This is a genomic window from Olivibacter sitiensis DSM 17696, assembly GCF_000427965.1.
Classification (GTDB): domain Bacteria; phylum Bacteroidota; class Bacteroidia; order Sphingobacteriales; family Sphingobacteriaceae; genus Olivibacter; species Olivibacter sitiensis.
On the sequence record NZ_ATZA01000002.1, the window covers coordinates 115344 to 228232 of the forward strand.

Annotated in this window: 96 protein-coding genes and 3 tRNA genes (1 of these 99 only partly in view); 36 read left to right on the forward strand and 63 right to left on the reverse strand. The window is 44.6% G+C overall.

Translation table 11 applies throughout. The features are described from left to right. The 3 genes from A37S_RS0101670 to A37S_RS0101680 all read right to left on the reverse strand — a co-directional run. Positions 1-619 carry the 5' end (the start) of an acyl-CoA dehydrogenase family protein gene (locus tag A37S_RS0101670; protein WP_245586284.1) on the reverse strand. 896 nt of this gene lie to the left of the window's left edge, so only the first 619 of its 1515 coding nucleotides appear in the window; the start codon lies at positions 617-619; its stop codon lies off the left edge, out of view. 208 nt (positions 620-827) lie between these two features. Beyond that, entirely contained in the window at positions 828-1313 is a 486-nt protein-coding gene (gene ybaK, locus A37S_RS0101675) for a Cys-tRNA(Pro) deacylase (RefSeq protein WP_028295500.1), read from the reverse strand. A gap of 65 nt (positions 1314-1378) precedes the next feature. Then, a complete protein-coding gene (locus A37S_RS0101680; protein ID WP_028295501.1) occupies positions 1379-2158 on the reverse strand; it encodes a C40 family peptidase in 780 nt (259 codons plus the stop codon). Between the two features lie 157 nt (positions 2159-2315). Here A37S_RS0101680 and A37S_RS0101685 point away from each other — a divergent pair, with 157 nt between their 5' ends. Further along, the gene (locus A37S_RS0101685) at positions 2316-2801 is read left to right on the forward strand and encodes a universal stress protein (RefSeq protein ID WP_028295502.1); all 486 of its coding nucleotides are present in this window, start codon (positions 2316-2318) and stop codon (positions 2799-2801) included. 102 nt (positions 2802-2903) lie between these two features. On the opposite strand, the gene A37S_RS0101690 is transcribed toward A37S_RS0101685, so the two are convergent. Beyond that, positions 2904-3254 carry a 4Fe-4S dicluster domain-containing protein gene (locus tag A37S_RS0101690; protein ID WP_028295503.1) on the reverse strand — a complete coding sequence of 117 codons (351 nt, stop codon included), beginning with the start codon at positions 3252-3254 and terminating at the stop codon, positions 2904-2906. A 195-nt stretch (positions 3255-3449) separates the two neighbouring features. Between A37S_RS0101690 and A37S_RS0101695 the strand changes: the two genes are divergently transcribed. After that, positions 3450-4433, forward strand: a complete 984-nt coding sequence (locus tag A37S_RS0101695) for an acyl-CoA reductase (protein ID WP_211229702.1) — start codon at positions 3450-3452, stop codon at positions 4431-4433. Between the two features lie 19 nt (positions 4434-4452). Here the strand turns inward: A37S_RS0101695 and A37S_RS0101700 are convergent, their stop codons facing one another. Genes A37S_RS0101700 through A37S_RS0101715 form a run of 4 tightly spaced genes read right to left on the reverse strand, consistent with a single transcriptional unit; the run spans position 4453 to position 7946 of the window. Continuing rightward, positions 4453-5454: an NAD(P)H-dependent glycerol-3-phosphate dehydrogenase gene (locus A37S_RS0101700; RefSeq protein ID WP_028295505.1), complete on the reverse strand. Its 1002-nt coding sequence runs from the start codon at positions 5452-5454 to the stop codon at positions 4453-4455. Further along, positions 5451-5798, reverse strand: a complete 348-nt coding sequence (gene gldC, locus A37S_RS0101705; RefSeq protein WP_028295506.1) for a gliding motility protein GldC — start codon at positions 5796-5798, stop codon at positions 5451-5453. The genes A37S_RS0101700 and gldC overlap by 4 nt, the downstream gene beginning before the upstream one ends. A 58-nt stretch (positions 5799-5856) precedes the next feature. Next, complete coding sequence (locus A37S_RS0101710; RefSeq protein WP_028295507.1) at positions 5857-7182, reverse strand: DEAD/DEAH box helicase; 1326 nt, start codon at positions 7180-7182, stop codon at positions 5857-5859. A 41-nt stretch (positions 7183-7223) separates the two neighbouring features. Further along, on the reverse strand, positions 7224-7946 hold the full coding sequence (locus tag A37S_RS0101715) for a hypothetical protein (RefSeq protein WP_028295508.1): 723 nt from the start codon (positions 7944-7946) through the stop codon (positions 7224-7226). 158 nt (positions 7947-8104) lie between these two features. Between A37S_RS0101715 and A37S_RS0101720 the strand changes: the two genes are divergently transcribed. Then, positions 8105-9439 carry a dihydroorotase gene (locus A37S_RS0101720; RefSeq protein WP_028295509.1) on the forward strand — a complete coding sequence of 445 codons (1335 nt, stop codon included), beginning with the start codon at positions 8105-8107 and terminating at the stop codon, positions 9437-9439. A 137-nt stretch (positions 9440-9576) separates the two neighbouring features. Further along, the gene (locus tag A37S_RS0101725; RefSeq protein WP_036600937.1) at positions 9577-11064 is read left to right on the forward strand and encodes a M14 family zinc carboxypeptidase; all 1488 of its coding nucleotides are present in this window, start codon (positions 9577-9579) and stop codon (positions 11062-11064) included. A gap of 42 nt (positions 11065-11106) precedes the next feature. Here the strand turns inward: A37S_RS0101725 and A37S_RS0101730 are convergent, their stop codons facing one another. Together A37S_RS0101730 and A37S_RS0101735 are read right to left on the reverse strand one after the other, a co-directional pair. Continuing rightward, positions 11107-11304, reverse strand: coding sequence for a cold-shock protein (locus A37S_RS0101730; protein ID WP_028295511.1), 198 nt, complete (start codon positions 11302-11304; stop codon positions 11107-11109). A 401-nt stretch (positions 11305-11705) separates the two neighbouring features. Then, the gene (locus A37S_RS0101735) at positions 11706-12341 is read right to left on the reverse strand and encodes a peroxiredoxin (RefSeq protein WP_028295512.1); all 636 of its coding nucleotides are present in this window, start codon (positions 12339-12341) and stop codon (positions 11706-11708) included. Between the two features lie 191 nt (positions 12342-12532). Between A37S_RS0101735 and A37S_RS23195 the strand changes: the two genes are divergently transcribed. Continuing rightward, the gene (locus A37S_RS23195) at positions 12533-13336 is read left to right on the forward strand and encodes a DUF3050 domain-containing protein (RefSeq protein WP_036600877.1); all 804 of its coding nucleotides are present in this window, start codon (positions 12533-12535) and stop codon (positions 13334-13336) included. Between the two features lie 258 nt (positions 13337-13594). Then, positions 13595-14674 (forward strand): DUF6695 family protein, encoded by a 1080-nt coding sequence (locus A37S_RS23200; RefSeq protein ID WP_051292637.1) that lies wholly within the window; start codon positions 13595-13597, stop codon positions 14672-14674. A gap of 12 nt (positions 14675-14686) precedes the next feature. On the opposite strand, the gene A37S_RS0101750 is transcribed toward A37S_RS23200, so the two are convergent. From A37S_RS0101750 to A37S_RS0101760, 3 genes are all read right to left on the reverse strand, one after another. Beyond that, positions 14687-15448 carry an MBL fold metallo-hydrolase gene (locus A37S_RS0101750; RefSeq protein ID WP_028295513.1) on the reverse strand — a complete coding sequence of 254 codons (762 nt, stop codon included), beginning with the start codon at positions 15446-15448 and terminating at the stop codon, positions 14687-14689. Next, positions 15445-15717: a hypothetical protein gene (locus A37S_RS0101755; protein WP_028295514.1), complete on the reverse strand. Its 273-nt coding sequence runs from the start codon at positions 15715-15717 to the stop codon at positions 15445-15447. Before A37S_RS0101755 ends, A37S_RS0101750 begins: the two co-directional genes overlap by 4 nt. Positions 15718-15802: 85 nt before the next feature. Further along, complete coding sequence (locus tag A37S_RS0101760; protein ID WP_028295515.1) at positions 15803-16258, reverse strand: NUDIX domain-containing protein; 456 nt, start codon at positions 16256-16258, stop codon at positions 15803-15805. Positions 16259-16330: 72 nt separating this feature from the next. Between A37S_RS0101760 and A37S_RS0101765 the strand changes: the two genes are divergently transcribed. The 4 genes from A37S_RS0101765 (at position 16331) to A37S_RS0101785 (ending at position 21481) form a co-directional block, all read left to right on the forward strand. Continuing rightward, the gene (locus A37S_RS0101765) at positions 16331-18610 is read left to right on the forward strand and encodes an ATP-dependent helicase (RefSeq protein WP_028295516.1); all 2280 of its coding nucleotides are present in this window, start codon (positions 16331-16333) and stop codon (positions 18608-18610) included. A gap of 55 nt (positions 18611-18665) precedes the next feature. Beyond that, positions 18666-19334 (forward strand): DUF4290 domain-containing protein, encoded by a 669-nt coding sequence (locus A37S_RS0101770; RefSeq protein ID WP_028295517.1) that lies wholly within the window; start codon positions 18666-18668, stop codon positions 19332-19334. Positions 19335-19424: 90 nt separating this feature from the next. Continuing rightward, entirely contained in the window at positions 19425-20750 is a 1326-nt protein-coding gene (gene murA, locus A37S_RS0101780) for a UDP-N-acetylglucosamine 1-carboxyvinyltransferase (protein ID WP_028295518.1), read from the forward strand. A 110-nt stretch (positions 20751-20860) separates the two neighbouring features. Beyond that, positions 20861-21481, forward strand: a complete 621-nt coding sequence (locus A37S_RS0101785; protein ID WP_028295519.1) for a YceI family protein — start codon at positions 20861-20863, stop codon at positions 21479-21481. A gap of 71 nt (positions 21482-21552) precedes the next feature. Here the strand turns inward: A37S_RS0101785 and A37S_RS0101790 are convergent, their stop codons facing one another. From A37S_RS0101790 to A37S_RS0101820, 7 genes are all read right to left on the reverse strand, one after another. Beyond that, on the reverse strand, positions 21553-22917 hold the full coding sequence (locus A37S_RS0101790; RefSeq protein WP_028295520.1) for a pyridoxal-phosphate dependent enzyme: 1365 nt from the start codon (positions 22915-22917) through the stop codon (positions 21553-21555). Between the two features lie 70 nt (positions 22918-22987). After that, positions 22988-23809: an AMP nucleosidase gene (locus tag A37S_RS0101795; RefSeq protein WP_028295521.1), complete on the reverse strand. Its 822-nt coding sequence runs from the start codon at positions 23807-23809 to the stop codon at positions 22988-22990. A gap of 75 nt (positions 23810-23884) precedes the next feature. Then, on the reverse strand, positions 23885-25132 hold the full coding sequence (gene clpX / locus A37S_RS0101800) for an ATP-dependent Clp protease ATP-binding subunit ClpX (RefSeq protein ID WP_028295522.1): 1248 nt from the start codon (positions 25130-25132) through the stop codon (positions 23885-23887). A gap of 2 nt (positions 25133-25134) precedes the next feature. Continuing rightward, positions 25135-25827 (reverse strand): ATP-dependent Clp endopeptidase proteolytic subunit ClpP, encoded by a 693-nt coding sequence (gene clpP, locus A37S_RS0101805; RefSeq protein ID WP_028295523.1) that lies wholly within the window; start codon positions 25825-25827, stop codon positions 25135-25137. 230 nt (positions 25828-26057) lie between these two features. Then, a complete protein-coding gene (gene tig, locus A37S_RS0101810; protein WP_028295524.1) occupies positions 26058-27401 on the reverse strand; it encodes a trigger factor in 1344 nt (447 codons plus the stop codon). Between the two features lie 59 nt (positions 27402-27460). Further along, positions 27461-27542 (reverse strand) — tRNA-Leu (locus A37S_RS0101815). 163 nt (positions 27543-27705) lie between these two features. Next, positions 27706-29019 (reverse strand): MFS transporter, encoded by a 1314-nt coding sequence (locus tag A37S_RS0101820; RefSeq protein ID WP_036600881.1) that lies wholly within the window; start codon positions 29017-29019, stop codon positions 27706-27708. A 228-nt stretch (positions 29020-29247) separates the two neighbouring features. Between A37S_RS0101820 and A37S_RS0101825 the strand changes: the two genes are divergently transcribed. Then, the gene (locus A37S_RS0101825; protein ID WP_028295526.1) at positions 29248-29877 is read left to right on the forward strand and encodes a hypothetical protein; all 630 of its coding nucleotides are present in this window, start codon (positions 29248-29250) and stop codon (positions 29875-29877) included. Positions 29878-29881: 4 nt separating this feature from the next. Here A37S_RS0101825 and A37S_RS0101830 read toward each other — a convergent pair whose 3' ends face one another. From A37S_RS0101830 to A37S_RS23205, 6 genes are all read right to left on the reverse strand, one after another. Then, positions 29882-30778 carry a DUF72 domain-containing protein gene (locus A37S_RS0101830; protein WP_028295527.1) on the reverse strand — a complete coding sequence of 299 codons (897 nt, stop codon included), beginning with the start codon at positions 30776-30778 and terminating at the stop codon, positions 29882-29884. 130 nt (positions 30779-30908) lie between these two features. Beyond that, positions 30909-31631: a DNA repair protein RecO gene (recO, locus tag A37S_RS0101835; protein WP_028295528.1), complete on the reverse strand. Its 723-nt coding sequence runs from the start codon at positions 31629-31631 to the stop codon at positions 30909-30911. A 123-nt stretch (positions 31632-31754) separates the two neighbouring features. Then, positions 31755-32111, reverse strand: coding sequence for a DUF4180 domain-containing protein (locus tag A37S_RS0101840; RefSeq protein WP_028295529.1), 357 nt, complete (start codon positions 32109-32111; stop codon positions 31755-31757). Positions 32112-32211: 100 nt separating this feature from the next. Continuing rightward, positions 32212-32793: a pentapeptide repeat-containing protein gene (locus A37S_RS0101845; RefSeq protein WP_036600884.1), complete on the reverse strand. Its 582-nt coding sequence runs from the start codon at positions 32791-32793 to the stop codon at positions 32212-32214. A 52-nt stretch (positions 32794-32845) separates the two neighbouring features. Next, positions 32846-33205 (reverse strand): diacylglycerol kinase family protein, encoded by a 360-nt coding sequence (locus tag A37S_RS0101850; RefSeq protein ID WP_028295531.1) that lies wholly within the window; start codon positions 33203-33205, stop codon positions 32846-32848. Continuing rightward, a complete protein-coding gene (locus A37S_RS23205; protein WP_051292638.1) occupies positions 33198-33467 on the reverse strand; it encodes a hypothetical protein in 270 nt (89 codons plus the stop codon). Before A37S_RS23205 ends, A37S_RS0101850 begins: the two co-directional genes overlap by 8 nt. 224 nt (positions 33468-33691) lie before the next feature. Between A37S_RS23205 and ileS the strand changes: the two genes are divergently transcribed. The 8 genes from ileS to dapA all read left to right on the forward strand — a co-directional run bounded on the left by ileS (position 33692) and on the right by dapA (position 45666). Then, a complete protein-coding gene (gene ileS, locus A37S_RS0101860; RefSeq protein WP_028295532.1) occupies positions 33692-37108 on the forward strand; it encodes an isoleucine--tRNA ligase in 3417 nt (1138 codons plus the stop codon). Positions 37109-37159: 51 nt separating this feature from the next. Continuing rightward, positions 37160-37546 carry a TraR/DksA family transcriptional regulator gene (locus tag A37S_RS0101865; protein WP_028295533.1) on the forward strand — a complete coding sequence of 129 codons (387 nt, stop codon included), beginning with the start codon at positions 37160-37162 and terminating at the stop codon, positions 37544-37546. Positions 37547-37623: 77 nt separating this feature from the next. Then, the gene (locus tag A37S_RS0101870) at positions 37624-38274 is read left to right on the forward strand and encodes a lipoprotein signal peptidase (RefSeq protein ID WP_028295534.1); all 651 of its coding nucleotides are present in this window, start codon (positions 37624-37626) and stop codon (positions 38272-38274) included. A 211-nt stretch (positions 38275-38485) separates the two neighbouring features. Continuing rightward, positions 38486-39193 carry an SIMPL domain-containing protein gene (locus A37S_RS0101875; RefSeq protein WP_028295535.1) on the forward strand — a complete coding sequence of 236 codons (708 nt, stop codon included), beginning with the start codon at positions 38486-38488 and terminating at the stop codon, positions 39191-39193. A 143-nt stretch (positions 39194-39336) separates the two neighbouring features. Continuing rightward, positions 39337-42105, forward strand: coding sequence for an aconitate hydratase AcnA (acnA, locus tag A37S_RS0101885; RefSeq protein WP_084163713.1), 2769 nt, complete (start codon positions 39337-39339; stop codon positions 42103-42105). A gap of 182 nt (positions 42106-42287) precedes the next feature. Further along, positions 42288-42497 carry a hypothetical protein gene (locus tag A37S_RS27375; protein ID WP_028295537.1) on the forward strand — a complete coding sequence of 70 codons (210 nt, stop codon included), beginning with the start codon at positions 42288-42290 and terminating at the stop codon, positions 42495-42497. 164 nt (positions 42498-42661) lie between these two features. Continuing rightward, positions 42662-44680, forward strand: coding sequence for an NAD-dependent DNA ligase LigA (ligA, locus tag A37S_RS0101895; protein WP_028295538.1), 2019 nt, complete (start codon positions 42662-42664; stop codon positions 44678-44680). A 95-nt stretch (positions 44681-44775) separates the two neighbouring features. Then, positions 44776-45666: a 4-hydroxy-tetrahydrodipicolinate synthase gene (dapA, locus tag A37S_RS0101900; RefSeq protein ID WP_028295539.1), complete on the forward strand. Its 891-nt coding sequence runs from the start codon at positions 44776-44778 to the stop codon at positions 45664-45666. A 152-nt stretch (positions 45667-45818) separates the two neighbouring features. Here dapA and A37S_RS0101905 read toward each other — a convergent pair whose 3' ends face one another. The 16 genes from A37S_RS0101905 to A37S_RS0101985 form a co-directional block, all read right to left on the reverse strand. Then, positions 45819-46010 carry a hypothetical protein gene (locus A37S_RS0101905; RefSeq protein ID WP_036600947.1) on the reverse strand — a complete coding sequence of 64 codons (192 nt, stop codon included), beginning with the start codon at positions 46008-46010 and terminating at the stop codon, positions 45819-45821. A 232-nt stretch (positions 46011-46242) separates the two neighbouring features. Next, positions 46243-47463, reverse strand: coding sequence for an aminotransferase class I/II-fold pyridoxal phosphate-dependent enzyme (locus tag A37S_RS0101910; RefSeq protein WP_028295541.1), 1221 nt, complete (start codon positions 47461-47463; stop codon positions 46243-46245). A gap of 179 nt (positions 47464-47642) precedes the next feature. Beyond that, on the reverse strand, positions 47643-49331 hold the full coding sequence (ftsZ, locus tag A37S_RS0101920) for a cell division protein FtsZ (protein WP_028295542.1): 1689 nt from the start codon (positions 49329-49331) through the stop codon (positions 47643-47645). 140 nt (positions 49332-49471) lie between these two features. After that, entirely contained in the window at positions 49472-50806 is a 1335-nt protein-coding gene (gene ftsA, locus A37S_RS0101925) for a cell division protein FtsA (RefSeq protein ID WP_028295543.1), read from the reverse strand. A 1-nt stretch (position 50807) separates the two neighbouring features. Next, positions 50808-51560: a cell division protein FtsQ/DivIB gene (locus A37S_RS0101930; protein ID WP_245586286.1), complete on the reverse strand. Its 753-nt coding sequence runs from the start codon at positions 51558-51560 to the stop codon at positions 50808-50810. 79 nt (positions 51561-51639) lie between these two features. Then, positions 51640-52995 carry a UDP-N-acetylmuramate--L-alanine ligase gene (murC, locus tag A37S_RS0101935; RefSeq protein WP_028295545.1) on the reverse strand — a complete coding sequence of 452 codons (1356 nt, stop codon included), beginning with the start codon at positions 52993-52995 and terminating at the stop codon, positions 51640-51642. A 10-nt stretch (positions 52996-53005) separates the two neighbouring features. Next, positions 53006-54109: an undecaprenyldiphospho-muramoylpentapeptide beta-N-acetylglucosaminyltransferase gene (gene murG / locus A37S_RS0101940; protein WP_028295546.1), complete on the reverse strand. Its 1104-nt coding sequence runs from the start codon at positions 54107-54109 to the stop codon at positions 53006-53008. Between the two features lie 17 nt (positions 54110-54126). Further along, positions 54127-55335 (reverse strand): FtsW/RodA/SpoVE family cell cycle protein, encoded by a 1209-nt coding sequence (locus A37S_RS0101945; RefSeq protein WP_028295547.1) that lies wholly within the window; start codon positions 55333-55335, stop codon positions 54127-54129. 67 nt (positions 55336-55402) lie between these two features. Continuing rightward, positions 55403-56758 carry a UDP-N-acetylmuramoyl-L-alanine--D-glutamate ligase gene (gene murD, locus A37S_RS0101950; RefSeq protein ID WP_028295548.1) on the reverse strand — a complete coding sequence of 452 codons (1356 nt, stop codon included), beginning with the start codon at positions 56756-56758 and terminating at the stop codon, positions 55403-55405. A 7-nt stretch (positions 56759-56765) separates the two neighbouring features. Further along, a complete protein-coding gene (mraY, locus tag A37S_RS0101955) occupies positions 56766-58010 on the reverse strand; it encodes a phospho-N-acetylmuramoyl-pentapeptide-transferase (protein ID WP_028295549.1) in 1245 nt (414 codons plus the stop codon). Positions 58011-58027: 17 nt separating this feature from the next. Beyond that, positions 58028-59485, reverse strand: a complete 1458-nt coding sequence (locus A37S_RS0101960; RefSeq protein WP_028295550.1) for a UDP-N-acetylmuramoyl-L-alanyl-D-glutamate--2,6-diaminopimelate ligase — start codon at positions 59483-59485, stop codon at positions 58028-58030. After that, positions 59482-61554 (reverse strand): penicillin-binding protein, encoded by a 2073-nt coding sequence (locus tag A37S_RS0101965; RefSeq protein WP_028295551.1) that lies wholly within the window; start codon positions 61552-61554, stop codon positions 59482-59484. Before A37S_RS0101965 ends, A37S_RS0101960 begins: the two co-directional genes overlap by 4 nt. Positions 61555-61575: 21 nt before the next feature. Beyond that, positions 61576-61980: an FtsL-like putative cell division protein gene (locus A37S_RS0101970; protein WP_028295552.1), complete on the reverse strand. Its 405-nt coding sequence runs from the start codon at positions 61978-61980 to the stop codon at positions 61576-61578. Beyond that, complete coding sequence (gene rsmH, locus A37S_RS0101975; protein ID WP_028295553.1) at positions 61970-62890, reverse strand: 16S rRNA (cytosine(1402)-N(4))-methyltransferase RsmH; 921 nt, start codon at positions 62888-62890, stop codon at positions 61970-61972. Before rsmH ends, A37S_RS0101970 begins: the two co-directional genes overlap by 11 nt. A 13-nt stretch (positions 62891-62903) precedes the next feature. Continuing rightward, positions 62904-63359, reverse strand: coding sequence for a division/cell wall cluster transcriptional repressor MraZ (gene mraZ, locus A37S_RS0101980; RefSeq protein WP_028295554.1), 456 nt, complete (start codon positions 63357-63359; stop codon positions 62904-62906). 281 nt (positions 63360-63640) lie between these two features. Continuing rightward, positions 63641-65260, reverse strand: a complete 1620-nt coding sequence (locus A37S_RS0101985; protein ID WP_245586287.1) for a M20/M25/M40 family metallo-hydrolase — start codon at positions 65258-65260, stop codon at positions 63641-63643. A gap of 529 nt (positions 65261-65789) precedes the next feature. Between A37S_RS0101985 and A37S_RS0101990 the strand changes: the two genes are divergently transcribed. The 3 genes from A37S_RS0101990 (at position 65790) to A37S_RS0102000 (ending at position 69620) form a co-directional block, all read left to right on the forward strand. Beyond that, positions 65790-67211 carry an arginine deiminase family protein gene (locus A37S_RS0101990; RefSeq protein WP_028295556.1) on the forward strand — a complete coding sequence of 474 codons (1422 nt, stop codon included), beginning with the start codon at positions 65790-65792 and terminating at the stop codon, positions 67209-67211. Positions 67212-67223: 12 nt separating this feature from the next. After that, a complete protein-coding gene (ctlX, locus tag A37S_RS0101995) occupies positions 67224-68138 on the forward strand; it encodes a citrulline utilization hydrolase CtlX (protein ID WP_028295557.1) in 915 nt (304 codons plus the stop codon). Between the two features lie 90 nt (positions 68139-68228). Further along, entirely contained in the window at positions 68229-69620 is a 1392-nt protein-coding gene (locus A37S_RS0102000; protein ID WP_028295558.1) for an arginine decarboxylase, read from the forward strand. A 15-nt stretch (positions 69621-69635) separates the two neighbouring features. Here the strand turns inward: A37S_RS0102000 and A37S_RS23210 are convergent, their stop codons facing one another. Beyond that, positions 69636-71183: a M61 family metallopeptidase gene (locus tag A37S_RS23210; RefSeq protein WP_051292639.1), complete on the reverse strand. Its 1548-nt coding sequence runs from the start codon at positions 71181-71183 to the stop codon at positions 69636-69638. A gap of 217 nt (positions 71184-71400) precedes the next feature. Then, the gene (gene purN, locus A37S_RS0102010; RefSeq protein ID WP_028295559.1) at positions 71401-71976 is read right to left on the reverse strand and encodes a phosphoribosylglycinamide formyltransferase; all 576 of its coding nucleotides are present in this window, start codon (positions 71974-71976) and stop codon (positions 71401-71403) included. A gap of 232 nt (positions 71977-72208) precedes the next feature. On the opposite strand from purN, the gene A37S_RS23215 reads away from it, so the two are divergent. Further along, the gene (locus tag A37S_RS23215) at positions 72209-72781 is read left to right on the forward strand and encodes a peroxiredoxin family protein (RefSeq protein WP_084163714.1); all 573 of its coding nucleotides are present in this window, start codon (positions 72209-72211) and stop codon (positions 72779-72781) included. Between the two features lie 23 nt (positions 72782-72804). Here the strand turns inward: A37S_RS23215 and A37S_RS23220 are convergent, their stop codons facing one another. Then, a complete protein-coding gene (locus tag A37S_RS23220; RefSeq protein WP_051292641.1) occupies positions 72805-75597 on the reverse strand; it encodes a TonB-dependent receptor in 2793 nt (930 codons plus the stop codon). 99 nt (positions 75598-75696) lie between these two features. Beyond that, complete coding sequence (locus tag A37S_RS0102025) at positions 75697-76557, reverse strand: methylated-DNA--[protein]-cysteine S-methyltransferase (protein WP_028295560.1); 861 nt, start codon at positions 76555-76557, stop codon at positions 75697-75699. A gap of 234 nt (positions 76558-76791) precedes the next feature. Between A37S_RS0102025 and purH the strand changes: the two genes are divergently transcribed. From purH to rodA, 6 genes are all read left to right on the forward strand, one after another. Next, positions 76792-78318 carry a bifunctional phosphoribosylaminoimidazolecarboxamide formyltransferase/IMP cyclohydrolase gene (gene purH / locus A37S_RS0102035; protein WP_028295562.1) on the forward strand — a complete coding sequence of 509 codons (1527 nt, stop codon included), beginning with the start codon at positions 76792-76794 and terminating at the stop codon, positions 78316-78318. Positions 78319-78625: 307 nt separating this feature from the next. Beyond that, a complete protein-coding gene (locus tag A37S_RS0102045) occupies positions 78626-79648 on the forward strand; it encodes a rod shape-determining protein (RefSeq protein ID WP_028295564.1) in 1023 nt (340 codons plus the stop codon). Positions 79649-79718: 70 nt separating this feature from the next. Beyond that, positions 79719-80552 carry a rod shape-determining protein MreC gene (mreC, locus tag A37S_RS0102050; protein ID WP_028295565.1) on the forward strand — a complete coding sequence of 278 codons (834 nt, stop codon included), beginning with the start codon at positions 79719-79721 and terminating at the stop codon, positions 80550-80552. Then, positions 80545-81060 carry a hypothetical protein gene (locus tag A37S_RS0102055; protein ID WP_028295566.1) on the forward strand — a complete coding sequence of 172 codons (516 nt, stop codon included), beginning with the start codon at positions 80545-80547 and terminating at the stop codon, positions 81058-81060. The genes mreC and A37S_RS0102055 overlap by 8 nt, the downstream gene beginning before the upstream one ends. Positions 81061-81141: 81 nt before the next feature. Then, positions 81142-83094 (forward strand): penicillin-binding protein 2, encoded by a 1953-nt coding sequence (mrdA, locus tag A37S_RS0102060; RefSeq protein WP_028295567.1) that lies wholly within the window; start codon positions 81142-81144, stop codon positions 83092-83094. After that, positions 83087-84352 (forward strand): rod shape-determining protein RodA, encoded by a 1266-nt coding sequence (rodA, locus tag A37S_RS0102065; RefSeq protein ID WP_028295568.1) that lies wholly within the window; start codon positions 83087-83089, stop codon positions 84350-84352. The genes mrdA and rodA overlap by 8 nt, the downstream gene beginning before the upstream one ends. Before the next feature lie 91 nt (positions 84353-84443). Here rodA and A37S_RS0102070 read toward each other — a convergent pair whose 3' ends face one another. The 3 genes from A37S_RS0102070 to A37S_RS0102080 all read right to left on the reverse strand — a co-directional run bounded on the left by A37S_RS0102070 (position 84444) and on the right by A37S_RS0102080 (position 87711). Beyond that, a complete protein-coding gene (locus A37S_RS0102070; RefSeq protein WP_028295569.1) occupies positions 84444-85634 on the reverse strand; it encodes a phosphoglycerate kinase in 1191 nt (396 codons plus the stop codon). Between the two features lie 204 nt (positions 85635-85838). Beyond that, positions 85839-86846 carry a type I glyceraldehyde-3-phosphate dehydrogenase gene (gene gap, locus A37S_RS0102075; RefSeq protein ID WP_028295570.1) on the reverse strand — a complete coding sequence of 336 codons (1008 nt, stop codon included), beginning with the start codon at positions 86844-86846 and terminating at the stop codon, positions 85839-85841. A gap of 43 nt (positions 86847-86889) precedes the next feature. Then, positions 86890-87711, reverse strand: coding sequence for an alpha/beta fold hydrolase (locus tag A37S_RS0102080; RefSeq protein ID WP_028295571.1), 822 nt, complete (start codon positions 87709-87711; stop codon positions 86890-86892). A 227-nt stretch (positions 87712-87938) separates the two neighbouring features. Between A37S_RS0102080 and A37S_RS0102085 the strand changes: the two genes are divergently transcribed. The 3 genes from A37S_RS0102085 (at position 87939) to obgE (ending at position 89770) form a co-directional block, all read left to right on the forward strand. Beyond that, a tRNA-Arg gene (locus A37S_RS0102085) sits at positions 87939-88012 on the forward strand. 59 nt (positions 88013-88071) lie between these two features. Beyond that, the gene (locus A37S_RS0102090) at positions 88072-88641 is read left to right on the forward strand and encodes an adenylate kinase (protein ID WP_028295572.1); all 570 of its coding nucleotides are present in this window, start codon (positions 88072-88074) and stop codon (positions 88639-88641) included. A 124-nt stretch (positions 88642-88765) separates the two neighbouring features. Continuing rightward, the gene (gene obgE, locus A37S_RS0102095) at positions 88766-89770 is read left to right on the forward strand and encodes a GTPase ObgE (protein WP_028295573.1); all 1005 of its coding nucleotides are present in this window, start codon (positions 88766-88768) and stop codon (positions 89768-89770) included. A gap of 33 nt (positions 89771-89803) precedes the next feature. Here the strand turns inward: obgE and A37S_RS0102100 are convergent, their stop codons facing one another. From A37S_RS0102100 to A37S_RS0102140, 9 genes are all read right to left on the reverse strand, one after another. After that, positions 89804-90829 carry a cytochrome d ubiquinol oxidase subunit II gene (locus tag A37S_RS0102100; protein ID WP_028295574.1) on the reverse strand — a complete coding sequence of 342 codons (1026 nt, stop codon included), beginning with the start codon at positions 90827-90829 and terminating at the stop codon, positions 89804-89806. A 6-nt stretch (positions 90830-90835) separates the two neighbouring features. Beyond that, positions 90836-92170 carry a cytochrome ubiquinol oxidase subunit I gene (locus A37S_RS0102105; protein ID WP_028295575.1) on the reverse strand — a complete coding sequence of 445 codons (1335 nt, stop codon included), beginning with the start codon at positions 92168-92170 and terminating at the stop codon, positions 90836-90838. Between the two features lie 164 nt (positions 92171-92334). Further along, positions 92335-94251 carry a RecQ family ATP-dependent DNA helicase gene (locus A37S_RS0102110; protein WP_028295576.1) on the reverse strand — a complete coding sequence of 639 codons (1917 nt, stop codon included), beginning with the start codon at positions 94249-94251 and terminating at the stop codon, positions 92335-92337. 110 nt (positions 94252-94361) lie between these two features. Then, on the reverse strand, positions 94362-96434 hold the full coding sequence (locus A37S_RS0102115; protein WP_028295577.1) for a ComEC/Rec2 family competence protein: 2073 nt from the start codon (positions 96432-96434) through the stop codon (positions 94362-94364). A gap of 6 nt (positions 96435-96440) precedes the next feature. Then, complete coding sequence (locus A37S_RS0102120) at positions 96441-98501, reverse strand: helix-hairpin-helix domain-containing protein (protein WP_028295578.1); 2061 nt, start codon at positions 98499-98501, stop codon at positions 96441-96443. Beyond that, a complete protein-coding gene (locus tag A37S_RS27380; RefSeq protein ID WP_028295579.1) occupies positions 98491-99297 on the reverse strand; it encodes a PorV/PorQ family protein in 807 nt (268 codons plus the stop codon). The genes A37S_RS0102120 and A37S_RS27380 overlap by 11 nt, the downstream gene beginning before the upstream one ends. A 252-nt stretch (positions 99298-99549) precedes the next feature. After that, a complete protein-coding gene (gene lolA1, locus A37S_RS0102130) occupies positions 99550-100200 on the reverse strand; it encodes an outer membrane lipoprotein periplasmic chaperone LolA1 (protein WP_245586288.1) in 651 nt (216 codons plus the stop codon). Between the two features lie 71 nt (positions 100201-100271). Next, positions 100272-102923: an FtsK/SpoIIIE family DNA translocase gene (locus A37S_RS0102135; protein ID WP_028295581.1), complete on the reverse strand. Its 2652-nt coding sequence runs from the start codon at positions 102921-102923 to the stop codon at positions 100272-100274. 241 nt (positions 102924-103164) lie between these two features. Next, positions 103165-103239 (reverse strand) — tRNA-Val (locus tag A37S_RS0102140). 579 nt (positions 103240-103818) lie between these two features. Between A37S_RS0102140 and A37S_RS0102145 the strand changes: the two genes are divergently transcribed. Beyond that, positions 103819-104727, forward strand: a complete 909-nt coding sequence (locus A37S_RS0102145; RefSeq protein ID WP_028295582.1) for an NAD(P)/FAD-dependent oxidoreductase — start codon at positions 103819-103821, stop codon at positions 104725-104727. A gap of 39 nt (positions 104728-104766) precedes the next feature. Here the strand turns inward: A37S_RS0102145 and A37S_RS23225 are convergent, their stop codons facing one another. The 4 genes from A37S_RS23225 to pgi form a co-directional block, all read right to left on the reverse strand. Continuing rightward, positions 104767-105987 carry a PQQ-dependent sugar dehydrogenase gene (locus A37S_RS23225; protein WP_084163716.1) on the reverse strand — a complete coding sequence of 407 codons (1221 nt, stop codon included), beginning with the start codon at positions 105985-105987 and terminating at the stop codon, positions 104767-104769. Positions 105988-106031: 44 nt separating this feature from the next. Next, positions 106032-107348 (reverse strand): PQQ-dependent sugar dehydrogenase, encoded by a 1317-nt coding sequence (locus A37S_RS0102155; protein WP_051292642.1) that lies wholly within the window; start codon positions 107346-107348, stop codon positions 106032-106034. 105 nt (positions 107349-107453) lie between these two features. Beyond that, positions 107454-107966: a hypothetical protein gene (locus A37S_RS26005; protein ID WP_051292643.1), complete on the reverse strand. Its 513-nt coding sequence runs from the start codon at positions 107964-107966 to the stop codon at positions 107454-107456. Positions 107967-108397: 431 nt separating this feature from the next. Then, positions 108398-110044, reverse strand: a complete 1647-nt coding sequence (gene pgi / locus A37S_RS0102170; protein WP_028295584.1) for a glucose-6-phosphate isomerase — start codon at positions 110042-110044, stop codon at positions 108398-108400. 141 nt (positions 110045-110185) lie between these two features. Here pgi and A37S_RS0102175 point away from each other — a divergent pair, with 141 nt between their 5' ends. The 3 genes from A37S_RS0102175 (at position 110186) to A37S_RS26015 (ending at position 112634) form a co-directional block, all read left to right on the forward strand. After that, positions 110186-110935 (forward strand): glucose 1-dehydrogenase, encoded by a 750-nt coding sequence (locus tag A37S_RS0102175; RefSeq protein WP_028295585.1) that lies wholly within the window; start codon positions 110186-110188, stop codon positions 110933-110935. Positions 110936-111052: 117 nt separating this feature from the next. Next, entirely contained in the window at positions 111053-112168 is a 1116-nt protein-coding gene (locus A37S_RS23240) for a lipase family protein (protein WP_051292645.1), read from the forward strand. A gap of 7 nt (positions 112169-112175) precedes the next feature. After that, positions 112176-112634: a hypothetical protein gene (locus A37S_RS26015; protein WP_157278315.1), complete on the forward strand. Its 459-nt coding sequence runs from the start codon at positions 112176-112178 to the stop codon at positions 112632-112634. 17 nt (positions 112635-112651) lie between these two features. Here A37S_RS26015 and A37S_RS28250 read toward each other — a convergent pair. Next, positions 112652-112889 (reverse strand): transposase (locus A37S_RS28250; RefSeq protein WP_028295586.1); only part of this gene is annotated, 238 nt, incomplete at its 5' end.

A 112889-nucleotide genomic window follows, 5' to 3' on the forward strand; every position in this document is an offset into this window, starting at 1 on the left:
CCAAAACCTCTATCTGCTGGTTATCTTGGTAGGAATCGCATATAAAGAAATCTATATCTCTTGCTAACTCGCCATTGGGCAGCGTTTTGCGAGCGGTCATCAGCCAATAATCGGCCATACCTGTGAGGCCCTGCCAATGTTTCGTCCCCTGGATATGATATTTATCCTCATATTCCATATAGCAGGTCTTCATATTCAAGGCATCGCTACCGTAAGCGGGTTCCGTAATCATCAGCCCACCCATATTCTGCCTTTCAAGAAAGCGGCTGAAAATTCCGGATTTCATCAACTCATTGGCATATTTGCTCACAGGCTCCAGAAATAGCGCTATATTGATACCAAAGGTAAGCGAAAGTGGCAACGATTGATAAGACGCAGCGGAAAGTAGTCCTAAACACTCTTTTACCATGCCGCCACGACCTCCAAAACATTTGGGAATAGCAACAGACAAAGGCTGCTTGGACATAATCCCCTCGAGGATATTTGCTGGCAGACCACGCTTATGGCTCAATTCATTAATATCGTTCTTTACTTGAAATAGATCTTTCAGGGTATCCTCAAAATCCTTGATGAACTCAGCAAACGTAAGTTCGGGTACTGAAATATTTAAAACACTCACTTATTATAAATTTGATTCTTGATGAAAACATATAGGTATAAAACCGTTTCTGATCTAATAATGTGTCAAACGGTTAACTTAAGAAACACATAAAACCTTGCTCTTAACCATAGTACGGGTAAAGATAGGCAAAAAAGGAGCAACAATTTAGAAAAATTCAAAATAATGTCAAAAATCATTTTTTAATATGATTGCAGACAAAAAGCTACTATCGCACAATCAAATCTGCAGTTTTGCCTTGCGTCATCAGGAGTAAATCGGCAGGTGCCAAACCAATAAGCAGGCCCTGACGTCCTCCGCTCACAACTATTTCCTCATGATTCAACAGGCTTTGTTGGTAATATGTTGGATAAGCTTTTTTCATTCCTATGGGAGAGCAACCACCGCGGATATATCCGGTAAGCCCCAACAGTTCCTTAACCTCTACCATGTCTATATGTTTTTCTCCTATGACCTTTGCGGCCTTTTTGAGATCCAAATGTTCCAACACAGGAATTACCAAAACATATATTTTCTTTTCCCTCGATTTTGCTACAAGCGTCTTGAAAAACATGGCAGGCTCAGCTCCCACTTTCCGGCAGACAGACATTCCATCTATCTCACCATCGTCTATATCGTACACTATCTCCCGATAAGGAACGGAATGTGTATCTAACAAGCGCATAGCATTTGTCTTAGCAACTTTCTTTGACATTGGGCACAAAGCTAGGAAAAAGATAGATGGGTATTATAGTCGTTTTTTCGAATAGCCCAAGGCCTCTACACCATCCGCTTTATGATCCTTAGCCGATGGGTGTATCTATTCTCTTCCTTTGAATAAATCCCCTGACTGTCTATTTGATCAATTTTCACCCTTCCGCTAGCATGGATTATTTCTGATTCGCCCAACATCATCCCCACATGTGAAATTCTACCCTCCTCATTGTCAAAGAAAGCCAAATCGCCCAATTTTGCTTCCTGTACAAAATCTACTTGACTGCCTTGCTCAGCTTGCTGCCAAGCATCTCTCGAAAGCTGGATGCCGAAAAACCGATAGACAGCCTGTACAAACCCAGAACAATCAACTCCAAACAGGGTCCTCCCTCCCCACAGATAGGGTGCATTAAGAAAGAATTGACTTACCTCGGCCACTTCATTTTCAAAATTGGACAGTACAGGTTCTCTCACAAGGCCCAAAAAAAGGTATTCCTGTGCGTTGATGCGAAACATGTTGTCCTCCAAGAAAGGCAGCACGCTTCCAGGCAACAAATGTATGCTTTCCTCCTTGCCTACCTTTAAGGCCATTGCCATGGTGGACAAATCGGACAACTGCTGAGGTTGCCGCAATAGCGCATATACTTCGTCGTCTATGGGCTGCTGCTGTTTTGTGCTGATCCATCCTTGATAACCATCGTGAGCCAAACGGACATAAACATGGTCCTTCGAGCTTTCCAACACCTCAAAGGATTCTCCGAACAATACTTGAGAAATCATCTCACTCTTATTGGAAATATCTTCTCGCAAAGGAATTACAGGAAGGTTACATATACCGTATCTCATCAGTTCGTCAGCTATAGGACTATCATTTATTTTATAGAAAAGCAAATATATAGCTTCGCGGCAAATTTCCAGATTAAAAAAATAATAGTTACCACTTGTTGAAACTTAACTTGGATATATTTGTTTTGTTGTATAACAAAAATCAAATAACAACATAATGGAAACTACAACCTACAAATTAAGACATATCCTAATAGCTGTAGACAACAGCGCCTATTCGGAAAAAGCCGTACAGTATGGCTTCGATCTAGCTGTATCTTTGAAGGCACGTGTGACGCTCATACATGTAATAGATCCGCCTACCGCGAATAGCTACGGTGGTATGGATCCCATAATGGGCTCCCAAACAGCTTTCATCCCCGAATTGAATGAAATTCAGGAAGAGAACTCAAAGGAGTTGTTGGACAACCTGAAAAAAAGATGGACCGACGACGACAGCCTGGTCAATACAGTAAGCAAAATTGGGCAACCAAAGAATGAAATCCTAGAGACAGCACAAGAGATAAGCGCCGATCTCATTGTTTTAGGCACACACGGCAGAACTGGTTTTGATCATTTCATCTCCGGTAGCGTCTCGGAAAGCGTGGCTAGGCATTCTGTATGTCCAGTACTGATTGTACCCAGCAAGGACGAGAAAAAATAACCGCAATAAGCTTATCAAAAATGGAAAACGACCCTAAAGTGGGTCGTTTTCTGATTGTTCAAAAGGCTTGCAGGATGTTGCAGCAAAAGCTGATTTGCTTTGCTATTCGCCATGCAGCCAAGCTTTTTTTGCAAGAAGCTCATCTTCGCTTTCACGAATATCCTCGTCATCCACGCAGCAATCCACAGGACATACAGCTGCGCACTGCGGCTCATCGTGAAAACCTACGCATTCGGTACATTTATCTGAAACAATATAATAAACCTCGTCCGAAAATGCTTCTTGAGACTCGTCCGCATCCAATGTATTTCCTTCGCCAAAATCTATTACCCCATGTAAAGCCGTTCCTTCGGAAAACTTCCACGAAGCACCTGCATCATATATGGCATTGTTTGGGCATTCCGGCTCGCAAGCTCCACAATTGATGCATTCATCTGTAATCTTAATCGCCATTATAATATAATAAATCGGGTATTAAACTTATTTTTGCAAATCCAAATTGATTTGTCTACAAAGTAAGTAGTTTTTACTCACACGTCAAATCAAAAGATTTTGCAAATATAACATTAATATCTTTTATCTGTTTTGAACAACTCGAATTTGACATATAGCAAACGTATAGAAGCCTTTAAAAAACTTGGCTACTACATGCAAGAAGCACACGATTTGCCTTCTCTAATAAGCACCGCAGCACAGGGCAATCCTTGGTTTACTACACAAAACGTCCAACTGTCTATCCGCTCTTGGGCGGACAAGCTCACTATCGAAAAGCTAGATGAATGGCTAGCTCCCTACTCCGGAAAAATAGCTGAAACAAGCGATAAGGTAGTAGGATTGGTGCTTGCGGGCAATATTCCTATGGTGGGATGGCATGATGTCTTGGCAACCCTGCTGATCGGATTAAAAGTTCAGATCAAACTTTCTTCCGATGATAAGCTATTAATCCCTCACTTTCTTTCGAAGCTCATTGAGATTGAGCCAGCCTTTTCAAACCGTATAGATTTGGTAGAACGCTTACAGGGTATCGATATAATTATCGCCACCGGCAGTAATAATACTTCTAGGTATTTCGACTATTATTTTGGAAAGTACCCACACATCATACGTAAAAACCGCAATGGGATAGCAGTTCTTACGGGAAAGGAAACAACGGACGAAATTGTTCGGCTGGGGCACGATATATTCGACTACTTTGGCCTAGGCTGTCGCAATGTCTCTAAAATATATGTCCCAAAGGAATATGATTTCAAGCAATTTTTTGAACCGCTTGAACACTTTTCTGACATCAGTCTACACCATAAATACCATAATAACTATGACTATAACAAATCCATTTACTTGGTAAATGGGGATGTACATTATGATAATGGTTTTCTACTTTTAAAAGAGGATACACGAATAGCTTCACCATTAGCGGTGGTGTACTATGAAAGTTACGACAACATAAATGATGTAGCTGCAGTCTTACAGAACAGATCCACCGAAATACAATGTATCGTAGCTGAAAATAACAGTATTGAACCTCTGTCAAATTTACCAGTGTTCACATTTGGACAAACGCAATATCCTGCACTAGACGATTATGCAGATGGAGTAAACACGGTGCAATTTCTCATTGAGAATATTAATTGAACAGGCAGTTAGTGGAAGCTTAGCTTAATTTATCAGCCAACTGCCGCATGATATATACCGGCGATTTCTTTTCATATACAATAGTATATACTGCTTCGCATATGGGCATATCCACCTGATATCTTTTATTGATCTCGTGCAAACAGGCAGAAGCATAATAACCTTCCGCTATCATGTTCATCTCCAACTGTGCAGATGTGACGGTGTACCCCTTACCCAGCATGTTGCCAAAGGTCCTATTTCGACTAAATTGCGAGTATGCGGTAACCAATAAATCTCCTAGATAGGCGGATTCGTTAATATCTCTATCGATAGGGTGTACCGTGCTGAGGAACCTAGCCATTTCCCGTATTGCATTGGAAATAAGAACGGCCTGAAAATTATCCCCATAACCGATGCCATGACAAATGCCACTCGCCACAGCATATATATTTTTCAGCACGGCACCATATTCCGTTCCATAAATATCGTCGGAAATAACCGTCTTTATATACCTCGTGCGCAAAAAGTGGGCAAAATGCGCAGCCATTTCCATATCTACGGAAGCAACCGTCAGGTACGATAATTTTTCCAACGAGACTTCCTCCGCATGGCATGGCCCGCTAATAACGGCTATTTTATGCAAGGGTATATCATAGGTAGACTGCAAGAAATCGCCTACTATCTTATTGTCTTCCGGCACGATCCCCTTAATTGCGGAAATCACAGATTTACCTTTAAACAGTTCCTTATCCACACCTTTAAGGGCATCTTTGAGAAATGCTGCGGGCACATTGAGCACTACATAGTCCGCTTCTGTGATAGCATGCACGATGTCTGTCGTGACTTGCTGCGATGGCAACTTTACTTCTACCGCGCTTAAATAATTGGGATTGTGGTGGTACTCCCTGATATATATAGCAGTCTCTTCATTCCTCATCCACCAAAAAATGGATTTATCCTCCCGATTGTCGCTCAGCATTTTGATCATAGCTGTCGCCCAGCTACCACCGCCTATGACAGCGATTTTGTTTTTTTTCATTGCTTTTCCACTACTTCCATCTTCTCGGCAAAATGTGCACAATAGTCCCTGAGGTCACCTATCACCGCTTCTGCCAGCGGATCGCTATTTGCTGCGCGAAGAAAGCTGTCGCCCATGGTCTGCAATGTTTCATAGAAAAAACGTTTCATTTCGTCCAAAGGCATATCCTTTGTCCAAAGATCTATACGCAGGGAATTTTTGTAATGGTGGTCCCATAAGGCCAAGAACAATGCCTTGGCAGGAAGGCTGTCTTTATTTTCGCCATCGCTGGACTGCCATGTAATATTTTCTGGCACATTATTGTCGTCCAGCTCTATAGTCAAATTGATGTTTGCTTTTTTCATGTACTCTAATCGTCGCTATTAAAATTCCAACCACATACTCAAATTATGAATATGCATGTTATTTTTTTCTTCCAAATTTCCTATTTCCTTTTGTTGTATTTTTTTTAGGCTTCGTTTTCTCCTTCGCTTTTGTATTACTGGCTTTTTTTTCGTGAAAGGCGCCCTTATACTCTGGGTTTTCCTTTCGCTTTTGCATATCTATTTCACGAGCCATAGCCTGCCGTTCTTCGTAAGGGGTGGCCTCCACAACTACGTCTTCCGGAATTTCGCTCACGGGGATCTCTTGCCGAATTAATCGTTCTATTTTCTTCACATAATATGCTTCGGCCTCATTGTAAAACGTGATAGCAACACCTGTATGTTGTGCCCGCCCCGTACGGCCAATGCGATGTACGTAATCTTCTATCACAATGGGTACATCGAAATTGATAACATGGCTCACCTCACTAACGTCCAGTCCGCGCGCCGCTACGTCAGTGGCTACCAGTACACGTATATTACCTTCCTTAAATGCGTTAATACTATTGATCCGCGTGTTTTGTCCCTTGTTTGCATGTATGACCCGAACATTGTCCTCCCCATATTTGCGAGACAGGAACTTGAACAGGTTATCGGCCACGACCTTGGTCTTGCAAAAGACAATAAGCCGAGTAATCTGCTCGGTATTGCCAAGCAAGTAATGGAGTAGGTTAATCTTTGTCTTATTATTGGGCACGCGGTACAGGAATTGTGATATGCTATTTGCTGGCGTAGCTTGTGGCATCACTTCTACCACGACGGGAAATTTCAAAAAGTCTCCTGCAATCTTATGCACCAATTCACTCATGGTAGCAGAAAACAACAGGTTCTGCCTCCTGCGGGGAACCACTTCCAGGATGCGATGAATTTTGCCAACAAAACCCATATCCATCATCTTGTCGGCTTCGTCCATGACCAGAAACTTAAGAGATTTGGTCACGATGTCGCCATCCAAATAGAGATCCAAAAATCGACCCGGAGTTGCCACCAAAATATCCACGCCTCTTGCCAACGCTTCTTTCTGTGTTTTCGGCCCCAACCCGCCGTAAAGCACTACGGTACGTAAATCGGTATACTTAGCAAATAGCTTAATATTCTCTTCTATTTGCATGGCCAGTTCACGCGTAGGCGAAAGAATCAACGCACGTGCATCATTACCTTGAGCATACTTAAGCTGCATGATAATGGGCAATACATAGGCCGCGGTTTTCCCCGTTCCTGTCTGTGCAACGCCCATAAGGTCCTGTCCGGCAAGAATGGGACTTATAGCCTTTTGCTGTATAGGTGTTGGCTCCTCATACCCTGCATCTGCTATTGCATTGAGTATCTGCCTATTGAACTTGAAATCTTCAAACGATGCACGCATAGGCCGCAAAGATACGAATACGAAGCCGTATTTTGCTCTTTCTAGCCCGCCATATCCGATATACACCGCACCAATTTTCGCTTGGCGAGGGGAAGCAGGGTTTGTTCCAGTGGGAAATTCATGTCGCTTACAATGTGGTACACAGCTGGATTGGGAATAGCTCTGTTGCTCAGAATGAGGTCCGTACGAATCGCTTCAGGAGCACTAAAAATAAAGGAACGCTCATAACTGGTCACAAAAGTAGTATTGACCCCTCTATATTTTTCATCTTGGCCTTCAAATATTGTTATTTGATATTCGTACACACGTGTATCGCGCTCAGAACCGTTGCGCAACAGCAAATAACCGTGATATGGATAGAGCGGGACAAGCCCCACAGGTTCCACTGCCAAACGGCTATCAATAAATTCATATAGTTCCTTGCCTTCCTGTAAGGCTGGGCTCATCTTGTTCAAAGAATAACTGATGATTTGCTCTATCTGCTCCATCATTTCATTATCTTCTACAATCTTTGTATAAATCAGTTTGAGATTCTGCAAATCAATCGCCTTGAGTTTTCCTGGAAAAGTCTTGCACAAGGCTGTTTTGTTGCGCTTAAAGGACAACAAATTATTATAATGAAAAATCAAATCATTTAGATCGGGATACAATTTATTCTTATGAAAACAGGCATTGACATGTTGCAAATATGCCAAAACCTGGTATTTCTTACTTTCGAAATCGATATTTCCCTCGATAAACCAATTAACTGTGAGTTTTTTCATATCAACATTCCTTTTTTTTATATTTTCATATATAAGAGTTTTTCAATGAGACAAAACTAACGCCTGCATAAAACTAGCGAAAAAATAGCAAAAAAAACAACACTTTCTATTTTTATTATATCGTTTCTATATGTTTGTAAGAAATTATTCCTTTTCATATGTCCTCAATACTCATCAAGTCTGCGAACATAATCAACGAAGGTGAAAGCTTTGTTGCCGATGTTTATCTCAATCATGGAATCATCGAAATGATCTCATCGGAAATAAACCATCCTGCAGATACCGTTATTAACGCCGCAGGGCTACACCTCCTGCCGGGACTGATTGACGACCAAGTCCATTTTCGCGAACCTGGGCTCACGCACAAGGCAGATATCTGGCACGAAAGCAGGGCTGCCGTAGCGGGTGGAATCACCAGCTTCATGGAAATGCCCAATACCATTCCCAACACGCTCACGCAGGAACTTTTAGAAGAAAAGTACGACATTGCCGCAAAGAATTCCGTAGCCAATTATTCCTTCTTCATGGGAGCGGCCAATGATAACCTGGACGAAGTGCTGAAAACCGATCCAAGCAATGTATGCGGCATTAAAGTGTTCATGGGATCTTCTACCGGAAATATGCTGGTAGACAACGAAGCCACCTTGGAGGGCATTTTCAAAAATACGCCTATGCTCGTAGCCACACATTGCGAAGATGAAAAAACTATCCAAGATAACCTTGCTTATTATAAGGTACACGGCAATGGCGAATTGACCATTGAGATGCACCCAAAAATACGCTCGGCAGAAGCATGCTACCTATCCAGTAGCCGCGCAGTAGCACTGGCAAAAAAACACAACACGCGGTTGCACATTCTCCATATCAGCACGGCCAGAGAGATAGATTTGTTCAACAATGAAATCCCGCTTGCGCAAAAACGTATTACTGCCGAAGCCTGCACGCACCACCTATGGTTCACCGATAAGGACTATACCACCAAGGGAAATTTCATCAAGTGGAATCCAGCAGTAAAGACAGAAATAGACCGGGCAGCGATTAGACAGGCCGTAATAGGTGGGTACATTGATGTGATCGCTACAGATCATGCTCCGCATACTTTTGGTGAAAAATCGCAGCCTTATGCACTTGCACCCTCGGGAGGTCCTTTGGTGCAGCATACCCTTATGGCTTTGTTAGACCTAGTTCATCAAGGTGTATTCACTTTGCAGCAGATCGTAGAAAAAACCGCACACAATCCAGCAATCTGTTTTCAGATAGCCAATCGTGGATTCATTCGCGAAGGTTATGCCGCAGATTTGGTATTGGTAGATCTCGATCGGCCTTACCTGGTGAGCAAGGAAAACATTTTGTCAAAATGCGGATGGTCTCCTTTTCAAGGCCATACGTTTCGCTCGAGTATTGCGCATACTATCGTATCTGGCAATTTGATATATTCTAATGGCCATTTTCAAAATGACCAGCCAGGAAAAAGGCTTTTGTTCAATCGTTGATGTTTCTCCTTTGGAGAGCGCATCGATGTCTTAAGAAACTTTGTCGTTTTTTGGTGCATTTATTGCTCATTGCAAGATATCCATTATATAAGACTTTGGCACTTGTAGTAGAAAATATATTTACACGCAAAAACACCATGAAAACCGCATATTTTTTTGTCATATCGATGATCATCGCTCTTACCTCATGCATGGAAAATCACGGCCAAAGTCATTTTAAGGACAACTATTTACCGGATACTAATATGTTTCAAAAAGCGTTCGCCCAGTATCGCGAGGGCACACTTACGCACAGGCGGATAAAACACATTGACATAGAACCGCTGATTTCAAAAAGAAATAGCAACTTATTTGTCACGGAAAAACTTGGTGAATCGGTAGAAAAAAGGGCTATTTATCAATTAAAATATGGGCAAGGAGAACAAAAGGTGCTCCTTTGGTCGCAAATGCACGGCAATGAGAGCACGGCAACTATGGCGCTATTCGATCTATTCAATTTCTTGGAAGGGAAAAATGATGGATTCGATGACGTAAGAAATTTAATTAGCAAAAGCACCACCTTATATTTCATCCCCATGGTCAATCCAGATGGGGCCGAACGATTTATACGTAGAAATGCCTTGGACATTGACCTAAATCGTGACTTTCGGGAGCACGTCAGTCCAGAATCCAGCCTGTTGCGCGCTGCGGCCGAACGTATTAAGCCCGACTACGGCTTCAACTTACACGACCAGCAGATATACTACAACGTGCCGAGAACAGGAACTCCGGCAACAATTTCTTTATTGGCACCGGCCTACAACTATGAACGGGATATCAATGATACCCGTGGCAGAGCCATACAACTCATCGTGGGCATAAACAAACTATTGCAAAACTATATACCAAACGGCGTGGCCAAATATAGCGATGCGCACGAACCGAGAGGCTTTGGGGACAATGTACAAAAACTTGGAGCAAGTACCATATTGATAGAGTCTGGTGGCTACAAAAACGACCCAGAAAAGCAATATATCCGTAAACTCAACTTCTTCATTATTCTGAACGCACTCATAGAGATATCCAAGAACTCTTATGAACAATACGATAAGGATGAGTATGAAATGATACCCGAGAACGCAACGAAGTTATGCGATCTTCTTATCAAAAACATCGAGCATTCTGTAAACGAATACGACTACAAGGTGGATCTAGCCATTAAGCGCGATGAGATCAATGCTCCTGACGGCAGCTATTTCATAAGAGGCCGTATAGATGATGTAGGCGATCTGAAAGACAGTTATGGCTATGAAGAGCTTGACGCCGAAGGCTTGCAGTTTATGAGTGGAAAAGTCTATGAAAAGACATTTGGAAGTGCGGCTGCTATTACAAAAACAGTGGCCTATGATCTGATGAAACAAGGATACTATGCCGTGCGAGTAAGCAATGCATCTACTTATGCCCCCAGCAAACTTCCCATAGTCATCTTATATAAAGGCACCATTGGAGGCAACAATCCGACACTGGGTAGCGAGGCATCCTTTTTCCTAGCAAAGAATGGGGAAGCCAAGTACGCCATTATTAACGGCTATCTGATTGACCTGGAAAATGCGCTCTCAGACAATTATATGAACGCCATAAGATAGACAGTGGCGAAAAAATTTTCGCCACTGTCTCTAAGCTTATTTTTATACTCTTTTCACCTTTATCGCTTGCGGACCTTTTTTGCCTTGTCCTACTTCATAGCTTACGGTATCATGTTCAGCTATACCATCGACGCCACCATCTACATCTTTAAAATGTACGAAAATATCGGTGCCATCTTCCTGAATAATGAATCCAAATCCTTTTTGTGCATTGAACCATTTTACTTTTCCAGTTTTCATTGTGTAAGTTGTATTATTATTGTTTGTAAAAGAACGAAAAGAGAAAATAATTTATCTAATCGCTTGAATTATACTAGCTATACCCCTTACAAGAGGCCGTTTAATTCAGAATTCAACTGAATTTTCGTTCGCTTTTTTCAGGAAACAAAAACAGGGAATGCATACCTTGAACTGAATCCATTAAACTATTTCAAAGATATCAATTAATTATACATATCAAATAAATGGCACAAAAAAACAAACGTTAAAACGCCAAAATAGCGGACAGGCTAACAACAAACAATTAACATCAGATAACACCCAATACCGCTGCGCATTTTACCATCTTAAAAAAAAGCCTGAAATCTCGTTTCTCAAGCGAAGATTTCAGGCAGCCATTCGTTTAAAATACCACTAGCTTTTTACAAATTAGGCTGTGGCGTTGTACGCAAGTATGGTTTTATGACCTTATGTCCCTTAGGAAATTTAGCAGGTATTTCCTCATCTTTTACCGCGGGTGTGATAATCACATCCTCACCTTCCACCCAATTGGCTGGTGTCGCCACAGAATAGTTGGCAGTAAGTTGCAACGAATCAATCACACGCAAAATCTCTTGAAAGTTTCTTCCTGTAGACGCCGGATACGTCAAGGTCAATTTCACTTTCTTATCAGGCCCGATGATAAATACCGAGCGTACGGTGGCCGTTGCCGAAGCATTCGGATGAATCATACCATATGCTTCAGATACCTTACGGTCTTCATCGGCAATAATAGGAAAGTTAACTTCCACATTTTGGGTTTCATTAATATCATTAACCCAACCGAGGTGGTCTTCTAGCTTATCCACACTCAAGGCCAGCACCTTCACCCCTCTTTTATCAAATTCACTTTTCAGAGAAGCGGTTTTGCCCAACTCTGTTGTGCATACAGGTGTATAATCCGAAGGATGGGAAAATAATAAAGCCCAGTTATCTCCAATATAATCATAAAAATCAATCTCACCAATTGTGGTCTTCGCCTTGAAATCTGGGGCGGTATCTCCTAATTGCAAACTCATATCTTTTTGTTTTGTTAAACACCAAACTATAATACCTACCAAATTAATAGACTTTTGTTTTAAAATCCAAGTACAAATTATCATTTTTAACAAAACTTCCATTTTTAGACACGGACATTACAATATATCACAAAACAACCAATTGCTATACTTATTTTTGGCAGCACTAAAACGAAACTGAAACACTTTTTATGGAAAACAAGCTAGCGCAGTTAAAAAGAGACATTGAACCTTTCAGGAAGCAAATAGTAGATCATCCCCTATACGCCTCGATCATGTCCATCGACGATTTGAATACATTCATGGAGTACCATGTTTTTGCAGTTTGGGATTTCATGTCCTTGTTGAAAGCATTGCAAAATGCCCTTACTTGCACCACCGTACCCTGGTTTCCTGTAGGGGATCCCGAAACGAGGTATCTCATCAACGAAATTGTCACCGGCGAAGAATCCGACTTGGACCAGCATGGCAGGAGAAAAAGCCATTACGAACTTTACTTGGAAGCCATGGAACAAAGTGGTTCTAACACCAGTTCCATGTTATTGCTGGAGCAGCAATTACGTGCAGGGCATACGCTAGACGATAGCGCAAAAACAGCCCAAATCCCTATCGAAGCAGCTGATTTTATTCGACAAACATTTGACATCATTCATTCCGGGAAAGCGCATGTTCAAGCAGCAGTATTTACATTCGGCAGAGAAGACCTCATTCCAGACATGTTCATCAACATCGTGAGAGATATAAATAAATCACTATCTAACAGCATCTCCATTTATAAATACTATTTGGAAAGACATATTGAGGTAGATGGTGATCACCACAGCCACCTAGCCTTGCAGATGACGGCCAAGCTATGTGGGAATGATGAAGAGAAATGGCAACAGGCAACCGATGGGGTCATTAAAGCACTGCAGGCGCGCATTCGTCTTTGGGATGGGGCCTTGGAGGTTCTCAAACATAAAGAAAAATCCTTCATGCACACCACTATGCAATAATTAAAAAATTGATTTACAACAAATAACAAAAGAAACACCGGCAATCACAAAGGCCATACGGAAAATCCCAAATATTAAATTTTGACGAAAGATATCCGTTTTTTACCTTTTTTTTCTATCTTCAACACCGAAATAATCTAAACTATCAGATGGTTCAATGAATTTTAATAAATCTTGTAGCGTTTAGATTGGATTACTTGCCGCCTAAAGGCAGGGAAACCTTTAAGGGTTTAATGCCCCTAACATGTGAGAATATCTATGTTAAGAAAAGTTGACGATTACCAAGATTTAGCCATTGTGATTGCATGGCCAGACCAAACAGCTTTCGGAGACGAGCGTTGGATGTCGATGTTAAAAAAAATTGGAATTGTAAAAAACCTCAATTTTCGAGTTGGGCACGCCGCCATCGTACTGGTACACCGTTCTAGTGGCAAGTTGGCCTATTATGACTTTGGCAGGTACATCACCCCTCGTGGCTACGGGCGTGCACGCTCACACACTACAGACCCACGCCTCACGTTGTCTATGTCTGCAGAGATCGATTCCCGGGGCAAGATCATAAATCTAGAAAGCATAATAGCCGAGATTGAACGTATAGAACATGCCACGCATGGCACAGGCAGGATATTTTTTTCGGTAGCCACAGGCTTGTCTTATACGGCTGCCAACAAATATGCGGAAAAAGTGATGGAAGTGGGTCCCATAAAATACGGCGCGTTTGCACGGGCCAACAATAGCTGCTCAAGGTTTGTAGCGCAGATACTTTTGGCAGGCTACACGCCAAAGCATCCTGCAAAGAAGCATGTCTTTATACCCGAATGCCTGAAACCAAGCCCCATGAGCAACGTGGTAAATTGCGTGCCAGACAGAATTGTCTATTGCTACCACAAAGGCGTGCTGGAGCAAAAGAAGATGAACAGGTTTCAATCATTCTATTTTCAACTACGGCTCTTGGGGCATAACCTTTTTTCCAAAAAAGCAGCCTTGCTCCCCAGCGACCAGCTGGCCCCGGGCTTGGTAGATGAACCTGAAAGACCTGTCGATTTGCCTCCTCATACCCAATGGTTAGGCGGCGTAAATGAGGGTGCATGGTTTTCACTATCTATCGTCTCAAAAAGCGAAAATTTCTACTCGGTCACTCGTTACGACAGCAAAGGGGAAATGGTCTATCAAGCAACCTGTGTGACAGAACGGGAAATAGATATGTGCAGACCTTTCTATTTCACCTATGATTGCGGCTACGATGCCCATCGCATTTTACAGGAAGATGAAATCATTCTGCTACGCACTACGGAAAGCGCCGAGCTGATGGTCAGTGATATGAACGACGTTTCTTAATTAATGCCCAGATTAGAGCTCCAACTCCAACCTGTCATAAGCCAAGTGAATATTGGACGGCAATTCCATGGAAACGTCGATATATTTGCCCATCCTATGCCCAATATGAGTTAGATAAGTTTGCTCAGCTCCGATTTCCTTTGCAAAAGCAATAGCTTCCGAGAGTGTAAAATGAGATATATGTGGTTCCCGCTGCAACGCATTGACGACAAGTATCTTTGAGCCTTTTATAAGTTTTCGTGATGCTTCCGACACGGTTTTAACATCGGTGAGATAGGTGAAGTCCCCTATCCGGTATCCTTTGATGGGCAATTTGTAATGCATAACATCTATGGGCTGAATGCAAACATCGCCAATCGAGAAAGGCAATTGTTCTACCAAATGCATCTCAACTTGTGGCACACCCGGATACCTCTCTGCCGAGAAGATATAGTAAAACTCACGCTTTAGCGCCTCTTGCACAAGCTCATCAGCATAAATATCCACGGCTTTCCCTTGCCTATAATTGAACGCGCGGATGTCGTCCAACCCAGCGATATGGTCCTTGTGCATATGCGTGAACAAAACCGCATCTAATCGCTTGACGTTTTCTCGAAGCATCTGATAACGAAAATCGGGCCCTGTATCTATTACAATTTGCTTGTCTTTCACCTCGATAAAGACGGAGGATCGAAGACGCTTATCCCGGGGATCGGTAGATTGACATACAGGGCAATCACATGCAATCATGGGCACACCTTGTGAGGTTCCAGTTCCAAGAAATGTGACTTTCAAAGCGTTAATTTTGTTTGTTTGATAGAATAAAGTAATTGCTTTTGCTTATCGTCCAGCAGAGACTGATCAATTTCCATTCCATTGATCAGATTGACCAGCGAATTAATTTTCACTTCCATGTTAGAGAATTTATTGACCACTACCACCTTACTATGCTGTATCACGCAAGAACCAGTACGAAAGTTCCCTTTCTCATACCTAACTTTAAATCCCAAAGACAAAAGCAGCCTTTCCAGTTTATCCAAAGAAGTTTGCGTAAATGGCAACACGTTGTTATAGAAATTGATCGTTAAAATTAAACATTATCCGCATGGTATTCAAGAGGTAGCCTACATTAAATTCTATCTCCCTATCTTAGGTACCCAGTTGCATCAATAGTTCACTAAATGCCCGCTTATCGGTATCGAAGGTAAGCACTTTGTCGTCTAACAGGTGTATGGGCATCCAACGAAAAGCCTGTAGCACCTCTCCTTCTCCATCAAAGTCAAAAGCTTTTTCCTTGAACGAAACGTGAAATGGACCAGGATAGTCTACCAGGTAATAAACAGATAGGATCTGGCTATCATTAAAGTATGATCGTTCAAAAAAATCCGTCGTATAGATATGTCTCAGTACATTCACTGCAACTCCGCACTCTTCCAAGTACTCCCTTTTAAGACCATCAATCAGCCCCTCTCCATATTCCAGCCCCCCACCGGGAAACTTGGTAAAGCGCATGCCATATTCCTGTTCGTCACTCAAGAGCACTTCGTCCTTGTCATTCAGCAAGATACCGTATACACGTACGTTAAAAGGATAGAGACTTTGCATAAAGCAAATGTAAAAACAAATTATATTCAAATGAAAACGCTATCTTTACATCTCTAAAAAAACGAGGAAGCATTGGATTATTTACAAGGATTAAACCCTTCCCAAAGGGCGGCTGTAGAACAAACCGAAGGACCCGTAATGATAGTGGCAGGTGCAGGATCGGGCAAAACGAGGGTCATCACCTATCGGGTAGCGCACTTAATCAGAAACGGTGTAGACCCTTTCAATATCTTGGTATTGACTTTCACCAACAAGGCGGCGAAGGAAATGCGCGAGCGGATAATGCAGGTAGTGGGAAATGAAGCCAAGAATATTTGGATGGGCACCTTCCACTCCGTATTTGCAAAAATACTTAGAGTGGAAGCGCATCATATTGGATATCCTAATAATTTCACGATATACGACACCGACGATAGCAAAAGCCTCATCAGGGCCATTCTGAAAGAAATGCAACTAGATGATAAGCTATATAATGCCAATTTCGTCTATGGTCGTATTTCAGCGGCGAAAAACAACCTGATCTCGGCTGCCGAATACGCCAAAAATGCCCAAATACAAGCGGAAGATCAATCGGGCGGTCGCTCTCAACTTGGACAGATTTACCTGACCTATACCCAGCGGTGTTATAAGGCGGGGGCAATGGATTTTGATGACCTGCTGTTCAAGACCAATGTGCTCATCAAGGATCATCCAGAAGTACTATACAAATACCAAAGCAAGTTCAAATACCTTATGGTGGACGAGTATCAAGACACCAACTTTTCGCAGTACCTTATTGTGAAAAAGCTCGCTGCCATGAACGAAAACATTTGTGTAGTGGGTGATGATGCGCAGAGTATTTATGCTTTCAGAGGAGCGAACATCCAAAACATACTGAATTTCGAACGCGATTACCCCGATCTGCACGTGTTCAAATTGGAACAGAACTATCGATCTACGCAAAATATTGTCAACGCAGCAAATAGCATTATCTCGAACAACACGAATCAGCTCAAGAAAAACGTATTTTCTGAAAATGAAGAGGGCGACAAGATAAAGGTAGTTCGTGCTTTCAGTGACAATGAAGAAGGAAAAATGGTAGCGGAGGCCATTCTTCAGGATAAATCGTTGCAAAACCTGCACTTCAAGGATTTCGCCATTTTATATCGTACCAACGCCCAGTCTAGGGCCATGGAAGAATCCCTACGCAAGTTGAACATCCCTTACAAGATATACGGAGGCACTTCCTTCTATCAAAGAAAAGAGATAAAAGACCTGATAGCCTATTTTAGGCTCACGCTCAACCCCAATGATGAGGAGGCACTCAAAAGGGTTATCAACTACCCTAGAAGAGGCATTGGCGACACCTCGGTTGAGCGTATATTCATAGCTGCGGACCAACATCAAAAAACGTTGTGGGAAATAGTATCCAATCCGCAACAATTTCTTGACGGTCGCACCGCGGCGGCGGTATATCCTTTTGGATCCATGATACAGAGCTTTCAAGTGCTGGAAAAAAAACACAAAGCCTATGATGTGGCGCTCCATATCGCACAGCACTCTGGCCTATTGAAAGACTTATACGAAGACAAATCCGTAGAAGGACTGAACAGATACGAAAACATCCAAGAATTGCTGAACGGAATCAAGGAATTTAGCGAGCGGGAGGATATCGAAGAACACGGCTTGAATGTATTCATGCAAGATGTTGCCTTGCTCACCAATGACGATAACGACAAAAATCCCAATGCCGATACCGTATCGCTCATGACCATTCACTCTTCAAAGGGACTTGAATTCCCGCAGGTTTTCATCGTGGGCCTAGAGGAAAACCTTTTCCCTTCACAGCTTTCCCTCAACTCGCGCAGCGATCTCGAAGAAGAACGGAGGCTGTTCTATGTAGCGATCACGAGAGCAGAAAAAAAGCTTACACTTTCATATGCGACATCCCGTTATCGTTGGGGAACACTCAACAATTGTGAACCAAGTCGTTTCATAGATGAGCTCGATCCACGATACCTTCATTTGGAATATAGCTTCAACCAAGCAAAGCCCAGCACTGGCGGTGGCTTTGATGACGAACGCATAGGCTGGGGGCAATCTTCAAAAGATGTATTTTCTAAGCCAAAGCCCAAAATCATGCCCAAGACGACATCTATCTTGCCCAAGGCGCACACCCCTACTGCCGGCTTTAGCCCTTCGGACACCAGTGGCCTACAGGTAGGCATGGAAGTAGAACATGAACGATTCGGATTTGGCAAGGTTATCAACCTAGAAGGCAACAAGCCAGACATAAAGGCAACTATTTTCTTCAAAGAATTAGGACAGAAGCAATTGTTGCTTAAATTTGCAAAATTAAGGATTATCAATTAAACGCGGTTGATTGTTTGCATTAGCTGACAACACAACCCACAACGGAGAACAAAAAATGAATTTCGATTATAATAGTACCAGAGAAAAACTGATATTGGCAGAGTACGGACGCAATGTTCAAAACATGGTGGACTATATCTGTACTTTACCCACTAAGGAAGAGCGAAACAAACATGCTCAAGTGGTGATAGATTTGATGGGTTTTTTAAACCCACATCTACGCGATGTCTCTGATTTCAAGCACAAGCTTTGGGATCATTTACACATCATATCCGATTTCAAAATTGACGTAGATTCACCCTATCCAAAACCGAGCCCCGGCGCCATCCATGCCAAGCCAGAGCGGTTAGAATATCCTCAGCACCGCATCAAGTACAAGCATTACGGTCATGTGGTGGAGATGATGATCGAGAAGGCGAAGAAAATGCAGGATCCAGAGCGGAAGCAGCATATGGCGCAGTCACTGGCCAATTTCATGAAAATGGCCTACATGACTTGGAACAAAGATACGGTTGCTGATGAGCATATCCTGGAAGACCTCAAGGAAATATCCAACAGCGAGCTCGCACTTTCTGAAGATGTTTCGTTAACAAAGGTGGAGTTCAAGACGCCGCCTCCTGGCAACCGTACCAAAGTAGCCAACAATCAGAACAACCAAAACGGCAAAAAGAGAAACCAAGGCAACAACAATAACAAAAAGCGCCAAATGGGAAAACGCCATTAAACACTCGTTAACCAAGTATTATTATTAAAGAGAGCCGGCTCATTATCGCTCAACGCAACGGATAAAGAGCCGGTCTTATTTTTTAGCATCATGAACGCATTTGAAATTGTAGGGGGAAAAGCATTAAAAGGGGAAATTATCCCACAGGGCGCAAAAAACGAAGCCTTGCAGATACTATCTGCGGTATTGCTTACGCCCGAAAAAATGACCATCAGCAACATACCGGATATTAAAGACGTCAACAAATTGATCGAGTTGCTAGCTGCATTGGGCGTGAAAGTAGATCGCATAAACGAAGACACGTATACTTTCGAAGCAGACAATATCGATATAAACTATTTCCAGTCACCGGAGTTCAAAACCAAAGGCGGCGGATTACGAGGCTCCATTATGATTGTAGGTCCTCTGTTGGCTCGCTTCGGCAAGGCAGCGATCCCCAAACCAGGTGGCGACAAAATTGGTCGAAGACGACTGGACACCCATTTTTTGGGATTTGAGAAACTAGGAGCCAAGTTTAACTACGATCCTGACAACCATTTTTTCAATATAGATGCTACCAACCTGAAGGGCACCTACATCCTGATGGATGAGGCTTCGGTGACCGGTACAGCCAATATCGTGATGGCCGCTGTGCTGGCAAAAGGAAAAACAACCATATACAATGCGGCTTGCGAGCCTTATCTGCAACAATTATGTAAGATGCTCAACCGCATGGGAGCCAAGATAAGCGGCATAGGTTCTAACCTACTTACCATTGAAGGTGTAGATTACCTCAGCGGTACCGAACATCGCATGCTGCCTGATATGATAGAAATCGGGTCATTTATCGGGCTAGCAGCAATGACGGGATCTGAGATCACAATTAAGGATGTCCATTTTGACGAATTGGGTATTATACCTACGGTATTTCAACGCTTAGGGATAAAGCTGGAACGTCGGGGTGACGATATTTATATTCCTGCACAGGCACACTATGAAATAGACACCTTCATAGACGGCTCCATACTCACAATAAGTGACGCGCCCTGGCCAGGGTTTACACCAGATCTGCTCAGTATCGTGCTTGTAGTAGCCACGCAAGCCAAGGGCAATGTACTAATCCATCAGAAAATGTTTGAAAGTAGACTTTTCTTCGTCGATAAACTGATCGATATGGGAGCGCAAATCATACTATGTGACCCTCACAGGGCGACCGTCATTGGCCTCGACAAGGCCTTCAAACTAAAAGGCATAGAAATGACTTCTCCAGACATTCGCGCAGGGGTTTCGCTATTAATAGCAGCCTTGTCTGCCTCGGGCAAATCTACAATATACAATATAGAACAGATTGAAAGAGGCTACCAAAACATAGACAAGAGATTAATTGCATTGGGCGCTGATATAAAGAAAATCGATAGAGCACCTCTTTCACACTAAACATAATGTTGAATAATATTGTTAGTTAACAAATAAAGCTAAAGGCAAAACATTACATCACATTAATTTTCTTTTGCTTTAGTTAAATATTAACAAAAAATTGTTCAAAGATGAAAAAGAAATTATTAGCGGTTGGCATCAGTGCTCTTTTACTTGCCTCTTGTGCAGGCAATCCGGAAGGTAAACGATCGGATAGCAGCGAAGCAACCGAAGTAGCTACCACGGAAGGAAAATCCGAATTGGCGGTAGACACTGCAGCATCAGAAGTTAGATGGGAGGGTACCAAAGTAACTGGTAGCCATCACGGTACAGTAAAAATCAAATCCGGCAATTTATATTTTGAGGATAGCACCTTAGTAGGTGGAAATTTTGTGCTCGACTTAAATACGATCGCAAACACGGATTTGGACGGCGAGTCCAAACAGAAGCTGGAAGGGCACCTAAAAAGTGAAGACTTCTTTGACGTGGCAAAGTTTCCCGAAGCCACTTTCGAGATTAGCAAAGTAAGTAAAGAAGGGTCTACACTAAAAATCTCAGGAAATCTAACTATAAGAGGAGTTAGCAAGAATATCACCATAGATGCAGAGCAGATTGCGTCAACAGGTGAACATTTCGAGGCTACCACAGATTTCAATATTGTGCGTGGGGACTGGGGCGTAAATTATGAAGGGAAGCAAGACGACCTGATCAGCAAAGAGATTAACTTTAAGATAAAAATCATTGCTCATTAATCTATCAAACAAAAGGCTTGGGAGTTTTCTCAAGCCTTTTGTTTGATATTACATACCCGTACGCACCTAACTTATTTGGAAGATATCGCATCAATGATATCATATTGCGTGATAATGGCAATCTTTCCGTCGCTATCTTCCACCAGTACCGCACTATTCGTCTTATTAATTAAAGAAGATATACGATCGATACTGGCATTGGCATCTACAAAAGGAAAAGAACTGGTCGCAATCCGACCAATACTATCAGACTTTACAGAAGGATTTTCCAGCAACGCATTAAGGATATCTCCTTCTGTCACCTTGCCAACCACCATTCCCTTTTGGGTTACTGGAAGCTGTGAGATATTGAGTGTCTTCATGATGTTAAATACCTCCAGCACGGTCTTCTCTTCATCTACCATGACCGTTTCCTGAGCACCCCTCTTAGCCAAAATTGTACTTGCGGTCAATTTCTCGTCCTTCAGGAAGCCGCGTTCTCTCAACCAATCCTCATTGAACATCTTGCCTACATATCTCGAACCGTGATCATGGAATATGACAACAACCACATCGTCTTTCTTAAGGCGATCTTTCAATTGATGGAGGCCGGCAATAACGGCACCCGCAGAGTTTCCAACGAAAATCCCATCTTGCAGGGCTATCTCCCTAGTCATAAGTGCAGCATCTTTATCTGTCACTTTCTCGAAATAATCAATGACATCAAAATCGACGTTCTTGGGCAAGAAATCCTCCCCTATCCCTTCGGTGATATAGGGATAGATCTCCTCCTTGTCAAACTCTCCCGTTTCCTTATATTTTTTAAACACAGAGCCATAGGTATCTATACCCCACACCTTGATATTAGGGTTTTTCTCCTTGAGAAACTTACCCGTACCAGATATAGTGCCCCCTGTGCCAACCCCGACAACCAAATGGGTGATCTTTCCTTCGGTCTGTTCCCAAATCTCGGGGCCAGTTTGTTCATAATGCGCTTGGCTATTGGACAAATTATCGTATTGATTGGGTTTCCACGCATTCCGTGTTTCTTTTTCCAATCTGCTACTTACTGAATAATAAGATCTAGGATCCTCTGGATCCACATTTGTGGGACATACAACAACTTCTGCCCCAAAAGCCCGTAGCGCATCAATTTTTTCTTTTGATTGCTTGTCTGTAGTAGCAAAAACACATTTATACCCTTTGATCACTGCCGCGATGGCCAATCCCATTCCCGTGTTGCCCGACGTACCTTCGACAATCGTCCCACCCGGTTTCAGAAGACCTGCCTTCTCCGCATCCTCAATCATTTTGACAGCCATTCTATCCTTAATTGAATTCCCCGGATTGGTTGTTTCAATTTTTGCTAGGACAGTCGCAGGTATGTCACTTACGATCTTGTTGAGCTTGACCAAAGGGGTATTCCCTATCGTTTCAAGTATATTGTTGTACCACATATGTACCAAAAGTAAAAATTAAAACTGGAAAAGACATAAGCTTTCTACCTTCTACTTCACGACGGTTCAATCAAAACTTCAAATGTTTGACGGTCAAACCATTGTTAATAAGTTGTTTTAAACTCTCAATACCTACTTTCAAATGGCTTTCGACATAGTTGGCCGTTACGGAAGAATCGCTTTCCGCTGTTTTCACGCCCTCTGGAATCATCGGTTGATCGGATATCAACAGAAGTGCCCCCGTAGGAATCTTATTGGCAAAGCCTACACTGAATATGGTGGCCGTTTCCATATCTACCGCCATTGCCCTGATATCTTTCAAGTATTTCTTAAACTCCCTATCATGCTCCCAGACCCTTCTGTTGGTGGTATAGACGGTACCCGTCCAGTAATCTAGACCATGGTCCCTGATAGTAGTGGATGTAGCCTTTTGCAAAGCAAATGCAGGCAGCGCAGGTACCTCTTGTGGAAAATAATCATTGGAAGTACCTTCACCCCTTATAGCAGCGATTGGCAACATAAGATCGCCAATGTTGTTTTTCTTTTTCAGACCTCCGGCCTTACCTAGAAAAAGTACCGCCTTGGGATGGATAGCAGAAAGCAAATCCATGATGGTTGCGGCCACTGGACTCCCCATGCCAAAGTTAATGATGGTAATGCCGCCTGCCGTTACACTTTGCATAGGCTTGTCCAGACCATATATTGGCGCATTGTCATGCCACTCCGAAAAAAGCCTTATATAGTTGGAGAAATTGGTCAGCAGGATATATTCACCAAATTCCTCAAGTGGCCTTCCTGTATATCGAGGCAACCAGTTGTGCACAATATCTTCTTTGTTTTTAAGCCCGGATTTAATCGGGCTTTCTACTTCTTTTTTTACGATTTTTGGCATTTAATACTCCTTTCCTAATTTAATTATACAAAAAACCCCCGCATTGGCGAGGGCTTTCAGTTTGTATTATTTGTTTCACGCTACCTGAAGCTTCTTCAAATCCGAATGCTGGAATTTATCCTTGGCATAATCCAACGAAATATATAGTTCCTTCTTCTCTCCCGCTTGATGGGAAGAAGGCATGTCAAACATGGCATCTAACATAATGGCTTCGCAAATTGCGCGCAGCCCTCTTGCTCCAAGTTTGAACTCATTCGCCTTGTCCACTATAAAATCGTACACTTCCGGATCGAATTGTAAATCCACATGCTCATAATCAAACAGCTTTTTATACTGCTTTATGAGTGCGTTTCTTGGCACTGTCAAAATGCTAAGCAAGGTTTCCCTATCCAATGGATTAAGATAAGTAACCACTGGCAAACGCCCTATCAACTCAGGAATTAGCCCAAAAGCTTTCAAGTCTTGAGGAGTGATGTATTTATAGAGGTTATCCATATCTACATCCACCGTTTCCTTGTTCATCTTGTAGCCTACCGTGCTGGTACGCATGCGGTTTGCTATTTTCTTTTGTATGCCGTCAAAAGCCCCACCGCAGATAAACAGAATATTGTTGGTATTGACCGCTATCATTTTCTGATCGGGGTGTTTTCTACCACCTTGAGGTGGAACATTGACAATGGTACCCTCCAATATCTTTAACAAGGCCTGTTGCACACCCTCTCCAGAAACATCCCTGGTAATAGATGGGTTATCGCTCTTGCGCGCAATCTTGTCGATTTCGTCGATATAAACTATTCCGCGCTCGGCAGATGCCACATCGTAGTCGGCAGCTTGCAGCAAACGTGTCAAGATACTTTCTACATCTTCGCCCACGTAACCAGCTTCTGTGAGTACTGTGGCGTCGCATATGCAAAATGGCACATTAAGCACCTTTGCAATGGTCTTGGCCAACAATGTCTTTCCTGTCCCCGTTTCACCTACCAGGATGATATTCGATTTCTCTATCTCAACCTCGTCCTTGTCTATCTTTTGGTTCAACCTTTTATAGTGGTTGTAGACGGCCACGGACAATACCTTTTTGGCATCATCTTGCCCTATGACATACTGGTCGAGATGGTTCTTGATCTCCGTCGGTTTCAATAGCTTCAGGGCTGCCTGAACACTCTTGTTTTTCCGTAATGCCAATTCTTCGGCCAAAATCTCGTTTGCCTGAGCCACGCAACGGTCGCAAATATGCGCTTCGTTCCCTGCGATCAGCATCAAGGTTTCCGATTTTCGCAGACCGCAAAATGAACAGGTCACCTCTTTAGAACTTTTTGCCATTTTTAATCCTTTTTACCTATTAATACTTCATCAACCATGCCCATCTCCTTGGCCTCTTCGGCGGTCATCCAATAGTCACGATCTGAAGCTTTTTCTACCCATTCGTAGCTTTGGCCCGAATGCGCAGATATAATGTCATACAACTCTTTCTTCAATTTCAACATTTCTCTCAGGTTGATTTCCATATCCGAAGCTACTCCTTGAGCACCGCCAGAAGGTTGGTGAATCATGACCCTAGAGTGCTTTAGTGCGGCTCTCTTTCCTTTCGCGCCTGCCACCAAAAGCACTGCTCCCATAGAAGCTGCCATACCTGTATTGATGGTAGCCACATCTGGACTTATGTATTGCATGGTATCGTATATACCCAATCCAGCGTATACACTACCTCCTGGAGAATTGATATAAATCTGGATATCTCTTTTTGCATCGACAGATTGTAAGAACAACAACTGAGCCTGTATAATGTTGGCTACTTGATCTCCAATTGCATCTCCCAAGAAAATAATCCTATCCATCATTAACCTGGAAAAGACATCCATTTGGGCTACGTTAAGTTGACGTTCTTCGATAATATATGGAGTCAGCCCTGTAGGAAAGTTGCGTTGAACTCCCCCAATGAAACGATCTACATGTTGACTTCCTATGCGGTGGTGTTTGATTGCGTATTTTCTGAATTCGTTCTTATCGATGTTCATAACAGTTGACTTTAAGCTATTAAATTATTTAGCTAATATAGAATATTATTATTTAAACTAGACAACAGACCTATTTATTGCCTGCATTTACTGTTCAAATAGCACGCCATTTCGATTTTCTGAAAAATAGCTGACAATTTGTCCTATCAAGGATGGCACGAAAGAAAAATAAATAAAAAAAGCTGTGCTTTAATAAAAAGCACAGCTAAAGCATTCTTGAGGAAATTTGCCTATTTCAAATCCAAAAATTTGTTGTGCTCTATTTCCTTCTTAGAAATCTTCACTACGCCTTTAAGGAAATCAAACACTTTCAATGCTTTTACCTCCTCAAACAGGCGATTAGCCTGCTCCTTATCTTGAAGAAACTGAACCGTATATTGTGCTAATTGCTCTTCGCTGATGGCTTCGGGGCTGTACATTCTAAATTGAGCCGCTATGCGTTCCTTTGCAAGGTTGAACACATCTTCATATTTGATTTCAATTCCGTTGGCGGTAACAATCTTGTTTTCGATCAAAGTCCACTTCAGGTTTTTGGCAAAATCGGCATAGCCTTCGTCAAGTTCTTCCTGAGTAAGCTTCTCGTTAGTCGCTTTCAACCAACGTTTCAAAAACTCGTCGGGAAATTCGATTTTAACCTTTTCCATACCCAACGTGTACAAATCATTTTGCAATTTTTGCTCGGCATCTCTCACAAACATGCTCTCCACCTCTTCCTTTACCTTTGCTCTAAACTCATCTTCGTTCTTCACCACGTCTTTTCCGAACACCTTATCATAAAACTCTTGATTAAGGTCTGCCTCTTCCAAGCGGTTTATACGGATCACCTTCAACTCAAATACATGCTCAATACCGGCAACTTGCTCGTCGCCAATATTTAAAATGCGAGCCAGGTCCTCTACACTATAGGCTTTCTTCAAATCGACCACTTTCTCATCGTCTGCTTTAAGGCCTATAAAAGATTTGAGCACTCTTTTGTCGTTGATAATATCTGTGCGCAAGGAAGCCTTCAAACTGATACCACCTTCTAGCGGAGTTTTCTTGTCCTCGCCCAACTCCGCTACCTCTGCATAGATCACGTCGCCTTCTTCCGATACTTCCGGGTTGGTACGCTTTCCATAAGATTTGCGAAGATTGGATACTCGGGAATTCAGGGTATCTTCATCCGCCTTGATCACATATTCAGTTACTTTATCTTTAGCGGTATAGGGTATCTCAAATTCCGGAGCCAAACCTATCTCATACTGGAACTTGAAATTATCATTAAAGTCCCAATTATAGGCGTCAGCATCTTCTTCTACAGGGAGAGGTTGCCCTAACACTTCCAGTTTGTTCTCCGAAATATAGTTATTTAGGCTATCGCTTACCAAACGGTTTACCTCGTCGAAAAGAATAGCCTTTCCGTACATCTTTTTTATGTGTGAGGTAGGCACCATCCCTGGGCGAAATCCGGGAAGCTTGGCTTTTTTTGCTTGATCCTTAATAGCCTTGTTTGCTGCATCTGTATAATCTGCAGGTTCAATATTGACGGTCAATACCGCATTCAGGTCATTTACTTTCTCCTGTGAAATATTCATTTTTACTCTTTAATTTCCCTATAAAAAAATTCCCCCCGATATTGTCGGGAGGAATCAAGTGCGGAAGAAGGGACTCGAACCCCCACGCCTCTCGGCGCCAGATCCTAAGTCTGGTGCGGCTACCAATTACGCCACTTCCGCAGTACTTAGTTGTTAATTTGGACTGCAAAGGTAAGCAGCTTTCACCTAGCTTCCAAATATTTTTATCGTTTTCTCGGCTTTAATATCGCAACAAATTGTATGCTAAAACATTACAAAAAAAACACTTATTCTGACCAACTACCTAGTTTCCTGTGCTATGCTATTACTGCCGCTTTAAGAAAAAGCTGTTGGGAAGTCTTAACAGCAAAATCAGACCTATCACAAAAAAAGCTCCCAGACATAGGGCAGAATATCGAATGTTATCAGTTATTGTCTCAACAAATCCAAAGGTGAAAAGGCCCACGACGATAGCAAATTTCTCCGTCACGTCGTAAAACGAAAAGAAGGAGGTATTGTCTACACTATCTGAAGGCAATAGCTTTGAGTAAGTAGAACGGGATAGTGATTGCACGCCTCCCATGACCAGCCCGACTAGGCTTGCCAATAAATAAAACTGCCATTCAAAGCGGAGAAAATAGGCAGATAAGGCCACTATCACCCAACATATCAATATTAATACTAAGACCCGAACATTGCCCAAGCGCCTTGCCAGGTACGACATTAGGTAGGCTCCCAAAATTGCCACAATCTGTATAAGGAGAATAGTGATTATAAGCTTCGATGCGCCCAAATGCAGCACTTTCTCTCCAAATGCTGCTGCCACTAACATAATGGTTTGTACGCCCATGGCATAAAAGAAATAGGAAGCCAAGAAACGCTTCAGCAAAGTCAGCTCCTTTATGCGGAGCCACACTTTTCTCAGTTCGGAAAAACCGCTCGCCCAGACGTTGCTTTTCCCATTTGCGCTGCTAGGCTTGTTATTTTGCAATTTGTTGAACGGTATTTGGGAGAAACCAAGCCACCATAGGCCCACTAGAAAGAAGCTTATACGCACTGGCAAAGTATCGTCAACAATGCCGAACCACTCTTTTTTAAAAATAAGGATGAAACAAACTATCTGCAAGAGGACGCTCCCCACATAGCCATAGGCAAAGCCTTGGGCACTCACGCGGTCCTGCTCATCCGTAGAAGCGATTTCGGGCAGGTAACTATTATTGAACATCACCCCGCCTACATAGCCCATAGCGGCAATAGCTGAAAGGATGACACCCCACTCTAAGTTCCCCAGATCGAAGAAGAACAAGCCCATACATGCGGCAGCACCCATATAGGTAAAAAATTGCATGTACTGCTTCCTCTTTCCATAACGATCGGCCATAGCTGATGCGATAGGTAAAGTCAGGGCCATGAGAAGATAAGCTGCAGCCATGGCATAATTCTCTAGCGCCGTATTGACAAACTCAACACCAAAGAAACGAACCTTATCACCATGCTCTTCCGTAGTTGTGATAGCCGTATAGTAGGCAGGAAATATGGTAGAAGTAATAACTAGGTTATAGGCAGAATTAGCCCAATCAAACATTGCCCAAGCACGTATGGTAGATTTGTTGTCTTTGGGTACGGGCACTTTATTCATAATTTCTTCCTGCTTGCACTGCAAACCTAAGTGTTATGCACTATATAGGCAACACTATTTGAAAATTAAGAATGACAGCTACAAACAACCTATTTAAAAATAATAGGGTCACTTGGCTTAGGCCGAAATTCACGGCCTTTAATTCCTCCTTTGGCACAATAAATCACAAAAAAAGCAGTTTTTTTAAGTAGCTAATGATATATTTACACCGAAAAAAATTAATAGTCTATGCAATTAACCAAACTATTTCCGTTGGCAGTAGCTTGCCTCATATCCTTATCTACTTTAGCCCAAGAAAATACAAGCTCCCCCGCTCAACGTAACACTGCACCCGCCGCGGCACAGGGCTCTCTGAACAGCGGTACTATCAGCAGCCAGTTCGACTATATTTTCAATTCGTCCAACAACTATCAAGAATATAAAGTCGTAAAAAGAAGCTCGCTTGAAAAATTAAAGACAAATGTTGCCGATAGCATTAAGACGCTTCAGCAGAAGCTAGCAGAAACGAACAACGCGTTGGGTTCACATAACGAGAATTTAAACGCACTACAAGACAGCTTATCTACAGCCAAAAGTGAACTGGAGAGAGCCAAGGCAGAAAAGGAAAGCTTCTCATTCTTTGGCGTTCAAATGGAAAAAACCAGCTATAACGGCATGGTATGGGGACTTATCGCTCTATTTTTCATCGTTTTTCTGGTATTCTTCTTTCAGTTCAAAAAGAGTAATGCCATTACGGTGGAAACCAAGAAGTCATACTCCGAACTTCAGGAAGAATTTGAGAAACACCGCAAGCGCGCTATGGAACGCGAACAAAAGCTGAACAGGCAGCTCCAGGACGAACTGAACAAAAGGCTGTGAATTGCTACAGCCCTAGTTTTCCTTGCTCGCCATTTGCTCTACTATTCGGCACCTCCAAATGTAGATCAAAAAGCGCGTTCAGCTTTCCTATAAAATAGGCAGCCAACAAAGGTGATTCGAGTTCCACATTTTGATGGATGAAAAAATACAGAGACTGCAGGCCTTCCTTTCTCCATTCGGCTATGCGTTGCAACCAGTCATCCAATCGTTGGTAATCGGTAGGATGATTGGCTCCCACGTAGCGCACAAAAGCCGAGGCTGTAGTAAGCCGCATGTGTAGCATGTCTCTTCTGCCTGCCGTATCTACTATGATGTTGGCCACTTGATTGTTTTCCAGAAGCATGGTATAGCGCTCAAATACGCCCTTGTCGGAAAACCATTCCTCATTGCGCACTTCTACGGCCAAAGGGATGCCCTTTGGGAATTCCTCCACGAATGCCTGCACCCTATCAAAATCCTTTGGCTTATAATTGTCTATCAACTGCAGGAAGCTAGGCCCTAGTTTTTCACCGAACAAGGCCACCGCATCCGTAAATTCCAAGGTTTTTTCCTTAACATTTTTTAGTCGCCCATAGTGGCTGATGGTCTGCGGTATCTTGGGGAAGAACTTGAAACCATCGGGGGTCTTGGCTTCCCAAGTTTCTACCTGTTGCTTGCTGGGCGAATTATAAAAGGTACCGTTCAGCTCAATACTGTTGAACTGCGTAGCATAATACACCAGCTCGTCCTTGGTACCACGGGGATAGAACCCCTTCAAATCTTGCTTGTTCCACTTGGCACAGCCTACATATACCTCAAAGGGCCGCTGCTCAGCGTCATGCAATACCTCATAGGTGGCGGGATGCGTCTTTGGCAAACTGAAATCAATTTTTTCTGGATCGTCTACTTTTCCGAATTTCATTTATATCCGTTTAAAAAATAAGTATCAAGACATAAGACGCCTGCCTGCGGTAGGCAGGTAAGTATCAAAACATCCAAACCATACATTTGTGTTCTCATATCTCGCGTCTCATATCTCATGTCTTCTTCATCTACCTTAAAATTTCCTCCAATACGCGATGAGAGTTAATCTCTCCCAAATTTTCGATATGCAACCTATAATATTCTACTATTTTATTCAGCAAAATTCGTCTATCCGTATTACTAACGGACACTGCCTGCAATTGTTCCAATGGGCAGTTCAACAATGTTGCCCATTGCGTTGTATGGGGTTCATGTAACACATGGATATGCCCAGGATCAAAAGAAACGAAACCGCCCTCCTTCAAGTCAAAATAATGTTCATTGCCTTTCTTGGATGAAGGATGGAATCCCAAATGTTTTGTAAGACGTAGTAAAAAATAAAGGTGAAAATTGACGGGGAGTTCTTCCGAAGCATCCAACCAACTGATAGCATGATAAACGAAGCCGAAAAGCAATTCATCTGCCTGTTGAAAACGAACAGATTTGTACAAAAGTTCATTGATAAACATGCCCATAGAGCGTCGTTCCATTTCGTAATGCACCCGTTGCAACATGGGAGAAAGTCTTGCTTCGGCCATCTTCTGCAGACTGGCGTTCTGCTTGTGATAAACCACCAGATCCAAAAGACTCAGCGGCTGCAACACATTGATACGGATCCTTGCTTTTGGCTTCTTTACACCTTGAACCAGATAGGACTGCATACCGAACTTTTCCGTCAATACTTGTACAACCACACTGCTTTCGCTATAGTCCGTCACCCGAAGTACGATTCCCCTTGTATGATGCAGCATGCTTCTTAAACCTCTTTTCTCAATCCTGTCTATAAACCAAAAAACGGAATAAAGATACTGAAAAAGAACTAAAGAAACGAGCTTACTTTATTCGATGGTGCCTGAGAAATAAGTTGAAATGCACTAAGCCAATCGTTCTAGCGCAGTAGCAGTTGAGTCGACAAAATTGATTTGCCCTGCCTTATTGCTTTCGAGCATGAAATCGCGTATGCTTTTGCCCTGGTAAGCGTCAAAGTTGCCCACTATGGCCAAACGCACGCGATAATTAGAGAATTTTTGCAATATTTCTCCCGCAATCCCTGTTTTGAGGTCGAAGAACTCAGGTATTATATTTCTTTCATGAACGATGATCCTGTCAAATTCCTGATAGTATAAATCCCCCAACAAGTCCAAGCCATCCCCGGCATCGGCGATTACTATATCGTCCGAAAGGATTTCAGCTATGCGCTCTCCATTCACCTTATGTGCTCTAATCTCCATTTACATTCTTCTTGATTTATGCTAACGAAGCAGGACCTATTTGTGCGACAGATTTTTCTTTCAGTTCCATTGAGGTATACTTTCTGTTCTCCACCTTCCTTCACAGGTTATTTTCAATGTGGATACCGTATTTTACCAAGAGTCCCGAGATATTGGAAAGAGAAAACTTGGCCTTTTTGATCCGGTTTATTTCTGGATCGATCACAAAGTTGTAGGACGTTCGAAAGTCAGCTTTCTCCAGATTGGAACGGTCAAATAGCGCCCTTGTCAAATCGCAGCCGTCAAACACCGAACCAGAGAGGTCACTGGTCGCAAAATCCGTTTCGTGCAACACACATTTCTTGAATATGGTCTTCCTGATTTTGGTTCCGTAGAACGAGGCATGATGAAGCTGGCAGTTCTCAAAGGCAAATGACAGGCCGAATGCCTCACAGGTATCAAAACGAAGCCCCAGCATCTTGCAGCCCCTGAAGGTTACGTTTTGCCACACGGTCCTGTTCAGCTGGGCCAGACTCAGGTCGCAATCGTTAAATACGCAGTCTATAAATTTATAGCCACCCAATTGCCCGTGGGCAAACTGGCCATTGTTGAAAACACAGTTTTCATATTCGCCTTTGACCAATGGATTTTGTTCCAAATCGGCTTTGCTAAAGGTCTTATCCAATAAAACTAATTCCGGCATGATCTATTTACTATCGACGGTGGTTGGGATTGCATCAATATTGTCGCAATACTTATACTAACAAAGACAACAGCTTGGGGAGCAGGATTACCGCTGCCACAGCAATGGCAAAGGCGGCAATCACCAATACCGCGGCAGCAGCCGTATCCTTGGCTCTCTTGGCCAACGGATGAATATTCGGAGAAGCTAAATCCGTGAGGCTCTCAATAGCCGTATTGAGCAGCTCGGCAGCTAGCACCATGGCAATTGCCAATGCCAACCACAGCCACTCAAAGGCAGATATTTTCAGGAATACTCCCAATATCACGACCAATAATGTCGCTACGCAATGAAATCGAAAATTAGGTTGGGTTTTGAAAGCCGAAATGATCCCATCCAAAGCAAAGCCAAAAGAACGTAGAAATTTATGCATCTATACGTTTGTTTGAATCGTCCTCTTTTTTGTTGTCATCATTCTCGTGGCTTTCGGAGCGAGCCTCCAGGATGCTTTGCCTATCTATCCTACGCATCAAGGCATAAATGATTGTGCAAAAACCTATACCGAACAATATGACGCTCAAAATCAACAGCCATTCATATATGCCTAGTTCCAATTCCTTAAAGTACATCCCCAAAGCACCAAGTCCTATCCCGGCCAAAGTTAGTATTAATCCTCTTTTTAAATATTTATTCATCCTCCAGCCGTTAATTTATAAAAATAAAGTCTAAGATAGGGTTTAAAGAAAAAACATTGAAATATATCGTAGTAATAGCATTGTCAAAATAAACCTAACAAACATTTATAAAGCATTCCATGGATGGAAAAGAAACATTAAGCCTCATTTGTTTGCTGTTGCTATTTTCTTTATGATACGAATAAAGTAAATTTGCAACCTTAATTTTGGATTACAACATACTGATGTACAAAGAATATAAGCAACTCAATCTATCGGAAATAGGCAAGCAGGTACTGAATAGCTGGAAAAACAACCATATTTTCGAGAAAAGTGTACTCAATAGGCCCTCATCAAACCCTTATACATTTTACGAAGGGCCCCCATCGGCCAATGGTATGCCTGGCATTCACCATGTGATGGCCCGTAGCATCAAAGATATCTTTTGTCGCTACAAGACGCTTAAGGGGTACCAAGTAAAACGTAAAGGCGGCTGGGATACGCACGGATTGCCTATTGAGCTTGCTGTAGAAAAAACATTGGGAATCACCAAAGAAGATATTGGCAAGACCATATCGGTAGAGGAATACAACGCTGCTTGCCGCAAGGAAGTGATGCGCTATACAGATGTATGGAATGACCTCACCGAGAAAATGGGCTATTGGGTAGATTTGGAGCATCCTTATATCACCTATGACACCAAGTACATGGAAACCCTCTGGTGGATACTGAAAGAGCTCCACAAAAAGGATTTGCTGTACAAGGGCTATACCATACAGCCTTATTCACCTGCTGCGGGGACGGGATTGAGCTCGCACGAGTTGAACCAACCAGGCACTTACAAGCCACTTAAAGACACCACGATTGTTGCCGAATTCAGGATCAAGAAAGATCAGGTACATCCCCTTATGCCCGTTCTCTTCAACCAAGATTCGGAAGATACGGTATTCATCGCCTGGACCACTACTCCATGGACCTTGCCGTCCAATTGTGCTTTGGTCATAGGCAAGCAAATCACTTATGCCAAGGTGAGTACTTTCAATCAGTACACCCACTTACCTGTTAGTGTCATATTGGCAAAGGACCTCATCCCGAAATATTTCAAGGCAGAGGCCAAGGACCTTCCTTTCCAAGACTACCAAGCGGGAGACAAGCTTATCCCTTGGCAACTGGCAGCTGAGTTCAAGGGAGAAGAACTCATCAACCTACGCTACGAACAGCTTATGCCCTATGTGAACAGTCCAGAGCTGGAAGAAAAGGCTTTCAGGGTAATTCCTGGTGATTTCGTCACTACCGAAGACGGTACCGGCATCGTACATGCAGCAGCAACCTTTGGGGCGGACGACTTTCGGGTATGCCGTGAAAATGGCGTCCCCGGCATCTTGGTAAAGGATGAAAATGGCAAGGACGTCCCTCTAGTAGACAAGAAAGGACGCTTTGTTGCCGAAGTGTCGGATTTTGCCGGACGCTATGTCAAGGAAGAATACTATAGTGACGAAGAACGAAACGCACCGGATTTTCGCCCCACGGATGTGCTGATTGCCATTATGCTCAAAGAGCAGAATAAGGCCTTCGACGTAAAGAAATACGAACACAGCTATCCACATTGTTGGCGTACTGACAAACCCATTCTGTACTACCCGCTAGACAGCTGGTTTATCCGCACCACGGCCTTGCGCGAGCGGATGGTAGAACTCAACAAAACCATAAACTGGAAACCCGAAGCTACCGGCACGGGCCGCTTTGGCAACTGGTTAGAGAATTTGGTGGATTGGAATTTATCGCGCTCCAGGTTTTGGGGCACCCCCCTACCTATCTGGCGGAGTGAAGACGAATCGGAAGAAATATGTGTCGGCTCATTGCCCGAGCTGCGCCAATGGATGGAAAAAAGCCTTTTGTCTGCCCAGTTGACGGATGATGAACGTAGCAAGCTGAAAGCTTACCTGGACAAGCTCGATACGGGCACGCTGGATCTACACCGCCCCTATGTGGATGATATTGTCTTGATTTCCGACAGCGGCAAGAAACTATACCGCGAGCCAGACCTCATAGATGTTTGGTTCGATTCCGGTGCAATGCCTTACGCACAATGGGGATTGGATTACGACAAATTGGAAAAAGGCGATGCGCGCCCTTTTCAGGCTGGCTTTGATGGCGCCTATCCGGCAGACTTCATTGCCGAAGGGGTAGACCAAACACGCGGATGGTTTTTTACCCTGCATGCCATTTCTGTCATGCTTTGCGATTCCATAGCCTATAGAAACGTAGTATCGAATGGCTTGGTGCTCGACAAAAACGGCAATAAAATGTCCAAAAGGCTTGGCAATGCCGTCGATCCTTTCAAGACCATAGAACAATATGGAGCAGATGCCACTCGCTGGTACATGATCAGCAATGCATCTCCTTGGGACAACCTTAAATTTAACGAAGAAGGCCTGGATGAAGTGAGAAGAAAATTCTTTGGGACACTTTACAACACCTATGCCTTCTTTGCCCTCTATGCGAACATAGACAAATTTAGTTACAGCGAAGAGGAAATCGCCATCGGGGAACGCCCAGAAATAGACCGTTGGGTTATATCACTACTCAACAGCTTGACCAAGCAGGTTGACGAGTATTATGCCGACTTCGAGCCTACAAAAGCTGCGAGGGCAATACAAAACTTCGTAGACGAGCACCTAAGCAATTGGTATGTACGGCTTTCGCGCCGTCGCTTTTGGAAAGGAGAGTATTCTCAAGACAAGGTTTCCGCCTATCAAACATTATATACTTGTTTAAATACCATAGCCAAGCTGATGTCTCCCATATCGCCATTCTTTAGCGACAGGTTGTTTTTGGACCTCAATGAGGCAACCAAAAAAGAAGCGGTAGAATCAGTGCACCTTGCGGACTTCCCCGTTTACGATGCGGCGTTGGTAGATCCCGAACTGGAAGAACGTATGGGATTAGCGCAAGATATTTCTTCTCTCACTCTGGGACTTAGGAAAAAAGTGGGAATTAATGTACGACAGCCGCTAAACAAAATCCTGCTCCCCGTGTTAGATGAAGCATTCAGTGCAAAGGTGGCTAAAGTGAAGGATTTGATTTTAAGTGAAACCAACATCAAACAGCTTGAATTCATCAAAGACGCTTCGGGCATCATCAAGAAAAAAATAAAACCCAATTTTAAGGTATTGGGACCGAAAGTGGGGAAAGACATGAAAACAGTGGCTGCTGAGATTACCGCTTTTGCCCCAAATCAGATAGCTGAATTGGAGAATAACGGCAGCATTCAGCTTAAGCAAAGCCCATATACCGTTAGCCAAGATGATGTGGAGATCATCGCGGAAGATGTGGAAGGATGGCAAGTGAGCAGTTTAGGCAGGCTTACTGTAGCCTTAGACGTTCACCTGAGCCCCGAGCTTAAATCGGAAGGCATAGCCCGCGAACTGGTAAACAGATTGCAAAATCTGCGAAAAGAAATAGGCTTGGAGGTAACGGATAGGATTACCGTAACCCTGGGAGAAACAAACGCTGAAATCAGTGAGGCAATTGAAAATAATAAATCGTATATTAGTGACGAAATTTTGGCCGATAGCTTGACTTATGGAAAATCCTTGGCTTCGGGTGAATCCGTTGAGATAGACGGCAATGAATTGAATGTATTATTGACAAAAGTTTAATACTTATTGGAGCAGCAATAAGAGTAATGGACTGACTAAGAAAGAGAAAACATGGAAAATAACTCAGAAAAAACACGTTATAGCGATGCTGAATTGCAAGAGTTCAAGGACATCATCCTGGAAAAATTGCGTGTAGCCAAAGAAGAACTTGGTTTGCTTGCCCAATCCCTGAGCAGTCCAAACAGCAATGGTACGGACGATACGGCCGGAACGTTCAAGACACTGGAAGATGGTTCTGCAACTATGGAGAAAGAACAAATCAATCAGTTGGCCGCCCGCCAAAAGAAATTCATTGACAATTTGGAAGCAGCACTGGTAAGAATTGAAAACAAAACTTACGGCATATGCCGCGAAACAGGCAAATTGATCCAAAAAGAACGCCTCAGAGCGGTACCTCATACAACACTTAGCATGGAAGCTAAGATGAAACAATATTAAAAGAATAGAACAAATGCAAATGAATGCAAGCATCTGAAAATATGCTTTCAGATGCTTAGCATTCTTGTGTAAGATACATGAAAGCATATACCAAACCTATCGGCCTTATTTTGGCAGTACTGATTGTTGACCAAGCCATAAAATTTTGGGTAAAGCTCAATATGACCCTCGGTCAAGAATACCACCTCATCAAGGATAGGGCAATCATACATTTTACAGAAAACAATGGCATGGCTTTCGGCATGGAACTTGGAGGCGACATCGGAAAATTAGCACTATCTATTTTCCGCATTCTGGCAATCCTAGGGATAGGATATGGTCTTCACTACATGATTCAAAGAAAATATAACAGGAGCCTCATACTCTGCGTGGCGCTGATCTTTGCCGGTGCCATGGGCAATATCATTGACTCCACTTTCTACGGCGTGATATTTAGCGAAAGCACTTGGTATCAAAAGGCCGTGCTTTTCCCTGCCGCAGGAGGCTACAGCAGTTTGCTCCACGGCAAAGTAGTAGATATGTTCTACTTCCCAATTATTCAAGGGCATTTCCCTCAATGGTTTCCGTTTTGGGGAGGAGAAGATTTTGTCTTTTTCCGGCCCGTATTTAATTTTGCCGACTCTGCCATCTCCGTAGGAGTGGCCCTTATACTTATTTTCCAAAAGAAGTACTTCAAAGAAGATGTCAAAGAGCCGGTTTCGTATAATAGCGAAATCGTAGAGGAGTAATCCTTTATTGCCCAAGATATACGAAAAACTTTTAGTCTTGCCCTCATACGAGCAACGGCTATAATGCAAGGCGTCATGTACATCATTCACTAGCAAAAATAAATCCCCTCCTTTTTACCCTCCATTAGTAGCGGTTAAACGTTTTGTTCCGTTTTTCGTTTAACTATTAGAAAGCGCCAATATATACGCTATCATTAAACGAATAAATAAAATGAAAAAAATCATCATGAGTATTTGTTTCGCCATCCTGGCGTCACTACCTGTTTTAGCACAGAACGCTGCCCCTATCCAAAATAAAATAGAAGTCTATGGTTATGCCGAAGAAGAGATAACCCCGGACATTATCTATATCAATATCTCCTTAAAAGAGTATTTTGCAGACAACAACAATAAAAACCGAGTCGGTATAGACCAATTGGAAAAACAGCTAATAGATGCCGTCAAGAAAGCTGGTTTAAAAGAAGAGGATTTGACCATTAACAATGTTTCGAGCTACACCATATATGACAAAAAGAAAAAAGATCCCGGTTTTTTAGCCAGTAAGCAATACCTATTGAAGGTTAGCAATTTGAACACACTCAACAACCTATTTGGGTCTTTGGATGAGCGAGGCATTCAATCTACCAGCATATCCAGGTACGATTATTCCAAAATGACTGAAATAAAGAACCAACTTAGAATCAAAGCCGTCCAAAACGCTAAACAAAAAGCTACGGTACTGGCAGAAGCCTTGGATCAAAAGATTGGAAAGGCCATAGAAGTCAACGACAATAATACGGATGCTGGCGATATACAGCCACAAGCCAGGATGTACATGATGAAAGCAACGGCAGACAGTATGGAAAGTGCTTCACAGGACATCGACTTCAAGACCACCAAAATAGGCTACCAACTTCGAATTGTCTTTGAGTTGTTTTGATAAAGTCATCTAGTTTTCAAAATCCACAAAAGAGGGTTGTCCATAATGGATAATCCTCTTTTGTTTTTGCTTATTTTTTCGTTAATTGCCTATCAAAATAAGACCAAAAAGGAAAGAAAACAATAGCCTATCGTTTTTGTTTTATGGTTGACTTCTCGAAAAATAAACTAAACAAAAAAAACATGGATAAACAAATAGCTTCACTGAGAAAATTGAAGGACGAGGGCAAGGATATCGAAAGACTCCCCTTTTCCATACGTATCCTTCTAGAAAATGCCCTCCGCAACTATGATGGCTTTGCCATTACGGGTGAGCACTTGGACACACTTACAAATTGGAAGGCGGAAGGAACGGATAAAGAAATCCCCTATAAACCCGCCCGTGTGCTAATGCAAGACTTTACCGGTGTTCCAGGTGTTGTGGATATGGCCTCCATAAGAGCGGAAGTCGTCAGAAAGGGCAAGGATGGCGCCAAGATCAACCCTGCAATTCCAGTAGATCTGGTGATCGACCATTCGGTACAGGTAGACTTCTTTGGCACTGACTACGCTTATGAAAGGAACGTGGAAAAGGAGTATGAGCGAAATTCCGAACGCTATGAGCTTCTAAAGTGGGGACAAAAGGAATTAGACAATTTTACCGTGGTGCCCCCAGGTATGGGTATATGTCACCAGGTAAACCTCGAGTATCTGGCTAAGGGGGTTATTGAACGCGATGGCTGGGCATTCCCAGACACCTTGGTAGGAACGGACTCCCATACGCCCATGGTAAATGGAATAGGCGTACTGGGCTGGGGTGTGGGCGGCATAGAAGCGGAAGCAGCGATGTTAGGACAGCCCATATACTTTACTTGTCCGCAAGTAGTGGGACTTAAGCTCCACGGACAGATACCCGAAGGATGTACAGCCACCGATATGGTACTGGCAATCACCAAATTGCTTCGCGACTATGGAGTGGTAGGCAAATTTGTGGAGGTTTTTGGCGATGGGCTAGACAAGCTCACGGTTACAGACCGGGCAACCATATCCAATATGTCTCCTGAATTTGGCTGTACCGTAACCTATTTCCCTATAGACCATCGGACATTGGAGTACATGCGACAAACCAATCGCTCCGAACAGCAAATAAAGCTTGTAGAAGACTACTGCAAGGAAAATCTCCTATGGCGCACCGGCAAAGAAAACATCAGCTATACCGACATATTGGAGCTCGATCTGGGCACATTGGAGCCAACGGTGTCTGGCCCCAAGAGGCCGCAAGACAAAATATTCGTCAAGGAACTGCACAACAAATTTGAATCGCTATTGCAGGGCGATTATAATCGTAAATATGTGAAGTACGACAGAAGGCAGGAGCATGCCTGGCTTACTGAAGGTGGCTCTGGTACCCAGTTTACGTTGAAAAACACGAAAAGCAACTCGGACATCGAAGTATTGGAAACGGATGACCTCCGCTCCGTACGCATCATAAATAAAAACCAAGAGTATGTCCTGAGTGATGGAAGCATTGTTATTGCCGCCATTACCAGCTGTACCAATACGTCAAACCCCACTGTGATGGTCGGTGCAGGGCTGGTAGCCAGAAAAGCCATTGAGCGGGGTCTACGTACCAAATCATGGGTAAAAACGAGTTTGGCACCCGGTTCTCAAGTAGTAACCAAATATTTGCAAAGAAGCGGTCTTTTGGAAGATCTAGAGGCTCTGCGCTTTCACCTCGTAGGCTATGGATGTACCTCGTGCATAGGCAATAGCGGTCCTCTTCCCACCCATATTGCCGAAGCGGTAGACAAAGCTGATCTTGTAGTAGCGTCCGTCCTGAGTGGCAACCGTAACTTTGAAGCTCGCGTACACCCTCAGGTGAAGATGAACTTTCTGGCTTCACCCATGCTGGTAGTGGCCTATGCCCTTGTAGGGAGGGTAGACATCGACTTGCTAAACGAACCACTGGGCGAAGACCCCAATGGAGAGCCCGTTTATTTGAAAGACATCTGGCCTAGCCAAGAAGAAATAAACGAAACAATAAAAAAATGCCTGAAACAGGAAGATTTTGAGCAGATATACAGTGTTATCTTTGATGGCGACACTAAATGGCAGGCATTGGAAGCACCTACTGGCCAAGACTACAAATGGTCCAAAAACTCCACTTATATCGAAGAAGCACCTTTCTTCAAGGATATAAGTGCCGAAGCTGCCAAAACCGAAGATATCAAGGGTGCAAGAGTATTACTGTACTTGGGCGATTCTGTCACCACTGACCACATCTCCCCTGCTGGCTCTTTTAAATCCGACACGGCCGCCGGACAATACCTAAAGAGCAAGGGGGTAGAGGTGAAAGATTTCAACTCCTATGGCTCACGAAGAGGCAATCACGAGGTAATGATGCGCGGCACCTTTGCCAACGTACGTATCAAAAACAAGATTACCGATAAGGAAGGGGGCTTTTCCACCTATTTCCCTACAGGGGAAACGCTTACTGTGTTTGATACGGCCATGAAGTACGCTCAGGATAAAACACCTTTGGTTGTGCTGGCTGGCAAGGAGTATGGTAGTGGGTCTTCACGCGATTGGGCAGCAAAAGGCACCAACCTTTTGGGCATCAAAGCGGTCATCGCAGAAAGTTTTGAACGCATACACAGAAGCAATCTTGTGGGAATGGGCATTGCTCCAATAGAGTTTCCCAAGGGAGAAAATGCTGCGTCCTTAGGGTTGGATGGTACTGAAACGTTCACCATCCTAGGCTTGGCCGATGATTTAAAACCGCACAAAAAACTCCACATCATAGCCGAAAAAGAAGACGGCAACAAGATCGAGTTCGATGCGGAAGTAAGATTCGATTCTGCCATAGAAGTAGAATACTATAGAAATGGCGGGATATTACAATATGTTCTTAGAAGCTTTCTTAAAGAAGATTAGGAAATATCCATAGCAATAAGCAAAAAGGCCTCAGCAACGAGGCCTTTTTTGTTTATTCGGGCACTTGATACTGTTCAAAACAAAACTTACCTTTATATGAACATTCCATTATTGCTTGGCAATATTATTGTCTATACCTTAAATGGCAATGCCGAGTAAACCAAATAATAACTTTATGCATTATGTATCCATATAAATTCTATATACGCCTACTTTTTATCGCCAATCTATTTGCATATTCACATCTCTTTGCCCAGAACAAAGAGCATGTGCCTAGGCACGAAAGCGTAAGTGGCTTTCAAATAGCCTTGTTTGTCCTTATCACATGTGTAATATTGGCACTCATTTATTATGTCCTCAATAAAAGACAAAAGCGCAAATTCAACGAATGAGCAACCAGAGAAATAAATTATTGTGCAATACCTAATTTTATAAAAGACAAAGGCTTTTCAATCGCTTATCGTTCAAATCCCCGTTGAGTTGGACAAAAGGTGTCATTTGAATAACTCCGTGAAATCTATTTTTCCGTTATTTTTTTTACATTCGCACCATGTCAATGTCCAGAACAGAAGCAGCAAAACGGATTGATCAGTTAACGAAAGAGCTCAGCGAACATAACTATAAATATTACGTACTGGCCCAGCCCAGTATTTCCGATTTTGATTTTGACCAAAAGCTGGCAGAGCTAGCAGAGCTGGAACATCAATATCCAGACCTGTTAGATCCAGACTCCCCCACACAGAAAGTAGGTGGTGATATTACCAAACAATTCAAGACCGTAAGGCACCGGTGGCCCATGCTGTCCCTAAGCAACACATACAGTGCCGAAGAGCTAAAAGATTTTGACGAACGCGTGCGCAAGGCGATTGGCGACCATTTCGAGTATGTCTGTGAGTTGAAATTTGACGGCCTATCCATGAGCCTTACCTACGAAAACGGATTGCTGGTTCAAGCAGTAACTAGGGGAGACGGCACCCAGGGTGACGAAGTCACTACGAATGTACGCACCATCAAGTCCATACCAAACAAACTACGTAAGGATGGATATCCTCCAAGTTTTGACATACGTGGAGAGGTTTTTATGCACAAAGCGGCTTTCGAACGACTCAATAACGAACGCATCGAAAATGATGAAATCCCCTATGCCAACCCAAGGAATTTCGCCGCAGGAACCATCAAGCTGCAAGACTCCAAAGAAGTGGCCAAACGTCCTTTAGACTGTTTCTTGTACTTCCTCTATTGCGATGGCAGGGATAAATTATTCAAGACCCATTGGGAAAGCCTAGAGGCCGTAAAATCATGGGGATTTCCCGTGTGCGAACACACCAAACTATGCCAAAACCTCGATGAAGTGTATGATTTTATTGATTATTGGGAAAATGAAAGACACCATTTGAGCTATGAGATAGATGGCATTGTCCTTAAGGTAAACAGCTATGCCCAACAAGACGAATTGGGTTTTACGGCAAAATCTCCCCGCTGGGCCATTGCCTACAAATACAAGGCACAGGAGGTAGAAACCATACTGCAGTCTGTCAGCTACCAAATTGGTCGCACCGGAGCCATCACGCCAGTAGCCAACCTCATGCCGGTACAACTTTCCGGAACCACGGTAAAGCGGGCCACCTTGCACAATGCAAATGAAATGAAGCGACTTGACCTGCATGAGATGGACACCGTGGTGGTCGAAAAAGGTGGAGAGATAATCCCTAAGATAACGGCTGTCAACCTCGATAAGCGCATAAACGACACTAAACCCTTTGTCTATCCTACTCACTGTCCGGCATGTGGCACAGCACTGATTAGAAGGGATGGCGAAGCCGTACATTATTGTCCAAACGAGGAAGGCTGTGAACCACAGATTATAGGAAGGATACAACATTTCGCCAGCCGAAAAGCACTGGATATAGAAGGTATTGGTGACGAAACCATCGTGCTACTGTTCAAAAACCAACTGTTACATAACGTGGTGGACCTATACACACTGCATGAGTATCGGAACAAATTACTGACGTTAGAACGCTTTGGCGAAAAGTCTGTTCAGAACATGCTGGAAGGCATCGAAAACTCCAAGCAAAAGCCTTTCGAAAAAGTTCTCTTTGGTCTGGGTATACGTTATGTAGGGGAAACAGTAGCCAAACGGCTGTGTCAACATTTTAAGAATATAGACAAACTCAGCCAAGCTACGGCTGAGGAAATGGCCTTGGTAGATGAAATAGGCGAACGTATTGCGCAAAGCGTATATGAATACTTTACAAATCCCATTCACATCCATTATATAGAGCAGCTAAAACAATATGGACTTCAGTTTGAGATAAAAGAGATAGAAGCAAAACTTATCAGCAGCAAACTGGAAGGGCAAACATTCGTTATTTCCGGCGTTTTTGCCGACATGAGCCGTGAGGAACTCACACAACTCATTGTGAGCAATGGCGGTAAAATGCTTAGTGGAATCAGCGGAAAATTGAATTATCTTTTGGCAGGAGACAATATGGGACCGTCCAAACTAGCCAAAGCTCAGAAACTGGGTATACCCATTATTTCCGAAAAGGACCTGCTTCAAATGATCGGATAATTTTTAAGCTTTGTATATCTAGTCAAATTTGGCTATGTTTGATGCCATTTAAAATAAATTACAGGGCAAACAGCAACAAATTAATTTCTTAATAGATGAATACATTTCATGGTGCAGGTGTTGCACTGGTAACGCCTTTCAAGGTGGATGGAAGCATTGACTATGAAGGCTTATCCAATCTAATAGAGTACCAAATAGCAGGAGGCATGGACTATTTGGTGAGCATGGGTACCACTGGAGAGGTCGCCACGCTTTCAAAAAAAGAAAAACTGGACGTATTGGACTTTACCGCAAAACAGGTAGCTGGGAGAGTGCCTTTGGTGGCTGGTTTTGGGGGCAACAATACCGCAGAATTAGTGGAACAATTAAAGGAATTTAAAAATCCTTCCTATTCTGCCATCTTATCCGTGAGCCCTTACTACAATAAGCCTACACAAGAGGGAATATACCAACACTATAAAGCCCTGGCGCTAGCAACAAACCTACCCATTATCTTATACAATGTACCTGGACGCACAGGGAGTATGGTATCGGTAGATACGATTATTCGCCTTGCCAAAGAATTCAGCAACATTATCGGAGTAAAGGAAGCTTCTGCCAATTTTGAGCATTTTACCCGCATCATGGAGCAAAAGCCGGCAGACTTTATGCTCATCTCTGGCGATGATGCTTTAACGCTGCCTATGATGTCCCTCGGTGCGGTGGGAGTTATCACCGTAGTTGGCAATGCCTTTCCTAGAGAAACCCAACAATTGGTAAAATATTGCAACGAGTGGAAATTTGAGGAGGCCAACCGCATTCATTATAAACTGCTGCGTATCGATGAGCTTTGCTTTATAGAAGGCAATCCCGCGGGTGTGAAAGAGATGCTCCAGGTCATGGGGATTTGTAACCGTACATTAAGACTTCCTCTCACAGAGGTAAGTCAAGTTACCAAAGACAGGATTGCACTGGCCGTTAAAGAAATGGCTTCCATACAAGCATAAAACCGAATCTTACATAAATAAAAATGTCATCTATCTCATATGGTAGATGACATTTTTATTTTTCTTTCAATTTATTTTGTAGCCAATAGAAATGCAATTGGCAGAAAAAAAATTTAAAGACTATATCAAGGCCTGAATCTTACAAAACAGGCTTATTTACTAGTTTCATTTTTAGCTGCTTGAATTTCCAAGCGAATGTCCTGGGCTAAATTTTTTGCGTCCTGCAACCCTTTTCTAACACGTGTTCCAGCTGCACTGTTACCTTTGTTAAAAAACTTGTCAGCATCAGCTTCCAAACCTTCAATTAAACTTTTAAGTTGGTTAAATTTTTCAATACTTGCCATAATCAAATACTCCTTTTTGTTTTGTAATAAGTTAATAATCTTTGTTGTGAGGCTAAAGTATAACCTTTTTTTTAAAAAAAAAATTTTTGGCAATTAATTTCCACCTAATGCTAAGCCAATTTCATAAAATTAAACACATTCCTACTAAATATGGACAAAAACGCCCTCTATAAGCTTTATTCGCAATAAACGAATGCCAACAACACGTGAGTGTAAACAGCAAAAGCTCGAATTAATTATAGCATTTGCTATTGAGCTTTTTTGAAACAACCGAAAAGGCTTCCAGGGTACGATTGACATCCTCGACACTATGAAGTGCAGTAGGAATAAGCCGCAGTATTATGAGCCCCTTTGGTATAACGGGATAGACAACAATAGAGCAAAATATGCCGTAATTTTCCCTGAGATCCCTTGTCAGAGCCGTCGCCTCATTTAAGCTCCCCTTAAGAAAAACGGGCGTCACTACAGTACTTGTCTCACCGATATCAAAGCCCCGTGCTTTTAAGCCTTGTTGCAAAGTCTCTGCGATATGCCATAGCCTTTCCCGATAGACGTGATGTTTCTTTAATAATTCCAACCGTGTTTGCAAGCCTAAAACCATCGGCATAGGGAGTGCCTTGGCGAAGGTTTGCGACCTCATATTATATCTTAAATACGTGACGATATCGCTCCTGGAAGCTACAAAAGCTCCAATTCCAGCCATGGCCTTGGCAAAAGTAGCAAAATAGAGATCTACCCCTTCTATGCATCCTTGCGCTTCATGGGTCCCTGCCCCATTTCTACCCATAGTGCCAAAGCCATGCGCATCATCAACGAGCAGGCGAAAGCCGTATTTTGACTTTAGCTCAGTAATTTGCTTCAGTCTGCCTTGCGCGCCAGACATCCCAAACACGCCCTCTGTAATTAACAAAATACTTCCACCGGTCTGCTCAATTACCCTTTGTGCATGAATCAGTTGTTTCTCACAGCTGCAGATATCGTTGTGTTTATACACAAATCGCCTCCCCACGTGCAGACGCACACCATCTATAATACAGGCATGTGATTCAGCATCATAAACTATCACATCTTTTCTGTCTACCAAAGCTTCTATCAAAGAAACCATTCCCTGGTAGCCATAGTTCAGCAAAAACGCGTCCTCTTTTCCAACAAACGATGCCAGCTCCTTTTCCAGTTTCTCATGTTCGCCCGTCTGCCCCGACATCATTCTAGCCCCCATAGGATAGGCCAAGCCATACTTGGCAGTAGCGTCGGCATCAGCCCTCATTACGTCGGGATGATTAGCCAGCCCCAAATAATTGTTCAAACTCCAAACGATATGTTCTTTTCCATTGAACCGCATATGCGCTCCAATGCTCCCCTCGAGCTTTGGAAAAGAGAAGTAGCCATGAGCCCAACTATGATGCTGGCCTATAGGCCCCATGCTCGCAACAACTTTATCAAATAAATCCAAAATAAACTTGTTTTAAATCCAAAATAAAAATATAGAAACTTAGTTGACCGATTTTTTTTTCAAAGATCATTGTAATTAACGAAGAAAAAACAGCATTGTTTCCATTATTCCCTAAATAAACAAAGGCCATGCCCCCCTTTCGGTTTGCACAGCCTTTGTTATTTCGGGATACACAAGCATCAATCTACATTGTCGTGCAAATAGGAATTATTTGGTCTTATCTCCGTATTTCCGTCCTCATTGGACAAGGTGAACCTAGAAACCTGCGATTCCGAAGAGTGCGGCACTTGGTTCAAAGCCATTTGCTTGCGTTTATATGCAGGCTCATTTTCAATCTCTTGCAAACCGTTTGTAGACCTCAGCTTCATACTTAAGTCTTTCAATCTCAGAATCCGTTCTTTGGTTTTCCTCAATTGGTCTTCAATTGAATCATCTACAGATTGCTTGGCGTCTGTAGCATATACTGGTTTCTGAACGGGAATTTCCTTGCGTTCATTGGCGGCAGTTGGCATTACCTGCGACTTATTGGAATTTTCTTCCTGATTGGTATGAAACGGAAAAGGCGTTTCAGCCACTCTCACCTGAAAATCGTCCGCCATATTGGACTCGCCCTTCAAAGTCACTTCGTCCTCTGGATCCAGCGTATGGCGAATGATATGGTCTTCCTTTTTTGCAGGAGCAATTTCTTGCCCCCTGTTTTGTTGCCTACCAAACCCGCTAAAGAGGTCTGACGGGATGTTGATAGGGCTGACTACGGCAGCTTGCACCTCTTCAACCTCTTGTTTTTTTATTACTGGAGCTTCCTCAATCTCTTTTTCGATGATCTGATTTACAGGTCGCACCAAAGGACTAGATTCAGATGTTAAGGGGATAGAAACCTTACGTTTTGCAGCCTCGCTGGCGCGCTCTTCTGTTGTTTGGAAACCTGTAGCAATGATGGTTACCGAAAGTTCGTCTTCCAATTTCTCGTCCAAACAGTTACCCCATATGATTTCTGCAGTAAAGCCTGCACGTTCTTGGATATAATCGGTAATGACAGAGATCTCATCCATGGTCACCTCCGTCTTCCCCGATGATATATTCAGCAAGATATATCGCGCACCTTCAATTTCACTATCCTTCAGCAAAGGTGAGGCTAATGCACCCTCAACCGCTTTGGAGGCTCTATCATCACCGCTCGCAAGTGCGTTGCCCATAATGGCCACTCCACTATCGTTCATCACAGTGCGAACGTCCTTGAAATCCACATTTATATAGCCAGGTATTGTAATAATTTCCGCAATACCCTTTGCCGCAGTAGTCAATATATCGTCTGCTTTTGCAAAGGCAGAAGTAATAGTAAGGTTACCAAAAATCTCCCTCAGTCTGTCGTTTGAGATAACTAAATAGGAATCGACATATTTCTTCAGCTCATCCAGTCCCTCGTCGGCTTGCGTTCTCCTACGTTTTCCTTCAAATGCAAAGGGCGTAGTAACGATCGCCACAGTAAGGATATCCATTTCTTTGGCAGCTTTGGCCAAGACAGGGCTCGCACCGGTACCCGTACCGCCTCCCATTCCTGCCGTGATAAATAGCATCTTGGTATTGGTGCCTAGCATCCGCTTGATATCTTCGATACTCTCAATAGCCGAATTTTCTCCCACAGATGGATCAGCACCAGCCCCCATACCTTCGGTAAGGCTGGCGCCTAATTGAACCTTGTTAGGGATAGGACTTAGTTCCAAGGCTTGTGCATCCGTATTACAGATAATAAAATCCACACCACTTATCCCTTGCCTGTACATGTGATTCACAGCATTGCCGCCTCCACCGCCAACACCTATTACCTTGATGATGGACGACTGTTCTTTTAGCATTTCAAACTTCATATCAATATCCTATTTTACTCGTTATCAGAGCGCTTAAACTTTTTCAATTACCTATACAAACCCATTGTAATATTAGCACTTTTTCAACAATAGTTTTCCACAAATGTGTATTATGTGGAAAATTTGCGCATTGTTGAAAACTATTTAACATAGTCTGTATCTTCTATCTTATTATCATCCGCAATATATTTGATAATGGTATCCAAAAAACCGAACTTCTTCTTAGTTTTCTCTGCCATTTTCTTTACTACTTTCTCTTGCGGCTGGGCATCTGCCTCGTCATATTCGATAGACTCTATCCCTTTAATTAGCAAACCTATCCCTGTTGCATATAACGGGCTTTTGAGCTCGTCATAAACACTTTTTTGCAATACTTCATTCTTGGCCAGATGCTCATTGGGCATACCAATACGACAATCCAATCCAGTCACGTATTCTACTAATTGCAACAAGTGCTTCAATTGCGCCCCACCTCCAGTGACTACGATACCACCTATCAATTTTTTCTCATAGCCAGAAGATTTGATTTCATAATAAACATGCTCAATGATTTCCTCCATTCTAGCCTGAATGATGTAAGCTAGGTTTTTCACGCTGATCTCTTTGGCTTCCCTGCCTCTCAATCCCGGCACGCTAATAATCTCATTTTCCTTATTCTCATCAGCTAGGGCGGATCCGAAGCGGACCTTCAACAGCTCTGCCTGGTTGCGCAATACCGAACAGCCCACCTTAATATCTTCAGTAACGATATTGCCACCCAAAGGAATCACCGCCGTATGTCGAATAATGCCCTCATGGAAAATGGCAACATCGGTAGTACCTCCTCCTATATCGACAAGCACCACACCAGCATCTTTTTCTTCCTCACTCAGTACTGCTTCCGAAGATGCCAAAGGCTCTAAGACAAGCTCCGAGGCTTCCAGCTCCGCATACTCCACACAACGCTTGATATTGCGTACGGCAGACACATGTCCAGAAATGATATGGAAGTTGGCTTCCATACGCCTGCCAGCCATTCCAATAGGATCTTTTATGCCCGGCTCGTTGTCTACGGTAAACTCCTGCGGCAACACGTGAATGATTTCCTCCCCAGGAGGCAGTACTAACTTGTACATGTCTTCGATCAAACGTTCGATATCTTTCCGTTCTATCTCATTATCGTCCTTTCTAGTAAGAATACCTCGATGTTGTAAGCTTTTGATATGTTGCCCAGCAATACCCACGTTCACCACCTTGATATCTACATTGGATTGAGCAGAAGCTTCTTCCACAGCTTTTATAATGCTGGCTACAGTCTTCTGAATATTGGCTACCACTCCCCTGCTCACTCCTAAGGATTCGGCCTTGCCAATACCCAAAATTTCAATCTTGTTGTAATCACTCCGCCGTCCGACAGTGACACAGATTTTTGTTGTACCGATATCAAGCCCGACAACTATGGGGTTTTCCTTTGGGTTAGTAATTCGCTTTTCCATGTTAGTGCGTATTTATACTGTTCGTATTTATTTTCTTAATTTCCTCCTGTATAATATCGTCGTTCCTTTCGCAGACGATTTGATTGGCATATTTCAAATTCACGGTTTTATAATATTGCCATCCCGCCTGTCTGACTATGCGGTCGTAAAACAACTTCAACTTCGTAAACTTTATTTCCAACGAGTCCGCATTCCCAAGTACGATACGTTGATTGCCAATTCTGGGGACCAACTCAATGTCCTGTTCGTTATTAACGTACAATTGCTCAATCTGAGCCTCCCACAGGCTATCCCTATTGATAAAATCTGCCGTTTTGTACAGGTCCCTTATCAATGTTGTCTGCATTGTATCCAGTTTATCATTGTAGCGTTCAGCTATGTAGCCACTTGCCACAATGATATGTGGTGCGTAATTGAAGGAAATCGGCATTTTGAAACCTTTTCTATCAATATAGAAATCACTTCCCATGCCGTTGATCACTCGCAACACAGCCTCTCTAGGGTGAATCTTTACCCGCACCTTGCCATCCATGTCGCAAAACACTTTCACTTCTTCCACAAAGGGTATTTGTCGGATATCATGCTCAATACGGTGAATTTCTATGCTTTGAAGCGTACGTCCTATTATATCTCCTTCCAGCTCTTTTACTAGCGCCTTCACGTCCTCATTGGACACAAAAGCCTGTGTCCCTGGAATGATAATTTCCAAATCGTTACATGCTTGCTCGCTACTTTTTACTGAAATAAAACTCATAAGCACAAACAGTCCAGACAGACTTATCAACCAGACAAATAGAATGCCTACATGGTTCCAATTGATATTTTTCAACCGCTTAAGCATTCAGAGCCTCCTTTATGGGTTCTACCAACAAATCTATATCCCCTGCACCGGCAGTCACCACCAGTGATGGCCTATGCCTTGCGACATATTCAACCGCTTGTTCAGGTGAAACCAAATACTTCTCAGCACATTGTACCTTGTTCAAAAGAACGACACTACTAACCCCCCTTATGGGCAGCTCTCTAGCAGGATAGATATCCATCAACAGCAGCACATCTACCTGCGACAGCACTTTGGCAAAATCATCCAAGAAATCCCTTGTCCGCGAGTATAGATGAGGCTGGAACACAAAAACCAAGCGTTCATTTGGATACAAGCTCTTTACCGCAGCAAGACAAGCCTTTAACTCCTCAGGGTGATGCGCATAGTCATCAATATAAACGTGACTTTCACTCTTTACTATATATTCGAACCTGCGTTTCACACCCCGGAAGCTGGTTAATGCGGCCTTCAGCAGTCCCACATCTTCCACTAAATGCTTCACAGCAGTAATAGCAGCCACGGCATTTTCTACGTTATGAATGCCTGGTACCCCCAATTGGATTCTCTCTATTTTCTCGGTATTTCCTATATAGTCAAAGTAATAATCGCCATTTTCTATGCAGATATTACTCGCGTAGGCATCTGCCTGCTCACTAGCCGAATAATGAATATCGGCAGGCAAATCAAGTCCCTTTTTAATGATGCGGAGCCCATTAGAGGCGACTTGTTTTATAAACAAGCGAAAGGACTCTTTAACATGGCTTGCATCTCCATAGATATCCAAGTGATCGGCATCGGTCGACGTCACTATTGCGATATCTGGGTGCAAGGTCAAGAAAGATCGATCGAACTCATCGGCTTCTACGACCACCAGATCGTTATCGGAAAACAAAACATTGGTACCATAGTTGGCCGTTATACCGCCCAAAAAGGCCGAACATCCCACTCCGCTATACGTCAGTATATGGGCAATCATGCTGGAAGTAGTTGTTTTCCCATGTGTACCTGCCACCGCTATGGTATAACGATGAGCACTGATGATTCCCAATACTTCAGATCGCTTGTGCAAGACGTAGCCCACTCCCTTTAGGCATGCTATCAAATTCAGGTCCTTCGGAACAGCTGGCGTATAGACAACAAGATGCTGTTCGCTATATAGCTGAAAGGGCGCAGGAATACGTTCAATATCATCTTGATAGAACACCGAAATTCCTTCCTTTTCCAGCTGGCTGGTCAAAGTCGTTTTTGTTTTATCGTAGCCATAGACGCCACAACCAAGATGTTGAAAATAACGAGCAAGGGCACTCATGCCTATGCCTCCTATCCCAATCAAAAACACCTCTTTTATGTCGTCCAGTCTGAGCATATTTCCAAAACTATCTTGCCAACTTCAATACTTCCTGAGCAATGAGCTCATCGGCATCTTCTTTGGCCATCTTCTTTATATTTTCACTTAACTTCTTTTGCAGTACCTTATCAGACAATAAAGCGATGGCCTCATCTACCAGTTTTTCGGAGGCCTCAGTGTCCTTCACCAATTTGGCGGCACCCCGCTCCACCAAGGCCATTGCGTTCTTTGTCTGATGATCCTCGGCCACATTGGGCGAAGGAACCAGAATACACGGCTTGCCAACGATGCTGAGCTCGGCAATGGTACCCGCTCCCGCCCGCGCTATAATTAAATCAGCGCTGGCATAGGCCAAATCCATCCTATTTAGGAATGGCCGCAACTGCACACTATCGTCCAATTGGCCTTTCAATTCGTTTTTTAATACCTCGTAGTAATAGGTCCCACATTGCCATATAACTTGTATATCGTGGGCCTTCAACTTCGCCAAGCCTTCCAACAAGCAATTATTCAACGTTCGGGCACCTAGGCTTCCACCTGTTACCAAAAGGGTCCGCTTCTCATGATCAAAGCCAAAAAGTTCATCCGCTTCAAATTTCTTCCCCACAATGTCTACTACATCCTTTCGCACAGGATTGCCACTTATTACGATTTTCCCTTTCGGGAAAAACCTATCCATCCCCTCAAAGGCTACGCATATCTTGCTCGCTTTGGCTGCAAGTCGTTTATTGGTTATACCAGCATAGGAGTTTTGCTCTTGTATTAGATAGGGGACCTTCAACTGTCCTGCCGCCATAAGCAAAGGACCGGAAGCATAGCCTCCTACACCTACTACCACATCTGGATTAAAGTCCTTAATGATGCGCTTCGCCATTCGTATACTCTTCAACAGCTTAAACGGGAGCAACAGGTTTTTCAACAGGGATTGCCTATTAATGCCTTGAATATCCAAGCCTATAATCTTATATCCCGCCGCTGGCACTTTCTCCATTTCCATCCTGCCTTTTGCCCCGACAAAGAGCAGCTCGCTGTCAGGCAGAAGGCGCTTAATGGCATTGGCAATGGACACGGCCGGAAATATATGCCCCCCTGTACCACCTCCGCTGATAATGACTTTTAGTTTCTTTGTCATATGATCTATTATATACCTTAGGCAACGGCAGGAATTTCACCTATTACAACCTTATCTTTTCTGCCCTTACTGTTTGCTTTTCCTCCTTTTTCATTTTCGCCGTCACCCTGCTCTTTCAACTCATCAATATTACGACTTACGCTCAAAATTATGCCGAAAGCAATGCTTGTGAATAAGATGGAGGTTCCCCCCATACTTACCAATGGCAACGGCACACCTGTCACTGGTCCTAGCCCTACTGCGACCGCCATGTTTGCAAAGGCTTGGATGGTAAGACTAAAACCCAAACCGGCAGCCAGCAAAGTGCCAAATGCCTTTGGGCTTTGAGTCACGATACGGATACACCTATACATGAACACCAGATAAAGCACCACGATGACCGCTCCGCCCAAGGCACCATATTCTTCAATAATGATCGCGAAAATAAAGTCTGAATATGGATGCGGTAGCACATTCCTCTGCGTACTATTGCCCGGCCCTTTACCAAAAAAACCTCCTGAGGCAATTGCTATCTTCGCATGATTTCCCTGGAAAGACTTGTCCGGATCTGGCTCGCCATATCCCATAAAGGTCTGTACACGCGATATGTAAGTTTGCCTTCTTGGTCCTATAAGCACCACCAGGGTAAGTAAGAATGCCCCTGCAAAAGTAACATAGGTAATCTGCTTGATACTGATGCGGCCGATGATGAGCAACAAGATACTGACGGCGAACAACATTAATGCCGTCGACATATTTGCAATAGCGATGAGTATAATCACCACACACACCGAGCCCATGATGGGGATGAAAGCCTTTTTCACGTCCTTTATACTCTCCTGCTTGCGCGTCAGCATTCTTGCCAAGAAGGTAATCAAGGCCAGCTTGGCCAAATCGGAAGTCTGAAAAGTCTGGTTGATGATAGGAATGGTAACCCACCTATTGGCATCATTCACAGAATTTGTAAAAATAAGTGTATAAAGCAGCAAAGGGATGGTTATGATCATCAACACTTTGGAAATGCCTGCATAATAGCGGTAGTCCAATTTATGCGAATAATACATCAGTATCAGCCCCGCAAAAATGAGGGTCATATGCTTCAACAAATAGGTTTCCGTACCCTTTCCGTCTTTATAGGCAAGAGTACCGATTGAGCTATATACGGCCAGTAACGAAAACATGGACAATAGAATCACTATGATCCATATCCATTTATCTCCTTTTAGTACCTTAAATATTTTTTCCATATTCTAAAGTGTTATTAATTGCCAGCCGTCTAGTTACCCAGGCTCCATTGCCCTAGCTTTGTTTATCTTACAGTTCCTTCACCGCTGCTTTAAATTGATCACCCCTATCTTCGTAATTCTTAAAAAGATCAAAACTTGCACAGGCGGGAGACAACAGCACCGTATCCCCTTTTTGTGCCAAATGATAAGAAACCTCTACAGCCTCATTCATATTTTGCGTATTAACGATCACGTCCACCTCATCCTCAAAGGCATCATGTATTCTAACATTATCTTTGCCCAAACAAACAATGGCCCTCACCTTATCGTGCATCAGTTCCTGCAACATGGCATAATCATTCCCTTTGTCTACTCCCCCCATAATCAACACGATTTTCTCGGGCAAACTCTCCAAGGCATACCATACCGAATTGACATTGGTAGCCTTAGAATCGTTAATGAAGTTAATCCCCGAAATACAAGAAACAAACTCCAGGCGGTGCGGAATATTCACAAACTCGCCCATACTCTCCCTAATGGATTCATTGCGGAGTTCCCATACTTTGGAAACTATGCCTGAAGCCATATTATTATACACATTATGCATCCCCTGTAGCGCTAAGTCCTTGATTGCCATTTTAAACTGTTCTTGTTTTGGTATATTAATTACTATTTCTCTTTCTTGATTTAAATAGGCTCCCTCTTTTATCTCTATCTTTTGTGAGAAAGGGTAGACCTTTGCATCGGTATGATGGCGCAGCAGCCCACCAAGCGTCTCCGGATCGTCTGCACAGTAGACAAATACATCATTGGACGTTTGATTTTGCAGAATGCGAAACTTGGAATCCACATAGTTTTCCATCTTATGATCATACCTATCCAGATGGTCTGGAGTAATATTGAGCAACACCGCTATATCTGCCTTAAAGGCGTACATATCATCCAGCATGAAACTACTGATTTCCAACACATACACGCCAAATTGCTCTCTTGCCACCTGAAGTGCAAAGCTCTTGCCTATATTTCCCGCCAAGCCCACATTTACACCTGCATTTTTGAGAATGCTATAGGTAAGCAAAGTCGTGGTGGTCTTACCGTTGGAACCTGTAATGGCTATCAACTTGGCATCCGTATAACGTGAAGCAAATTCTATTTCGCCGATAATTTCCTTGCCCATTTCCCTCAGCATCACGATAAGTGGAGCTGTTTCCGGAATTCCAGGACTTTTCACAATGACATCCGCCAGCACTATTTTCTCCTCGCTATGCTTCAGCTCCTCATAGGCTATCTGCTCATCCTCTAGCTGTTTCTTATATTTTTCCGATATCGGTCCTTTGTCGGAAACAAAGACATCATAACCCTTATCGCGTGCCAAAATGGCTGCGCCCACCCCGCTTTCACCGGCGCCCAACACACACAATTTCCTAGTTAATGATGTTTCCATTTTACTCTTATCTCACCTTTAAGGTCACGATCGTGACAACTGCCAGAATAATCCCGACTATCCAAAACCGTGTCACGATCTTCGATTCGTGATAGCCTTTTTTCTGATAATGATGATGAAGGGGAGCCATCCGAAAAATCCTCCGCCCCTCACCATATTTCTTTTTGGTATATTTGAAATAGCTCACCTGCATAATCACAGAAAGGTTTTCTACCAAGAATATACCGCAAAGCACCGGAATAAGCAATTCCTTGCGTATCATGATGGCAAATGCCGCTATTATCCCTCCAATAGCCAAGCTACCGGTATCTCCCATGAACACCTGAGCTGGATAGGCGTTATACCAAAGGAAACCTATACAGGCCCCCACAAACGCACCCATAAAGACCACCAGTTCACCCGAATTGGGTATATACATGATATTGAGGTAGTCGGCAAAAACCGAATTGCCCGAAACGTAAGCCAGTAGCGCTAAGGTAACGCCAATGATGGCAGACGTACCTGTTGCCAGCCCATCTATGCCATCCGTAATATTAGCACCGTTAGATACGGCGGTGATAATGATGATGACAAAAAACAAGAATACCCAAAAGGCATATTTGCCATCCTTTAAACCAAACACGGTAAGTACCTTGCCATAATCAAATTCGTTGTTCTTGTAGAATGGAATATTTGTTTTGGTAGATTTGACCTGCACGTTGTAATAGTTCTTGCTACCGTCAAAGTTCTGCTGAATCTCTACGTGTTCACCGGCCTTCGGTCCACTTACCTTTTGCCTTGTCACGATGGATGGATGATAATACATGGTACAGCCAATAATAATGGCCAAACCCACCTGACCTACCACCTTAAACTTGCCACTAAGCCCCTCTTTATTCTTCCGAAACACCTTGATATAATCATCGAGAAAGCCTACCGCGCCCATCCATACCGTAGCAATAATCATCAGCTGCACATAGATATTCGATAGATTGGCAAACAACAAGGTAGGAATCAATATTCCGCCCAAGATAATGAGTCCGCCCATGGTGGGTGTCCCTCTTTTCTGCGCTTCTCCTTCCAATCCCAAATCGCGAATCGTCTCTCCTACCTGCTTTTTGTGCAGCAGATTAATGAGATGCTTGCCAAAGATGGTAGTAATGACCAGGGAAAGGATCACCGCCATTGCAAAACGAAAGGATATATACTGGAAAAGCCCAGCTCCCGTGAGGTTCCAATGTTTATCTAAATATGTAAATAAATAATACAGCATCCGTTCGTTATTTCTTATTATTGGTTAAACAGCCCTTTCAATATTTCCTTATCATCAAAAGGATGTTTCACCCCCTTTATTTCCTGGTATTTCTCATGACCTTTACCTGCCACTAAAATAATATCACCGCGTTGGGCAAGATGAAATGCCGCCTTGATGGCATCATTCCTGTCAGCAATGGAAAACACATTCCTCTTCTTATCTGCTGGGATACCCTCTTCCATATCTCGTATGATCTGATGTGGGTCTTCGCTACGCGGGTTGTCAGATGTGATAATTACCTTATCGCTCAGCTGTGCGGCCACTTCTGCCATCTCAGGTCGTTTACTCTTGTCTCTATCGCCACCACAACCCAATACGGTTATCAGATGCTCGCCTATACCCTTCCGCAGGGTATTGATGGTTTCCAACACGTTCTTAACAGCATCGGGAGTATGCGCATAATCTACTACGGCATAAACACCCTCGGGCGAAACAAGCACATCGAATCGGCCTTCTGCTCCGCTCAGCTTGCTCAGTGCGGTCAGTACCTTGAAGCTATCCTGTTCCAATAATATGGCTACACCATATACGGCAAGTATATTGTAAGCATTGAAGAGACCTGTAAGTTTCACCCAAACCTCTTTTCCATCTATCTGTAAAAGCATTCCATCAAAATGGCTCTCCACAATCTTGCCTTTAAAATCAGCTATATTCTTCAACGCATAGGTTTTTCTGTGCGCCTTGGTGTTTTGCAACATGACCATTCCATTGCGATCATCTACATTGGTCAAGGCAAATGCCGAAGATGGCAAAGAATCAAAGAATGCCTTCTTTGCCTTAATATAAGCATCAAACGTCTTATGGAAATCCAGGTGGTCATGCGTTAAATTCGTGAAAGCACCGCCTACAAAATTGAGACCCGCTGTGCGGTTCTGGACTATGGCGTGTGAGCTAACCTCCATGAAACAAAAATCACAACCTTTCTCTACCATCTCCTTTAACAAGCCGTTCAGCTCAATGGGATCTGGTGTCGTATGGGTAGCCGCAACAACCTCATCGTCTATCTGGTTTTGAACAGTGGACAGCAACCCTACTCGATACCCTAAAGCTCGAAACAATTTAAATAGCAACGTAGCCACGGTTGTCTTCCCGTTTGTACCTGTTATGCCTACCAATTTGAGCTTGCTCGATGGAAAGTCAAAAAAACGACTGGCCAACAGCCCCAGAGTGTAGCTTGCGTCGTCCACTACAATATATGTCACCCCCTTTTTTCTGTTGGCGGGTAACTGCTCGCAGACGATGGCCGTAGCCCCTGAAGCTATAGCTTTATCTATATAGTCGTGACCATCTACCATTGTACCTCGTACCGCCACGAACAGATCTTCCTCCCCTACCTTACGGGAGTCAAAACACAACGCATGGATGGACCTATCGGACATGCCGATAATATCCTTCACGTGAATGTTTTTCAAAAGTTCTTTCAATCTGTTCATTTCAGTTCTATGTCAATAGATGCTCCTTTTTGCACTACAGTACCAGCTACAAGTGATTGCTTCACTACTTTTCCATAACCCACAACCCTAGGTTTCAGCCCCGCATTACCAAGTAGATACAGGGCATCTTTCAAGCCCATTCCTTCCACTTTTGGCACCCTGTTCTCCTTGAAAGGTAAATCTTCCTCGTTCTCCGCCTTTTGAGGCGCTTTAGCTTTCAAGCCCATGCTTTTGGCTGCAGTAACTGTCTTGGAGGCACTGCCTGTCTTCACTTCTGGATTTTCTCCCACCCTAGCCATATGCGTAGTATATGGCGACTGGTGAATATGAAAGTCATTTGCATAGACTCTTTCTGCAACTTGCTTAAAAACTGGAAGAGCCACCGTTGCGGCATAATACCCTCCACGTCTCGGATTCTGTATTACCACAATCATGGAATATTTCGGGTTATCCGCAGGGAAATACCCCGCAAATGACCCTTGGTAAGCCCGCTTCACTTTGTACCCCTCCGCGCCCTGCGCCATCTGTGCCGTTCCTGTTTTCCCAGCAATCTTGAAAGGTGCAGATTTCAGTTCCTTACCTGTCCCTTCCTCTATCACTGCTTCGAGCATGGCCCGTGCCTTACCCAAGGTCCTATCAGACACAATCTTCTCATTTATAACACGAGCCTGAAAGGATTCAATAGTATTGTCCAATCGCCTGATTTCCTTAACAAACAAGGGAGCTACCATTTTTCCGTTGTTGGCGACTGCATTATACAAGGTCAGCATCTGCAACGGGGTCAACTTCAGCTCATACCCCCAACTCATCTGAGTAAGCGTAAGGCCGCTCCAACTCTTGCTGCTGGGTGACTTTACCAGTGGACTTCCTTCGCCTGGGATCTGAAGGCCTAACTTGTCATTCAGGTGCATGGCATACAGCTTCTTGGTAAAGGCTTCAGGGGATTCCTTATAATGCTGATTGATCAGTTTCGTAATGGCCGTATTGGATGAATGTGCAAAAGCTTGTTTGACGGTGATTTTCCCGTATCCCCCATGATGCGAATCCCGAATGGTATGCCTATATACCCTAAACGTGCCATCTCCCGTATCCACGATATCACTGGTGTCGATCTTTCCATCTTCCAGTGCTACCATATAGGAAGCCAACTTGAATGTAGACCCCGGTTCTGCACTTTGGGCAATAGCATAGTTGAATTTCTCTCTATAAACACCTTCGGATATCCTTGTGTAGTTGGCCACAGCCCTAATCTCACCCGTCTTCACCTCCATCAGAATGACGGTACCATTATCGGCATCGCTTTTCAACAACTGGTCTCTCAGTGCCTTTTGTGCCACATCCTGCATGTTTATATCAATTGTAGAGATGATATCCGCCCCATCGGTAGGCGCTATTTCTGCGTCCTCGTTTATAGGCATCCACGCCCCGCCAGCAATACGTTGCACCACCCTGCTTCCACTAGCACCATCAATATACTCAGCGTAAGCACCTTCCAGACCCACTGGCTGTACCGTAGCTTTTTTGTAGCCAATGGTGCGCTCTGCCAAGTCCTTAAAAGGTAATATGCGCTTATTCTTTTGATCGGCTATCAGCCCTCCCTTGTATTTGCCCAGGTTAAAAATCGGAAATTCGCGAACGGATTTCATTTCCTGAAAAGACACATTCCTTTTTACTAGGTAATAACGGTTCTTATCATTTCTTGCCTGCCTCAACAATCGCTTATATTGATCGGCCGATTTATCTCCAAAAAAATTCGACAACGCATTGGCCAATGAATCTATTTTGGCATAGAACACGTCGTTTTCCTGAATTCCTGGTGCAAGCATATCCATGCGGATGTCGTATTCAGGAACTGAGGTGGCCAACAAGCTGCCATCGTTGGAATAAATATTCCCTCTTACAGCTTCAATCGTCTGCTTTCTCGTAGAGAGACTATCGGCCATAGCTCGCCATTCTGCCCCTTGAACCGTTTGTACATAAATTAATTTATACATCACGGCAAAGGCAATGAGAACTATCAGCCCAAAGGACAGATAAACACGCAACAATATGTCGGTTCTGATATTCATATTTCGCTTGCTCGCTTTTCCCTATTTCTTTTTTTGTTTGGGTATCACTATTTTTTGGGGTGGCTGCACCAGCTCTTTTAGCCCCAAAGTGTCCACCTTCTTTAGCACTTCGCTTTGTGTACTCTTGAGCATCAGCTCAGCACTTAACGATTTGTACTCCCAACTCAACGTCTTCACCTCTCTGCTTAACCTATCTATTTCACGCACCGTATTTTCCGCATAGTGCCTATTTCCTATATACAAAATGCCCAAAAAAGCCATAAAGCCAATGAAGGGCACAGCAGATACGGCTGTAGAGGAAGAAAGGATTTTTCCGGAAAACAAGGTTTTCAGGAAATGCTGGGAGGCATTTGCCTTCTCTTCCACAGCCATTTCCATCTCCTCTTGCTGCTCTTCGCTTAGCCCTTTTCTAAAATTATTGCTCATCCTCTTCCCTTTTTGCCGCCACTCTCAACTTAGCGCTTCTAGCACGACTATTTCTAGTTATTTCTTCCTCGCTAGCTACGATGGCCTTCTTGGAAATCAGCTCAAAGGGCTTCATTTGATTGCCATAGAAGTCTTTCTCCACATCTCCCTTGAACTTACCTTTGGCTAAAAAATTCTTCACCAACCTATCTTCCAGCGAATGGTAGGACATCACGACCAATCGCCCCCCAGGCTTCAGCACCTCCTTGGCCTGCAAGAGCATTTCCTGCAGGCTATCTAGTTCTTTATTTACTTCTATGCGCAAGGCCTGAAAGAGCTGTGCGTAATACTTATTCTCCTTTCCCCTAGGTACCAAATTGGCCACGGCCTCCTTTAAATCGGCCACCGTATTGATTGGCTTTGTCAAGCGTTTTGTCACAATAGTCTTTGCCAAACTCCTTGCATTATGGACCTCGCCATACATGCCAAATATGCGGTGCAGGGCTTCTTCGCTATAAGAATTGAGCACATAGGCCGCGTCCAAATCACCCGATTGATCCATGCGCATATCCAAACTGGCATCAAAACGAATGGAAAAACCCCTATCAGCCTCATCGAACTGATGAGAAGAAACTCCCAAATCGGCCAAAATACCGTCCACCTGCCTCACTCCATACAGCCGAAGGCTGTTTTTCAAGAACCTAAAATTCTGATGTATGAGTTGGAAACGCTCGTCACCAATGGCATTTCCTAATGCATCCGGATCTTGGTCAAAGGCATACAACCGACCATCTTCGCCCAAATGTTTAATAATTTCCCTGGAATGCCCGCCACCACCGAACGTTACGTCCACATAGACTCCATTTGGCTTAATAGCCAAGGCTTCTATGCATTCCTGCAACATCACCGGTACATGGTAGACCTTTTCCATATTACATACTATACTATATATCCTTGCCACCCATCACTTCTGCAGCCAAGGAAGAGAAATTCTCACTGGAATCGTTCTCCCACTGCGCTTCGTATTCTTCCTTAGACCATATTTCTATGGTATTAAACTGACAGGCCAACACAACATCCGTCTGTATACCTGCATAAGCCATCAAGGCCTTCGGCAACAGCACCCTATTGGCCGAATCCAAGCTCAACACGGTAGCCCCTCTGGTAAACTTCCGAATGAACTCCCTTACTTTTGGATCATAGGTATTTAACTTGCTCAACTCTTCTTGCTTCTTGGCCCATTCCGCCATTGTATAAATTACCAGATGCTTCTCAAACCCTCGGTTCACAACAAGCCCATCCCTTTCAACCTCAGGCATTTGCTTCTTGAGGCCGGCGGGCAATACCATTCTTGCTTTGGTATCTAGCTTACATTCAAATTCACCGATAAAATGAGTCATGCTACTTTATAGAGTTAGCTAATCAAATGTAAAAGTAGAAAAAACTTCCACTTTCTCCCACAATTACCCACAAAAAAAGTTTTCCACACCTTTTTTCCCACCCAACAGTATTTTCTATCTGTTGTTTCCCAGATGTCCAAAAAAATTTAAGTAAAACAAACTTGTTCAAAAGACAATTTTCGTATTCAAAACAAATTGATAATCAAACAAAAAGCACTTAAAACAAAAAAAGTGGGAGATTGTCCCACTTTTTCATTCATATCACAAAAACGATCTATCAGCTAGTCGACACCCCCCTTACGGGTTGGTGAGCGTTGCTCTGGCCAAGCCATCGGTTCGCCCGTCCTTGGGTTAATCGGTAATTTGATCCTTTCAGTAGAAGTCTTTTCGGGATCTTCGCTAGCATAATAGGCCAGGATAGCAGTAAGGATGGCATTATTGCGCACATCATCAAACACGATCTTATCATACGTATCCCTATTGGTGTGCCAGGTATAGGTGCCGTATGACCAGTTGAGCGAACTCAAAGAGAAAGCGGGTGCTCCTGCGGCCACAAATGAAGCATAGTCGGAACCTCCCCCGCCTGGTGCTCCGGGAAAGCTGGTTTCTATGTGCTGGCGTATGTTGCGTGGCACCTTGGAAAGCCAACGGCCCAAGTAATCATAAGCATGCAAGAACCCTTGTCCACTGATATTCACTACTCTTCCTGTTCCATTGTCTTGATTGAACAGCGCCTGCAAGTTCTTGACGACCTCCGGATGGTCTTCCACAAAGGCGCGAGAACCATTCAGTCCTTGCTCTTCACTTCCCCAATGGCCCACGATGATCGTCCGCTTAGGGTTTGGATATAATTTCTTGAGTATCCGCATAGCTTCCATCATAACCAACGTGCCCGTACCGTTGTCGGTAGCACCAGTCCCCCCATCCCATGAATCAAAATGCGCGGACAGGAATACATATTCATTCGGCTTTTCAGTACCCCTAATTTCAGCAATAGTATTAAAAGTGGGCACCATTCCATTCTCCTTTGAGTCTGCTTTAAGGCTGATAGTGGGGGCATTGCCAGACTCGGCCAGGCGATAAAGCAAACCATAGTCTTCCAGCGCCACGTCTACAGTAGGCACTTTCAACGTGTTGGCCCCAAAAATTTTGTCCACTCCAAAACCATTGGACCAGTTGGAGCTAATAATACCCAATGCGCCTGCATTTTCCAGCGCCCTGTGTAGGTCCTTCGTGCTATATCCAGTTTTACTCAGGCGTTCTGCCCAGGCACGCTGCTGAGCAGCTCTCGAATCTTTCATTTTTTCGAACGATTCCTTTGTCGCAAACTCTTCCCAATTGTAGTCGGGCCTACCCGTTGGCTGCGAGAAAGAGACCAATACAAATTTCCCCTTCACCGATGGCAGCCATTTCTGAAAAGCGATGGAGTCGGCAACATCGGCCAATATTATCACTTCTCCTGTTACTGTCTTGCCTTTCGTGCTAGGGCTCCAGGCCAACTGCATACCTTCCAATGACTTTACTCGTGGGCTTAATAAGTCGATATGGGTTATCCCTCTCTCCCATCCGCGCCATTCGCCCCACTTCTCATTCTTGGCATCTATGCCCCAAGTAGCGTATTTGGACACAGCCCAGTCGTGCGCTTTTTGCATCTGCGGACTACCTACCAGACGAGGCCCTATTCCATCCATTAATTCACGTCCCAATAGCTCTAGTTGTGAGTTCTCAGTTCCTTCTTTCACTATCGACTCAACAATAGGATCCAATTTCTCGGGCATATCGCCCATCATGCCACGTCTCTGGGCATAGCTATTTCCGCCAAGCAAGATGACCGAAAACAGCATGCTACAGGTTGCCTTCTTCCAAAAAGAAGAACTAATTCTAGTAGATAAAGTATTCATGTTTGTATTGATTTGTTTTTTGACGACACTAAGATAAAGATTACAACGACACCAAAGGGCTTTTTATAGCTTTTTGTTACATTAGACAACCCACTTTTTTTTTTCATCTGTCCTTCCGCTTTAATAGGTACCAACTTAATACCATGTATTCAGTTAACTGAGAGTATACAGAGTATTTATATAGTTTTGACAGAGGGTTAACATAGATTATACCTATGTTAACCCTCTGTTAACCCACTGTTAATACTTTGTTTAAGCTCTGTTAATAGCTAATTTGATATAACTTAGGTATCTGTTTGTCCAAGAGATGGCTCGAGCTATTAGAAGACCTACCTTCCATAGTCCAATTACCCTGTAACCCGACATCCATCTATCCTGACATCCACTCGTTTTTTACCAAATGCTATTCCATATGAATCCGACCGACAACACAAGACTATAATTCAGCGTAATTTTCCCTAAGTTTGCAAGGCATGCACGACAAGAAGAGCATTTGCAGTAAGGTAATAAACATGTAGTTTTATTTTTTATGATTCAGGTAAGTTCGGAAATAGGCACGCTCAAAAAAATCATCGTACATAGCCCAGACAGTGGCCTAGGCAAAGTCGTACCTTCCAAGGCCCAGGATTGGTTATTTGAAGATATCGTACACCTTAAGACCGTAAGAATGGAGTACGACTATTACCTCAAGCTCTTACTCTATTTTCTAGACCCTACCGTCATCAAGGGAAAGCTGGGTACCCTAGAAGATACGACACATGGACGAGCCTTTTTCAAGCCAGACAGTGCAGGTTTCTACCGTTCCGATAAAGTCATCGAGGTGCAACGCCTGCTGGCCGATATATTGGAAAACGAAAGTATCCGCAAAAAATTGGTGGCTTCGGTCTGTGCTATCGAAGGCTGCACCTACCAACTGCAGTTGGCATTGATAGACACTGCACCCAAGAAGTTGGCCAAGATCATCCTATCGGGAGCATTGGACGATGAACACATGATCTTTGCTCCCATACCCAACCTCATCTTCACGAGGGACCTGGCCGTAGTAATAAACGACCATATTTTGCTAAACAAGCCAGCCAAGAAGGCGCGCAGCCGAGAGAACCTCATCATGCGGTACGTGCTGTTCAACCATCCTTTCTTTGCAAGCTATGCGGGAAAAATACTGGAAATACCCGATTCCGTGCAGTATTTCCTGCGCCCCGAGGAAGACTACGACAACAGGGCCACACTGGAAGGGGGCGACGTGATGACCATCAGTCCCAGTCATGTGCTGATAGGTTGCAGCGAGCGTACGTCGGCCCAGGGCGCCAATGAGGCCATCAAGCTGCTCTTCCAACATGGAGTAGTAGAAAAGGTCACGCTGGTGAAAATACCCAATAAACGGGATTTCATGCACATAGATACCCTCTTCACCCAAGTTAAGAAAAACGTATGGGCATTACTGGCCTCCGTTTCCAAAAAGGCCGAGCCGAACGGGAAGGAGCCTATCCATCATTTCCATTTCATGGAGAAGACCGAGCCCGACACGGCCATCATCCAGTTTCGCCGTGACGCCGTGGAAAACCCAAGGACCTATGATTGCCTAGAAGACCTGTTGGACGAGATAAGCCAGCAAGAACTGCAAAGCAAGGAGCCTACCAAATTCATTTACAGTGGCAACAACATATTTCCCTATGATGCCCGTGAACAATGGACGGACAGCTGCAACCTACTTGCTCTCAAGGAGGGTGTGGTACTGGGATATGACCGCAACGATAAGACCGTAAGCGCTTTCAAGCAGGCTGGATTTGACGTTATCGGCGTGAAAGAACTCATCACTCAACTTGAAAACGGACAGAGAACGGCCCAAGATATAGAAAACACCCTCATCTTGATGCCCTCGGCCGAGCTTTCGCGTGCCCGCGGTGGTTTCCACTGCATGAGCCTGCCCATATTACGTGAACACCTATAAGCAAATCTATCCATGCAAACGACCAACACGATACTGATGATAAGGCCAAAGGCTTTTAGGTACAATGAAGAAACGGCGGGCGACAACGCCTTTCAGCAATATAGCGATGAGCAAAACATACAGGACAAGGCCTTGGAAGAGTTTGACAACTTGGTGGCACTGTTGAAGGAAGAAGGTGTAGAAGTACTCATCTTCGAAGACACACTGGATGAAGATACGCCGGATTCGCTCTTCCCGAACAATTGGCTGTCCTTTCACGAGGGGGGCGTAGCCGCACTATATCCCATGTACGCCCCCAACCGCAGGTTGGAAAGGAGAACGGATATCCTGGGCACGCTGCGTCATGATTTCCAGCTGGAACAGGTATTCGATCTCAGCTACCTCGAAAGGGACGATATATTTCTGGAAGGCACGGGAAGCATGGTGCTGGACAGGGAAAACAAAATAGCCTATGCCTGCCTCTCGGAACGCACCAACGAAGAGGCACTGAAACTGTTCTGCCAGCAGTTTGGCTACACGCCCATTACTTTTCATGCCTTTGACCGAGCTGGCAAGCCCATATACCACACCAATGTGATGATGAGCGTAGGTGAAGACCTTGCCTTCATTTGCATAGAGAGCATCACCGATGAGGAAGAGGAAGAAAGGGTGGTAGTATCGCTGCAAAAGACAGGAAAGAAAATCATTGCGCTCAGCTTTGAGCAGGTAAACCAATTTGCCGGTAATATGCTCAACGTGCACGACAAGAACGGCGAACAGCTGCTCGTCATGTCCGAGCAGGCTTACCTATCGCTCAACGACGGGCAGCTGCGCGCCATTAAGGGATTGGTCCATATCGTACAATCGCCTTTGTACACCATTGAAAAACATGGCGGAGGCAGCGCTCGATGTATGATGGCGGAGGTATTTCTGGATAAAAAGGCTTAAGGCGAGAAGGTAGAAGGCTACGCCTTAAAAGCTTATTGCTTATCATTAAATAAAATCACATTTTTGCACAAATTTTGTTATATATAGAACATGCAGAGCTACCAGGAATTTCTTGACCTCAGTGTAGGCTTCCCTCAGGACGGATTTGAAATCATTGACGATGAGCTATATTTCCACGACCTCAATCTAATGGAAATGATAGAGACGTATGGCACGCCCTTGCGTTTCACCTATTTGCCCCTTGTGAGCAAAAAGATACAGCAGGCAAAAATCCTTTTTCAAACGGCCATCCTGAAGAACAACTATCGGGGCACCTATAAGTATTGCTATTGTACCAAGAGCTCGCATTTTAAGCACATCGTAGAAGAGGCACTTAAAAACGACATTCACCTGGAAACTTCATCTGCCTTTGACATGCCCATGATCGACGCCCTGGAGAAAAAGGGTACCATCCGTAAGGACATCACGGTAATATGCAACGGTTTCAAGACCTTTCAGTACAAGCAGTACATCATAGATATGCTGCACGACGGCTTTCAAAATATCATACCCGTACTGGATAATAAGGAAGAGTTCAACCTATACGACGACGAGGTGGAACTGGATACGCCCTGCAATCTCGGCATACGCATAGCGGCAGAGGAACAGCCCGACTCGCAGTTCTATACTTCCAGGCTGGGCGTGCGCATGGAGGACATCATTGATTTTTACAACAACAAGATCGTTCCAAACCCCAATTTTAGGGTAAAATTATTGCACTTTTTCATCAATTCGGGCATATCGGATACGCCTTATTACTGGAACGAGCTGGAAAAGTACGTGACGCTCTACTGCAAGTTCAAAAAGATAAACCCCGATCTGGACACCTTGGATATCGGTGGCGGTATGCCTTTCAAAGATTCCCTGGTACACGACTTCGACTATGAGTACATGGTCAATGAGATCGTCAACCGCATTAAGCAGATCTGTGCCCAACACGATGTGATGGAACCCGATATCATCACCGAATTTGGCAAATACACCGTAGCGGAAGCTTCTGGGATACTGTACAAGGTACTGGGCCGCAAGCAGCAGAACGATCGGGAGAAATGGCTCATGCTGGACGGTTCTTTTATTACCAATCTGCCCGATGTATGGGCGCTAAACCAAAAGTACATCCTGCTTCCCATCAACAACTGGGATTCGGAGTACGAACGCGTGAACCTTGGCGGCATCACCTGCGACGGACAGGACTATTACAACCAAGAGGCCCATATGAACAACGTGTTCATGCCCAAAACGCGAAAAGTACAGTACCTAGGATTTTTCCACACGGGAGCCTACCAAGAAGTGCTGAGCGGCTACGGCGGCATACACCACTGCCTGCTCCCCTCTCCCAAGCATGTCATCATCAGGAGAAATCGCGACGAGACATTCAACTTCGAAGTGTTTGGCGAAGAGCAGAACAGCAAGCAGGTGCTGAAAATACTGGGTTATATCTAGGGGAATACTATATCCCTATTTACACTCGGTCCCAAGCCAAGCTTGTTGGATTTTCAAGGCCTTTGCACTGGCAGTATCGTCAAAATGCAGCGATCTATCTGTATCTTGGTACTTCACCCCTGCCAAACCGAAGAAATAGTCATAGGGAATAGGCGCGGTGCCATCTACATACTTCAACAAAAATTCCTTGATTTCAGGATAGCTCAGCTTTTCGATTTCATCGAACAGCTCGTCGTCGTTGAAATAGCGTTCCTTGCCAAAACGGATACCCAGATCGTGCGTCAAATTTTTGAAGCCATAGCCACCATCAGATAAATGCAGTAAATAGATATCCAAACAGGCCGCTATCAAAGCGCCTTTTTGGTACACATTTCCATATTGCTCGGCATAAGTGGAGGCAGCATATTTGCTAAGCTGCGTAAAGGATAGCGTATCGTTGTAGCTTGCTTTGGAATCGGCAATTTTTTGGGATAGCTTGGCCAAAAATTCCTCTTTGGTATTGATACCGCTCTTTACCTGTACATGATGTGCGGTATATTCCGTAGACCCTTCGTATAGCCAGAGATGCTTGGATAGCACGGGCTCATTATAGTTAAACTCCTTCACCTCCTTGGACGCAATGGTCAGTGGGGTGATGATATGGAAAAACTCGTGGGAGGCAACATCCACGACAAATGGCTTTAGCTGTTGAGCTGGTAGTTCGGGCAGGTAGTAGAAGGAAGAAGTAGTGTGCTCCAATGCACCCGCCATGCCGGGCTGAAACGACTGCTTCACCTTGGGATCGTTGAAATAATAAAGAAATGCATACCGATCTGCCGGCAGTTTCCCTCCTAAATAGCTCCTGGCTCCCTGCAACAGATCGGTCAACCATCCGACAATTTCCTTGGCGTTGATCAGTTGATTGGGTGAATAGACCGATACCAGTACGTCGCAATTCCCTACCTTCACGGAGGCCGTATCGGCTATGCCGTACATAATGGGCGTATCGTACAGATCATCCAGATTGTCCATCTCAAAGACATCTTGGCTTGCCGTACTGGAAACGGGCAAACGGCTCGATGAAGCATAGAAATTGGATGGCTTATCAAAAGTGATCTCGAAGGGTACTTGGCTCAAATGGTCCAAGTATCCAAAAATGCCCGGTGAGTGGATGACAATATTGTTCTTCTCGATATTGGTAGCCGCCATCGGGTATATTTCATGCTCCTTCTCGGTATCGAAGATATCCTCCACCTGATAGACAATCTTATGCAATTTCTTGGCTTTGGATATTTCCCACTGATTCACGTTGAGTTGGTTCACTGGCAGTTGCTTACCTTTTTTGTCATAGGCTGTCACATCGCTGATAAAAGCCCCGTAGTCACTTATGGCGTAAGTACCCGGAATAATCTTGGGCAGGGAAAACACGACGTTTTTGTTTTCCTGTTCCGGCGTAATCAGGGTAACCGATAGCTGGTCGTTTTGGATATCGTTGAGGTTGACGGAATAGCTGTACCCCTGTGCTAGCAGGGCACTGAAACTACCGATAGATAAAATGAAAAATAATACTATGTTCTTATTCATGCGTAAAATATTGCTTAATAAAATAAATGGGCCGTTCCACCTACAGTTAGACCGAAGAGCTGGCGTAATGTTACAAAAAACAACTATTATCAAGGAATATTTCAAAAGTCGACAAGCTCTTCCGCAATCATCCCGGTTTTTTTTAGGCGTAGCAATTCTGATAAGGAGTCCGTGGGCCGTGTGTTCTTAAATATACGCTATTGAGGCATATTATACACTACTGTATCTTCTTCAATATGGTTTCAATGACACGTGGAAAGTGTTGGTGTTCCAGCTGCTGTCCCTTAAACTTGATGGTTTCCAACGTATCTGTCGGTTCTATCTTGAACTTGGCCTGGTAGATATGTTCGCCCTCGTCAAAACGCTCGTTGACAAAGTGGATAGTGATACCCGATTCCTCCTCCTTATTGTCCAAGATGGCCTGGTGAACACGATCGCCATACATGCCCTTGCCACCATAGGCTGGCAGCAGAGCGGGGTGAATATTGATGATTTGATTAGGATATGCCTGCAGCAGGTATTCAGGTACCAACCAAAGGAAGCCGGCCAACACAAGTAGGTCAACTTCCAGCTTTTTCAGCAATTGCAACACACTATCGCTCTTGTAAAACTCCTTCTTATCAAACACATGGGTAGGTATCTCAAAATTGTCCGCACGTTGTAGCACATAGGCATCTGGGTTATTGGTCAGTACCAACACCACCTCTGCCAGATCACTCCGTTTGAAATGCTCCATGATTTTCTGTGCGTTTGATCCAGACCCCGACGCAAAAATGGCTATCCTCTTTTTCATCATATTCTCGTGTTGTTCCATGGCGACGGCAATATCTTGCATTGCAATGGCAGCCCAAACTTAGGTAAATTTCCTCTATAAAAAAAAGTTCCCACTGGCAGAGAATTTCATCTATTTTGATTTTAAATACAATGATATGGCACTATCAGGTTGCATATATAGCCTAGTTTATCTAAGTTTGATCCGTCAACGGAACTAAAGGGACAATATTTTTTAATACAGCAAAAAACGAATGAAAAGATATATGTTATTGTTCAACTTAATAGGACTCGCCTTCGCTATAGCCTCTTGTGCTGGCAACGGGCAAACCAACGACAGTACCACATCAGATAGTGCACAGCAGGAAACGAACACCGGCTCAGCCCCTTCCGTCTCCATCTCCGATGTACCCGAGGTAATTCCCGCCTTCACGTTTTTCAAAGCCAATAGCGGTATCAAGTTCACGCAAGATGACCTGGCCAAAAAAGGCAATATCGTGTTGATTTTCTTTGACCCTGGCTGTAGCCATTGCCAAGATGAAACGCGCGATATAGGCAAGAACTATCAAAAAGTGAAGACGGCCAATTTCTATTTCATTGCCATGCAAGATCCAAGCCTGATGGAAGGTTTTATAAACACCTATGGCGGCGAACTGAAAGGAAAGGACAATGTGACCCTGCTTTATGACAGGAACATGGAATTTCTGCCCAAGTTCAATCCGAAGCAATACCCTGCGGTATACGTATACGGCAGCGACCGTAAGCTACGCGCCCACTGGGATGGCGAGAAAAAAATTGATGAAATCATAACAGCCATTAATTTGTAGGTGCGCAATGCATTGTGCACCTACTATGGGCGCCCCATCTGGCCCCTTCCCCTATCCATGCGGCTTGGCCCCATTCCCCTATCGCCACCCGTAGCGCTGCCACCAAATTGCCGTAGATTATAGGTAAAGCTCAAGAGAAAATATTGTGTCAAGGTATTACTTTCCGAATTCTCTATATATCGCTCACTAATGGAATTGCGCACGCTGTAATTACTCTTCAGTAGGTCAAAGGCTGTCAAGGTAATCTCGGCATTTTGCTGCTTGAAGAGCTTCTTGCCCAAGGCAGCATTCCACAATACGAAGTCACGGTCATAATTGGCCCCCAAGCCCCTATTGATGTTGTAGTTGAAACTGGAAACCACTCGAAATCCCTTAAGATTGTAGGTCACATCTCCACCTATGCGTTGATTGCTGTTCTTAGAGGTCTGCTGCGTGCTGCTCATGTTCTCGGCTACGATGTAATTGATGTTGTAGCTGGCACTATATTGTATATCCTGGCTTATCCTGCTATTGAAGCTAACGCCCTGCCCCAGTACCCAGCGATTGCTGTACACCTCCTGCTGGTTGAGGTAACCCACGTCGTGCGTTTGGCTCAGATTGGTATTGAGGCGCATGTTCAATTTCAACTTTTTGATGGGGGCACCATAGCTGAAATTGCCGCGCAGCGCATAATAACCGTTGACGTTCTCCGGACGGGTAAACTGCCCGCCTTGTCCTAACAATACGCCATCGGCAATGAGCGTGTCCCGACTGGCTATCCAAGTAGAATTGACCACTTTATTGGCAGAAAAATCGGCATTGATGCCTGCCGAAAGGCTAACACTGGACTGGCGACTGGCCATGTTGTAATTCAAAGAGAAAGATTGCTGCGTCTCCTGTTTGAGATTAGAATTACCTGTCGAGATATTCAGTGGATTTTGGTTGTTTATTACATCTTGCAGCTGATTGATACTGGGTGGATTGGTACGACTATTATAGTTGAATTTCAGGGTCTTCTCGGGAGAAAAGCGATAAGTAAAATTGGCCTTGGGCAAATAATTCTCAAAGTCGCGCCGGGTGAGTCTATCTACCGGAAAAAACCTGTGGTTTTGCATTTGAGCTCGCTGATAGTCGACACCTAGATCAAACAGAGCCTTACCCTTGGTATACTGATAGCTGGCGCCGGCACTGTGAAAGGTATATTCATTACGAAATTCATTGGAAAGCAAGCTATCCAAAATATCGTACTGCCCCGTTTCGGCCAAATATCGCCAGGTTTCCCTATCAGAATAGTTGCGGTTGGACCGGAGACCGTAGTTGGCCATAAGCCGCATGCTTTTGCTCAATGGCTCGGTATAGCTTGCCCGCGCATTATAGGTATTGCCATTGCCAAGGGTATTGCCTCGATTGTTTACCGTATCCATGCGCGCGGTACTGAAAAATTCATTGAGCGAATATACTGAAGAACGGCTATCATTATTGCTCAGGTTGCCATCTAGGTGAAAACTGAGGGAGCGACCGCCCCTATTGAGCCGCACACCATAGTCCAGGCTACCACGCAATGCAAAATTATTCGAATGGTTCTCATTAGTTCTTGCCGAAGCATTGAGCCTTTCCTGCATTTCTTGCCAAGTCTCGTTCGTAGAGGTGTTGACAGAACCATTTTTGGTATAGGACAATTGCGGTTGAAAGGTGAATCGGTGTATCGAGTCTCTGCGTTGAGCCCTGAAAGACAGCGCGTGTGCGTGAGAGCCTACATTATTTTCCGCATTGGCCAGTCGAAATTGATTGGCGTTGTCCCCCAGCAAAGTCTCCCGTATGGAATTGGTGACCACCTCGTTGTCCCTATTCTTGTAATCGTAATTCGCGTTCAAGTCCATAGACCCAAAAAAAGTATTGTTGTAATTAAGGGACACCGTATGCTGGGTGGCAATACCGTTGTCGCTGCCCCTAGAGCCGCCGCTCCTTCCACCACGCGGGCCGCTGGCATCCATACCAAACTCCTCTTGATTTACATTATTAGAAGAAGCATTAAGGCTGAATCGCTTGTTGCCATCAAATACATTAATAGCAGCGCCGGTATTATAGCGTTCTTCACTTCCTCCACCCCCCGCTATTTTGCCAAAATAGCCATGCCTCCTATCAGGCTTGGTCACGATATTGAGTACCATGCGCCTATCTCCGTCGTCAAAGCCCGTCAATTGAGATTGCTCGCTTTTCTCTTCTATCAGTTGCACCTTGCTAATAACATCTGCTGGCAAGGTCTTCAAGGCCACCTTGGGATCTGTGCTGAAAAACTCCTTACCATCCACGATGATGCGGTTGAGGCTTTGGCCCCTCGCTGTAATGGCACCGCTGGCATCCATCTCTATGCCGGGCAATTGTACCACCAAGGCATCGGCATCGGCATAGGGTTCCGTAGGAAAGGCAGCGGCATTAAACTCCGTGGTATCCCCCTTGATGAGTACATCGGGTGTCACATCGATATCTACGCCGGGCAAGGAGTCGGTAAAGATTTCCAGTTTCACCATAATGGGCTTGATATTGGCCGAAACGGAAATTTCGCCTATATAGGTGCGGTAGCCCAAGGAACGTACCGAAAAGATATATGCCCCTTCGGGAACAGATGTAAACGTGAAAGCGCCTCCCATCACACTCTGAACCTGCCGTATGCTGCCAGAATCTGTCTTATGCTGTAAACGAACGGTAGCTCCCTGTAGTTTGAGTCCTGTGCTGTCTGCCACTATGCCTTGCACGGTATGCTGTGCATATACACATTCTGTAGCCCAAGCGAATAAAACAAACACAAGAATAGACGTATATTTTACCAAATGCATAGTTAAGTTTAACAGACAATAACTATGGAATGCCTTTATGTGACAAAGTTTAATTGCCACGCAAATGTTACACCTTAAAACGCATTGCAAAGCCTGCCATTAGCTACCTGCCGCCTTCGCCGCTTCCCAAGCAATGAGCGCGGTCTTGCGTGTGGTGCCCCACCTATAACCGCTCAGCAGGCCGCTATGCTGTATCACGCGATGACAAGGGATGAGAAAGGCCACTGGATTGCTTCCAATAGCAGTCCCCACAGCCCTAGAAGCCGTAGGTCTTTGAATAACTTGGGCAATATGGCCATAAGTGGTGAGCTGTCCCATAGGCACTTTCAAAAGCGCTTCCCATACCCGCAATTGAAAATCAGTCGCTTTCAAGTGCAATTTTACCTGACGAAGGTCTTGCCAATCTTTGGAGAAAATGGCTAATGCCTCCTGCTGGAACAAGTCTTGTTTTTCGGTAAATGAAGCAAGGGGGAATTGCCGCTGCAATTCGGTATATGCCGACAATTCGTCTTGGGCAAAAGCCAATTGGCATATGCCTTTTTTCGTGGAAGCCACTAGGACACGGCCAAAAGGGGTATGTGCAAAGCTGTAGTTAATAGAGAGGTTCCTGCCCTCGTTCTTAAACTCGGCAGGCGTCATCCCTTCAATGTTCACGAACAAATCGTGCAGCCTACTGGTACCTGAAAGTCCCGTGCTGTACGCCGCATCAAACAGGTTGGCCCCCTCTTCCCGAAGCATCTTCTTGGCATGGCCAATGCTGATGTACTGAAGGAATTTTTTGGGCGTAGTTCCCGCCCATTCGGCAAACAAGCGGTGAAAATGAAATGGGCTAAGGTGAACGTGCTCCGCTATTTCATCCAGACTTGGCTGCTTCATGTAGTGCTGTTTGATGTAATCAATGGCATCGGCTATGCGCTTATAGTCCATTTGCTGCTGTATGCTGAGATTTACGCTTTCCATAGTACAAAGGTAGATGCTATTTGATAAGCATAAAATCCGTTTTTTGCTTTTTTTTGATCAAGAAATATCTAACAAGCTACAAACAGCAACAATGAACACGATCTTTTTTGCTTCTCGCCTAGCCATTATTGGTATTCCTTCTTTTATTTTTAGTCTTTCTGCTTTAGTCCAAAATATCCCTTATTATGTCGTTAATTAACCCTACCTTTGCGCCAAAATTCAAAAAACAGTAAAATGAGCCAACCCGTTAAAATTAAGAACGCTCTGGTTTCTGTCTATTACAAGGACAAGCTGGACTCCCTCATCCAGACACTAAACCAATATGGCGTTCATTTTTACTCTACTGGTGGAACCGAAAGATTTATTCGCGAACTAGGTATTGATGTTACCCCTGTGGAAGAACTAACTAGCTACCCTTCTATATTGGGTGGACGCGTAAAAACACTTCACCCAAAGGTATTTGGTGGCATCCTCAACCGACGCGAGCTAGCCGAAGATCAGGAAGCGATTGCAAAATACGACATTCCGGAGATCGACTTAGTCATTGTAGATTTATATCCTTTTGAGGAAACCGTATCATCTGGTGCTAGTGAGGCCGACATCATCGAGAAAATAGACATCGGTGGTATTTCTCTCATTCGCGCTGCCGCCAAAAACTTCAAGGATGTGGTCATCATCTCTTCAAAAGATGATTATCAGGCATTGGAAGACATACTCAAAGAAAATGAAGGCTATACGACTCTAGAGCAGAGGAAAGCCTTTGCCAAAAAAGCTTTTCATGTATCGTCTCACTACGATACTGCTATATTCAATTACTTCAACCAAGAAGACCCCTTGCCGGTGTTCAAATACAGTGTGGCAAAAGCCAGTCCGCTGCGTTACGGAGAAAACCCCCACCAAAAGGGCGTATTTTATGGCGATCTGGATGCCATGTTTACCAAGCTGAACGGAAAGGAGCTATCCTACAACAACCTGGTAGATGTAGATGCCGCCGTAGCTTTAATAGATGAATTTGACGAACCTACCTTTGCTATCTTGAAGCACACTAATGCCTGTGGCGTAGCTACCAGGCCTACCTTGCTCGATGCCTGGAAAGATGCCTTGGCCTGCGATCCGGTGTCTGCATTTGGCGGTGTGCTCATCTGCAATGGCGAGGTAGACAAAGCCACCGCGGAGGAAATAAACAAACTGTTCTTTGAGGTACTCATAGCGCCCTCGTTTAGCGAAGATGCCCTACGCGTGTTGAAAGGCAAGAAAAATCGGATCCTGTTGCAAAGGCACGAAGTGGAATTGCCCAAAACGCAATTCAAGACCTTGCTCAATGGCTTCATCGAACAAGACAAGGATAGTACCATAGAAAATGCGGACCAAATGAAAGCGGTCACCGATAAGCAGCCTAGCGAGGCCGAGCTGAAGGACTTGTTTTTTGCCAATAAACTGGTAAAGCACACCAAATCGAACACCATAGTCTTTGCCAAAAACGATCAGCTTCTGGCAAGCGGTGTAGGGCAGACCTCACGTGTGGATGCCCTGAAACAAGCTGTGGAAAAGGCCAAGTCTTTTGGTTTTGACCTGCATGGCGCTGTTATGGCATCCGATGCATTCTTCCCTTTCCCAGACTGCGTGGAACTAGCGGCAGACGCTGGCATTACAGCCGTTTTGCAACCAGGAGGATCTATAAAGGACCAGGATTCTATTGACATGGCCAACAAAAAAGGACTCGCCATGGTCATTACTGGCGTAAGGCATTTTAAGCACTAGGCAAGATTGCCTTCATAATATTTCCACAAAAAGACTTTTTGTGTCTTTCTTTTAATGAAATCGGGGCTGTCTACAATCCTTATACTGGAGAAGACAGCCCATTTTATTGTTTTCAATACCAAAAGCTGCTTCTTAAGCCCCAATACGTGCCTTGCGAAAGGCCAAGTGCCTAAACTCTTCAGAGTCGGAAGTCTAACCGACAAGAAAAATGATTTTTATATTTGATTCACATCAAAGACACCGATAGAATATCATTTTTTTGTTTTAATTTTGCCTATTAAATTTATAACTCTTAAAAGCATTCTGAATGGGCTTATTCAACTGGTTTACTCAAGAAGTGGCCATAGATCTAGGAACAGCAAATACATTAATCATACATAATGACAAAGTCGTGGTCGACGAGCCGAGTATCGTTGCTTTTGACCGTTCTACAAATAAAGTTATCGCCATTGGCCGTCAGGCCATGCAGATGGAAGGGAAGACCCATGACAACATCCGTACTGTTCGCCCACTCAAAGACGGTGTCATAGCCGACTTCAATGCTGCCGAACACATGATACGCGGCATGATTAAGATGGTCAACAACGGAAAAGGCTGGTTTTTCCCTTCGCTTCGTATGGTTATCTGCATCCCCTCGGGCATCACCGAAGTGGAAAAGCGTGCGGTACGCGACTCGGCCGAGATAGCCGGTGCCAAGGAAGTGTATCTCATCCATGAACCGATGGCTGCCGCTGTGGGAATAGGCATCGACGTGGAAGAGCCCATGGGCAACATGATCATTGATATCGGTGGCGGTACCACGGAAATTGCGGTCATAGCACTTTCGGGTATTGTGTGCGACCAATCTATACGCGTGGCCGGAGACAACTTTGATGCTGACATTGTGCAGTATATCCGTAGGCAGCACAACATCATGATCGGTGAGCGAACTGCTGAAAAAATCAAAATTGAAGTAGGCGCAGCGCTGCCCGAACTGCAGGACCCTCCTGCAGACTTTGCCGTACAGGGAAGAGATTTAATGACCGGAGTACCCAAGCAGATTACCGTGAGCTATACGGAGATTGCACACTGCTTAGACAAATCCATCTCAAAAATAGAAGAAGCTATCTTGAAGGCGCTTGAGATCACGCCACCAGAACTTTCGGCAGATATCTACCAGACAGGCATATACCTGACGGGTGGTGGTGCACTGCTTCGTGGGCTGGACAAACGTATCCAAGCCAAGACCAAGCTGCCCGTGCATGTGGCCGAAGATCCATTGCGTGCGGTAGTACGTGGAACGGGCATTGCCCTGAAAAACATTCATGGGTACAAATTTTTAATGCAGTAGCAGAATTAACTATAATATTATATTTATTCTTATTGACGAAAAAGGGGAGAATAAGTAAAAATGAACCAGAATGAAGAATATTTGGATTTTCATTGGTAAATACAATGCTTTTTTCTTGTTCCTGCTTTTCTTTGGCTTTTCGTTATTTTTGGTGATAAGGAACAATATCTATCAGCGTTCCTATGCTTTTAATTCAGCCAACCTGATTGTAGGAAGCATCTACGCCCATGTTAACGAATTTACCAAGTACTTCAATCTGGGGAAGGCCAATGATCGTTTGGCCAATGAAAACGCTGCGCTTAGAGAACAGTTGAGACAATCCCTGTATTCCAATATAGTAGACGAGCACCAGGTAAATGACAGCCTTTATGACCAACGCTATAGCTATATCGTAGCTCGGGTAATCAACAATAGCGTGCATCAAAAAAGCAATTACATCACTATAGACCGGGGCAGCCTTCATGGAATACAGAAAGGCATGGGAGTTATCTCTGCCGATGGCGTGGTAGGTATCGTATTGAATGTGTCGCCACATTTCACTACTATACAATCGGTATTGCACCCCGACACGCGCATCAGCGCCACACTCGATACAGTCAATGCTTTCGGCTCGCTGATATGGGGAGGAAAAATAGTAGACCCTACCAAAGCTGCTTTGAGGGATATTCCAAACCATGTTAAGGTGAAAGAAGGCGAGAAAGTAGTGACCACTGGCTATTCCTTGTTTCCTTCTCATATCCCAATAGGGAAAGTAATCAAATCTGATATGAGCGGAGATAGCTTTCTGGACATTGAAGTGCTATTGGACACGGATTTCAGCACCTTGCAGTACGTTTATGTCGTGCTAGACAAGATGTCCGATGAAAAACAGGAGTTGGAAAAATTGAACACCGAAAATGAGTAGCATATTTATCCTTAACATTATACGGTTTTTCCTGCTTTTAGCAGTACAGGTATTTCTTTTCAAAAATGTAGGCTATTATAACGTTGCTACCGCATTCCCCTATATATTGTTTTTATTATTACTGCCGCTTAATATACCGAATTGGCTTCTTTATACCATCTCCTTAGCCACTGGCATTGTCGTGGACATGTTCTACGACACCTTTGGAGTCCATGCTGCTGCTTGTTGTACGCTGGCATTTGTGCGTATCATCGTGATGAAGCTCACGGTAGATTATGAGGCACATGAAACACTCGCCACACCCGGCATTGGCGAAATGAACTTTAGGTGGTTCTTTTTTTACAGTTCAGTTCTGGTGCTGACTCACCACCTCACACTCTTTATGGTAGAAGCATTCACTTTCTCCAACCTGCACTACACACTAATAAGCGCTTTTTTGAGTTCTATATTTACAGAGGTAGTCATTCTACTATTTTCATTGATATTTTACAGAAAAACGAAGCGCTAATTTTCTTATCTACTTAGAATAATCAGTAGCTTTGAAACACATAACAGATTTAATTCAACCTCTATTATTGTTGAACAAAGGATGAACAACGGCTTTTTTGCTAGAAGATACGTGATACAAGGAATATTTATAGCCGTAGCGCTCTTATTGGCTATTCGTCTGTTCTACCTGCAGGTTATAGACGACTCATACCTGCTTTCTGCCAACAACAATGTGTTGCGCAAAATGGTAGTATATCCAGCTAGGGGAGTTATCCTAGACCGAAACGGAAAAATATTGGTACAGAATGAACCTGTGTACGACCTCATGGTCGTACCTAGGGAAGTAGGAAATATAGACACGCTGGAACTCTGTCGATTGATCGACATCGACCTGGAAGGGTTTCGCAAGCGATTTAACAAGGCTAAAAGTTTTTCACCTTATAGAGAGTCTGTTTTTGAGAAACAGCTTTCCTCTCAGACTTATGCCAGACTGCAGGAAAAGCTGTTTCAGTTCAGAGGCTTCTATGTACAAAATCGCACGGTGCGCAGCTATCCCGACAGCATTGCCGGCCAATTCCTAGGCTATATCAACGAAGTAAACGACAAGGACATAGAACGTTCCAATGGATTTTACAGACCGGGAGACTATATCGGAGTGAGCGGTGTAGAAAGAGCCTATGAGGAGATGCTCCGGGGACAACGTGGCGTACAAAACCTGATGGTAGATGCGCTCAACAGGCCAAAAGGGCACTATATGGATGGCAAGTACGACACCTTGGCCAGGGCTGGCGAAGGCTTGGTGTCGTCGCTCGATCTGGAAGTACAGAAATTAGCCGAAAGGTTCCTTAAAAACAAACGTGGAGCTGCCGTGGCCATAGAACCATCTACGGGTGAAATCCTAGCTTTTGTAAGCTCTCCCTCATATGACCCGAATCTATTGGTAGGAAGAGAAAAAGGCAACAACTACATGAAATTGTTGAACGACCCCAACAAACCGATGTTTATCCGTCCTATCCAAGCACAATACTCGCCTGGATCGGTATTCAAGGTAGTAAGCGCCCTAGTTGCCCAGCAAGCCGGCATGCTGAACGAAAAGACCATCTTCTATTGCGGCGGCGGATATCACTACGGCCGAGGACATGTCATGCGATGCATGCACGTGGATGGATCCATCAACCTGATACAAGCCATACAACACTCATGCAACACTTATTTCGGCTACACCTATGCAACGATGTTGGACAAGAGAAAGATGAAGCCCGAAAAAGCATATTCCTTATGGCGAGAAGCAGTCATGAAGTTCGGTATTGCGCGCGACCTGGAAATAGATCTGCCCAACGAACGAAAGGGATTACTGCCGACTGCCGACTTTTACACCAAGCGCTTTGGGAATGCCAATTGGACTTCTAGCTTTAATATCTCCAATTCCATAGGACAGGGTGAAGTGGAGATCACGGTACTGCAAATGGCCAACATTATGGCGATAGTGGCAAACAGGGGATATTACTATCGCCCTCACCTCATCAAATCCATAGGCGAGGACCATGTGATCAAAAAAGAATTTACGGAAAAAATAGATGTAGGGGTAGAAGAAAGGTATTTTGAGCCTGTCATAGAAGGCATGAGCCGGGTAGTGAACGTTCCGGGAGGTACCGGCTACAGCGTTCGCATCCCTGGAATAGAGATGTGCGGAAAGACGGGTACCGCCCAGAATCCACACGGAAAAGACCATGCCGTATTCTTTGCTTTCGCTCCGAGGGAAAACCCAAAAATCGCCGTTGCAGTATTGGTGGAAAACATGGGTTTTGGCGGATCTTGGGCAGGTCCTATAGCCAGCATGATGATAGAACAGTACCTTAAAGACACCATCACCATGCCTAAAGCCATTCAGGAAAGGGTGCTCAATGGCAACAACCTCTATGTGCCTGAAGAAGAAAAAAGTACTTCGGGCACTGTGGCGGCCGTACAAAACAAAAGTAAACAAACCAACAGGCAGAAAGACACAACAAACCAACAGGCTAGTCTAAAAGCGGTATTGAACAAGAATGACTAATCAGCGAAATATATTTGGCGGCAATATTGACTGGGTAACTATTTTGATCTGGTTTTGTCTATGCATCATTGGGTGGTTCAACATTCATGCTGCCGTCTTTGATCCAGAACATCCCAGTATTGTGAGCCTGAACACCAACTACGGCAGGCAGTTCATCTTCATCATTGCCAGCATGATTACGGCATTCTTTATAATGATGATAGACAGCAAGTTCTTTAATTATATATCACCCGTGTTTTATGGTATAACCCTACTACTTCTGGTGCTAGTGCTGTTAGTAGGGCAAAATGTTGGTGGAAACCAGGCCTGGATTTCCATTGGAGCTTTCAAACTGCAGCCCTCTGAATTTGCCAAGTTGTCCTCGTGCTTGCTCTTGGCTCGTTATCTAGGAGATTACACAAACAAAACACCCAACTTCAAAACACTTTTCTTTGGTGCATTGATACTATTGGCACCTGTTTGCCTTATTATGCTTCAGCCAGACACTGGGTCGGCAATGACTTTTTTTTCACTGGTTTTTGTATTCTATAGGGAAGGTTATATTTCCGGGCAACTCTTGCTGTTTGCCCTACTCTGCATCATCCTATTCATATTGAGCTTACTGTTTTCAGAATGGTATATTATAGGCACCTTGTTCGTGCTATGTGCTCTTGGAGCTTTTCTTTTCAGGAGAAACCGCAAAGCCATCAGCTCCGCCATTATCTTGTTTGTTGCGTCCGCAGTTTTTGTCCTTTTTGTAGATTTTGCCTACAACCATATATTGCAGCCTCATCAACGGCATCGCATAGATGTAGTATTGGGCAAAATAGACGATCCACGTGGCAAGGGTTATAATCTGAGGCAATCCAAAATAGCCATCGGTTCGGGACAACTTTTTGGAAAGGGCTATTTGCAAGGCACACAGACGAAGTATAATTTTGTACCTGAACAAAGTACCGATTTCATCTTTTGCACCGTAGGTGAAGAGTGGGGATTTGTGGGCTCGATGGTGGTAGTGTCGCTATACCTGGCACTTTTGCTAAAAGTGATACAAATTGCTGAACGGCAACGCACCAGTTTTGCAAGGGTATACGGCTATTGTGTTGCTTCTATCTTCTTTTTTCATTTTTTCATCAACATTGGCATGACCATTGGCATAGTTCCTGTTATCGGGATTCCGCTACCTTTTTTGAGCTATGGAGGTTCCTCCCTACTCAGTTTTACGGTATTGCTTTTTATTTTATTGCGCTTCGATTCCAACCGAAAAGGGTTAGTATAAAAAATCGGAACTAACAAAAAAGCCGCGGCCTCCATAAAAAAGATGGAGGCCGCGGCACGTGCCTAAAAGGAAAAACAATTAATTTTATCCCCTATTCGTTTATGGCTTTCACACCGGGCAGCTCCCTACCTTCCATATACTCCAGTAGTGCGCCGCCTCCTGTGCTTACATAGCTCACCTTATCGGTATAACCAAACTTAGTTACCGCAGCGGCAGAGTCACCACCACCTATCAATGAAAAAGCTCCATTTTTGGTTGCTTCCACAACGGCATCGGCCACCGCCTTGGTTCCTTTAGCAAAGGTATCCATCTCGAACACCCCCATTGGACCGTTCCAAAGGATGGTTTTGGAGGCCTTGATGACTTGGGCAAATTTGACCGCCGATGCTGCACCAATGTCCAAGCCCATAAGGCCTGCTGGAATCTCGTCGTTTGGTCCGTCATAGACCTTTGCGTCATTAGCGAATTTGTCTGCTATCTGTGCGTCTTCGGGCAAGATCAACTTTACACCCTTATCAGCCGCTTTTGCGACGAGGCTGTTGGCCAAATCCAGCTTATCCAACTCCACCAGCGATTGCCCGATCTCGCCACCACGTGCTTTCACAAAGGTATAGGCCATTCCACCGCCTATTATAAGGTTATCTACCTTATCCAACAGCGCTTCGATGAGATCTAGCTTGTCGGACACCTTAGCTCCACCCATAATGGCCGTGAACGGCCTTTCTGGGTGTTCCAAAACCTTCTGTGCGTTACCCAGTTCGGCTGCCATCAAGTAGCCGAAGTATTTCGCATGAGGAAAGAATTGTGCTATCACGGCGGTAGAGGCATGTGCCCTATGGGCAGTACCAAAGGCATCATTTACATAAACATCGCCCAGTTTGGACAATTTTTCCGCAAAATCCTTATCTCCCTTTTCCTCTTCCTTGTAAAAACGAAGGTTCTCTAGCAGCAGCACTTCACCGGGTTTCAAAGCAGCAGCTTTTTCTTTCGCTTGCTCACCTATACAGTCATCGGCAAACTGTACCTTCACACCCAATTCCTTTGACAGATGGTCGACGATATGCCTCAAAGAATATTTGTCTGTGGGACCATCTTTCGGTCTTCCCAGGTGAGACATTAAGATAACGGATCCGCCATCTTTCAAAATTTTCTCTATGGTAGGCTTAGCGCCCTTTATCCTATTATCATCCGTAATATGAAATTGATCGTCCAACGGAACGTTAAAATCTACTCGAACCAGGGCTTTCTTGCCCGCAAAATTCAAATCGTCTATGGTTTTCATCTTTATATAAAAAAGTAAAAATTTAAAAGTAAAAATTTAAAAGACATTAGCCGCTTGTCCGCCCCTTGGCTCGTCCAGGCCAAAAGGCCATTCAAGCAAAATTAATATTTTTGAATATATAACCTAATTTTTAGTCCATTATCCTTCCATTAAATTACGCCATTAGTCCAGCAACGTATCTGACACGCCATGGCATGATCGGTTCTATCTCTTGTCTTCAAGAGCTCCTATTTTTGCGATCAGGTCCACCAATCGATTAGAATAACCATATTCATTGTCATACCAGCCTACCACCTTCACCAAGTCGCCCACAATGGAGGTGAGTTGGGAATCAAATACACAGGAATAAGGGCTGTTGTTGATATCTATCGAGACAATAGGGTCTTCCGTATATTGAAGAATGCCTTTCAGCTCTCCTTGAGAAGCTCGTAAAAACGCTTTGTTTATACCATCTACCGTTGCTGGCGCACTCAATGTACAAGTAAAGTCGGTCAGCGACCCATTCAATACAGGTACACGGATACCAGCTCCCCCCAATTTGCCTTCCAATTTCGGGAATATTCTGGTCACCGCTTTTGCTGCACCCGTAGTCGTCGGTATAATGGAACGAGAAGCGGCCCTAGCCCTCCGCAAATCCTTGTGTGGGGCATCGTGCAAGTTCTGATCGCCAGTCATCGAGTGTACCGTAGTGATATATCCGTCTTTAACGCCCCAATGTTCGTCCAGCACCTTAATAAGCGGCGCCACGTTATTTGTCGTACAAGAAGCGTTGGAAAGGATTGGACTGGTTAAATCTACCCGATCATCATTCACGCCAAGCACCACGGTGGGCACATCCATATCTGGGGAAGGAGCAGAAAGAACAACCTGCTTGGCTCCAGCTATCAAGTGTTTGCGCGCGTCCTCCAAATGCGTAAAACGACCGGTCGACTCAATAACCAAATCAATCCCCAAGTCTCCCCATGGCAGATCTTCTGGACTCTTTTCCTCGATGATCTTGATGGCATGTCCATTGACCACTAATTGCCCAGCCTCAGCAGTTACCTCGCCAACGAACGGTCCATGTACAGAATCGTATTTAAAAAGATGTGCCAGTGTATCGGCATCTGTCAAATCATTGACGGCCACCACCAAATCACCCATGCCCCTAAGAAAAAGATTACGTAAGGTATTCCGACCTATTCTGCCGAATCCATTTATTGCTACTTTCAACATTTGCTATCTTCAAAAATTATCCTCCAAAGATGGCATATATCTACTTAAATTGGTCCAAAAACTGCAATAAATGACTGTTAAATGCCACAGCGTCTTCTAGATTTGGTAAATGCCCACAGTGCTCTATTTCCACCAACTTGCTATTTGCAATGCTATCGTCCATCGCCTGCATTTGCTCATGGCTTGTCAGCTTATCTTCCTTCCCTCTTATGAGCAAGCAGGGCTGCGTAAGGCTTGTAAGCTGCTTGGAAGTATCGGTCCTTGCAGCAAGGGCCAATTGCGTAGCGCAGATAGAGCGTATATCATTTCTCCTGATGCTACTCTTAATCAGCTCGACGGCTTCCGGCTTATGAAGCATACTTTGCTGGCTGAATACGTTGGCCACAAAGCCCACAGCAAAAGCCCTGCGCCCATGTTTCAACACAGATTGTATGGACTCAAATCGCTTTACCTTTGCTGCATCCATATCGGCAAAGGGATGAGTGTCTACCAGTACAAAACCCCTGAAGAGCTGAGGAGACATTTCTCTTGCCCGCAAAGCAATATAGCCTCCCATGGATATACCACAAAGTACTGGATGTAGCAATTGAAGCTTCTCGACAAAGGCAATGAGATCTTGGGCAAACAAATCGATATTAAAAAAGCCATGACCACTGGTACTCATTCCATGGCCGCGCACATCAATTGCAATTCCTAGGACATGGTCTGGCAAAGCCTCTAATTGCCCTTGCCACATATTCTTGTTGAATGGAAAGCCATGAATAAAAATGATCGTCATAGTCGGATTCGCACTGCCCTTATACAGATAAGAGATGCTGATGTCCGACAACCTTATTTTCTTCCGTTGAATTTTATGGTCCATGATGGATTAATTATATACATATATAACAAAAAAAAGCAAATGAGTTTTGAATTTATTTCAAACTACATTTAGCCACAACCCATTGACTAACAAATTTTACGCAAAAAGTATAGTCCATTTTGATGGAAGAACTAAGGCCGAGCATGCAATTTAGAGGGATTTTTTTCCAATTATTCTTTGCAGAATCAAATTCCATTTCTATCTTTGCAGTCCAATTCTAGGACAACGCGCTTGTAGCTTAACTGGATAGAGCACCTGACTACGGATCAGGAGGTTAGGGGTTCGACTCCCTTCAAGCGCACATTTTTTCACTGAAGCTTAGTCGGCAACGATTAGGCTTTTTTTATCAATTAGGACGCTATGCTAAACTTGGTATTATTCGGCCCTCCGGGAGCTGGCAAAGGGACTCAATCTGAAAAATTGATAGAGAAGTACAATTTGGTACATATTTCTACCGGTGATCTGTTCAGGGCGCATATCAAAAACCAAACGGAACTAGGGAAACAAGTAAGCAGCCTCATCGCTGATGGCCAGCTGGTACCGGATTCCATCACCATTGCCATGCTGGAAAAGGAAATCGAGAAAAACCCGACAGCCAAAGGTTTCATCTTTGACGGATTTCCACGTACGGTAGCGCAAGCCGAAGCACTAGACAAATTCCTTGAAAGCATCGGTACGAGCATATCGGGCGTGGTAGCGCTGGATGTAGACGAAGCTGAGCTGACAAAGCGCATCGCCGAACGCAAAAAGATAAGCAATCGTGCTGACGATGATGCCGACAAGTTGCAAAAGCGAATTGCCGAGTATTTCAACAAGACCATTCACGTGCTCCCGTACTATGAGCAACAAGGCAAACTGGCCAAGGTAAATGGTATTGGCGACATTGACACTATTTTCAATAATATCAGTAAGGAAATAGATAGTTTTTAATGTTTTCGAAAAAAGAGCGAAGCGTCAATTAATAAATATAATTGGCGCTTTTTCTGTTCATCCAAGCACCACTAACGACCTGCCACCAGACAGGCAGGCAAACATCCACCAATAACAGATAACTATGGCTCAAGGCTCCAATTTTGTCGATTATGTAAAGATATGTTGCCGCTCGGGAAAAGGAGGGGCAGGATCGGCCCATTTGCATCGTGACAAGCACACCGCAAAAGGTGGGCCTGATGGGGGCGACGGAGGTCGTGGCGGACATATCATACTAAAGGGCAACAGCCAACTGTGGACTTTACTGCACCTCAAATACAGAAAGCATATCATCGCCGAAAACGGTGGCACTGGCGGTTCTGCGTTAAAACACGGTGCAGACGGCCAGGATGAGGTATTGGAAGTGCCTTTGGGCACCATTGCGCGCAATGCCGAAACAGGAGAGGTACTGTTTGACATCACGGAAGATGGGGAGACAAAGATTCTCACGGCTGGCGGTCGCGGTGGCTTGGGCAATTGGCATTTCAAAACACCTACCAAACAAACTCCTCGCTTTGCACAGTCTGGCGAAGATGGCAAGGAAGAGTGGATCATTTTAGAGCTAAAGGTATTGGCGGATGTGGGCCTAGTAGGCTTCCCTAATGCCGGAAAATCGACTTTACTATCCGTAGTCTCTGCCGCAAAGCCTGAAATTGCAAACTATCCCTTCACTACCTTGGTACCCAATCTGGGTATCGTTTCCTACCGAGACAACAAATCCTTTATCATGGCCGATATCCCAGGGATTATAGAAGGAGCATCACAAGGAAAGGGATTGGGTTATCGCTTTTTAAGGCATATTGAACGCAACTCGGTCTTGCTATTTTTGGTCCCGGCGGATACCGATCGTAGCATTCAGGAAGAATATGATATCCTGCTAAAGGAACTGACAGCGTACAATCCGGAATTGCTGGATAAGCCGCGCCTACTAGCCATCAGCAAATCGGATTTGCTAGACGAAGAGCTGATAGCGGAAATGAAAAAGGAGCTTCCGCACGACATACCTTCCGTATTTATATCGGCCGTAGCACAGACTGGCATCGCTCCACTGAAAGATCTAATCTGGAAGGCAATTAATCAAGACGCATAGAAAAAACTACTTCCATTCATTGTTGTGCATCGGTCATGCATCGTGTCCTATCACCTCTTTATTCTCTTTACCAAAGGAATACATCAGATAAAACAATGCTGGTAGTATAAAGATGCTCCCTATCAAAAGGGCCCATGCCAATGTTGCTATCGTTTTTGGACTTCCCACATCCTCGAGCAACGAAAGTGCTTGTCCGCCATGTAACAAGACGATATTTGGAAAGTGGGTGGAAGTAGCGGCAAACAAGATCATCGTAACCTGAAAGCCCGCCAAAATGCGCAAAAGCACCGGTGAGCTCACATATAGGCTTTTCCACATAAACAATAGCGAGGCTATGGCCAATACAATGGCAATAACGTTCACTGTATGGCCGAAAATCCATTGGGCCAAAGGCACGCCCGAATAGGCCGCAGTGGCAAATACCAATGCACCAAAAACAAAGGCAGCGATAATCATAAATTTGGCCTTGCGAACAAACAGGGCTTTGTCGCTCTGTTCTTTTACCTCTCCGATAATATAGATTGTGGCCAGATAGCCGCAGATAGCCACCGTAAAACATCCTACCGACACACAGAACCAATTGAGCCAGTTGAGCACATAGGCGTCCAGAAAGTTGTCGGCCTGCGGATTGATCGTGCCAGAAACGGTAGTTCCGGCAATGATGCCAAGGAAAAATGGCGTAACGGCACTGGAATAAACAAAAATTTTGCTGTACACCTTTTGCCACCTGTCGTCTATGGCATCATAGTTACGAAACGTAAAAGCCGTGCCCCTTGCGATAATCCCAAGCAGCATGGCCGCCAATGGAATATGGACATAAGTGGACATCAAGGTATATATCTGAGGAAAGCCCACAAAGAGAATCACCACGGCAATGATGAGCCACATATGGTTGGCTTCCCATACAGGGCCAATGGCCTTGTACATGATATTTCTGGTATGCAGCTTATTTCCCTTGGAACTAAATAACTCCACAATGCCGGCGCCAAAATCGGCTCCCCCCAAAAGCAGGTACAACCATATAGAAGCCCATAGGTAGGCAATGACTACATATAGCATAATTCCTTAGTTTTTATCCAAATAATCCGGGCTATTCACGTCATAGAGCTTGCTAACCATCAATATCTGCCTATAGAGCAGGAATACTACAATGGCCGAGAGCGAAACGAATACAGCCGTAAACAAATAAAACGAATAGACCAGACCGGGCATGGGTGTAACCGCATCGGCCGTGCGCATCACACCATAGATAATCCATGGCTGCCTTCCTATTTCCGTTACCATCCAGCCAGCTTCCAGAGCGATGTACCCCAATGGAGTAGCCAGCACAAAAAGCCGCATTAGCCATTTCTTGGACAAAGGTTGCTTCTTCAACGCAAGCAACACGAGATAAACGACACCCAAAAGCAGCATCACCATTCCAAGTCCTACCATTACCTGAAAGGAATAGTGGGTAATGGCTACCGGCGGTCTATCCTCTTTAGGAATATCTACCAATCCAGTCACCGGCTTTGAAGCATCACCATGTACCATCCAGCTAAGAAGTCCGGGAAGTTTGACAGCATATTTAACCGATTGGCTTTCCTCGTCGGGCACACCTCCTACGATGAGCGGAGCATGAGCCTCGGTATGAAAATGAGCTTCCATGGCCGCCAGCTTAGCGGGTTGGCGCTTGGCGACATCCTTGGCAGAGAAGTCGCCACTCAGTGGCTGCAATATGGCTGCTATAGCCGCACAAAATGCGGCTATTTTGAATGCCTTGCTATGAAATTCGACATTTTTCTGGCGCAAGATCATCAGCGCATGCACCCCCGCAACGGCAAAACCCGTGGCCGAAAAAGCGGCAATGCTCATATGTATAGACTGGCTGAGCCACGCCTCATTGAACATGGCTTTCATGGGGTCGACATTTAGGTACTCGCCATTCACAAAATCAAATCCGGCAGGACTGTTCATCCAAGCATTGGCCGCCACGACCAATATACCCGAAGCCAGTCCGCTGATTCCCACTACGACTCCCGTGAACCAGTGGAACCATTTGTTGAACCTTCCCCATCCATACAGGAAAAATCCCAAAGCAATCGCCTCAATGAAAAAGGCCGTGCCCTCCAGCGAAAAGGGCATACCGAAAATAGGGCCTGCATGTTCCATGAACTTGGGCCATAGCAAACCCAATTCAAAGGACAGCATCGTACCGGAAACGGCGCCAGTTGCAAACAATATGGCCACACCTTTGCTCCATGCCTTGGTAAGGCCTTTATACATTTCGTCTCCAGAACGCAAATACTTAAAATGGGCAATAGCCATAAAGAAGGGCATAACCATGCCTACACATGCAAATATGATATGAAAGCCCAATGAAAGAGCCATTTGCGAACGGGCAGCAATAAAATCGTCCATATGGCATACTCGTTTAAGTGTACCTGACAAACCTAGCCCAAAATAAAGAAACTTACAAGGTCAAACTATTATTTTAATCGGCCTAGCCCATCTTGGAGCTCTCAAGAGCCACACCATGAAAAAAGCAATCGACTGACCGAATATTTGATTTGCATCCGACAAGTTCACGAGAGCTTCTTATTCAACACATACAGCTCTTTTTCTATAATCAGGATACCCTCATCTACCATTTCCCTAATGGCATGAATATACAAGTCTTCTTCGTTCGTATCTACATCTGCTAGCAGTGTCTTAAGGGCCCTAGCTTCGCTCTCCAATGCAGTAATGATCTCTTGCCTTATCTGTTCTATGCGCGACTCGGCCTTCTTGCCCTGGAGCCGCAGGCACACATCGCAGATACCGCAGCGCGTAGCATCATGCTCGTCGAAATAGTCTAACAAGCTTACACTCCTACATAGGTCATCATCCAAAAAGCGCATTACCGCCTTAAGCTGCTTTTTCCCTACTGCCTTGCGCGCCTCGATATGCTGTCTATCGACCTCAAGGTGCTGCGAGTCGCTCCTGGGCAAAAGAAATTGCAGCTGGGGCTTATCGGTTTGCGGAATATAGCTTATCACCTCAAATTTCTGCAGCTGCTCCAGCATATCGATCACCTTGCTGATCGGCAGGCCCATTTTGCGAGCCAAATCAGATTCCCGAAAAGAAATATAACGGTCAAACGCATTGCCATATGCCCTAAGGATAGTCTTAATAAAGCTATCCAGATGGGCATGCGCTACCTGAAAAGTATATAAGTCGCTCGGGTTAACCTCAAACTGCAACCGTGACGGCAAATAGACATTTTCCGTCAAGGCAATCCATTCACTCCGTTCAAGGAACTTCAATGCGCTCAATGTTTTGAGTACATCCAGCTGATAGCGTGTACAAAAATCACCAACATCGAAATTAAAGGTCATAAACTGTCCGGCACCATATGCCAACTGATAATAGTTGCATAGATGGTAATAGATCTGCCTAATTTCTGCCACAGTGGGAAAGCTCGCCAAGAAGTTTGTCTCCAGCCTTTCCTTATCGCCTTCGTTATAGAGCAATACTGCATAGGCTTTTTGTCCATCGCGACCGGCACGACCAGCCTCCTGGTAATAGGCTTCTAGGGAACTTGGCACATCCATGTGCACCACGAAACGTACATCCGGCTTGTCTATCCCCATACCGAAGGCATTTGTGGCTACAATAACTTGTGTGTGATTTCTCCGCCATGCGTCCTGTTTTGCTCCCCTATCGGGCGTGCTCAATCCCGCATGGTAGAAATCGGCACTCACCTTTTCCTGCAATAGGTAGCGGGCTATTTCCTGGGTTTCGCGCCTGTTCCTCACGTAGACAATGCCACTACCGCCCACCTTACGGATGATGTTGAGCAATCGTGAAAACTTGGATTCCTCCTTCAGCACTATGTAAGCTAGATTGCTTCTAGCAAAGCTGGTCCGAAAGACCGCATTGCCGCGATCTGGCTTTCTGAATGCCAACTTTTGTTGTATATCTTCCACAACCTGCTCTGTAGCCGTCGCCGTCAGCGCAATAAAGGGCACATCTGGCTGCAGCTCCCTCAAGTCAGACAAATGCAAATAAGGAGGACGGAAATCATAGCCCCATTCACTTATACAATGCGCCTCGTCAATGGCGAAAAGATTCACCTTCATGTACCTTATGCGTTCACGCACCAACTCACTCATCAGCCTTTCCGGCGACAGGTAGAGAAACTTGATGGCGCCATATACGCAGTTGTCCAAGGCAATATCCACCTCTCTTTTGCTCATGCCCGAAAAGATTGCCATCGCCTGAATACCTTTGGACCGCAGAATCTCAACTTGATCTTTCATCAGTGCAATCAAGGGGCTTACCACTATACAGATTCCTTCCATGGCCATTGAAGGTACCTGATAGCACAGGGACTTTCCGCCACCGGTGGGCATCAAGACCAGCGTATCCCTGCCTTGCATGACATGGTCAATAACCTCTCGCTGCAAAGGCCGAAATTGCTTATGATGCCAATATTTAAAAAGTATTTCGTCCAAATCCACGCTGGTTTACCTCCTCAATCCAAACTTAGCTAAATCGTCCTTTATATGCAAATGACTTTAAGCAGAGAAAAACATGCATGTAGCCGTCCAATAGCTATCTCTCAGAAAACTCATTCGGAAATATATGCGTAGCTATCCTTCAAGGGATAAAACTTCCACTGTCGTTTAATGGCCAAACTTTGTGCTTCTTGTACTGTTTCGGTTTTATTACTACCATCTACAATGAGTGTAATATGAGACAAAGAATTTGACAGTGCTTGTAAGTCGACAATTGCATTGCCACGAAGCAGCACAAAATCTATATTGTCGGGTATATCTTCTATAGACACGTTTTTTTCCAAGACAAGTATATGCCAATCGCCCATACGAAACAGATAGCTTTTATGCTCATCCGGCATAAACTTTTTTTCAGCACAATGAAATCGATCGAGAAAGGGCTGCACCGAATAGCGAAATTGACTGTTAGTGGGTCCGTCCAAATTGGAAAGGCACAAAGCCTTCATTCCATCGGCATAGCTGATAGCCCAGCTTTGATTAACCTGATGAAAAACCAACCGTGCATGACCGTGGTGTTCGAAATACGTAAGCAGCTGCGAGAAGGCAAGAACAATGAAAGAGACAAGGGTCGCTATGAAGGCGCTTTTCTGCCTATGGAAGAATGCCCATAACGTAAAAACTATCAGGCAGTACCACAGCAACGTCTGCCAAACAGAAAGCCATACGCCGCTAATGGATGCAAAGGGCAATTTGGACAAGAAAGACAGGCCGTCCATGGTACATAGAGTCAATCGTTCGAGAATATGAGACAGGGCATAGGCAGCTTTGCCGTAAGGCAAAAAATGCACCAATATGCCACCATACACCATTAAGGTGGCTGGCAGCCCTATGAATAGGTTACCCAAGAGGAAATAATTGGGAAACAAGTGAAAATAGAACATCGAAAGCGGGGTGGCAAAAAGCTGTGCCGATAAGGAAATGGAGCAAGCATCCCTGGCTTGCCTCAAGACCCAGTTCGCAACGGGCATCCACCGGTTAAGCACTTGATAGAGCCAAGCAATTCCAAAAACTGCCAAATAGCTCAATTGAAAACCCACATCTAGCAAAAAAAGGGGATTGAACAAAAGGAGCACAAAAGCGGATGCCGCTATCGTATTGAACGCCTGATGTTGTCGGGAAAAAGATTGGGCGGTGACCACAAAACTGATCATGACAGCTGCTCTCAATGTAGAAGGGGCCATCCCCGTGAGCACGCAATATGCCCATATAGCCAGAACAATTAAGACATACCTAAACCACCTTATAGACCTACTGCCTTTCATCCAGCCCAGGAGGAAGGCAAGGAGCCAATACACCATGCCCACATGCATTCCCGATACGGAAAGTACGTGGATCGTTCCCGTTGTAGAAAAGGCCTGATAGAGATGATCGTCTATCTCTGCCCTGTAGCCTAGCACCAAAGCACTGAGTACATTAAAAGCCGTCTCGTTCTTGATATAGAACCGATACTTTTCCAATAATTTCTGCCGCCACTTTAGCGCCAGACTCACAATCGGATTCCCTCTGCTAATGTCCATATGCAGCACCTGCTCCTCCCTCAGAAATGCTTGGTGATAGATTTGCCTATTGGAAAGATATCGTTGATAATTGAATTCGTTGGGATTTTTGGGCCCTTCTACCACGCGGTAGTCTTGTGGCAATACCAGCATTTCGCCATAGCCCCAATCACTCGCCGGCAACTCGTCCGTCGAGACGTTCACCAGCAAGCGCCCATCCGCTGGTATCCACTTTCTCTTTTCCCTCACACCTATCACTTCAAAATCAAACCGCATCCGACCATTCTTTTCTATCGCTTCCGAACGGATGTAGCCAATCAGCTCCTCTCCTGAGGACCTGCTAAAATGCATCTCATTGACCGAGGGCTGCACGCGCCATACCAATAGCAGGCCCACGGTCATCAAGAAAAGAAAAACCAATAGGCCATGAAGTGTTATTTTCTTGCTATTCCACTTTTTAAAAAAACGGCAAAGCGCAATGGCAAACAATAAAGCAGCACAGGCAGCATAAGCTATGGAAAGACAAGACGGCGTTGGAGAGACGAAAAAAGCAACTAGAATACCCAGCACATAGGCGATCAAAAACCGCACAAATGGAATACTGCCTTTATACCATCTTTCTTTTTCCATGGCTTCTTAAAGTTGACATCGCAATTGCACCTTCACCTCCGACCGCCTGTTTCCCTGTATCTCGTCTAGGCCGGATCCAATGGTATCCCTATCGCGATAGGTAAAACCCGCATAGCGAATCCATGCATCCAGACCTTTCGCTATTTTCCATCGTGCATTCATATAATAGCGAATACCCTTGCCACTGTATTGCGGAAAGGAATAGGCATACAGCACGTCGTTCTCAAAAGCGTATATCCTTGTATTATATCCAGAGGTATTGAAATAACCGATACGTCCATTAAAGCTCAATCGGGTCTTATATAACTGGTAGAAAACATCTTGATAGACCATATAGCCCTTCTCCCTATCACCTCCTTTATCATAAAGGATGTACTCCACCCTATTGCGAAATCGCCAGGCATCATTGCCGCGATATTGTAAGTCCAGCCGCATTTGCTGCCTTTTTACGCTTTGCAAAGCATCGAAGGCGCTCTCGCCACCTTCGTTTTCTGCCTTATCCCGGTACCTGTACCGCAGGAGGATACGCGTGGTTCTTTGCGGCGAATAGGTCAATTGGGTAAAGAGGTCGAGCCCATTCGATGGCGCGTCTACCCGATAGCGCAGCCACGGAAAGCTAAAGTGATCGGCATAGGCCACCCACTCCAATTGTCTATGAGGCTGAAAGCTCAGTCCCGAATAGAAACCTCGTTCATTGCTTGCTTCGCTCCCTTCGGCAATGGCCTGGTTGTAAAGCACGTCGTATTCTTTTTGATAATGGCGATGAAATACCAGAGCTGACAGCTGATGGGAAAGGCTGAATATGGCCCCATTAAGATAGGCGAAGCCCCGCCCCCACTGGTAGGCCCCTTCACCATATACATAGGCATTGCCCGCATTGAAATCGTAGTAAAGGGATGTCTGATCGCTCCTGCTCCCAGCGAAGGCAAAACGGTTGTACAGTCTATCGGTTGGCTGCCAAAACCCGTCAAACTCCATATGATAGTACGTTGCTCCCAGCTGAAAATACCGTCCCCTATATAGGGTATTGGCACCATACAACCATTGGCGAAGGCTATTTCTGTTAGCTGCCTCACTTGGCGTCCTATGCAGTCCTGTCTGGCTTATGCTGCTGAATGAGCGCATGCCATTTACGCTATCCTGCATGGTAGCGGTCATTGGTTTGTAGGAAACAAAGGGCGTAAAGGAAATCCTACCCTTAACATAAGTTGCCGCAAGACCTCGTAGGTAAAAATATTCATTGGAAGAGGTATAAGGGCGCAAACCCTGCTCCTGACGTGCCATCATCTGGAGCATGCTGCCCTTCCCGAAGGCCATGCCTGTCCAGATGCCCAGTCCTTGCCCAAATTGGAGGCCGAAGTCGCCAATGACGATTTTCTGCCAGTTTCCCAGCTGTCGCAGGTACAAGCTGGCAGAATAAAAGTCAAAGCCCTGGGCCTGCGCTCCACCAAAGAAACGTTCGCCTGCGTCCTTTTTCATGTTGATAGAGAATTGGACCTTATCGCGAAAGGCATAGCGGTAGCGCACAAAATAGCGGTCGGGACTGCCCAAATACCTGGATCTTCCCGAACTATCGGCAATGCGGTATCCTCTTGCCAAAGGCATTGATCTTCCATAGCGCAACATCAGGTCGTGTTCGCCTTCCTGGAAGTACGCCCTTAGATTTGCATGTAGCCACTCGGTCTTGTCGTACACCGCAACAAAGGGCAAAAGGAAGCGAAGCGTGTTCATATCCATCCCTTCCACCGCCTGCAGTTCGTACACGGAAATGAAGTCGCCGCTCTCCCGCCTGTGGGCAAGCAAATTCCTGATCTGCCAAGCCGAAACGAAGCCCAGCGCCTGCAAATCCCTACCATCTGTCCGATTGAGGTCTATGGGATTTTTCAGGTAGTGATGCAGACGTTCGGTCAATTCCGAATAGTCGAAATCCTCCCCGAACTGCTCGGCCATCTCTTCCATCAGCTGTTCCAAGAGGACTTCCATGTCGCCTGCTTCCCCTTCCGACTGACCGAAAACATGCATAGTCAACAGAATGGACATTACTGCCAAACAACGCCTAAAAGCCATAGCCCAAAACAATTTGTGGCGATACACCGAGCCGACGATGGATAGCCGATGAAAAATCCAACTGAAATTGGTTTCCGTGCAGGCCCAAACCCATGAAATGCATGAATGGGTTGAGGGCTGTTCCGCCACGAATGAGCACCAGATTGCTGATGCTGTACTCCAAACCCAAGCGGAAGTCATGTCTACTTTCGTTTGGAGAATAAACCTGATCGGCCACCAAGAGCAGTTCAGGGCTCATTGCATATGCCGCCCCCAAACGTAGCCGCATGGGCAATTCTGCCGCCCACTCGGCCTCATATGCAGCATTGGCCAAGTTGCCGCCAGCAAGTCCCAAAGACCACCTCTCGTTCACAAGGTATCGCACGCCAAGGTCCAGCGAATAGACTTTGGTATTCACATACCTGGAAATCTGCAATTGATGAAAATTGAGCTGTGTGCCCATGGACAGATTTGGACCAAATTGCCGTGCATAGGCCATCCCGACCCTTGTCTCGCTGTAAAGCCCATCCACGCCATAGTTAGCCAATTGAAGTCCTAAGGCACTATTTCCAATGGGCAAACCCAATAGCAAGCCATTGGTGCTAATATCGTCGTTCATGAAATGACGTTGATGATAAGCGCCAATCCCAAAACCGGAAATCGAGCTCCAAGCACTGGCATTGAACATGGATGTTTCCATCCCTCCCAGCGCGGTACCGCTATTGCCCATAGCGAGGGACCTGCCAATACCAAGGTCCTGACCTAAGACTGCAGCACCATATAGAAAGAAAAATATTGTAGCAGATTTAGATATCATTTCGGCAAAGGCTAATGATACATCGCTACTAAATTAACAAAAATTATATATTATATCGAAATTAAACACATAAAAACTTTTAAAGAACAAATATTTCTACAAATAGAAAAATACAAGGAATTATTGAGATAAAAATTAAACCAATATCTAAGAAACTACCCTAATAAAAAAGCCGTACAACATATAGTCGACGGCTTTACGGCTTTTATACGGATGGCAACTAGGTAGTTGGCCAAGCAAAGATCCTGAAAATCACCTTAAATCTACCAGTTCATATTGCGGATACTTGCTTTTATCATAGGTAAATACTTCGTTGCCTATGTTAGCGGCAGTCTGCAATTTCTTGATGGTATAGGTGTACATGCTACCACTTTTGTCAAATACAGTGGCATCATATATTTCCTTTGTCGCATTATTGATCCTTAGGCGGATCTTAGAATATTGCCTTTTGGTATCCATGGGCGATAGGTCTACCACCTTCAACACGGTAGCACCCAATTTCTCATCCTTTGCCAAAGTCGATTTGAAGCCCTTATCATAAAAGGTAAACAGGTTGGCAGGGCTGATGGATTGGTCATTGTGGTCTACCTCGGTCAACTGCACTTCCCTTTCTTCCTTCAATATAGACCACTGGCTTTTGCCATCCGAGATAATCGTCTGGTCGGCCATATCCACCTTGTACTTATCCGCTTTTAAATCCAAGAAAGCTACCCCATCGTCCCCAAAGGTATTTTGCTGCTTCTTGTCGGTAACTTTCAATGAAAAATCCAATTTCAGTTTGGAATATCCGTTATATTTCTGGCCGACTTCCTGCATAAGTTTTTGCGCAACCGAACCAGTTTGTGAAAAAGCCAAGTTACCCAAAACGAGCAATAAGACCGCCAACATCCATTTCTTCATCATGTACATCATTTTCCCCTTTCGTTTCAGTTTAGACGCTAGCAATCTCGTTAAGTTTAAAAACAGAAAGAAGGTTAGTCTTTGCCGCCATTATTCAAGGTATCCAAGTATTGTTCCAATGAATATTCATCTGGGTAGAGTACATCCCGCGCCTTGCTTCCCTCAAATGGACCTACTATCCCAGCTGCTTCCAGCTGGTCGATGATGCGCCCTGCTCGGTTATACCCCAATTTGAGTTTCCGCTGTATCAATGAGGTAGACCCTTGTTGGTGCATCACGATGAGCCTGGCCGCGTCTTCAAACAAGGCATCCCTATCGTTTACCAGGTCTACATCGGCTGCACCACTGCCCTCACCATTTTCGTCCACATACTCTGGCAGCATGAAAGCCGATGGATAGCCTCTCTGGTTGCCGATAAATTCAGATATTTCTTCCACCTCTGGCGTATCTACAAACGCACACTGAATGCGGATCAGATCGCTTCCCGTGGCCAGGAGCATATCTCCCCGCCCTATCAACTGGTCGGCACCTCCCGTATCGAGAATGGTGCGCGAGTCGATCTTTGACAAGACGCGAAAGGCCAAACGCGCGGGAAAGTTGGCTTTGATCGTTCCCGTGATGATATTTACCGAAGGCCTCTGGGTAGCAATTACCAAGTGGATGCCCACGGCACGGGCCAACTGCGCCAAACGCGCGATAGGTGTCTCCACCTCCTTGCCTGCCGTCATCATCAAGTCGGCAAACTCATCTACTATAAGTACGATGAATGGCAGAAAACGATGTCCTTCCTCTGGATTGAGCCTGCGGTTTACAAATTTGGCATTATACTCTCTCAAGTTCCTCACCCCAGCATTTTTCAGCAAATCGTAGCGCTGATCCATTTCAATACACAGCGAGTTGAGCGTATTGATGACTTTTTTGGTATCTGTGATGATGGCATCGTCTTCTCCGGGCAATTTAGCCAAGAAATGGCGCTCGATAGTCTTGAACAGGGACAGCTCCACTTTCTTTGGATCTACCAAAACAAATTTCAATTCGGCTGGATGCCGCTTGTACAAAAGCGAGGTCAAGATGGCATTAATACCCACCGACTTACCTTGTCCCGTAGCTCCTGCTACCAAAAGGTGGGGCATTTTGGCCAAATCGGCAATATAAACCTCATTGGAGATGGTCTTGCCCAATGCAATAGGCAGGTCCATATCGGTATTCTGAAACTTCTCCGTAGCAATGACCGAACGCATGGACACCATCTCTGGCTTTGTATTGGGCACTTCAATGCCTATGGTGCCCTTGCCGGGCATGGGGGCTATTATGCGGATACCCAAAGCGGCCAAGCTTAGGGCAATATCGTCTTCTAGGTTCTTGATTTTGGAAATCCTTACCCCTGGCTTTGGAATAATCTCATACAAGGTCACCGTAGGGCCAATGGTAGCCTTTATCTTATCTATCTCGATATTATAATTGGCCAGGGTTTCGACAATCTTATCCTTGTTGGCTTCCAGCTCGGAATTGTTCACCATGATCTTTCCCGAACCATAGTCTTTCAGCAAATCTAAGGTAGGGTAGCGATATCCCGATAAGTCCAGTTTTGGATCATATGGCCCAAACTCTTCCACCAGTGATGCAGCCTTGTCTACAGGCTTTTCCTCCTTTACTTGTTCCACTGTCAGGGTCAACGGCTCATCTGGCACCGACTCCTCCACTTCAAACGTCAGCTCCTCCTTCTTTGCCGGAGTTTCCTTGATTTCGTTCTTTGCAAAGGATACCTCACGCCCATCGGTTTTCTCCAGTTCCAGTTCAAGGCCCTTATTCTCTGCTGTCTTATCCTGATCTTGCTGTTGTGGAGCTTTCACATCTAGTTGTTGGCTCAAGCGCCCGCCGTCTGCAGCCATGGGCCTTTCTGGCACCTTGATACGGTTAAAACGAAAATCGCCTTCTTCTTGATTTTCATCCTCGTCCATACTTTCATCGTCCTCCAACGCCTGTTCTCCATCGCCATACAGCTTAATGCGTTTTTTACGTTCAGGCAATTTGAAATCCACGTTAAAGGCAATGACTAAGGCCGTAAGACCTGCAAAAATCAAGAATCCAGCTACACCGGTACGACCTATCTGCGCCTGTAGCAAGCGGTTGCTCCAAAAGCCAAATTCGCCTTCCATAAAATGGGGGTAATTGTTGACAATGCCGTGAAAAAAGCCGATCGTAAGCGAGATATACAACAACAGGAAAAAGCCATAAGCAAAGGTTCTGTCCAATGCCACAAGCTTCACTTTGAACAACAAACGATATCCTATGATAAAAAACACCCCTATAAAAAGGAAAGAGGCCACGCCAAACCACTTATATATGAATTGATGGGCCAGCAAGGCGCCAAATTTGCCCAGCCAGTTTTGCACAACGGGGTTATCTATCCCAAGGGCTTCCAATTCTTCCCTACTCTTTGTGAGATTGGACCACCCTCCATTGCTTTCGGATACATAGCTTTGGTCTATTTGCCAAGTAAAAAGATAAGAAGTAAAGGCGACCAAAAAATACAAGGACAGCACTAAAAAGAAAAGCCCCGCTACCTTTATCAACTTGGCGGTAGTGACGCTTGGGATGCTCTTTTCTCTTTTTTTCCCATCCCGCGGAGACTTGCTCTTGTTGGATGGTCTATAGGATGCGCCCTTTCCTTCATCCTCGTTACGTAATGTATTGGTCCTAAAATTATTTCCTTTTACCGGCATACACTATTACTATTCTAGATGGCAAACTTACGCAAAGCCTGCATAAAATTACCAATTTTTGGGCAAATCACTAAAATTTGCCCAACATAATTTCGCAAGAGTGTAAGGACTCCTTTTTAAGTAAAAGCAAAAATTCAGCCTTTAAGGTTCTAGCTGGCCAAATATCAAACAGGTATTCCCAACGAAGTACAATAGGGATAGGTTGAAACAAAAAAAGGTATCCAAATAATGGATACCTCTGTGGGAGCTACTGGATTCGAACCAGTGACCCTCTGCTTGTAAGGCAGATGCTCTGAACCAGCTGAGCTAAGCTCCCGTTTGGGACTGCAAATATAGAGTGTAATTTTATATTTCAAAAATAAATTTCATTTTTTTCGGTTGAACCTTTCCCTCGGAGAATTGCTCGGGTTCAACCATTTTTTGAAGATAGCAGGCCGCACTAAAAACTTTACGGTCCGCAGCAGCTTGCTGCCTCTTGTGTTACACGTTCTTGGATAAGCTGCGCAACCAGCAGTACATTATCTGTGCCTCCCTTCATTGCGAAATTGCTAAAGCTTAGCCCGTCATTGATGGACAAGGACGAACGTAATTAGACCCGTTGGAAATACCAATACAAAGATGGAACAGACTATCATCAATCTTCAGCTATATTGCTCTTGTCAAGAAACTAATAAAATAAAAACTAGACAGTTATATAGGGATTCCTATACCAGTAGTGCATTTCCAAAATGACACGTTAGGATTTTGCCCTCCGGTCTATTACCGTAGGAATATTTTATTGCAACATTATGGCAATAAAATATTATTCCTATCTTTGTGTAGGCTTTTAAAATCACGTGCAAGCAGATCTGCATCAACAAGCACATGGTTTCTGGGCAACACAAAATCCCATTGTATGAAAGAAACCCCTCTTTTTGACGCTATCGTAATAGGCGGAAGCTATGCAGGACTGGCTGCAGCAATGTCTTTGGGCCGTTCCATGAAAACAGTCCTAATCATTGACAGCGGAAAACCTTGCAATCGGCAAACGCCCCATTCGCACAATTTCATTACGCAGGACGGAGAAAAACCAAGTGCCATTGCAGAAAAAGCCAAAGCACAGGTTTTGAACTACGGTACCGTAAAATTCCATAGCGACCTAGCCCTTAGCGGGCGGAAAAACGAGAATGGATTTGCAATTGCTACACAAAAGGGTGGAGAATTTGAAGCGAAGAAACTTATTTTTGCCACAGGTATAAAAGATCTCATGCCAGACATCAAGGGGTTTCCCGAATGTTGGGGAATTTCCGTAATCCACTGTCCGTACTGCCACGGTTACGAATTTCGTGGCCAAAAAACAGGCATTATGGCAAATGGAGAACGGGCATTTCACCTAGCTTCACTGGTCAATAACCTGACCGATAACATCACTATCTTGACTTCGGGAAAAGCGGCATTTACCGAAGAACAACGCACGAAACTGGACAGGCACAACATACAAGTCTTGGAAAAGAAAATTGCGGAAGTAGATCACAAGAATGGACAGATCAAGCAGGTGATTTTCGAAAACGGCGACAAAATGGATTTCACGGCGGTGTATGCAGCTATTCCATTTGAGCAGCATTCGGACATCCCGGTTTCCTTGGGTTGCGAACTGACAGAGCAAGGATATATCAAAGTAGACAATCTCCAGAAAACAACCGCCAAGGGCGTGTTTGCCTGCGGAGATAATTCGGCCATGATGCGTTCGGTCGCCAATGCCGTATTCAGCGGGAACCTAACGGGCGCCATGGTCAATAAAGAGCTCACGGACGAGCAGTTTTAAATAAATTGGCAAATATGCCGATACTTATCCATAATTAAACTAATCTGGCAACACCGCCCATATCGTATTGCCAGCATCGTCTACTACCAGCATATAGCCTTCCTTGGCAAAAGTGACTCCTACTGGACGGCCGTACACCTCGTTTTTGCCCTCATCGGCAATGAAGCCGCTCAGGAAATCCTGCACTTCGCCACTAGGCTTACCACGTTGAAAGGGCACGAATGCCACCTTGTAGCCGGCAAATTGCGATCTGTTCCATGAGCCATGCTGGCCGATATAGGCTCCTTTTGGAAATGCCGCAGAGCGGCTAAAAGCCAAACCGAGAGAAGCCGTATGAGCACCCAAAGCAAAATCGGGCTTTACGCTCTTGGCCACTAGGTCGTCGCGCTCACCTTTCCTTCTTGGTTCCGGATTTTTGCCCCAATAGGCATAGGGCCAGCCGTAGAAAAAGCCCTCTTGCACGCTTGTGATGTAATCTGGCACGAGTTCATCCCCCAAGCCATCACGTTCGTTGACCGCTGTCCACAGCATATTGCTTTCGGGCTCATAATCCAATCCTACCGGATTGCGCAAGCCAGCGGCATACACGCGCTTGCCACTTCCGTCTGGATTGATTTCCAAGATATCGGCCCTATCCACTTCGTGCTCCATCCCGTTCTCGCCCACATTGCTACCAGAACCCACGGTTACAAAGATTTTCTGCCCGTCCTTGCCGGCAAAAAGATTGCGTGTCCAGTGGTTGTTGTATCCGCCGGCGGGCAAGTCCAAAATCTTTTTGCCCTTGGCGGTTATTTTATCCTCACCCGCCCGATAAGGGTATTGCCATACCGCATCGGTGGTAGCCACGTAGAAGCTATCACCCAAAACCAGCATACCGAAAGGCATGTTCAAATCAGCGAGAAAAACCGTTTGCGTATCGGCCACGCCATCTCCATTCGTATCTCGAAACAGCAAGATGTTGTTCCCTTGGCGTGTACGCGCTTGCGATACAAAAACATCACCATTATCAGCCACATACACCCACCGGGGATTGGAAAGGCCGTCGGCAAATTTCACTACCCGGTAACCATCAGGCGCAATTGGTGTCCTATCGGACGGCCAACCGATAACTTTGGATACCTTGCTGGCAGAGGATGTAGCGAAAGGCGCTTTCAATTCCAATTCCCTGCCGTATTCTGATTTATTGTTTTCCTGCGCATACAAAGACATCGCGCCATAGAGTAGTATGCCTATCAAAAAGAAATAGCCTGACTTTATCATATAGATTTAATTTACAACGTATCTATTGGCGGACGCCTCAACAATTAATCAGGCAATACTGCCCATATCGTATTAGCCGAATCATCTGCCACCAGCAGATAGCCGCTCTTGGCAAATGCGACCCCAACCGGTCTTCCATATACTTCATTGGTACTTTTATTGGCGATGAAACCACTCAGGAAATCTTGCACTTCTCCCTTTGGCTTGCCCGCTTCAAATGGCACAAAAGCCACTTTATAGCCTACGAAATCGGATCGATTCCAAGATCCATGCTGACCAATATAAGCACCGTAAGGAAATTTCTCGCCTTTGCTGAACGCCAAGCCCAAGGAGGCCGTATGAGCACCCAACGCATAGTCGGGCACTATCGTCTCATTCACTAGATCTTCGCGTTGCCCTTCAAGGCGAGGGTCTGGATTCTTGCCCCAATAGGCGAACGGCCATCCATAAAAACCACCTTCCTTCACACTGGTGATATAGTCGGGCACCAATTCGTCACCCAATTCGTCCCTTTCGTTGACTGCAGTCCACAACTTACCGCTTTCCGGTTCCCAAGCCACTCCTACCGGATTGCGCAGGCCAGCAGCAAAGATTCTTTCACCGGTTCCATCGGGATTGACCTCCAAGATATCGGCACGCCTTTTCTCCACATCCAACCCTTGTTCGGCTACATTAGTGCCCGATCCTACCGTAATGTATATTTTCTTGCCATCTTTGGAAGCTAGGAGATTCCTCGTCCAGTGGTTGTTATATCCCCCTGCGGGCAAGTCCACAAGCTTCTCCCCTTTCGCTTTTATTGTCGTTTCCCCTGCCTTATAGGGAAATCGTACCAAGCCATCCGTATTGGCCACATAGAAATAATCGCCCAGCACCAACATGCCGAAAGGCTGGCTTAAGCCTTGCAAAAATGTAAATTGCTCGTCGGGAGTACCATCGCCATCGGTATCCCTGAAAAGAAGAATCGTATTGGGACTTTTGCTGGGCGACACATTGCGGCTAGCCTTTTTTTCCTCGGCTTCGCCCTCACGTTCCGTACGGGCCTGTGCCACGAAAATATCGCCATTATCGGCAACGTATATATTACGGGGGCTATTTAAATCGGCGGCAAACTTCACCACCTTGAATCCCGCTTTGGCCACGGGCGTTTTCCCCTCCGGCCAACCTATCACCTTAGCGTATTTGTTCTGGGGCTCCGTGGCCAATGGTTCCACGGGATCAATGGATGAGCCATACTCTACACTTGCAGAGTCTACCACCGGGTCGCCGTCCTGCCCATCACCTTTCTTTGCTCCGCTATTGCAGGCCAACAATAAAGAAGCTCCTCCTAATATAATTACCTTAAATATGTCCTGTAGCTGCATAATCTCAAAGTTTTAATCGCAAAATCATCTTTCAGAATTAACAACAAGAAACAGGACATAAGGTTTTTTATTCCTTGGGAACTCTTGTCATTGGAAATGATAAGATTAAAAAGAAACCGTCAGACGATTCGTCACAAACCTGCTTTCCTTTCTTCTAGCCTTCATATCCGTTTTTATCAAGTGTTCCTTTTCCTTTTCCACTAACCTATACCAGTAAGCAGCAGGAATGGTAGCATTCGAATGTAGCTCAAGTCGAATAGCCATATAATCAGGCGGGCTACGATGCTTGTGGATCAATTGGCTCAACAGTGTCTCGTCAATACCTATGGTATCCGCAAATACCTTTCTTTTCGCCCCCACAATGTCGATATACTTCCGTAGAAAATACCCAAAGTGCTTCTCGGGATCATAGTCTCCTGCGATGTATTCTTCCAGCTGAAATTTCAGCTGCCAAAGCTTCAAAGCAAGCCGATCGTTATCCGTCATTTCCTTTTGGCCCTTTTTACGGGCAATGGCCAGTTGTTCCACTGCCTCCCTTTTTTGTTTATCCGTTAGTGAAACTGGATAAACAAATGCCTCAGCCAGTTCTTCGTCGGTATATTTCTTATCCTTGTTCATAAAAATAATCCTTTAATAGCCCGAGCAATGAGGGGCCTTCCAAATACAACTGTCTGCCAGCAAACTGCATACCATAGCGCTCCATGTAATGTTTTACCAAAGCCGTCTTAGGCACTAGCGACACACATGCACTTACACCATATTTAGTGACTGCCAAACGACCCGAAAACGCAATCAAACAGCCAGCAATCCGTTCGTAAGTTTTATTCCGCCCTATTTGATCCGTCGCGCAAGCCAATAACCTTATTTCGATACGCTGCTCGTCGGGGATATCGATAAGTGCGATTACTCCTGAAATTTCGTCGCTACCATTGACAACCAGTTTATAGATTGAAGTGGTGTCTCATCTCTCTTCGATCCATTCAACAAAGCATTAAAATCTTTGCCTAATCAACCAATGACCAACAAAAGCCGACGAGCAATAGGCAAACTTACCTCCAAACCTTAAACTGGTTGATCAGGCCATTGGTGGAGCTATCATGGCTAATCACCTCTTCTTCTGTTCGCAATTCGGGCAAGATCTTTCCGGCCAGTTGCTTGCCCAGCTCCACGCCCCATTGGTCGAAACTGAAGATATTCCATATAATGCCCTGCACAAAAATCTTGTGCTCATACAAAGCTATTAAGGTTCCGAGCGAGCGAGGGGTTATCTTCTTCAGCAGGAAGGAATTGGTAGGTCTATTGCCCTCGAACACCTTGAAAGGCACCAAGGCATCGATCTTTTCTCCAGACTTTCCAGCAGCGGCAAATTCGGCACGTACTTCTTCTTCCGTCTTGCCGTTCATCAAGGCTTCCGTTTGGGCAAAGAAATTGGAAAGCAAAAGCGTATGGTGTTCGCCTATGGGATTGTGCGATTGTGCCGGCGCAATGAAATCGCAGGGAATGAGTTTCGTTCCCTGATGAATAAGCTGATAGAAGGCATGCTGTCCGTTCGTTCCCGGCTCACCCCAGATGATGGGGCCTGTCTGATAAACGACCGGCTCGCCATTGCGATCCACGTACTTGCCATTGCTTTCCATGTCGCCCTGCTGGAAATAGGCCGCAAAACGATGCATATACTGGTCGTACGGCAATATAGCATGGCTCTCGGCATCGAAGAAATTGTTGTACCATATTCCTAGCAATGCCATGGTAACCGGTATATTTTCCTCAAATGGCGCTTCCTGAAAGTGTTTATCGGCTTCGTAGGCACCTTTCAGCAGCTCCTCAAAATTGTCGTATCCGATACCCAGGGCAATGGACAAGCCGATGGCACTCCAAAGGGAATAACGACCACCTACCCAGTCCCAGAATTCGAACATATTTTGGCTATCGATACCGAATGCTTCTACCGCAATCGTATTGGTACTAAGAGCGACAAAATGCTTGGCAATATCGGTCTCCGTTGCTCCCGATTGCAGGAACCAATCGCGCGCACTGTGTGCATTGGCCATGGTCTCTTGTGTGGTAAATGTTTTGGAGGCAATGAGGAACAAGGTGGTTTCTGGATCCACAGCCTTCAGGGTTTCGACAATATGTGTCCCATCCACGTTGGAGACAAAATGCAGGTTGAGCCGTGTCTTATATGCTTTGAGGGCTTCCGTGACCATCACAGGACCCAGGTCCGAACCGCCAATGCCAATATTGACCACATCGGTAATCTCCTTGCCCGTGTAGCCTTTCCACGCACCACCTATGACCTGCTCACTAAACTGCTTCATGTGATCCAATACCGCACGAACTGCCGGCATCACGTCTTCCCCATTTACCAAGACAGGTTGATCTCCTTGATAACGCAGCGCCGTATGAAGTACGGCACGACCTTCGGTTTCATTGATGAACTCACCAGAGAACATAGCCTTGATGGCTTCGCTTACCTGACACTCCTTTGCCAACTGAACCAACAGGGCCATCGTTTGCTCATCAATTCTGTTTTTTGAGAAATCGAACAACAGATCCTGAAACGACAAGGAAAATTTCTCAAATCGCTGTTCGTCGCCTGCAAACAACTCCCGTAAATGTTTGGGTGCAATATCGATATAGTGACTGCTCAAATAAGCATATGCATTGGTCTTGGTAAAATCTATCTTGGGTAGCATAATCAGAATTTTTTTTGCTAAATTATAATTTTAAATCGTGTTATCGAAGTTTTGTTAGCCCATTGGTGACCAAACTCATTTTTTCAACATCAAAACTAATGCATATTTGTACCTATATAAATCTAAAAAAGCAAAACAGCTATGGGATTACTCACAGGAAAAACAGCATTGGTAACAGGTGGCGGCTCGGGCATAGGCAGATCCATTGCAGAACTATATGCTAAAGAAGGAGCAAACGTCGTCATTTCCGACATCAATGCCCAATCGGGCGAAGAAACGGTGCAACTTATAAAAAGCAATGCTGGGGAAGCATTCTTTGTACAGGCAGATACCTCTAGGGCCGTAGACAATGAACTGTTGGTCTCGAAGACCATAGAGCGCTATGGTTCGCTCCATATTGCTTGCAACAATGCAGGGGTGGGAGGCCCCTCCTCACCCACAGGTGAATATCCTATTGATGGGTGGGACAGGGTAATAGCCATTAATCTTTCTGGCGTTTTCTATGGCTGCCGATACCAAATACCCGCAATGCTAAAGACCGGAAATGGAGTCATAATCAACATGGCATCCATATTGGGGCAGGTAGGTTTTCCCAATAGCCCGGCCTATGTGGCTGCCAAACACGGTGTAGTAGGTCTCACCAAAAACATTGCCTTGGAATACGCTGCCCAAGGACTAAGGGCCGTATCGGTAGGTCCAGCCTTTATCCATACCCCTTTATTGAAAGATATGGACGAGGACACCCTCAAATTCCTTGCCTCCAAGCATCCTGTAGGAAGACTGGGCAGGCCCGAGGAGGTAGCAGAATTGGTATTATGGCTAAGTTCGGACAAAGCATCTTTCACCAATGGCGGATACTACGCAGTAGACGGCGGATACCTTGCCCCCTAGGGTAATGTCTTCGGAGTGAAAGGACAGGACTTGCGTCGCCTAACAAAAACTTAAGGTAAAAATTCAGTTTTCTACACTAAAGATCTACCTTTAGCTCTTATTAGCTAGTAACGTCCTATGAGAGCAGCTTTTGCATGGAGTATCCTATTAATCATAAAAAGCCTTACGGTATTAGCGCAAGGCGACAGCTACAGGTTCAAGACAGGCTTCGATCCAAATGAATATGCCGATTTGATGCATCTGAACGAGGCATTTATGGACACCATTGCCGGCAATCGCTTTATTGATTACGATCCCAACTTTAGCTTCCTGTACCGCTCGCCCAGCATGGGAATGGATAACACCTACGATATATGGAAGGGAAAAGATTCTACGATCGTTGTCACCTTGAGAGGGACCACTGCCGACACCAAATCGCTCTTGGCCGATTTCTATTGTGCGATGATCCCTGCCAACGGGAAAATCGTTTTTGGAGAGAACGATACCTTGGCATATAAACTATCGTCCTTGGAAAACGCCACGGTACATGCCGGGTGGCTTATCGGCTTCGCTTTCATAGCGCGTGATTTCAAACCGAAGCTGGACTCCTTGTACGGTGATGGCTACCGCAAGTTCATAGTTGCCGGCCACAGCCAGGGCGGTGCACTATGCTATTACTTAAGTGCGTGGATGTGGCACTTGAACGAGATCTACCCCGATATCAGGGTGAAGACCTATGCCAGTGCGTCGCCCAAGGTGGGCAATATGTACTTTGCCTATGATTACGACAATACAACGCGGTCTATCTGGACCTTCAGCGTCACCAACTCGGCCGATCTAGTGCCGGAAACGCCCTTCACTACGCAAGTATGGGAAACCGACATGAATCAGCCGAATCCTTTTATCAACATGGAAGAAACTTTCAAGAAACTATCTTTCCTGAAACGAATCATGATGAAAAAAGCCTATAACAAAATGCGCAACAGTGCAAATAAATCCTCTGCCGCCTATCAGAAATACCTGGGAGATTATCTATATAAATGGACACAAAATATTTACCCCCACCTGGAATTGCCACAAGCGGTAAATACAGCGTACTTTGTCCGTCCTGGAGTTCCTATTTCCTTTGTACCAAACGAGGCTTATCGACAATTTTTCGACAAGAACAACGATGGCCCTTATTTCCATCATTCCTTCAAGGCGTACCTATTTTTATTGAATGAATATTATGAAACCTCAAAGAAAAACAATTGAAAAAAACATGAAAAGAACGGCTATCGGCATTTTCGCCTTCCTTGCTTTGGGTATATCGGCCTGCAACAACCCCGCTAAGGAGCAAGAGCAGGCATCTTCCTCTTCCCTCGATACAACCGAAACGTCCTTGGTAGGCAACGATGAGGATGCACATGACTGCAAGGCAAGTGCGGGTTATATTTGGTCTGTACTAAAAAACGATTGCGTTAGGTTATGGGAAGCGGGAGAAAAGCTGTCCCCAATAGAACAAACAAACGATGAACAGGTCTTGGTTGCCTATATCATTTTGAACGAGGACCAATCTAAGGCAGAAATCTTCGTCCCCAATGAACAGGACAACGTAGTACTGAATTCGGTGGAGTCACCTGATGGAAAAATGTTCTCCAATGAAGATTACAAGCTGGAAAAAACCAGCACTGGATGGCTGTTGTCCAAAGGGGGCAAAGAATTATATAGGGTCTGCTGAAAAACTCAATGATTTTTTCAGCAGATTTTTGAGTATTGGGGTATGAGGTTGTAATCTTTGCGCAGATCTACCACATATTTGATTACTATATTGATAATGCAATAAAGTGCTAGCTCGGCCAATTTGACCAAGTTAAGCACCAATACGATGCAGCTAATCCAAGCTTCGCTGGTTCTTGCTAGACGAGCTAAAATGAGATTCATTCCGTAACCAGTCTTTGCTTGACCAAACTTTCCTTCGATCGGATTGCGTTCT

Bases quoted from the DNA above. Each gene is read 5' to 3' on its own strand.
- ybaK (WP_028295500.1), bottom strand. From the start codon at position 1,313: ATGTCAAAGAAAGTTGCTAAGACAAATGCTATGCGCTTGTTAGATACA.
- A37S_RS0101680 (WP_028295501.1), bottom strand. From the start codon at position 2,158: ATGAGATACGGTATATGTAACCTTCCTGTAATTCCTTTGCGAGAAGAT.
- A37S_RS0101685 (WP_028295502.1), top strand. From the start codon at position 2,316: ATGGAAACTACAACCTACAAATTAAGACATATCCTAATAGCTGTAGAC.
- A37S_RS0101690 (WP_028295503.1), bottom strand. From the start codon at position 3,254: ATGGCGATTAAGATTACAGATGAATGCATCAATTGTGGAGCTTGCGAG.
- A37S_RS0101695 (WP_211229702.1), top strand. From the start codon at position 3,450: ATGCAAGAAGCACACGATTTGCCTTCTCTAATAAGCACCGCAGCACAG.
- A37S_RS0101700 (WP_028295505.1), bottom strand. From the start codon at position 5,454: ATGAAAAAAAACAAAATCGCTGTCATAGGCGGTGGTAGCTGGGCGACA.
- gldC (WP_028295506.1), bottom strand. From the start codon at position 5,798: ATGAAAAAAGCAAACATCAATTTGACTATAGAGCTGGACGACAATAAT.
- A37S_RS0101710 (WP_028295507.1), bottom strand. From the start codon at position 7,182: ATGCGTGCATCGTTTGAAGATTTCAAGTTCAATAGGCAGATACTCAAT.
- A37S_RS0101715 (WP_028295508.1), bottom strand. From the start codon at position 7,946: ATGAAAAAACTCACAGTTAATTGGTTTATCGAGGGAAATATCGATTTC.
- A37S_RS0101720 (WP_028295509.1), top strand. From the start codon at position 8,105: ATGTCCTCAATACTCATCAAGTCTGCGAACATAATCAACGAAGGTGAA.
- A37S_RS0101725 (WP_036600937.1), top strand. From the start codon at position 9,577: ATGAAAACCGCATATTTTTTTGTCATATCGATGATCATCGCTCTTACC.
- A37S_RS0101730 (WP_028295511.1), bottom strand. From the start codon at position 11,304: ATGAAAACTGGAAAAGTAAAATGGTTCAATGCACAAAAAGGATTTGGA.
- A37S_RS0101735 (WP_028295512.1), bottom strand. From the start codon at position 12,341: ATGAGTTTGCAATTAGGAGATACCGCCCCAGATTTCAAGGCGAAGACC.
- A37S_RS23195 (WP_036600877.1), top strand. From the start codon at position 12,533: ATGGAAAACAAGCTAGCGCAGTTAAAAAGAGACATTGAACCTTTCAGG.
- A37S_RS23200 (WP_051292637.1), top strand. From the start codon at position 13,595: ATGTTAAGAAAAGTTGACGATTACCAAGATTTAGCCATTGTGATTGCA.
- A37S_RS0101760 (WP_028295515.1), bottom strand. From the start codon at position 16,258: ATGCAAAGTCTCTATCCTTTTAACGTACGTGTATACGGTATCTTGCTG.
- A37S_RS0101770 (WP_028295517.1), top strand. From the start codon at position 18,666: ATGAATTTCGATTATAATAGTACCAGAGAAAAACTGATATTGGCAGAG.
- murA (WP_028295518.1), top strand. From the start codon at position 19,425: ATGAACGCATTTGAAATTGTAGGGGGAAAAGCATTAAAAGGGGAAATT.
- A37S_RS0101785 (WP_028295519.1), top strand. From the start codon at position 20,861: ATGAAAAAGAAATTATTAGCGGTTGGCATCAGTGCTCTTTTACTTGCC.
- A37S_RS0101790 (WP_028295520.1), bottom strand. From the start codon at position 22,917: ATGTGGTACAACAATATACTTGAAACGATAGGGAATACCCCTTTGGTC.
- A37S_RS0101795 (WP_028295521.1), bottom strand. From the start codon at position 23,809: ATGCCAAAAATCGTAAAAAAAGAAGTAGAAAGCCCGATTAAATCCGGG.
- clpX (WP_028295522.1), bottom strand. From the start codon at position 25,132: ATGGCAAAAAGTTCTAAAGAGGTGACCTGTTCATTTTGCGGTCTGCGA.
- clpP (WP_028295523.1), bottom strand. From the start codon at position 25,827: ATGAACATCGATAAGAACGAATTCAGAAAATACGCAATCAAACACCAC.
- tig (WP_028295524.1), bottom strand. From the start codon at position 27,401: ATGAATATTTCACAGGAGAAAGTAAATGACCTGAATGCGGTATTGACC.
- A37S_RS0101820 (WP_036600881.1), bottom strand. From the start codon at position 29,019: ATGAATAAAGTGCCCGTACCCAAAGACAACAAATCTACCATACGTGCT.
- A37S_RS0101825 (WP_028295526.1), top strand. From the start codon at position 29,248: ATGCAATTAACCAAACTATTTCCGTTGGCAGTAGCTTGCCTCATATCC.
- A37S_RS0101830 (WP_028295527.1), bottom strand. From the start codon at position 30,778: ATGAAATTCGGAAAAGTAGACGATCCAGAAAAAATTGATTTCAGTTTG.
- recO (WP_028295528.1), bottom strand. From the start codon at position 31,631: ATGCTGCATCATACAAGGGGAATCGTACTTCGGGTGACGGACTATAGC.
- A37S_RS0101840 (WP_028295529.1), bottom strand. From the start codon at position 32,111: ATGGAGATTAGAGCACATAAGGTGAATGGAGAGCGCATAGCTGAAATC.
- A37S_RS0101845 (WP_036600884.1), bottom strand. From the start codon at position 32,793: ATGCCGGAATTAGTTTTATTGGATAAGACCTTTAGCAAAGCCGATTTG.
- A37S_RS0101850 (WP_028295531.1), bottom strand. From the start codon at position 33,205: ATGCATAAATTTCTACGTTCTTTTGGCTTTGCTTTGGATGGGATCATT.
- A37S_RS23205 (WP_051292638.1), bottom strand. From the start codon at position 33,467: ATGAATAAATATTTAAAAAGAGGATTAATACTAACTTTGGCCGGGATA.
- ileS (WP_028295532.1), top strand. From the start codon at position 33,692: ATGTACAAAGAATATAAGCAACTCAATCTATCGGAAATAGGCAAGCAG.
- A37S_RS0101865 (WP_028295533.1), top strand. From the start codon at position 37,160: ATGGAAAATAACTCAGAAAAAACACGTTATAGCGATGCTGAATTGCAA.
- A37S_RS0101870 (WP_028295534.1), top strand. From the start codon at position 37,624: ATGAAAGCATATACCAAACCTATCGGCCTTATTTTGGCAGTACTGATT.
- A37S_RS0101875 (WP_028295535.1), top strand. From the start codon at position 38,486: ATGAAAAAAATCATCATGAGTATTTGTTTCGCCATCCTGGCGTCACTA.
- acnA (WP_084163713.1), top strand. From the start codon at position 39,337: ATGGTTGACTTCTCGAAAAATAAACTAAACAAAAAAAACATGGATAAA.
- A37S_RS27375 (WP_028295537.1), top strand. From the start codon at position 42,288: ATGTATCCATATAAATTCTATATACGCCTACTTTTTATCGCCAATCTA.
- ligA (WP_028295538.1), top strand. From the start codon at position 42,662: ATGTCCAGAACAGAAGCAGCAAAACGGATTGATCAGTTAACGAAAGAG.
- dapA (WP_028295539.1), top strand. From the start codon at position 44,776: ATGAATACATTTCATGGTGCAGGTGTTGCACTGGTAACGCCTTTCAAG.
- A37S_RS0101905 (WP_036600947.1), bottom strand. From the start codon at position 46,010: ATGGCAAGTATTGAAAAATTTAACCAACTTAAAAGTTTAATTGAAGGT.
- ftsZ (WP_028295542.1), bottom strand. From the start codon at position 49,331: ATGAAGTTTGAAATGCTAAAAGAACAGTCGTCCATCATCAAGGTAATA.
- ftsA (WP_028295543.1), bottom strand. From the start codon at position 50,806: ATGGAAAAGCGAATTACTAACCCAAAGGAAAACCCCATAGTTGTCGGG.
- A37S_RS0101930 (WP_245586286.1), bottom strand. From the start codon at position 51,560: ATGAGTTTTATTTCAGTAAAAAGTAGCGAGCAAGCATGTAACGATTTG.
- murC (WP_028295545.1), bottom strand. From the start codon at position 52,995: ATGCTCAGACTGGACGACATAAAAGAGGTGTTTTTGATTGGGATAGGA.
- murG (WP_028295546.1), bottom strand. From the start codon at position 54,109: ATGACAAAGAAACTAAAAGTCATTATCAGCGGAGGTGGTACAGGGGGG.
- A37S_RS0101945 (WP_028295547.1), bottom strand. From the start codon at position 55,335: ATGGAAAAAATATTTAAGGTACTAAAAGGAGATAAATGGATATGGATC.
- murD (WP_028295548.1), bottom strand. From the start codon at position 56,758: ATGGAAACATCATTAACTAGGAAATTGTGTGTGTTGGGCGCCGGTGAA.
- mraY (WP_028295549.1), bottom strand. From the start codon at position 58,010: ATGCTGTATTATTTATTTACATATTTAGATAAACATTGGAACCTCACG.
- A37S_RS0101960 (WP_028295550.1), bottom strand. From the start codon at position 59,485: ATGAACAGATTGAAAGAACTTTTGAAAAACATTCACGTGAAGGATATT.
- A37S_RS0101965 (WP_028295551.1), bottom strand. From the start codon at position 61,554: ATGAATATCAGAACCGACATATTGTTGCGTGTTTATCTGTCCTTTGGG.
- A37S_RS0101970 (WP_028295552.1), bottom strand. From the start codon at position 61,980: ATGAGCAATAATTTTAGAAAAGGGCTAAGCGAAGAGCAGCAAGAGGAG.
- rsmH (WP_028295553.1), bottom strand. From the start codon at position 62,890: ATGGAAAAGGTCTACCATGTACCGGTGATGTTGCAGGAATGCATAGAA.
- mraZ (WP_028295554.1), bottom strand. From the start codon at position 63,359: ATGACTCATTTTATCGGTGAATTTGAATGTAAGCTAGATACCAAAGCA.
- A37S_RS0101985 (WP_245586287.1), bottom strand. From the start codon at position 65,260: ATGAATACTTTATCTACTAGAATTAGTTCTTCTTTTTGGAAGAAGGCA.
- A37S_RS0101990 (WP_028295556.1), top strand. From the start codon at position 65,790: ATGATTCAGGTAAGTTCGGAAATAGGCACGCTCAAAAAAATCATCGTA.
- ctlX (WP_028295557.1), top strand. From the start codon at position 67,224: ATGCAAACGACCAACACGATACTGATGATAAGGCCAAAGGCTTTTAGG.
- A37S_RS0102000 (WP_028295558.1), top strand. From the start codon at position 68,229: ATGCAGAGCTACCAGGAATTTCTTGACCTCAGTGTAGGCTTCCCTCAG.
- A37S_RS23210 (WP_051292639.1), bottom strand. From the start codon at position 71,183: ATGAATAAGAACATAGTATTATTTTTCATTTTATCTATCGGTAGTTTC.
- purN (WP_028295559.1), bottom strand. From the start codon at position 71,976: ATGAAAAAGAGGATAGCCATTTTTGCGTCGGGGTCTGGATCAAACGCA.
- A37S_RS23215 (WP_084163714.1), top strand. From the start codon at position 72,209: ATGAAAAGATATATGTTATTGTTCAACTTAATAGGACTCGCCTTCGCT.
- A37S_RS23220 (WP_051292641.1), bottom strand. From the start codon at position 75,597: ATGCATTTGGTAAAATATACGTCTATTCTTGTGTTTGTTTTATTCGCT.
- A37S_RS0102025 (WP_028295560.1), bottom strand. From the start codon at position 76,557: ATGGAAAGCGTAAATCTCAGCATACAGCAGCAAATGGACTATAAGCGC.
- purH (WP_028295562.1), top strand. From the start codon at position 76,792: ATGAGCCAACCCGTTAAAATTAAGAACGCTCTGGTTTCTGTCTATTAC.
- A37S_RS0102045 (WP_028295564.1), top strand. From the start codon at position 78,626: ATGGGCTTATTCAACTGGTTTACTCAAGAAGTGGCCATAGATCTAGGA.
- mreC (WP_028295565.1), top strand. From the start codon at position 79,719: ATGAAGAATATTTGGATTTTCATTGGTAAATACAATGCTTTTTTCTTG.
- A37S_RS0102055 (WP_028295566.1), top strand. From the start codon at position 80,545: ATGAGTAGCATATTTATCCTTAACATTATACGGTTTTTCCTGCTTTTA.
- mrdA (WP_028295567.1), top strand. From the start codon at position 81,142: ATGAACAACGGCTTTTTTGCTAGAAGATACGTGATACAAGGAATATTT.
- rodA (WP_028295568.1), top strand. From the start codon at position 83,087: ATGACTAATCAGCGAAATATATTTGGCGGCAATATTGACTGGGTAACT.
- A37S_RS0102070 (WP_028295569.1), bottom strand. From the start codon at position 85,634: ATGAAAACCATAGACGATTTGAATTTTGCGGGCAAGAAAGCCCTGGTT.
- A37S_RS0102080 (WP_028295571.1), bottom strand. From the start codon at position 87,711: ATGGACCATAAAATTCAACGGAAGAAAATAAGGTTGTCGGACATCAGC.
- A37S_RS0102090 (WP_028295572.1), top strand. From the start codon at position 88,072: ATGCTAAACTTGGTATTATTCGGCCCTCCGGGAGCTGGCAAAGGGACT.
- obgE (WP_028295573.1), top strand. From the start codon at position 88,766: ATGGCTCAAGGCTCCAATTTTGTCGATTATGTAAAGATATGTTGCCGC.
- A37S_RS0102100 (WP_028295574.1), bottom strand. From the start codon at position 90,829: ATGCTATATGTAGTCATTGCCTACCTATGGGCTTCTATATGGTTGTAC.
- A37S_RS0102105 (WP_028295575.1), bottom strand. From the start codon at position 92,170: ATGGACGATTTTATTGCTGCCCGTTCGCAAATGGCTCTTTCATTGGGC.
- A37S_RS0102115 (WP_028295577.1), bottom strand. From the start codon at position 96,434: ATGGAAAAAGAAAGATGGTATAAAGGCAGTATTCCATTTGTGCGGTTT.
- A37S_RS0102120 (WP_028295578.1), bottom strand. From the start codon at position 98,501: ATGGCTTTTAGGCGTTGTTTGGCAGTAATGTCCATTCTGTTGACTATG.
- A37S_RS27380 (WP_028295579.1), bottom strand. From the start codon at position 99,297: ATGATATCTAAATCTGCTACAATATTTTTCTTTCTATATGGTGCTGCA.
- lolA1 (WP_245586288.1), bottom strand. From the start codon at position 100,200: ATGATGAAGAAATGGATGTTGGCGGTCTTATTGCTCGTTTTGGGTAAC.
- A37S_RS0102135 (WP_028295581.1), bottom strand. From the start codon at position 102,923: ATGCCGGTAAAAGGAAATAATTTTAGGACCAATACATTACGTAACGAG.
- A37S_RS0102145 (WP_028295582.1), top strand. From the start codon at position 103,819: ATGAAAGAAACCCCTCTTTTTGACGCTATCGTAATAGGCGGAAGCTAT.
- A37S_RS23225 (WP_084163716.1), bottom strand. From the start codon at position 105,987: ATGATAAAGTCAGGCTATTTCTTTTTGATAGGCATACTACTCTATGGC.
- A37S_RS0102155 (WP_051292642.1), bottom strand. From the start codon at position 107,348: ATGCAGCTACAGGACATATTTAAGGTAATTATATTAGGAGGAGCTTCT.
- A37S_RS26005 (WP_051292643.1), bottom strand. From the start codon at position 107,966: ATGAACAAGGATAAGAAATATACCGACGAAGAACTGGCTGAGGCATTT.
- pgi (WP_028295584.1), bottom strand. From the start codon at position 110,044: ATGCTACCCAAGATAGATTTTACCAAGACCAATGCATATGCTTATTTG.
- A37S_RS0102175 (WP_028295585.1), top strand. From the start codon at position 110,186: ATGGGATTACTCACAGGAAAAACAGCATTGGTAACAGGTGGCGGCTCG.
- A37S_RS23240 (WP_051292645.1), top strand. From the start codon at position 111,053: ATGAGAGCAGCTTTTGCATGGAGTATCCTATTAATCATAAAAAGCCTT.
- A37S_RS26015 (WP_157278315.1), top strand. From the start codon at position 112,176: ATGAAAAGAACGGCTATCGGCATTTTCGCCTTCCTTGCTTTGGGTATA.